Here is an 83,225-nt window from a genome sequence, read left to right as displayed (position 1 = left end):
ATGCAGGTAGGGGTTTTGTTTTGTCCGCAGGAAAGTTCGTACAGCATCATCGGACCGCTCCCGGCTGTCACAGTCTGCCGACAGTGCTAAGGTTCGGCCCTAGCTTTTGTATTTTCCCAAGGAAGCCTTTATGCCGGACGCTACGTCCCTCAGTGCTGGTTTTATGGTGGTTCACGGCAATCGCCTGGACGAGTTACGCAGCCTGGTGGTCAGCTGGATGCGGCGCTACCCGCTGGCTCCCTTGGAAAATGAAATCGCCTTGGTACAGAGCAACGGCATCGCCCAGTGGCTTAAGCTGGCATTGGCCGAAGACCCTGAAGATGACGACATGGGCGGCTGTGGAATCGCCGCTGCCATCGACGTGCAGTTACCGGGCAGCTTCATGTGGCAGCTCTATCGTATGGTGCTGGGACGTGACGAAATCCCGGTCAAATCCCTTCTCGATAAAGCCCCGCTGACCTGGCGTCTGATGCGTCTGCTGCCACAGTTGATCAATCAACCGCACTTCGAACCCCTGCAGCGCTTTCTTACCAATGACACCGACTTACGTAAACGCTATCAATTGGCGGAGCGACTGGCGGATCTGTTCGACCAATATCAGGTCTACCGTGCCGACTGGCTCGAAGACTGGGCAGAAGGTCGTCATCAGTTACGAAATGGCAGAGGCGAAGCCAAAGCCCTGACCCCGGCCAACTGTTGGCAGGCGGAGCTGTGGCGTGCGCTGTTGTTGGATGTTGGTGAGCAAGGCATGGCGCAAAGCCGCGCAGGCGTCCACCAACGCTTTATCGAGCGGATCAATAGTCTCTACGTAGCGCCCAGTGGTTTGCCTTCACGGGTGATCGTTTTCGGGATTTCTTCATTGCCTGCTCAAGCCCTGGAAGCGCTTGCCGGGCTTGCTCGTTTTAGCCAGGTCTTACTGTGCGTACACAACCCATGTCGTCACCATTGGGCGGACATCGTCGCCGATAAAGATCTATTGCGACATCAGTACAAGCGTCAGGCTCGCAAGAGCGGCATGCCAGTTGTGCTCGACTCGCAAACGCTCCATCAGCATGCTCACCCGCTACTGGCAGCGTGGGGTAAACAGGGGCGGGACTACATTAATCTGCTCGACAGTTACGACGATCCCAATAGCTATCGCTCGGCATTTCGCGACGGGCGCATCGACCTTTTCAGTGAAAACCAGCCACAGAACATGCTCAATCAGTTGCAGGACGACATCCTGGAATTGCGTCCCCTGAACGAGACTCGCGAACGTTGGCCCGTTGTCGATCTGAAAAAGGACGAATCGATCCGTTTTCACATCGCCCATAGCGCTCAACGCGAAGTGGAGATACTCCACGATCAGTTGCTCGCACGATTCAGTGCTGACCCAGACCTGAGGCCTCGCGACGTAATCGTGATGGTCCCGGACATCGACAGTTATGCCCCGCACATCCGTGCTGTCTTTGGTCAGCTTGATCGCTTTGATCCGCGCTTCATTCCTTTCACACTTGCGGATCAAGGTCAGCGCGGCCGGGATCCGCTATTGATCGCTGTCGAGCATCTGCTCAAACTGCCCGATAGTCGCTTCCCCGTCAGCGAAATCCTTGATCTGCTCGACGTTCCGGCATTACGCGCTCGGTTTGGCGTAGAGGAGCGTGACCTGCCGACCTTGCATCGCTGGATTGAAGGCGCGGGTATCCGCTGGGGGATGAACGCTGAGCAGCGCGCGGGTCTGGGCCTGCCTGAAGAGCTGGAGCAAAACAGTTGGCGTTTCGGTCTGCGACGGATGCTGCTGGGTTATGCCGTGGGCAGTGCCAGTGCCTGTGAGGGCATCGAACCCTACGATGAAATCGGTGGTCTGGATGCCGCACTCATAGGTCCCTTGGTGGCATTGTTGGATGCGCTGGAAATTGCCCATCAGGAACTCACTCATCCTGCAGCACCCAAACAATGGGGCTCGCGGTTGCAAGCTTTGGTGCAGTTATTCTTCCTGGCCAGTAACGAGCATGACGACTACTTGCTGGCCCAACTCGAAGAGCTGCGTGAGACCTGGCTTGAGACTTGCGAGTCTGTAGGTTTGCAGGACGAATTACCGCTGACCGTAGTCCGTGAAGCCTGGCTGGCGGGCCTTGACCAAGGTCGCCTGTCTCAGCGCTTCCTTGCCGGGGCCGTTAACTTTTGTACCTTGATGCCCATGCGAGCTATCCCCTTCAAACTGGTCTGCCTGCTTGGCATGAATGACGGCGATTACCCTCGCGCGCAGCCGCCGCTGGATTTCGACCTGATGGGCAGTGACTACCGCCCCGGCGATCGTTCCCGACGCGAAGATGATCGCTATCTGTTGCTGGAAGCATTGTTGTCGGCACGCGACCAACTCTATATCAGCTGGGTCGGTCGCAGTATTCGGGACAACAGCGAGCGCCCTGCTTCGGTGTTGATAGGGCAGTTGCGTGACCATCTCGGTAGCGGCTGGCGACTGCACAATGACAATGATGACCTGCTTGAATCCATGACTCAGGAACATCCGCTGCAACCTTTCAGCGCTCGCTACTTTCACGAAGGCGATGATCTATTCAGCTACGCCAGCGAGTGGCAGGTTCTTCATCAAGCCAGTGATCTGGCGACTGATATCGAAGTACTTGAACCCTATGTCCAGGACGAACCGCTGAGCCTGGGGCAGCTGCAGGATTTTCTGCGCAACCCTGTACGACATTTCTTCAGTCAGCGGCTCAAAGTGTTCTTCGAGGCTGCCGAAGTGCCTTTGGCAGATGAGGAGCCATTCGTACTCGATGCGCTGCAACGCTATAGCCTCAGCGACAGCTTGCTCGAAGCGGCGCTGGGGCAACTGGAGCAAACCGATCAGGTACTGGAGGCGCAGGCAAAACGCCTGCAAAACAGCGGGCTCTTGCCCATGGCCGGTTTTGGCGAATGTCTTCAGCGAGAGTTGATCGAGCCGCTGCCGGATCTGCTGCTGCGTTATCAGCAACTTCTGGCGTTATGGCCGACCCCGCTTACCAGCGCGTTGCCGGTGAGTCTGGAACTACAAGGATTGCGTCTGGAGGGTTGGCTCAGTGGCCTGCATCAACGCGCAGATGGCGGGTTGTTGTCGGTTACTACGATTCCTAACAGCATCGGTTCGATCAAGGCCCGCAAATGGCATCGCCTGACGCGACCTTGGGTCAATCACCTGGTTGCCTGTGCCAGCGGCATGCCGATGACAACCGCGTTGGTGGCCAGTGACGACAGTTTGCTGCTCGGTCCGATGGAGGAGGCGGCAGCATCCCGGGTTCTGGGCGATCTGTTGTTGGCCTGGCAATCGGGCATGCGTCAGCCGCTGCCGATTGCAGTAAAAACAGCGTTCGCCTGGCTCGCTCAAACCGACCCGGCCAAAGCTGACGCTGCTGCCCGCAAGGCCTATGAAGGCGACGGCCAGACCACTGACGGCGAGCGCCGCGAAAGCCCGGCGCTCACTCGGCAATACGCCGATTACGATGCACTGATTGCCGACGAGACCTTCCCCGATTGGTGCAACGCTTTGTATCGGCCGCTGTTTGAGGCCTCCTGGCGTTCATCGACCAGCGAGGAGGCGCGCTCATGACCACGAAAACACCGTTGGCCCTGGCATTCCCTCTGCGTGGCAGCCAACTGATCGAAGCCAGCGCCGGGACCGGTAAGACCTTCACCATTTCAGCGCTGTACTTGCGTCTGGTCCTTGGCCACGGCGGCGAGTCGAGTGGTTTTGGCCGTGAATTGCTGCCGCCGCAAATCCTCGTGGTGACCTTCACCGATGCCGCGACCAAAGAGCTGCGCGAACGTATTCGCACACGGCTGGCTGAAGCAGCACGGTTTTTCCGCGATGAAACATCGGCGCCGGATGGCCTCATTGGCGAATTGCGCGAGCAGTACCTCCCCGAACAGTGGTCCGGTTGTGCAAATCGCCTGGACATCGCCGCCCAGTGGATGGATGAAGCGGCGGTATCGACCATCCACAGTTGGTGCCAGCGCATGTTGCGCGAACATGCGTTCGACAGTGGCAGCCTGTTTACCCAGACCCTGGAAACCGATCACAGCGATTTGCTCGGCGAAGTCCTGCGCGACTACTGGCGACTGTTCTGCTATCCAATGCAAGGCGATGCACTGAACTGGGTTCGCGGCAATTGGGGCGGCCCGGCGGCGTTATTGCCACGAGTGCGTGGGTTGTTCGCCAGCGAGCGTGACAGCGTTGCAGGTAAAGAGCCCGCCGAGTTGATTGCCGAGTGCCTGCAGGAACGACGGGCCGCTTTGCTCGAACTCAAGATGCCCTGGCGCCAATGGGCGGATGAGTTGCTTGCCATCTGTCACCAGGGTGTCGCAAGCAAGAGCGTCGATGGCCGCAAGATGCAGCCGCGCTACTTCGAACCCTGGTTCGAGAAACTTCGGGCCTGGGCCGAAGACGAATCGCTCGAGCAGTTGGACATTGGCACCGGCTTCACTCGCCTGACCCCCGATGGCATGGCTGAAGCCTGGAAAGGTGAAGCTCCCCGTCATCCCGGTCTCGATGCAATGCCCGGTCTCAAGACCAGCCTCGATGGTTTGCCGACCCCCGATGCCGCCGTGCTGCAACACGCCGCTCACTGGGTCGGTGCACGGTTCGAGGAAGAGAAGCGTCGCCGCGCGGAGATGGGCTTCGATGACATGCTGCTGCGGCTCGATGCGGCTTTGCAGTCCGAAGGCGGTGAGCGCCTGGCAACACTGATTCGCGAGCAATTCCCGGTCGCGTTGATCGACGAATTCCAGGACACCGACCCGGTGCAGTATCGAATCTTCGAGAGCATTTATCGCATCGAAGACAACAACCCTGAAACCGGTCTGTTTTTGATCGGCGACCCGAAGCAGGCGATTTATGCCTTCCGCGGAGCCGACATCTACACCTACCTGCGCGCTCGCCAGGCCACCACTGGCCGACTGCATACCCTGGGCACCAACTTCCGTTCCAGTCATGGCATGGTCAGTGCGGTGAACCATGTGTTCGAGCGCGCCGAATCTCGTGAGCAGGGGCGCGGAGCATTCCTGTTTCGTGAGAAGAATGGCGAGAACCCGGTACCGTTCCTGCCCGTCGAATCCCAGGGGCGCAAAGAAGTTCTGCAGATTGATGGTCAGGTTGTACCGGCCCTGAACATCTGGCACCTGTCCGCCGATCAGCCACTGTCTGGCGCGGTGTATCGACAACAACTGGCCGCTGCCTGCGCCAGTGAAATCACCGCGCTACTCAATGGCGGTCAGCAAGGTCGCGCTGGCTTCATCCAGGACGGTAAGGACTTCAACGGTCTGCTGCCATCGGATATCGCAATTCTGGTGCGCGACGGCAAAGAGGCTCAGGCCGTGCGTGGCGAACTTTCGGCCCGCGGCGTGCGCAGTGTTTACCTGTCAGACAAGGACTCCGTATTCGCCGCGCAGGAGGCCCATGACCTGCTGACCTGGCTCAAGGCGTGTGCCGAGCCGGATGTCGAGCGTCCCCTCCGTGCCGCTCTTGCCTGCATCACGCTGAACCTTTCGCTGGCTGAGCTGGAACGGCTGAATCAGGACGAACTGGCTTGGGAAGCACGGGTCATGCAGTTCCGCGGTTATCGCGAGCTCTGGCGCAAGCAGGGCGTGCTGCCAATGCTGCGACGTTTGCTGCACGACTTCCGACTGCCCCAGGCGTTAATCGCGCGCAACGATGGCGAGCGGGTGCTGACCAACCTGTTGCACCTGTCCGAGCTGCTACAGCAGGCCGCTGCCGAACTCGATGGCGAGCAAGCGCTGATCCGTCATTTGTCCGAGCATCTGGCATTGTCCGGCCAGGCAGGCGAAGAACAGATTCTGCGTCTGGAAAGCGATGAGCAATTGGTCAAGGTTGTGACCATCCACAAATCCAAAGGACTTGAATATCCGTTGGTGTTTCTGCCGTTCATTTGCTCGGCAAAACCGGTGGATGGCAGCCGTCTGCCGTTGCATTACCACGACGCGACGGGCAAAGCTCAACTGAGCTTGAAGCCAACGCCGGAGTTGATCGCCCAAGCCGATGATGAGCGCTTGGCCGAGGATCTTCGGCTGCTCTATGTCGCCCTGACCCGGGCACAACATGCCTGCTGGCTCGGTGTGACTGACCTCAAGCGCGGCAATAACAACGGTTCGACGTTGCATCTTTCAGCGTTGGGTTATCTGCTGGGCGGTGGTGTGCCATTGGTCGAGTCGGCAGGGTTGCGGCGATGGCTGGAGGATTTGCAGCAGGACTGCCCGGCGCTGAACTACGGTGAAATGCCTGAAGCGAGCGCCGCGCATTACCATCCGCCGCGCAATGAAGCGACCTTGCTTGCGCCGCTGGTACCCAAGCGCAAGGCCAGCGAAAACTGGTGGATCGCCTCCTACAGCGCGCTGCGCATTGGCGACAGTCTGAGCGTGGGTAGTGACGAAGCTCCGGAGAGCCCGCAAGCGCAAAAGCTTTTTGACGACGAACGTCTCGATCCGCAAGCTCCGCGAGAAGTGATTGCTGGCGGCGCGGATATCCATCGATTTCCTCGCGGGCCGAACCCCGGCACTTTTCTCCATGGATTACTCGAGTGGGCCGGTGGCGAAGGTTTTACCGCAGCACCACAGACTGTGGAAGACGCCATCGCCCGCCGCTGCAATCGCCGTGGCTGGGAAGGCTGGATCACGACGTTGAGTGATTGGCTACAGCACTTGCTCAAATCCCCGCTGCACATCGGCGGCGGGCAGGCGCCGGTGGTGTTCGAGCAACTGACCCAATACCGGGTCGAGATGGAGTTCTGGTTCGCCAGTCATAAAGTCGATGTGGTCAAACTAGATGAACTGGTACGCCAATACACCCACAACGGCGTGGCCAGGGTGGCTGCCGAACCGGTGCTGCTCAATGGCATGTTCAAAGGCTTCATCGACCTGACGTTCGAGCACGACGGTCGTTATTACGTCGCTGACTACAAATCCAACTGGCTGGGCGTCGATGACGCGGCCTATACCGAGCAGGCCATGGAGCAGTCGATTCTCGATAACCGTTACGACCTGCAATATGTGTTGTACCTGCTCGCCCTGCATCGCCAGCTCAAGGCGCGGCTGGTCGATTACGATTACGACCGGCATGTCGGAGGGGCGTTGTACCTGTTCCTTCGCGGTACACGCGCGGCCAGCCAGGGCGTGTATTTCGCCCGTCCGCCACGGGAGCTGATCGAGCGTCTGGACCGGTTGTTCCAGGGCAAGCCAGAGCCCAAGGCCGAACCCGCCTGGGAACAGGGAGTACTGCTATGAGTCGCACCTTCGCCGATTTGCTGCCCACGCCGTTGGCGGCCGAAAGTCTGGCGGATCTGGCCCCGCTGAGTCGCGCAGATGACTTGTTGCTGCTGCTCACGCGCTGGGTCGAACGCGGTTGGCTGCGGGCGCTGGACAAGGCCTTCGTGGCCTTTCTCCACGAACTTGCCCCCGACGATGATCCACTGGTGCTGCTGGCCGCCGCGTTGACCAGTCATCAGTTGGGTCATGGCCATGTCTGTCTGGATCTGTTCGAAACGCTGAAAGAGCCGGACTTCGCTCTGTCGCTACCGCCGGAAGGTGATCTGCAGAGCGGTGCGATGTTGCTGCCGTCGCAATTGCTTGAGGCGCTGGACGGTGCTCATTGGTGCAAGGTCCTGGCGTCCAGTCGTCTGGTGGCTCTGGCCGTCGACGGGCGTGAGGCCGCGCAGCACCGGCCATTGGTGCTATCGGGTAAACGCCTGTACCTGCGCCGCTATTGGGCTTACGAACGGCGCATCGACAACGCCCTGCGTCAGCGTCTGGCGGCACACGAAACAACACCGAATGATTTGCCCCAACACCTGACCGGCCTGTTCGGTCCAGCCAGGCCTGATGAAGTGATCGACTGGCAGAAGCTCGCTTGCGCCCTGGCTACCCGTAGCGCATTCAGCATCGTCACCGGCGGCCCGGGAACCGGCAAGACCACTACGGTCGTGCGCTTGCTGGCATTGCTTCAGGCGCCCGCGATTGAGGCTGGCAAACCGCTGCGCATTCGTCTCGCGGCACCCACTGGCAAAGCTGCCGCACGATTGACCGAATCCATCAGCCAACAGGTTCAAACCCTGGAGGTTGCTGAAACAGTGCGGGAGAAGATCCCATCGGATGTGACCACCGTGCACCGTTTGCTCGGCAGTCGTCCCGGCACCCGGCATTTCCGGCACCACGCCGGCAATCGCTTGCCGTTGGATGTATTAGTGGTGGACGAAGCCTCGATGATCGACCTGGAAATGATGGCCAATCTGCTCGACGCATTGCCGGCCCATGCCCGTCTGGTGCTGCTCGGTGACAAGGATCAACTGGCGTCGGTCGAGGCCGGTGCCGTCCTGGGCGATCTGTGCCGCGATGCCGAAGCCGGTTGGTACAGCCCGCAGACACGCCAGTGGCTGGAGGCAGTCAGCGGTGAAAACCTCCGTAGCAGCGGCTTGCACGAAGACATCAACGGAACGCATCCCCTGGCCCAGCAAGTGGTGATGCTGCGCCATTCGCGGCGCTTCGGCGAAGGAAGCGGCATCGGTCAGTTGGCCCGTTGGGTCAACCGGCAGCAACCCGAGGAAGCCCGCAAGTTATTGGCGGCAGGAAGCCATGACGACGTATTTTCCCTGCCTCTCAAGGGTGAGCAGGACCGGGCGCTGGAGCGCTTGCTGCTCGAAGGCCATGGCGAGGGGCCGCAAGGTTATCGGCATTACCTGAGTCTTTTGCGCAGTCAGCGCCCACCGCTCAACAGCCCGCTCGATGATCCACGCTGGGCCGATTGGGCTCGGCTGGTGCTGCAAGCTTTCGACGCCTTCCAGCTGTTGTGCGCGGTACGCAAAGGGCCTTGGGGTGTGGAAGGCTTGAATCAGCGAGTGACCGACGCGCTGCTCAAGGCTCGGCTGATCGACAGCGACCACCAGTGGTACGAAGGTCGGCCCGTGCTGATGACCCGCAACGACTATGGCCTGGGGTTGATGAACGGCGATATTGGCATTGCCCTCAAGCTGCCGGAACGTGAGGGGCCCGATGCAGGGCGGCAAGTACTGCGTGTGGCCTTCCCGCGCAACGATGGTCAGGGCGGTGTGCGCTTTGTGCTGCCAAGTCGGCTCAACGATGTCGACACCGTGTACGCAATGACCGTACACAAATCCCAGGGCTCGGAATTTGCCCATACGGCGCTGATTCTGCCCGACGCCCTGAACCCTGTGCTCACCAAGGAACTGATCTATACCGGGATTACCCGGGCCAAACACTGGTTCACCCTGATTGAGCCTCGCGCCGGTGTATTCGAAGAGGCCGTGCGGCGCAAGGTCAAGCGTTTGAGCGGGTTGATGCTGGAGCTGGAAGAGGGTATCGAGCCGGGCCACTAAACGGGCGGCACCGGACGAAGGAATCTGTCCGAAGTGCCGTGGTGCCTCGCCTCGCTGGTGTTTCGGTGCTGTGCTATCGTTGCGGCATCATTTCGTTGCGATCGAAGAGAATCCCTGCATGAAGGTGGCTGTATGGGCGACAGAGCGCGTTGTTGGCTGCAAGCAAGTGCTGCTTGCCGGCCTTCTCTGTTTGTTGACGGGCGTTGCCTTTGCTCAGCCGGAAATTGCCGTGAGCAAGGCCGACCAGCGCGCCAGAGCGGTCACTCAGGTGGTGCTCGGGATCCTCAGTTATGCCCGATGGCCTGTTGAACCTCAACAGCTGCGACTGTGCGTGGTTGGCCCCACCGAGTACACCGACGACCTGGTCAAAGGCACCACCCAGGCCACCGGTCGGCCTGTCACCGTGCGACGGCTATTGGCCGACAACCCGGCGATTGCCGGTGAATGCGATGCGGTGTACATCGGCAAGCTGACCAGCGACGAACGCAGTCGATTATTCGCTTCGCTGACAGGACGCCCGGTGGTGAGCATCAGCGAAGGCGGCGATCAATGCACCGTCGGCAGTCTGTTCTGCCTGCGGGTCGGCGATGAACAAGTGTCCTTCGAGGTCAACCTCGACTCGGTCGCCCGCAGCGGTGTGCGCATTCATCCCAGTGTGCTGCAACTGTCGCGCCGCAAACCGGCGGCACCATGAGTCTATTCAAATCTTGTATACGTCCGACCCTGGGATCGGTTATCGGCCGTGGACATTTGATCGTCGCCCTGGTGGGCGTGGCCATGGCCAGTGTTTCGTTGACCCTGCTGGGTGTTCTGGCCTTGCGGGTTTATGCCGATCACAACCTGCATCTGATCGCCCGTTCGATCAACTACACCGTGGAAGCCGCGGTGGTGTTCAACGATAAGGCTGCCGCCACTGAGGCGCTGGCGCTGATCGCGTCCACCGAAGAAGTGGCTGATGCACAGGTCGTGGACGAGCAAGGCGAGTTGCTAGCGCGCTGGCAACGACCGGAAACGGGATTGCTCTCCGATCTTGAAATGCAGATCGCCCGGGCGATTCTGGAAAAACCCATCAGCATGCCGATCGTCCATCAAGGTCAGGAAATCGGCAGCATTCTACTCACCGGTCACGGCGGCAGCCTGATGCGCTTCTTGCTCAGCGGTCTGATGGGGATTGTCTTGTGTACCGCCGTCAGTGCCTGGGTTGCGCTCTATCTGGCGCGTCGACAATTGCGGGGGATCACCGGCCCTTTGCGCAGCCTGGCTACTGTGGCTCACGCCGCCCGCAGCGAGCGAGCCTTTGACCAGCGAGTACCGCCCGCCGATATTGCCGAACTCGACAACCTGGGCAACGACTTCAATGCCTTGCTCGATGAGCTCGAATCCTGGCAGACCCACCTGCAAAGCGAAAACGAAACCCTGGCCCATCAAGCCAGCCATGACAGCCTGACCGGACTGCCGAATCGAGCGTTTTTCGAAGGCCGCCTGATGCGTGCCTTGCGCAATGCCAGCAAGTTGGATGAGCGAGTGGCCGTGCTGTTTCTCGACAGTGACCGGTTCAAGGAGATCAACGATAACTTTGGTCATGCTGCCGGCGATGCGGTGCTGGTCGCCGTGGCAACCCGGATTCGTGCGCAACTGCGGGAAGAGGACCTGGTCGCGCGTCTGGGCGGCGACGAGTTTGCCGTCCTGCTGACACCGCTGCACAAGACCGAAGACGCCGAGCGGATTGCCGACCAAATCATTGCCAGCATGGAAGCGCCAATCCCTTTGCCGGGCACTACCCAAGTACTGACTTCACTCAGTATCGGCATCGCCGTGTACCCGGATCATGGGCTCACACCGGGTGAACTGCTCGATGCTGCCGACGCCGCAATGTACCAGGCCAAACGCCTTTCCCGAGGCGCGCAGCAAACGGCAGGGTCGGAGCTCCCTGTCGCCTACGTTCAAACCCGGAGCTAGTTTCTGTGTTCACCCTCAATCAGCATTCTCTACGACTGTTCACGATCACCCTGTTCCTGGCCTTGCTGGCATTGACCGGTTGCCAGACGGCACCGCAAAAAGGCCTGACCCCGGCACAGGTCGCTGTGCTCAAGCAGCAAGGTTTCGAAATGACGGATGATGGCTGGGCCTATGGCCTGTCGGACAAGGTGCTGTTCAGCAGTGACGTCGAGAGCCTCAACCCTGCCAGCACCGAGATTGTCGAGCGCATTGGCAAGACGTTATTGAGTGTGGAAATCGAACGGGTGAGGGTCGACGGCCACACCGATGCTTCGGGCAAAGAGTCCTATAACGAACAGCTTTCCCTGCGTCGCGCAAAAAGCGTCGGCAAGGTGTTGGCCGCCGTCGGCATGAAAGAAGAAAACATCCAACTGCGCGGCCTGGGCAGCAACAAGCCCGTCGCCTCCAACGACACCGCGGTCGGACGCACCGAGAACCGTCGGGTATCGATCGTGGTGAGTGCGGATTAATCGGCGAACAACATCTCCCGACTTTCCCCCATTAACAGCCCTTGATTCTGCTCGGTGACACCACGGATGTAATCCCACAACAACGTGATCCGCTTGAGCTTGCGCAGGTCCTCGCGGCAGTACATCCAGAACTGCCGGGTAATGGTGATCTCTTGCGGCAACACCGGCAGTAATCGCGGGTCCTGAGCTGCCAGGAAGCACGGCAGAATCGCCAGTGACCGTCCCTGCTGAGCGGCTACGAACTGCGCGATCACACTGGTGCTGCGCAGATTGGCACTGGCACCGGGCAACACATTCGCCAGGTACAGCAGCTCCGAGCTGAACGCCAGATCGTCCACATAACTGATGAACTGATGCTTGCCCAAGTCTGCCGGGCGGCGGATCGGTGGGTGCTTGTCCAGGTAATCCTGGGTCGCATACAGCTGCAATCGGTAGTCGCAGAGTTTGCAGCAGACATACGGGCCGTGTTCCGGCCGTTCCAGCGCGATGACGATGTCTGCCTCGCGCTTGGACAGGCTGATGAAGTGCGGCAGTGGCAGGATGTCCACCGAGATCGCCGGGTAGGCGTCGACGAAATGGCTCAGCTGCGGGGTGATGAAAAAGCTGCCGAACCCTTCGGTGCAGCCCATGCGCACATGCCCGGACAACGCCACGCCGGAGCCCGAAACCTGCTCGCAGGCCATATGTAGGGTGCTTTCGATCGACTCGGCGTAACCCAGCAGCCGCTGGCCTTCGGCAGTCAGGACGAAACCGCTGGTCCGGGACTTTTCGAACAGCAACGTGCCCAACGAGGCTTCCAGCGAACTGATGCGTCGCGACACGGTGGTGTAGTCCACCGCCAGGCGCTTGGCCGCGGTGCTAGCCTTGCGAGTGCGGGCCACCTCGAGGAAAAACTTGAGGTCATCCCAGTTCAACGAGCCTAAAGACGTGATGTTTTTTTGCATGATGGACCGGCTTTTATGTGCGTTCTTATTAGAAGTTTGCACATCTATACTCCAAAAACAGTCCGACAACCAATTCGCGACACACGCCTCATCTCAAGGCGACTTTCTCGCCTTGGCTCCAAAGATAGCTCTCTTAATAAGAACAACGTCCCGGAGACCAATATGAACGCATCGTTAGAAACCACCGTGCAAAAGGTCAAATTGTTGATCGATGGCGAGTGGATCGAATCCCAGACCACCGAATGGCACGACATCGTCAACCCGGCGACCCAACAAGTGTTGGCCAAAGTTCCATTCGCGACAGCCGCCGAAGTGGATGCCGCCATTAGCGCCGCCCATCGCGCCTTCCAGACCTGGAAGCTGACGCCGATCGGCGCGCGGATGCGCATTATGCTCAAGCTTCAGGCGCTGATTCGCGAGCACTCCAAGCGTATTGCTGTGGTGCTCAGCAATGAGCAGGGCAAAACCATCGCTGACGCTGAAGGCGATATCTTCCGCGGTCTGGAAGTGGTCGAACACGCCTGCTCCATTGGTAGCCTGCAAATGGGTGAGTTCGCCGAGAACGTCGCTGGCGGTGTCGATACCTACACCCTGCGTCAGCCGATCGGCGTCTGTGCTGGTATTACCCCGTTCAACTTCCCGGCGATGATTCCGCTGTGGATGTTCCCGATGGCCATCGCCTGCGGCAACACCTTCGTGCTCAAGCCGTCCGAACAGGACCCGATGTCGACCATGCTGCTGGTGGAACTCGCCATCGAGGCCGGTATTCCGCCGGGTGTGCTCAACGTCGTTCATGGTGGCAAGGATGTGGTGGACGCTCTTTGCACCCACAAGGACATCAAGGCTGTTTCGTTCGTCGGTTCGACTGCGGTCGGCACGCACGTCTACGACCTGGCCGGCAAGCACGGCAAGCGTGTGCAATCGATGATGGGCGCCAAGAACCACGCCGTTGTGCTGCCCGATGCCAATCGCGAGCAAGCCCTCAATGCTCTGGTCGGCGCCGGTTTTGGCGCGGCTGGGCAACGTTGCATGGCCACTTCGGTGGTGGTGCTGGTGGGCGCGGCCAAGCAATGGCTGCCAGACCTGAAAGCGCTGGCGCAGAAACTCAAGGTCAATGCCGGCAGCGAGCCGGGCACTGATGTTGGCCCGGTGATTTCCAAGCGAGCCAAGGCGCGGATTCTCGATCTGATCGAGAGCGGCATCAAGGAAGGCGCCAAGCTCGAACTGGATGGTCGCGACATTACTGTTCCAGGCTACGAGAAGGGTAACTTTGTCGGCCCGACCCTGTTCTCTGGCGTCACTCCCGAGATGCAGATCTACACCCAGGAAATCTTCGGCCCGGTGCTGGTGGTGCTGGAAGTCAATACGCTCGATGAGGCCATCGCTCTGGTCAACGCCAACCCATTCGGCAACGGCACGGGTTTGTTCACCCAGAGCGGTGCAGCGGCGCGTAAATTCCAGAACGAGATCGATGTCGGCCAGGTCGGCATTAACATCCCGATTCCGGTGCCGGTGCCGTTCTTCAGCTTCACCGGTTCCCGCGGTTCGAAGCTCGGCGATCTCGGTCCTTATGGCAAGCAAGTGGTGCAGTTCTACACTCAAACCAAGACCGTCACTGCGCGCTGGTTCGACGACGACAGCGTCAACGACGGTGTGAACACCACCATCCACTTGCGTTAAGGAGCCGGACATGAAAATCGCTTTTATCGGTCTCGGCAACATGGGCGCGCCAATGGCGCGCAACCTGATCAAGGCCGGCCATTCACTGCGCCTGGTCGACCTGAACAAAGCTGTGCTGGCAGAGCTTGAGCAACTGGGCGGCAGCATCAGCGCTTCGGCACGTGAAGCGGCTCAAGATGCAGAGCTGGTGATCACCATGCTGCCAGCCGCTGTGCATGTGCGCAGTGTCTGGCTGGGCGAAGACGGCGTGCTGGCGGGGATCGCCAAAGGCGTGCCCGCAGTGGATTGCAGCACCATCGATCCGCAGACGGCGCGCGACGTTGCCGCAGCTGCCGCCAAACAAGGCGTAGCGATGGCCGATGCCCCCGTCTCCGGTGGTACCGGCGGTGCTGCGGCTGGGACGCTGACCTTCATGGTCGGCGCCACGCCTGAGCTGTTCGCGACCCTGCAACCGGTGCTGGCGCAGATGGGCCGTAACATCGTCCACTGTGGCGAAGTCGGCACCGGGCAAATCGCCAAAATCTGCAATAACCTGCTGCTGGCGATTTCCATGGTCGGCGTCAGCGAGGCCATGGCCTTGGGCGATGCGCTGGGGATCGACACGACGGTGCTGGCGGGGATCATCAACAGTTCCACCGGGCGTTGCTGGAGTTCGGAGATGTACAACCCGTGGCCGGGCATCGTCGAAACGGCGCCAGCCTCACGCGGATACACCGGCGGTTTCGGTGCCGAACTGATGCTCAAGGATCTGGGGCTGGCCACTGAGGCGGCGCGTCAGGCGCACCAACCGGTAGTGCTCGGCGCGGTGGCCCAGCAGTTGTATCAGGCGATGAGCCAGCGTGGGGAAGGTGGCAAGGACTTCTCGGCGATCATCAACAGCTATCGCAAACCCCAATAACGGGGCGTCCCGGGACTGTGGTGAGGGGGCTTTTGTGGCGAGGGAGCTTGCTCCCGTCCGGCTGCGAAGCAGTCGTAAGTCCTGAGCATGCGGTGTATCTGAAACACCGCATCAGCTTGTTGGGTTCGCTTCGCGAACCAGCGGGAGCAAGCTCCCTCACCACAAGGGATGCGCATTCCAATCAGTTTTTTTGCCGAGAGACCACGTCGGGTGGTCTCTCGGTTTTTTGCATCAGGCAAACACGAAATACTTACGCACGGTCTCAACCACTTCCCACGTGCCTTTCATGCCTGGCTCGATGACGAAAATATCACCGGCGCGCAGATGGATCGGCGCCATGCCTTCCGGGGTGATGATGCAGTAGCCTTCCTGGAAATGGCAGTATTCCCACTTCACGTATTCCACATACCACTTGCCCGGCGTGCAGATCCAGGTGCCCATGATTTTGCTGCCATCTTCGCTGGTGTACGCGTTGAGGTTGACGGTGTGCGGGTCGCCTTCGAGTTTTTCCCATTTGCAGGCGTCGAGCACGGGCAGCGGATGGGTATCGCGTAGGACGGTGATAGGTGCGGACATGTCAGCTCCAGGCTAGGGGCAGGATTGAATGACCAGCCTATCGTCGGGAAAGAACACCCGGATGTCTGGGGTCGACATCCAGTTACCTGTAAACGCTGATGGCAAGAGCCGATGCACATGGATGCACGGCAACCGCTCAAAGGCGCGGCCTGACTCCATTCAATGGCCCACAGGTCGATCGTGGGCCATTGAAAGGGCGGTTTATCGTCCGGTGACGCTGTCGTGTTGCGGAGTTTTGAAGCCCGGTCGCGGTTCAAACGACGGCGTTTGCGTCGAACGCAAACGTGCCAGGCGATTGGCGTGAGTCGGTGGCTCGGCGGCTAACGGTGAACGACGCTTGCGGGTTTCCTCGCGTAATACCGGCAGTACTTCCTTGCCGAACATGTCGAGTTGTTCCAGCACGGTTTTCAAAGGAATACCGCCATGGTCGAAGAGAAAAAGCTGTCGCTGATAGTCGCCGAAGTGCTCGCGGAACGTCAGGGTCTTGTCGATGATTTCCTGGGGGCTGCCCACGGACAACGGGGTCATCTCCATGAACTCTTCAAGGGAAGGGCCATGACCGTACACCGGGGCGTTGTCGAAGTAAGGGCGGAATTCCTGTCGCGCGTCCTGAGAGTTGCGGCGCATGAAAATATGACCACCCAGGCCGACGATGGCTTGTTCCGGCGTGCCATGCCCGTAGTGCGCAAAACGCTCACGGTAAAACTCCACCAGGGCAATGAAATGCTCGCGGGGCCAGAGGATATGGCTGGCAAAAAAACCATCGCCGTAATACGCCGCTTGTTCGGCGATTTCCGGGGTACGAATCGAGCCATGCCAGACGAAGGGCGGCAGGTCGTCCAGCGGTCTGGGAATGGAAGTGAAGTTCTTCAAAGGGGTACGAAAGCGACCACTCCAGTTGATGTCTTCTTCGCGCCAGGTCTGTGCAGCAATCGATAGTTTTCCATCGCCAGCGGCAGGCCGTCGACGATGCTTTTGCCGAACCAGGGATAGACCGGTGCGGTATTTCCCCGGCCAAGCATCAAGTCCATGCGACCTCCTGCAAGGTGTTGCAGCAACGAGTATTCCTCGGCCAGCCTCACCGGATCATTGGTGGTAATGAGGGTGGTGGACGTCGACAAAATGATGCGCTGGGTTTTTGCTGCGATGTACGCCAACAACGTGGAGGGGGAGGACGTGATGAACGGCGGATTGTGGTGCTCGCCCGTGGCGAACACATCCAGACCGATGTCTTCGGCTTTTTGCGCGATTTGTAGGGTGGCCTGAATGCGCTGAGATTCACTTGGGGTACTGGCGTTGGTCGGGTCTTGTGTGACGTCGCCAACGGTGTAGATCCCGAATTGCATAAAGCCTCCTTGCCTTGCGTGTAGGTGTGTTTGAAGCCGGTGCCTCAAGGTTAAATAAACGAGGCACTTGAAATGTACGCCTGTACACGTACAATCGCAATTCTGGATCGGCATCCAACGGACATTTCGAATAGCTGACAAGGACGGGAGCAGAGCATGGAGCCTGGGCATCGCTTTCGGAAGTGAATGCACGACGCGCTAGCTCGCGCTACCAGAAAGTTCAGAGGCCGTAACTTGTCTTTAAGTTAGGTAGTGCCTTTTCGTCTGGAGTTTTTATTAAGTAACACAGGCAATCCTGAGAAAATGAACTAATTCCTAGAATACGCTTGCCATTGTACGACTGTAGACGTACATTTTTATCGGGCTCAAAAATAATAAAGATTCGTCTGTTCTTCGTCTGCTGATCGTTAATAAATAATAGCTAGGAGCCGTTATGAAAAATCTTATGCAATGGAACAATCTTCTCACTGAGTCCAATGAATGGCTCGAGACTCCGTGCGCTGAGCCCATTGATCATCAGGCGCAGGGGACACAGCGAGCAGACGATTGTCGAGTTTTATCTGGATAAGTCCAATGCGCTCACGGCAGCGCAAACGGTTATAAATAAACTTGGCGTGTTATGAGTGATTAATCACAGGGATTAATAACGCGCTGGGTTTGTGTCGCAAATTTTATTAATTCTTGAACTTTTGCGCTCGCAGTTGAGAGTCAAGGGAGTGCCACATGCTTGCTCGAAATAAAGTTAAATCACTGGTGTTTGTTCTGCTGGTTATTGTTATTGGCAGTGCCTTCGGTTGGCGTTTCTGGTGGCCCGCCCCGGTCTCGGCCGAACAACGGATACCCAATGCCAAGGTCGGTTTGGCGCAGGTCAAGAAGCAGCCCTACACCTATTACCTGGAAGCCATCGGCAAGCTTGAGGCTCAGCGCCAGGTGCTGGTATCAGCTGAAGTCAGCGGCAAGGTCGTGGACATCGACTTCGAGTCCGGTGATCAAGTGGCGGCGGGGCAGGTTCTGCTCACGCTCAACGACGCGCCGGAGCAAGGTGAACTGGTTCGTCTGAAGGGCGAGTTCGAATCGGCCAAGGCGCAATTCGCCCGGGTGCAGGAATTGGCGAAAACCGGTGCCGAAAGTCGTCGGGCCCTCGACAGTGCCCGCGCTCAATATGACGCGGCAACAGGTGACATGGAGCGCATGCAGGCGCAAATCGCCCAGCGTCATATCCGTGCGCCGTTCGCGGGCACCCTCGGGATTCGTCAGGCGCATCTGGGTCAATACCTGGAGGCCGGTGGCGCTGTCGCGACCCTGACTGATCCCGGTGTGCTGCGGGTCAACTTTACCCTGGCCGAGCGCGATGGCTCCCGCGTACAGCTCGGCCAGACCGTGCAGGCGAAAGTCGATGCCTGGGCGGATATGAAGTTTCAGGGACAGATCGTGGCGGTCGATCCACAGATCAATCAGTCCCACACCATCAACGTCCAGGCGGTGATCACTGACACGAAAAAACTGCTGCGTCCAGGCATGTATGCCCGGGTCTCGGTCACGTTGCCACAGACTTCCGAGCTGGTAATTCCGGAAACGGCCATCACCTACAACGCCTACGGCGAAAGCGTCTTCTCCGTGTACACGGATGACTTGGGGGTGCAGAAGGTCAAGCGCGAGAGCATCAAGGTCGGTGAGCGTCGCGATGGCTGGGCGGTCGTCGACAAAGGTTTGAACGAGGGCGTGCAGGTGGTGACTTCCGGGCAGTTGAAACTCCATGACGGAGTGGCTGTGGAAGGTGTGCCGGACACGGTTGGCCTTAACCTCACCACTGGGTTGGAAAAATGAAATTCACCGACATCTTTCTCCGCCGCCCCGTGCTCGCAGTGGTGGTCAGTACGCTGATCCTGCTGTTCGGCGTGCGGGCGTTGCTGAACCTGCCGATTCGCCAATATCCGATGCTGGAAACCTCGACCATCACGGTCACCACCCAATACCCGGGCGCCTCGTCAGAGTTGATGCAGGGCTTTGTGACGCAACCGATCAGCCAGGCGGTGGCCTCGGTGGAGGGCATCGATTACCTGTCTTCGGCGTCGACCCAGGGCCGCAGCCAAGTGACGATCCGGATGGCACTCAACAGTGATTCCATCTCCGCGCTGACCGAGGTCATGGCCAAGGTCAATCAGATCAAATACCGCTTGCCCAAGGATGCCTACGACCCGGTGGTGGAACGCACCTCGGGTGGTTTTACCAGCGTGGCCTACGTGGCATTCGCCAGTTCCAACCTGACCATTGCGGAGATGTCCGATTACATTTCCCGTGTCGTCGAACCGATGTTCGCCGGCATCGAAGGCGTGGCCAAAATCAACATCATGGGCGAGCAGAAACTCTCCATGCGCCTTTGGCTGGATCCGCAACGCCTGGCGGGCTACGGAATGACCGGCCAGGACGTGTCGAAGGCGATCGAAGGCAACAACTTCCAGGCCGCCCCGGGGCAGGTCAAAGGCTTGTATGTAGTCAGCAACCTGCGGGTCAACACCGACCTGAACAGTGTTGAAGATTTCCGCGACATGGTGCTGCGCAACGACAACGGCCGCATCATCCGCGTGCGGGATGTCGGGACTGTCGAGCTCAATGCGGCCTCCACCGATACCAGTGGTTCGATGAGCGATGTGCCGGCGCTGTTCCTCGGTCTGGACGCCGCACCGACCGGTAACCCGCTGGTGATCGTCAAACGCGTACGGGAGCTGTTGCCGCAGATCCAGGAAACCCTGCCGCCGGGTGTCACGGTACAAATTCCGTTTGAAGTGGCGCACTTCATTCAATCCTCGATTGATGAAGTGTCTTACACGCTGCTGGAAGCCTTGGTGATCGTGGTCCTGGTGATTTACCTGTGCCTGGGTACGTTCCGCACCGTGCTGATTCCGTTGGTGACCATTCCGCTGTCGATGCTCGGCGCCGCGATGTTGATGCAGATGTTCGGCTTCAGTCTGAACCTGCTGACGTTGCTGGCGATGGTTCTGGCCATCGGCCTGGTGGTGGACGATGCGATCGTGGTGGTGGAGAACGTGCACCGCCACATCGAGGAAGGCAAGACTCCATTCGATGCGGCGTTGATCGGTGCCCGGGAAGTGGCTGGGCCAGTGGTCGCGATGACGTTCACCCTGGCGGCGGTGTACGCGCCTATCGGTTTGATGGGCGGGCTGACCGGCACGCTGTTCAAGGAATTTGCGCTGACCCTGGCAGGGGCCGTGGTCATCTCCGGCATCGTTGCGTTGACGTTGTCGCCGATCATGAGTACCCGTCTGCTGGATGCCAAAAGCAGCGAAGGCTTCATGGCCGTCAAGGCTGACCGCTTCTTCCAGTCTTTGGCCAGTCGCTACGGCGCGTTGCTGGGTGGCTCGCTTGCGCGGCGCTGGATCAGCCTCAGCGTGGCCCTGGTGATCTTTTTCAGCCTGCCGTTTTTGTACCGCTCGGCGCAAACCGAACTGGCGCCGCTGGAAGATCAGAACATTCTGCTGACGGCCATCAAGGCACCGCAGCATGCCAATCTCAATTACCTTGAAGCGTACGCTCACAAGCTCTACGAGACGTTCAACCAGATTCCCGAGGGCTACAGTAACTGGGTGGCCAACGGTTCCGATGGACTGTCCAACAGCGTCGGCGGGATCAACCTGGTGGACTGGGACAAGCGCGGTCGCGACGCCAACACGATCCAGCCCGACTTACAGGCGCGGGTCAACGAGATCGAAGGCACGAGCATCTTCGTGTTCCAGATGCCGCCCTTGCCGGGTTCCACCGGTGGGTTACCGGTGCAAATGGTCATCCGCAGTGATCAGGATTACCTGGCGTTGTTCAACGTGATGGATCAGCTCAAGCAGGCAGCCCAGGCCAGCGGTTTATTTGCCGTGGTCGACAGCGATCTGGACTTCAACAACCCGGTGGTGGAAATCCAGATCGATCGCGCCAAGGCCAACGCCCTGGGCATTCGCATGCAGGATATCGGTGAGACCCTCAACAGCCTGATCGGTGAGAAATACGTCAATCGGTTCTCCTTTCACGGGCGCTCCTACGACGTGATTCCGCAGTCGATTTCCTCTGACCGGCTCACCCCGGAAACCCTCAAGCTGTATTACGTGAAAGACCAGAAGGGTAATCCGGTGCCGTTATCGACACTGGCCACGCTCAGCATGAAAGTCGAGCCCAACCGTTTGACCCAGTTCAACCAGCAGAACTCCGCCACGTTCCAGGCCATTCCAGCACCGGGCGTGACCCTGGGCGATGCCGTGGGCTTCTTGCAAAAGCAATCGGAAGGGTTCCCGGCCGGCTTCAGTTTCGACTGGCAGTCCGATGCCCGGCAGTACGTGCAGGAGGGCAACAGCCTGGCGTTCACCTTCGGTCTGGCGCTGGTGATCATTTACCTGGTGCTGAGCGTGCAATACGAGAGCTTCCGCGATCCGTTCATCATTCTGATCAGCGTACCGCTGTCGATTTACGGGGCGCTGGTACCGCTGGCGCTGGGGATGACGTCGCTGAACATTTACACGCAAATCGGCCTCATTACTTTGATCGGGTTAATCAGTAAGCACGGCATTTTGATGGTCGCGTTTGCCAATGAATTGCAGCGCAAGCAGAGCATGGACCGGGTACAGGCGATTCAACATGCCGCGCAGGTTCGCCTGCGGCCGATTCTCATGACCACCGCCGCGATGGTGGTGGGGCTTGCACCCCTGTTGTTCGCCAGCGGTGCCGGTGCCAACAGCCGCTTCGGGCTGGGCCTGGTGATTGTGGTGGGCATGCTGATCGGCACGCTGTTCACGCTGTTTATCCTGCCCTCGGTTTACACCTTGCTGAGTTCGATCAAACAGCCCGCCCGCGCACCTGAAGCCACGCCGGTCAGTGCGTCGCAACCCATCATGTGAGGATGTTGTATGTATCGGATTACACGCTTCATGCTGGCGCCGCTGGCTGTTTCCATCCTGATGGCGGCAGGCTGTGTGAACTATGCCGGGATCGATCATCAGGGCACCTTGTTGTCGGTTGACGATCTGCACTCCAAAACGCTGCAAGACACACTGCCGCCCGCCAACTGGCCCCGTGCCGACTGGTGGACATCGTTGGGTGACCCGCGATTGGGCGCCTTGATCGAAGAGGCCTATGCCAGCAACCCGGACCTGCAGGAAGTGTCGGCACGGGTCGCCAAGGCCAACGCGTTCCTGGATTTGCGCGAGGCCGAGCGCTATCCCGAAGTCAATGCTTCGGCGGGCGTCACCCGTGCCCGACTGTCGCGGTACGAAGACTACAGTGGGGAGGGCCGGAACTACGTCACCGCCCGATCGCTGGCCGTCAGTTTCAACTACACCTTTGACCTGTGGGGTGGACAGCGGGCGGCCTGGGAGTCGGCACTCAACAGTGCCATGGCGGCCGAAGTCGACTTGCAATCGTCGAGGCTGATTCTGACGGTCAACGTGGTCAAGGCCTACAACCAACTGGCCTACGCCTGGCAGGTGTCGGAGCTCAATCGCCGAGACCTCGCGCGGTTGAGCAAACTGGTGGAGCTGTCGGATTCACGCTACGCCTCGGGGCTGGATAACCTGTCGCAGTTGAAGCAGGTGCAAAGCCTCAAGGCACGCTCGGAATCGACGTTGATCGGCGCGCTGGATGACATCGAAATCGCCCGGCTGCAATTGTCGGTATTGGTCGGCCAGGGCGTGGATCGCGCGCAAAGCATCGACCGTCCTTCGAGCCTGCAAGCCAGTGTGGTGGCGCTGCCCGCTCAGTTGCCGGCACAACTGGTCGGGCGTCGGCCAGATATCGTGGCGGCGCGCTGGCGGGTGGAGGCCGAGAACAAGAATATCGATGCGTTAAAGACCACGTTTTACCCCAACATCAACCTTGTGGCCTCGGCGGGAACTCACGCCTTGTCCGGGGATGCGTTGCTGACCAGCGTCAGTAAGTTCTGGAACATCGCACCGGCCGTTTCCCTGCCGATTTTCGATGCCGGGCGCTTGCGCTCCGACCTCAAGGCCGGCAATGCCGAACTGGATATTTCGATTGCTCACTACAACCAGGTGCTGACCTCGGCCCTGCATGAAGTGGCGATTTCGGTCACGCAACTGCGTTCTTTCGAACAGCAGATTGCAGTGCAACGCGATGCCTGCGCCATTGCCCAGTCGTCCTACGATCTTTCTCAGTCTCGGTACAAGGCTGGGGAAGATACGTTCCTGGATGCGTTAACCATCGAGCAACAATTGATTCAGGACGAGATGCGCCTGGCCTTCCTCAACAGCAAGCACATCGACAGTTCGATTTCGTTGATGGCGGCCTTGGGCGGCGGCTTCCGGGAGCGCGAAGTGCAGTAAAAAACGCACGGGGGATTGCAGGGTTCAAGGTGCTGTAGTGCCCGGGGTGGTTATCGCGGGGGTGTACTTTTTGTGTATAGTTTTACTGTTCTCGTATAGACGAATCCGAGTAAGGCATCTCCCGCCTATATCATCAAAGGTACCTACCAATGAACGTTGCAAATCACCCTAATCAGGACCAGATCTTATTAGAGAATGTTCTGTCCGCATTGGGTAGCCCGTTGCGTCTGACCGTATTGAAGGTGTTGGCCGATGGCCAGGAACACCCGTGCGGGCGGATTCTCAAGGGGGCGTCGAAATCGACAATGACGCATCACTGGCGGGTCCTGCGTGACAGCGGTCTGATTTGGCAACGGCCGTATGGTCGTGAAAACCTGTTGTCTTTGCGCCGCGAAGACATGGACCAGCGTTTTCCAGGGCTGCTCGATTCACTGCTCACCGCGGTCAAGTTTGATGAACAGACCGTCGAAGTGATCAGCAAGCATGAAGTGAACGAAGATCCCGGGGTTTGAGTTGAGGCTTGAGTGCTACGCCGCAAGTGAAGGCCAGCCCTTCACTGCAACCAAAGTGGTCATGAAGCTCGACTCCTTGGGCTTATTTTTGCTCAAGGAGCGTACATGAGAGAGCGTTCAAGGTCCTTCTAACGCGCAGTTTTCCCAGGCGTGATGCAGGCTGCTTTCGAACTCGACCAATTGCGCGTGTCGCTGTGTCAGCGCCGCAATCTGGTCGTTGATCTCCTGCTTCTTGTTGGTGATTGCCTGTTGCGCCTGAACCCATGACAGCGGTTGACCGTTTTGGGAGGCGAAAGCCGCTTGCAATTCCTTGAGCTTGAAGCCCAATTGCTGGGCGCATTTGATGAAGCTCAGCAGGTCGACGCTGTGTTGGTCATAGACGCGGTAGTTGCCCCTGCGCCGGGCGGGAGGCAATAGGCCGATGGCCTCATAGTGACGAATACTCTTGATCGTCGTGCCCGAGCGATGCGCGGCTTGGCCGATGTACATGAAAAGTCCTTTTTTTGCCGAGGGTAGCCAACCCCATTATCGGCAGACTCATCGGCTGGCGATAGCCTGGGCTTGCAGCAGCCAGGTTTCGCGCTGACCGGCGCTGGACCCCAGGACCGGCCCGAAGGTGAGCGTGCGCTGAGGTTGGATGCCGCAAAACGCCAGGGTGGTTTTGCGCATTTGATGCAGGCCGGGCATGCGGTAGATCCAGCGGTAATACCAGGGTGGCGTGTCCATGGTCACGAGCAGATGCGCGCTGCGGCCATGCAGCAATTTGTCGGGAAAGGCTTTGCCTTCGCGATACTTGAAGGCGAAGCCCGGAAGCAACACCCGATCAAGAAAACCCTTGAGCAAGGCCGGTACCCCGCCCCACCAGATCGGGTAGACCAGGGTCAGGTGTTCGGCCCACAGAATGTCCGCCTGAGCACGGCGCAAGTCGGCTTCCAGCGGCTGCACCTGTTGATAGCCTTCGCGCAGCACCGGGTCGAAGTTCATTTTTCCTAGAAACAACTGGCGCACCTCATGCCCGGCACGCAACGCCGATTGTGCGTAGCGTTCGGCAAGTGCGCCGCAGAAACTGTTGCTCGAGGGATGACCGAGAATCACCAGAATTCGTTTGCTCATCGTAACTGTCCCTGAAGATGAAACCTCAAGGGTAAAGTCTGCCCCTCAGGGGAGAGTCAAGGCGTTCAGCAAAGCCTGGGCATAACCGGGCAGCACGGCGAAGTCCCGTGCGCACAGCAACAGTTTGCGACGGGCCCACGGTTCTTTCAGTGCGATGCTTTTGAACGGTGCTTCAACTGAGCAGCGTTCGACCGCCGCCAAGGGCACGATCGCCAGCCCGGCACCCCGGGCGACCATGCGCATCACGCCATCGAAGCCATCGGCACGGATGCGGATCTGCATCCGTAAGCCGCTATGCAGGGCTTGCTCTTCCAGGTACACGGCCAAGGCGCTGTTGGCGTTCAGGCCGACGTAATCATGGTGCAGGGTGGCGCTGAAACTTAACGGTCCGGTGTCGGCCAAGGGGTGATCGCGGGGCAGGATCAGCACCAGTGGGTCGTCACGAAAATAGCGGGTCTGAAGGCCTTCAATATCCACGGCGTCGGACACGATGCCCAGGTCCGCCGCACCTTGACGCAAGGCGTGAGTGATGCGCGCGCTGGGCAGCTCTTGCAGGTCGATGTCGAGGTTCGGATGGTCGCGTAGAAAGTCTGCCAGTAACTCCGGCAGGTATTCGGTGATCGCTGTGGTGTTGCACAACAACCGCACCTGGCCTTTGACCCCTTTGGCGTATTCGGTCAAGTCCTGCTGCATGCGCTCGGCCTGTTGCAAAAGGACTCGGGCGTGCTGCGCCAGGGCCTTGCCGGCCGGGGTCGGGCTGACGCCGCGGCGACCTCGCTCCAGAAACTCGATGCCCAGTGAAGCCTCCATGGCGCGGATTCGCGCACTCGCCGCCGCCAGGGACAGATGACTGCGAGTGGCGCCGGCGGTGATGTTGCCGGTGTCGAGGATGTTCAGGTAGAGGCGCAGGTCGGTGAGGTCGAAGTGCATCGTTACAGCCTCGGGAGGTTTGTTGGCTGGGCGGGCCCCTTCGCGAGCAAGCCCGCTCCCACAGGGATCTTTGGCGGACACACAAATTTGTGTTCGATACATTTCAACTGTGGGAGCGGGCTTGCCCGCGAAGACGTCAGCAGCCGCAACGAAAATTCTAGCCTCTACTAAATCAAGAGGCACCCTCAGTATATGGCAGATTTTCAAGGCAACGTTCAGCGCTCACCATAGCCCCATGAATACACTCGCCGCGTTTTACCAACATCTGGGTTTGGCCCTGTCCTTATTGGTTATCGCCACCTTCCTGCTGGCCGGGATGATCAAAGGCGTAATCGGCCTCGGACTGCCAACCATTGCCATGGGCTTGCTCGGTCTGGCTATGGCACCGTCGCAGGCTGCGGCGTTGCTGATTATTCCCGCCACCCTGACCAACGTCTGGCAACTGGCGTTCGGTGGTCATTTGCGCGGGCTGTTGAACCGGTTGTGGCCGATGCTGATGGCGATTTTCATTGGTACGGGCGCTGGTACCCTGTGGATCGGCATGGCCGGTGGGCAGTGGGTCGTGCGAGGGCTGGGGGCGGCGTTGTTGATTTACGCGTTGAGCGGGTTGTTCCTGCCGACCTTGCGTGTTGGTGGTCGCACCGAGCGTTGGCTCGGTCCGCTGTGCGGTGTGCTGACGGGCATCATCACTTCGGCCACCGGGGTGTTCGTGATTCCGGCGGTGCCTTATTTGCAAGCGCTGGGCTTGAACAAGGATGAACTGGTGCAGGCGCTGGGCCTGTCGTTCACCGTGTCGACCCTTGCGTTGTCCGCCGGCCTGTTATGGCGCGGCGCCCTCGGCGGTGGCGAGTTGAGCGCGTCGCTGCTGGCGCTGATTCCGGCGGTGCTCGGCATGCTGCTGGGGCAATGGCTGCGTCAGCGGATCAGCGCCGTGTTGTTCAAGCGCGTGTTTTGTATTGGCCTCGGCCTGCTCGGCGGTCACTTGTTGATCAGCGGCTAGCGGACGATGGGCTGAGCATTTCGATCGGGCGGATATCGAAATCCCGTTCCAGATACTCCATGCGCTGATCGAGGAACTGCTTCATGTGCGGCAGGTTCGAGTGCTTATCCAGATCGGCCTGGGATTGCCAGATCTCGTAGAAGATAAACAGCGTCGGGTCCTGTGTGTCTTGCAGCATGTGGTACTCGATGCAACCGGGTTCGGCGCGACTCGGTTCGACGTAGGCACGGAAGAACGCTTCGAAGGCCTCGGCTTTTTCCGGGCGGGTCTTGGCGTGCAGGATGAAGCCTTGCAGTTCGCTCATCAGGGTCTCCTTGAGAGTCGGAATCGGCGCAAGTCTACGGCAACAATCGCCTGTCAATTCGTGCGTATTGGTCAAATGAATTTTGCCGATTGAGCGCTTAATCCACGCGAGGCTGATCGCTACTCTGTGACCATCGAATTTCAACCTTGCGAGACTTCTCATGAAAAAAGTCCTGTTGCTCAATGGCGGCAAAAAGTTTGCCCACTCCGATGGTCGCTACAACACGACGTTGCACGAAGCGGCGCTGAGCGTGCTGGATCGCGGTGGTGTGGATCTCAAAGCCACGTTTATCGATGAGGGCTATGACGTCGCGGAGGAAGTCGCCAAATTCCTCTGGGCCGATGTGATCATTTATCAGATGCCCGGCTGGTGGATGGGCGCGCCCTGGACCGTCAAGAAATACGTCGATGAAGTCTTCACCGAAGGCCACGGCAGCCTCTACGCCAGCGATGGCCGCACACGCTCCGACGCGTCGCAGAAGTACGGCAGCGGCGGTTTGCTGCACGGTAAAAAATACATGCTGTCGCTGACCTGGAACGCGCCACAGCAAGCCTTCGACGACCCGACCGACTTCTTCGAAGCCAAGGGCGTGGACGCGGTGTACTTCCCGTTCCACAAGGCCAACACCTTTCTCGGCATGACCGGTTTGCCGACCTTCCTGTGCGTCGATGTGATGAAACGCCCGAATGTCGAAGCCGATGTGGCGCGGTATGAGCGGCACTTGAGCGAGGTGTTTGGTCTTAAGGCATAACGCTCAGCTACTATCGAAAGTCTGAACCTGTGGCGAGTTGGCTTGCCCCAATGCCAGTTAGTCATGCGCAATCCATGTGGGAGCGGGCTTGCTCGCGACGGCGATTTATCATCCAACATTAATGTCGACTGACACACCGCTTTCGCGAGCAAGCCCGCTCCCACAGGTTCCGCATTTTGGCTGGCATTAGGGTAAGCCCCCTCGCCGCAGTAGAGCGGCGCAGGACTATCGATAAGGGACACACGTGAAAGCCAGATCCGATGAGTTGCAGATTTTCGTCTGCGTGATTGAGTGCGGGTCGATTTCGGCTGCGGCCGAACAGGTCGGGCAAACGCCGTCGGCGGTTAGCCGCACGTTGTCGCGACTGGAGGCCAAGCTCGACACCACGCTGATCAACCGCACCACGCGGCGCATGGATCTGACCGAGGAGGGCAAGTACTTCTTCGAGCACGCCAAGCTGATTCTCGATCAGATGGACGAACTCGAAGAACGCCTGTCCTCACGCCAGCAAACCCCGTCCGGGCGCCTGCGGATCAATGCCGCTTCGCCATTCATGCTGCACGCCATCGTGCCGCACATCGAAGAGTTCCGCCGTCTCTACCCGGACATCCAGCTCGAACTCAACAGTAATGACCTGATCATCGACCTGCTCGAACAAAGTACCGACATCGCCATCCGCATCGGCACGCTGGCCGACTCGACCTTGCACGCCCGCTCCCTGGGTTGCAGCCCGCTACACATCGTCGCCAGCCCGGCGTATCTGGAGCAACACGGCACACCGAGCGCTGTCGAGGATTTGACCGGGCACACGCTGCTGGGGTTTACCCAGAATGAAGGCCTCAACCAATGGCCGCTGCGCTATGTCCACGGTGATCGCTGGCCGATTCAGGCGTCGATCAGTGCATCCGGGGGCGAGACGATCAGGCACCTGGCGCTGGCAGGGCAGGGCATCGCTTGCCTGTCACACTTCATGACCATCGACGACATCCATGCCGGTCGCTTGCAGGTGCTGCTGGCGGAGTTCAACAGCGGATATCGCCAACCGATCAACGCGGTGTACTACCGCAACTCGCAACTTGCTTTACGGATTCAGTGCTTCCTGGACTTCATTCAGGGCAAATTGGCGGCTTATGCGATTGCGGATTTCAAGGGCTGATTCGTAGACCTCATTATCGTTCATCGCGAGCCTGCTCGCGATTGCGTTTCCGGCGGCCTATTCACTGGCCGGCCCGCGCTCAATTCCGTAACATCCGCCCTCTCTTCTCCCGCCTGTATTTTTAGGTAAGCCATGAAACCCAAACGTCTGCGCGCCGATGCCCTGGCCGGACTTACGACCTCTTTCGCCCTGCTGCCCGAATGCATCGCCTTCGCGCTGGTGGCCCACCTCAATCCATTGATGGGGCTTTACGGCGCTTTCATCATCTGCACCCTGACTGCGCTGTTTGGTGGGCGGCCGGGTATGGTGTCCGGCGCCGCCGGATCGATGGCCGTGGTGATCGTCGCGCTGGTGGTGCAGCACGGTGTGCAGTACTTGCTGGCGACTGTGCTGCTGGGTGGGCTGATCATGCTGGCGTTCGGTCTGTTGAGGCTGGGCAAACTGGTGCGCATGGTGCCGCACCCGGTGATGCTCGGCTTCGTCAACGGCCTGGCGATCATCATTGCCCTGGCCCAGTTGGAGCACTTCAAAAGCGGTGAGGGCTGGTTGAGTGGCGCGCCGCTGTACATGATGATCGGGCTGGTGGCGCTGACGATGGCCATCGTCTACCTGATGCCGCGCCTGACACGTGCCGTGCCGCCAGCGCTGGTGGCGATTCTGGGCGTTGGGCTGGCGGTTTATCTGTTCGGTTTGCCGACCCGAACCCTGGGCGACATGGCGCACATTGCCGGTGGCTTGCCGGTTTTTGCGCTGCCAGACATTCCCTGGAGCCTGGACACCCTGCGCATCATCGGCCCTTACGCGATATTGATGGCGATGGTCGGCTTGCTGGAAACCCTGTTGACCCTGAACCTGACCGACGAAATCACCGAGAGCCGTGGCTACCCGGATCGCGAATGCGTGGCCTTGGGTGCTGCCAATATAGTGTCTGGTGTGTTCGGCGGAATGGGCGGCTGCGCCATGATCGGGCAAACCGTGATCAACCTCAGCTCCGGTGGTCGCGGTCGGCTTTCCGGTGCAGTGGCCGGGGTGATGATCCTGCTGTTCATCTTGTTTCTGTCGCCGCTGATCGAGCGCATTCCGCTGGCCGCACTGGTCGGGGTGATGTTCGTCGTGTCGCAGCAGACCTTCGCCTGGGCCTCGTTGCGGGTGCTGAACAAGGTGCCGCTCAACGATGTCTTGGTGATCATCGCGGTGACGGTAATTACAGTGTTCACCGATCTGGCCATTGCCGTGTTGTGCGGGATCATCATCGCGGCGCTCAACTTCGCCTGGCAACAGGCTCGCGAGCTGTATGCCGACAGTCATCAGGAAAGCGACGGCAGCAAACTCTACCGCCTGCACGGCACACTGTTTTTCGCCTCGACCACGCCATTCCTCAACCAGTTCGACCCCGCCAACGACCCGGCCCAGGTGACCCTTGATTGTCGCCACCTGAGCTTCGTCGATTACTCGGCCATCGCTGCGCTGAAAACATTGCGCGAGCGCTACGCCAAGGCCGGCAAGCAGCTACGCGTGCTGCATTTGTCCGAACGCTGCAAAAAACTGCTCAAACGCGCCAGCGAGCATCATGATTGAGTGAGCCTTCCTTTGCTGCGCTGGTGGGGCGCAACCCCTGAGCTTCGGCAAAACCACCCCGACCCTGCGGATTTTCGATGAAACCAAGGCTTTGGAGTTTTACGCCGAGTTCCTTGCGATTAGTGTCTGAGGCCGTTCGGCAGCTCTGCGGGTTTTGATGGGGCAAGGTGTGTTAGCCTCAATCAATGATTTCATTGATTGCAGGAGGCATCATGGCCAGTATCACAATTCGAAACCTGGACGATCAGGTCAAGGAACAGTTGCGTATCGCCGCCGCTCACAATGGACATTCGATGGAAGAAGAGGCTCGCCTGATTCTTGGTCGAGCCCTGGCCACCGTTGATCGCGCAGGAGGTCTTGGTAGCCGAATCCGCAATAGGTTCAAAGCCAGCGGTGGGGTTGAGCTCGACCTTCCTTCGCGTCACGAGAAAGCGACAGCGGTGGATTTTTCCGAATGATAGTGCTCGATACCAATGTTCTTTCAGAATTCATGCGGGTCGAGCCTGACACTCAAGTGCTTGCCTGGGTTGATGCACAGCCAGCAATGGAGTTGGCAATTAGTGCTGTCACTGTAGCGGAAATTCTCCATGGCATTGCCCGGCTCCCGTTCGGCAAGCGCAAACAGAAACTTGAAGCTCATGCGATGGCGATGTTCGAAGAGGACTTTGCCGGAAGGATTTTGCCTTTTGATGCCCATGCCGCGGTGGAGTACGCGACGCTGGTAGCTGGCGCAGAAGCAAATGGTCGAATGGCGTCGATGGCTGATGCTCAGATAGCGGCAATCTGCCGAAGTCACGGAGCACCCATTGCCACTCGCAATGTTCGGGACTTCGAGTTTCCCGGGATTGCAGTGATCAATCCGTGGGACGCCTGAATGACTCTGGTGATCGGTAGATCGCTTTCGCGGGCAAGCCTTAGGGCAAGCCTCGCTCCGTAATTTGTAGGAGCGGGCTTGCCCGCGAATGGATCTGTCATTCACCACGGACTTAACATCAAACCCGGAAGTGCCTCACCATCATCTGCAACTGATTGCCCAACCGCGCCAGCTCAACACTGGAGGCAGCGGTTTCGTCGCTGGCGGAAGCGGTCTGTTCGGACACGTCGCGTACGTTGATGATGCTGCGGCTGATCTCTTCGGCCACGCCGCTTTGTTGCTCGGCGGCGGCAGCGATCTGCTGGTTCATCGACTGGATGTTCGACACCGTGCGGGTGATGTTTTCCAGTGACACGCCGGCCTTGCGGGTCAGCGCCACACTGCTGTCAGTCAAGGCGCGGCTGTTGTTCATCACGGTCGACACCTGTTGGGTGCCGTTCTGCAGGCCGGCCACCAGGCCTTCGATTTCCTCGGTGGATTTCTGCGTGCGCTGGGCCAGGCCGCGAACTTCGTCGGCCACCACAGCAAAACCACGACCGGCTTCACCGGCACGGGCCGCTTCGATGGCGGCGTTGAGGGCCAGCAGGTTGGTCTGTTCGGCCACCGCTTTGATCACGTCCATGACGCTGCCGATCTTGTCGCTTTCCTTCTGCAGCACGCTCATGGCTTCGGTGGAGCGCGCCACTTCGCTGGCCAGACGTTCGATCTGGGCGATGGCTTCGTTGACCACTTTGTCGCCTTCGCGCGCTTCGCCATCAGCGGCGGCTGCGGCCTGGGAGGCTTCTTCGGCATTGCGCGCGACTTCCTGCACCGTGGCCGTCATCTCGTGCATGGCGGTGGCCACCTGATCGGTCTCGATCTTCTGGCTGTTGACCCCGGCACTGGTTTGTTCAGTCACGGCCGACAGTTCTTCGGCGGCGCTGGCGATCTGGGTGACGCCATCGCGGATACCGCTGATCAAATCGCGCAGGGTCACGCCCATGCGTGCGATGCCTTGCTGCAACACGCCGAGTTCGTCGCGGCGGGTCACTTTGACGTCCTGGGACAGATCGCCGCTGGCGATGCGCTCGACCACGGCCAGGGTATCGCGTAACGGGCCGGTGATCTGACGGGTGATGAGCACGGCGGCAATGATACCCACCAGCAACGCCAGCAACGTGCTGATCAGTTGCAGCGTGCGGGCCTGGGCGCTTTCGACATCACGACGTTCAAGCTGGATTTGATACAGCTGATCGCTCAGGGTCACGATGGTGGCGCCCTGTACAGTCATTTCCTTGCGCGCCTGCACCGCATCGGTGTTGGCGGCTTTATACGTTTGCAAGGCGCTGCGGTAGTTGCTCAGCGCAGTTTCCAGCTGACGCAGAGCATCTTGCTGGGTCTCGGCGAAATGCATGTTGAGCTGTTTCAGGCTGGCGATGGCCGTGTCCAGTTGGGCGACGGCTTTTTGCTCGGTCTCGGCGTTGGTGCTGGCGGTGTAGCCACGCACTTCGTAGCGCGCCAGGATGAACGCTTCCTTGGCCGCGGTGATGGCCTGGAACTGTTCGAAGCGTTGGTCGCTCAGGGGCATTTGCTGCACGCGGGTGCTGATCGCTTCGATCAACTTGCTGGCGGTTTCAGCGTTGGCGTCCATGGCGTCGCGGGCGCTGTTACCGGTGCGGTAGGCGCTGCGCATTTTGTTCAGGGATATCTGGTAAGCGCTGATGGTCGCGCTCTGCTCTTTGAGCAGCTTGAGGTTTTCCGGGCTTTTGAAACTCGACAGCAACGCTTGTTGCTGAGCGACGAAGCCATCGAGTGTTGTTTGTACATTCTGTGCGGCAGTTTCATCGCCGTTGGTCAGCATGTATTGCAGGCGAACCACACGCAGCTTGGTCAGGCCAGCGTTTAACTGAGTGATGTCGCTCATCCAGTTGCTGCGGTCAATCAACCCGCCCAGGCTCGTCCAGCCGGTCAGGGCGAGGACGCAGGTCAGTGCCAGGACCAGGCCGAATCCCAGGCCCAGCTTCAGGTTCACGCTGATATTACCGAACCAGCTATTCATCAATATTCCTCCAGGAACGTTGTGTTTCTTGATCGTCGGTTGGCTGGAAGATTGTTGTTTTAAGAGCCAGCAAGGGTTAGCAGGTCTGTATCGGCAGCAATCCCGAGAGCTGAAAGGGTTTTCTCGGACCGATTCTGTAACAAGATTTTTGGGCGGGTCTTAAGCTTTTTTTCACATGGGTTTCACCGGTTGCCGACGCGCGCCTCTTTACCCTCGCGGCATCGAATGACAATGGTGCATGCCGGCGAGGCGGTTTGATGTGGAATTGAGACTGAGTCTGTTCGGGATAAAACGCTCGATCGATCTGAGCCGTTTGGCCCGTTATCGAAATACTGTGGTCGTGCTGGCCTCGGCACTGCTGGTGATTCCGCTGACCGTGTGGCTGTTGCGGCCTGCTGCCGTCCCGGATCTGGCCCATGGCAATGTAGCGGGTGCCCGGGCGTTGGTGACCGGTTGGACCAAGGGCGACATGATCGTGCTGGTGCGCCACGTCGAGCGCTGCGATCACTCCACCGCAGCCTGTCTGATTGGCAACGATGGCATTACGGATCGTTCGCGCAGCGTGGCGGTGAGTGTCGGCGCGCAGTTCGAGCATTTGGGCCTGGATCGGGCCGACATCTACAACAGCCCGGTGATGCGCACGGCGCAAACCGCCGGTTATATGTTCAACAAGGTCGGCGTCGACGAAGACTGGTTGGTCCACTGCAGAGGCAGCATGCTGCGCGATGCCCTCGCGCACAAGGTGGCCGGGCGCAACCTGATTCTGGTGACCCACAGCGAGTGCATGGCGCAACTGGAAAAAGACCTCAAGTTACCCACCGACACCCTTGGCTACGGCGCCTCTCTGTTTATCACCGCCGAAAAGCTTCAGGCACCGCGCATGCTCGGCTTCATCGAAGCCTCTGACTGGCATTCGGTGACCACTGAATGAGCCTCACCATCATCCCTCTGGATCAGGATGTACGATGCTGACTTCTTCCCGTTACCGCTTTTATTGGGCGAACTTCGGTATCCCCCTGGTCTGCACGGTCGTGGTTTTCCTGCTGTTTGACCTGACCAGGATAGACATCGCCTTCAGCGATCTTTTTTATGATCCGGTCACCCGGGTGTTTCCGTTACAGCATGTTCATCTGTTCGAGAAAATCACCCATAAATGGGCGCGGATCATTCCGAACTGGACCGGTGAGGCCGCGATGATCGGCGCTTTGCTGTCGTTTCTCTGGCCGCGTCTGAAGATTGAAAAACATTCGAAGATCATCGCACTCCTGGAAAAAATCAAAGTCGCGCCGGTGCTTCGGTTTGCCAGTAAACACCGTCGGGACTTTCTCTATGTGGTGTTCGCGTTTTCCATCAGCACTGGCGTTATCCACTACCTCAAGGGCCACACCAGTGTCTATTGCCCGGTCGAAACGACTCAGTACGCCGGGAAAATCGAACACAAGGAGTGGTACCAGAATTTCGACCTGCTGAAAGTCGCCGGTGCCGGTCGTTGCTGGCCGGGTGGACATGCGTCGGGCGGCTTCACGATGCTCGCGCTGTACTTCGTGGCTCGCCGCTACCGCTGGCGGTATTCCAAAGCGCTGATGTACGGCTCGCTGCTGCTCGGTTTCGTCTATGGCACAACGCGGGTTCTACAGGGTTGGCACTATATGTCCCACACCTTCTGGGCCGGAATCTTTGTGTGGCTGGCGTGTTTGCTGACGGCGTTGGCGTTCTATGGGCGGGCGCGGCTGGAGTTGCCGGTACTGGAAAAACAAGAAAAGCCTGAGGCTTCTGCGCAACCTCAGACTGCAGGCTAAATAGCTCACCTGTTACTCTCTGGTGTCATGGAGTTTGTATTTAAGGATGATGCAATGGAGCTTGCGCTGACGGTTGGTACTCACACATTGAGATTGAGCGCCCCCGACCCTGAATGGTGTAAAGCGTTGCAGCATGCGCTGAACACCAGTTTTACGGCCCATTCCGAATTTTTGCATTGGGCCAAACCCTGCACCACCGAGGACGAAGCGCGCTCGTTTCTCACGCGGGCGGTCGATGAGTTCAAGAGCGAAGCTGGCGAGCGGCGGTTGCTTATCGTCGACGATGAAGCGCATACGATCATTGGCTGCATTGGCTTGAAACCCCGGCGCCGCAATCGATATCTCGTCGGCTACTGGGCCAATACCGAGTATTCGGGCAAAGGCTATATGCGGGCAGCGCTTGAAGCACTGATCAACAGCATGCCCGGTTTTACGTTTTACCTGACCACCGCCTCGGCCAACGTGGCGAGCCAGCGGCTGGCTGAAGCGGCTGGGTTTGGTTTGATCAGGATGTTTTATCAGGCGCGGTGTTCGCAGCAGCATGGGGAGCAGGATACGTATTTGTATCGGTTGAAATGCCTGTAGGAACTGCTGAAGGTTTCCCATGCGGCGGTCACCTTGAACTGACCGCTAATAAAACGGCAGGCAAAAAAAAGCCCGCGGGAGGCGGGCAAACCGTAGTTTCTTGAATGAGCGAGAGGAATGTACAGGTTGGAGAGAGGCGGTGGGGTGAAGAAAAATTCATGTTGATGGAAGACTTCTCCGTGTTGCTCACTGCCACGAAGTGTAGTCAATGAAGGGGCAACTGACGGCATCAGTAAAAATGGGCGACCTCAATGAGGCCGCCCATTTTGCTTTTCTACGCCGAATCTGCGCCTGTAGCCGTCGCCTGTATCGATCCAGACAAAACCACCATTCGATCAACGAGCGCGATCACTCAGTGAAAGACGGGAGGTTCGGCTACGGCCACCGACCCGTTCGGATCGAGGTTATCCCGTGCTCGGTTAACCAAAAGCTCGGTCAACACCGTCAACTGCTGAAGAGCCAGTGCCACATTGCGCTGCGAGCCTTCGAGTTGGTTGGCAAAGTCCAAAGTCATGACGTTGAGGGAGGCCAGGGTTTCGCTGGCATGAGCGAGCAGGGTGTTCGTATCGACGTCGGGGCGGACGCTGAAAATGTTCCTGTTCAGGTTGCGCCGGCGGGCGCTGACGGCGCGTTCGGTGGCTTGGGGAAGTTGGGTTTGGTCGAGGGTTTCAGGCTCTGAAGTGGCCGGATTTTCAACTAATTTCAGGGGGATTTTTTTCATAAGGGCGTTCCATGGGGTTAGGGATCCTTACGCTGTTTCGGCTTGTCAAAACCGTCCGCAGGGTTCGTAGCGAAGCGTGAAGACTATCTTCCGGAAACCTTGTTCGCCAGTTCATGGACGTCGCTATGAGTCGCGGGAAATTTCCCAATATGACGTGACTCTAATCTGTCGGAGAAATCCTTTCTCGCTACGTTCAGCCCGCATAACCCGGAGCGACTCTGGATCAGGGTAATGGTCTTTCATGGAGTGTTTTCACTAGCGCGCCGTTCGATCTATTTCATGTGGGCGCGCAGATCAGGGCTCTTGGTTTCGATGGGTATGCTTCAAAGCACTTCTTTTGGAAAATACCGACTGGGCGCCTCACCCAATACTCGACGGAAAACACTGGTGAAGGCACTCGGGCTGCTATAGCCCAGATCAGTCGCAACCCGCGTAATTGCCTCCCCGTTACCCAGACGCACCACGGCCGCCAATAGACATGCCTGCTGGCGCCATTCGACAAAGCTGATACCGGTTTGTTGGCGAAATAGACGGGTGAATGTGCGGCGGCTCATCCCGACCTGCCTGGTCATGTCATCAATCCCTATCTCCAGCGAAGGTTGCTCCAGCAGGTTGCGGCAGGCGTGTGCCAACCTGGACTCAACCGGCAGAGGTGCATTAAGCGATAGGGGCGACATGCCTGCTATTTCGTGAAGCAGCAATGTCATCAGATGGCCGTCCAGATGCTCCTTGGCATACAGTGCCGGAACGTCTATGGCCCGGATCAGCAACTGCCGAAGCAGTGCTGACACGCCGAAGACCTGGCAGTGCGCAGGCAGACTGAGCCGAGCCGCGACACGGTTACGGATGTAGGTATTAAGCATGGTGACCGGCCCGCTCATGCTCATCTCATGGGGAACTCCCGCCGGTACCCAGATAGCCCTTTGTGGGGGCACGACCCAGTTACCCTGGCTAGTGAATACCGTGATGACGCCGCAGGCGGCGTAGGCGAACTGCCCACGTTGATGCGTATGCAGCGCAAAGCGCTGACCATCCAGATAGTTATTGGCCGTCACCACTGCATCGCGAGGTGTGTTTTCGTAGGGATCTATTTCAGTTTCGCGCATGGCCCGAATTTAATGATTTATGACCTGGTAGTGCAAGCGAGCCATTGCCTCTATTGCTCATAGTGATGACTTGGTTGGTGCATACAGCTGCCGGCCTTGACTTCTGGAAATAGAACTTCATGCAGAAAAAACATCTGACCCTGGCCGTCTTGGTGACAGCCGTCTGGGGCCTGAACTTTCCCATCACCAAACTAGGCTTGGCCGCTATCGATCCGCTGTTGCTGACTGCTCTTCGCTTTACGCTGGCTGCGTTGCCGTGGGTGTTTTTTGTCAGGCGCCCGCCGATTGCCATAGGGTGGTTGGCCGCCTATGGGTTGATTTTCGGCGTCGCGATGTGGGCGTTGATCAACCTGGGCATCGAACTGGGTGTTCCACCAGGGACCGCTGCTCTGTTGATCCAGTTCAGTGCATTTTTTACCTTGGGTTGGGGAGTGTTGCTGTTTCGCGAGCATCTGAGCCTTGGACAGACCCTTGGAGTGGGGCTCGCAGCGCTGGGCTTGATCAGCACTATTTTCAACAGTCCCGGCCATGCAACGACAGTAGGTTATGGCTTGTTGGTGGTGAGTGCCTTCAGTTGGAGTGTCGGCAACGTCATCATCAAAAGGTCGAAGGTCCGGGAAATGTTCGCCTTTGTGGTGTGGGCCAGCCTGTTCCCGCCGATTCCTTTGTTGGTACTCACTTGGCTGGCACACGGTTCCGCTCCGTTTACCTCCTTGGCAACGCAACTTGAGTGGGTGTCGGTGTTCTCGATTTTGTTTCAAGTCTACGCGGCGACGCATTTCTGCTATTGGGGTTGGAATCTACTGCTGCGAGAGTACCCGGTTTCCAGAGTGGCACCGCTGTCTTTGCTGATTCCGGTGTTTGGGATCGCAGGTTCGATGCTGATGCTTGGGCATAGAGTTGATTTCAATGAAGGGATTTCGATTGCGCTGATTCTATCGGCACTTGCAGTGGGGTTGATGAAGGGGCGCCAGTCGGTGCGCATTGCACCGTCTGGAAAATAGGCGCATTCAGATCCCGATGTCACGTATTCAGAACATCTCTACCCGCTCAATCCAAAAAAAAGGTACCTGCGAAACTCTCGTCAGGTACCTTTTTTATTGGGAGAGCGGCAACGGCTTCCTATGCCGGGTTCGTTATAACCCCGAAACCTGCATCTGTAACCTTCGCCCAACCACATCCAGCAAATCGCAGCCATCGCGCAGCGAAGTTACCAACACCCGCGCGAGCTCACTGTAAACGCCTTCGTTCACAGCGAAACTCTCCAGCAATTGAGTCGCGGTGCGGATGCGGTAGGCCGCCGTTTCATGCAGCACGTCCAGCGGCGCTTCGGTGTCGATCAGCAGCGACGCGATGGTGCAGTCGATGCCGGTGACCGGCATGTATCGATCCATGACAAAACCTCCATTCGATCAACGAGCACGATCACTCAGTGGCAGACGGCGTGACCGCTGGCGTGGGCAAATCGAGGTTGTCCAGCGCTCGATTGATCAACATCTCGGCCAGCACGGCCAGTTGCTGAATCGCCAATGCCACGTTGCGATGCGAGCCTTCGAGCTGGTCGGCCAGGTCGGTGGTCATGACGTTCATAGAGGCCAGGGTTTCACTGGCGTGACCGAGCAGGGTGGGTGTGTCGACGTCGGGGAGGATGGTGAAAATATGGCTCACGGGATCGGGCTGTTTCGGGTCGCGCAAGCGGGCGCTGACGGCGCGTTGGGTGGCTTTGGATAGTTGGGTCAGGTCGAGTTCTTCGGACTCTGAAACGGCTGGGTTTTCAACTGGATTTCGGGTGGTCTTTTTCATAAGGGCGTTCCATTGATTTAGGGGTCCTTACGCTATTTCGGCCTGTCAAAACCGTCCGCAGGGTTGCAGCGGAGGGTGAAGACTATCTTCCAGAAGCGTTGTGCGCCAGTTCATGGAAGTCGCTACGGATTGCGGGAAACTTCCTAGGATGACGTCGCTCAAATCCGGTCACAGAATTTTTGCTCCAGTCTAAAGACGCAACATGATGATGCTTTGCGGGCCTCTTCGCGGGCAAGCTTCGCTCCAGGGGATGTGGAGTGGCCGACAATTTACCAAACCCCAGATGCAACAAAGCCCGCACTTGGCGGGCTTTGTCGTTTTCGGATTGGTGGGCCGGGGTAATTTGAACTGGTCTTTTATCTCTTTGATAACTATAAGTAATACTAATTTCTTATCTTGATTGGAATACCATTTGGAATACCGCATGAAATAGCGCTCCGTTGATCCGCCGCTTGTATTCAATGTGAAAACCTTGCTTTGCTCATTCGCTTCCTGTCCAAGATGAGGTGTGACCCCTCGATCTGAGTAACGAGCATCTGGTCGACTATTTTGAACGAGGTCGCGCCTGAAAAACGTAGTATCACCTTGTTAGACGAGATGATCAGCCGACCTATGGCCGGATCAATCGGCCCGATCACTGCTCGAAGTTTTATGAAAGCGCTGAAGGTTATTTTAAGTTAGATCTAGGGATCTGTTGCGCTATGTGCAGGCATGCAGATTTCGGGACAGTAGCTCGCTGACGCTCGATCGTTCAGACGTTATGAAAGACGCCAATGTGAGTTGATGAACTCTTTTTTCCGTCAGAGTGTGTCCACAGCTCCCCGAGCGTTGTCGGCGATCTCAGTACCGACTGGATGGTAAACTCAATAGTTGCCGCTTAAATATCGAGCAGGTTTTCATTGATTGTGGACTGCAGAGAGGGAGCAGGTGAGATGATGCTATTTGGAGTGAAAAGCTTAACACTCGTTACCTAACGCAGGATTGAGATCGTGCGGCAGGAAGCCGGGGAATGGGTTTGGAGTAAGGTTCGAATGGCCATGTTCGCGCCCATGACCACCCTAGCTTCACATCCTTGTTAAAACAAAAGCAGCGATAAGCCCTAGTCCAACAGCGAGTACCGGGGCGGCGCCGTAGGTGCAAAGCACCCCGACGAAGCTGCCTAACGCCGTGAGGCGAAGGTGTAGAGCTGCTGAACCAGCTTGTTCGGAAATGCCCATGGCAATCCTCCCTTGCTGTTCTCCCAGTCTCATAAAGCAGCTGGCAGGGAGGTTCAGACTATTTCTGCCCATTTCCTTTTTCCGCTCTCGCGGGATTTCCAGGAGGATGGCGGCAGATACCCAACTGGCCGGTTGCAGCACGATGAGTTGCATCGTGTGGCTTATGCTCGGAGAGTGGCCGCATGATATCACGCAGAACGATGCCCGGCAAAATAATGGTCGATCGACCGAATGCCGCTTTGTAGAATATGTGACAAAAAATTCCGTTATTGCAGGCTTGCGAGCCTCCTCAACGTTTCGATCTCACGCGCACGAATGTAGTCCGTTCCGGCGTTGGTGTTCCGCTCAAGCAAACCTTTTCCGCCATTGAGAGCAGCTCGTCGGCGGATGTCTCCATGTGATATCCATAGTTAGTTGATCCAGATCTTTCACGGACGTCCGCACTTACACCACTTTTGACCGGCGCAATAGTGCCGAGCGCATCTGATTCGGCCACGGATAGGAGTTGGTTCCTCTGTCTATCGATGTCCCTGTCATCTTCATTTTGAGTAGTAATCGAACTGTGGCCAAGCGCGCGGCTGAATGGTGAAAGCGTTGACGACAAGTGCCAAAACTTGCCTCAGTTTCAAGATAGAAAGCAGTCATTGTCTCTTCGGGTAGTATTAGAAATACGTATCTTCGGGAGACGGGTTGGCAGATACTTATTTTTTATTTAAAGATGCTGGTCAGCGTAGTCCCCAATATTGCGATAACTATGGATACGCTTTGATAGCGTACAGTTCAGTCGTTTAACTTACCTCCTTATAGCTGTCCGCAGTAATTGAAAACTGATCCAGTCGGGCTGTGGTCGCAGACGGAAATGAGTGATCATGCCGTAAATCTGCGGCTGGTTCCGGGACTATAGCAAAGTTAGCGGCAGCGGAGCTTTCTAATCCATATTTGCATGCCTCTTCCAAATATAGGGGTTGGATTTTAATGTCTTCTAATTTTAAAGCTGAAGGGTAGATATCTGCCTCGTGTTTTTAGCGCTGCGTGAGCAGGCAAAATAGCGGAATGTATTTTCAATATTGTTTAAGCCGAGCTTTTAAGATGTTCGTTAATTTTTCCGCTGTATCTGGTTTTTAATGAATATATTTCTGTTAGGTTGTGCTGGAAAATTGCAAAGGAGGAGTATATAATGAAAATATTTACCGAATGGCGGTAGCGCCAGAGAATAAAAGATGTCCGAAGTTTTTTTAGATGACGCGCGAAACTTAAGAAAAAGAGTAAAGAAGAACTCTGTTGACGTTACGGTTACATCGCCACCATATTTTGATATGAAGGATTATGGCCATTCTGGGCAAATTGGATTTGGTCAGACGTATGATAATTATCTGGCGGATCTAAGGAAGATATTCAAGGATGTCTATCACGTTACTAAAGAGACAGGTTCTCTTTGGGTGGTCATCGACTCCTTTAAGCGTGATGGTGCAGTCGTTACTCTCCCGTTCGATTTCGCTAGAGAGATCAGTTCGGTAGGCTGGAAGCTTCAAGACGTTATTATTTGGAAAAAAGATAAGACTGTCCCGTGGAGTAAAAAGGGCGCCACTAGAAAAATATTTGAATATGTACTCTTCTTCTCTAAGGGGCAAGATTTTAAGTATTACTCTGAACGAGCAAGAGAAATAAAAGACTTGAAGGAATGGTGGGTGCGTTATCCTGAGCGCTATAGCCCACATGGGAAAGCTCTTGAGGAAATATGGGAGTTTAGTATTCCCACTCAGGGGGCTTGGGGGGAGGGATATATTAAACATTTCTGTCCTCTTCCGGAGGATCTCGTCAAGAGGATTTTGACACTCACGACTGATGAGGGGGATACTGTTTTCGACCCATTTTCAGGGTCGGGTACCGTACCTGCGCAAGCCGCGTTCATGGTAAGAAAATACTTTGGGTTTGAATTGAATCCTGATTATCTTGATATGTTTAAATCGTATCTTTCAGATAATATAGAGCAGCGTTCAGCCGCATACTTGGCCTCGAAGGTATCCATAGACGCTGATGTCTTTAGAGAAACTATTATTCAGTTGAGAGTTCTAAAGTTTGCAAGGTTGCTTGCCAGAAAGTTAAAGTCTGTGGGGATCGTTGTCGATAAAATTTGGGTTGAACCCCTCAGTCGTCCTGTTCGTGGTAAATATGACATTGTTTCAGCAAAGTATATCTTTTTAACTGATAAGACCGTATCAGAGGATTGGTTTTTAAGTTCAGTCAAAGAAATTATTTCACACCCACCTTTATCAAAATTTGGTATTTGCGCTGACTTTGAACAATTAGTTGATTTGAAAGACTTTGTTGATATTCTGCCGACGTCCGAAATGTACACTTATACCGCAAGCAATACACATCAATACAAAAAAACCGATGTGAAGAGCCAAATTCGCAAGGATGAATTTATATTCAGTTCGATTGCATTGAATATTAATGAAGAAATTTATAGGAGTGTTCGATGAAAGTGGCCAAGCCAGGAGCGACAAAAAAAGTACGCAAGAAATTGACTGCGGCGGAAAAGATTGTAGTTCGGGCATTGGCTAAGAAAAAAAGAGATGAGTCAAAGTTTCGTAATTCAGCTAAAGAGATATTTACTAAGTCAGGATTTGAATTCATTTCTTCTGAGAATAAAGAATTTGTTTTGCATGCCTCAGTAGGATCAAGGACTACCGAGTTAGATGGGGTCTTTGTGTATGAAAATGTCTTGGTGGTTATTGAAGATACATGTATTGCAACGCCAGGGCCCCATATAGCAAAAAAACAAATCGTGTTCGATTTAGCCCTGAAAAATAAAGTAGATTTTGTAGAGTGTCTTAAGCAAAATCTTCCTGATTTTGACAAGTATTTTACGTCTCAGCCTTATGAGCCAGTTGACTATGAACTTAGAATTGTATACTTCAGTATGCATTCAGTTGAGTCCGAGTACGTTGAAAGTGCAGCGCGTATAGGTGTTCAAGTCGTGGAGAGAGCGCTGACGAATTATTTCCATGCTCTTGTCAAAAATGTTTCTGTTTCCGCGAAATATGAAGTCCTAAACTTTCTCAAAGTTGATTACAAAGATCTGGGTGCTGCTAAGTTGTCAGGTGGCAGCTCTGGTGCGCTAAGTTCTTTTCAGGGTTTTTTACTGCCTGAAGCTAACAGTAGTTATCCGGATGGATACAAAGTTGTTTCATTCTATGCGGATCCTGCGTCACTTTTGAAAAAAAGCTTTGTGTTGCGCAAAAATGGTTGGGTTGAGCCTAATTTGTCCTATCAGCGAATTTTAGATATGCCAAAAATAAGATCTATGAGGCAGTATCTTTCAGAAAATCGAAGAGTTTATTTGGGCAATATAATCGCCACTTTGCCCTCGTCGACCAAAATAAATGATATTAAAACAGCCAATCAGCTAGCGTCTAATGATCAGCTGAATGTGAAGCCTGTAAGCATATCATTGCCGGATGAATATAACGTTGTAGGTCTGATTGATGGCCAGCATAGAATTTACTCCTATCATGAGGGTGTCGACAGCTATGAGCCTCAAATTGGGCGTCTGAGAGTTAAACAGAATTTATTAGTTACCGGCATTATTTATCCGGCGAGTGTATCAGAGGAAGATAAAACGCTTTTTGAAGCTAAGCTATTTCTAGAGATAAATAGTCGGCAAACTAAAGTTAAGTCTGCTTTAACTCAAGAAATTGAGCTTATAGTTAATCCGTTCTCAGGTACAGCTGTTGCTAAAGCAATACTAATCAAGCTCGCGCGGAAAGGGGCATTGAAGGACAAGTTGGAGGAGCATGTCTTTGATGATGCGAAAAAGCTGAAGATCTCGTCCATTGTTAGTTATGGGTTGAAACCTCTGGTGAAATGGGAAGGAGGGGATTCACTGTTTACTGCTTGGCCTGAGGCTGCTAAAAAGTCAGAAATTTTGGCGAAAAAAAGTAGGTTGTCATTAGAAGCGTATATTGATTATTGCGTGGCACAAATTAATGACCTTCTAAATGCAGTGAAAGCTTCATATCCTGATGGCTGGCAAATAGGTCACGAGAGCAAGATTCTTACCCCGACTGCTATTAACGGATTTATAAAGTGCCTTCGGATTATTTTGGAAGAAGGTGATGCGCGAGGATTCGATCAGTATAGACGTAAGTTGACGGGCGTTAAGAACTTTGACTTTTCTCCTTACAGGTCTAGCCATTGGAATCAGTTGGGAACTGATTTGTACGAAAAGTTTTTTTCTAATTGACTTTTAATTACTGGATTCAGGCGTAATGGTTACCGGTCCGGATGTATTTACGCCTTCTCCTACAACCAATGCGGGGGTATTGCTAATTCATAGTTTTTCGAAATTATGCTGAGTGCTTCTATGATTTCTTTGTGTTTTCTCTGTTGGGGTTCACCCCAAGTGTTTCTCTCTTGTAAAAGATTTTGAAGTTCTTCAAGATTGTACATTTTTAAAGCATGAAAATTCTTCCATGAGGGTATGCCAAATAAGTTATAAATGGTGCTAGTGTCGTCTCGCTCGCTTGCTAATCGCTTTTGCCCCCTCAGCAGACCTTCGGCGTGTTTTGCGTCATCATGGTCTTCATAAGTATTTAATAGTTTCATTAAGCTGAGCTCATGGTGTTTTGAATGATGGGTGCAATTTATTGTATATTGGTGTCCGTATGTAGTCAAATGCACTCTCTGTGTTTTGCTCTGTGAGTTTTCTGTACGGATTATAGTTTTCGTAGGGTCTACATTGTTATTTTCTTTATTTTATTTTAGTCGGTATCGGATTTATTAAAGTTATGGTTGAGCTCTTTCTGGGTTTATATTTCCCGTCAAGTAGTATTGCGTAGATGATTCTTCTTTGTCTGGCAGAGTGATCTCAATTAAAATATACAGATCTTTTTCCGCTCGTTATTTATAAGTTTGACCGCGAGTGAGGAATTAATTGTTAACACAATGTTAAGATCGCGCGTGATAAGTTAGAGCAAGTAATGGGCGAAATGCGTCAGGTTTTTATCGCTGGATGTTTTACTGTGTTGGCGCTGATACTGAAGTGATCAAGCCAGATGAGCGTTCAGCCTTCACCAGGCGCCCTGATCTTTGGCCTGAGCGACAAAGCCGCGTTTGATGGTCCAACGAGGCAGGTACAAAGAATCGGGGGGCCATGAGCCACCCCTGTCTTTTTAGCATTCGCAGGAACGCCGCTACCAAGCTTACCTGGTCAATCTGTTTGCTCATTTGGAGCAGATGTCATCGGTCTTTCGATCTCTTCGATCAACTCTATGATGTCCCTGCGATCAATGGAGTTTTCTACCGAGGTTGCTTCTTCCTCATCAAGAGTGAGTTCCTGGAGATCGGGATCATCCAGCAACTCCTGCATGTTTCCAATTTTCGTCATCAGCCGACGGGCCACCGCTCGATCGATTGAGCCGACATCTCTAGGAAGTGCGTTTTGCATGATGTATATCGTAGTGACAGCGTCTGGCTTCAAGCCAAGTCGATGAATCCTGTCTATGGATTGAAGATAGTGCGTTGCGTTATAACTGCGATCTACGTAGATCGCATCGTGGCAGTGCGTATGTAGGCTGATGCCTTCAGATGCCGCCGCAGGGTTTGCGATCATCACGTGGCAATTTGGGTCATCCTTGAAGCGTTTAAGCTGGCCTTGCCTGGATGCAGTGTCGGAAACATCGCCCAGTAAAACGGCACCGTGAATAGTGGCCGGGTTGTAGCCGGCTAGCGCGTGTGCAAGCTGGTGAAGGGTTTCTGTGAAAATAGTCCAGATAAGGACTTTTTTGCCCGCTGCTATGAGTTCCTGCGCGAGCGCTACCGTCTTATGTATCCTTGCTGAAGGCCCTTCTGATTTAACGGCCTCCAAGATTGCCGCGTTCTCACCTGTTTCGTGGTGCTGCTGCAGGTGAGGTATCACAAGAAGGGGGTTTGTGGCTGCTTGCAGTATGCGCATAACGCATTTACGAGCGTTGATCAGTGCCACACCACCTTTACCGCTTCGAAGCTCACTGGAGCGGGCGGTCAAATCGCTTTTCAATATGCTGTAAAGCGCCAGATGCGCATCGGTCAATGTGACGGGTACGGTCTTTATGGTGCGCTTGGGTAGTTGTAAGTCTTTCTTTGTGGTGCGGACGTAGATGTCACCAATCAGGTCGCGTGGCTCATGGCCTGCAGAAATTTTTGATCCGTAACCATGGCCAGGCCATAAAAAATCGAGTTGTGAGGCGATGTCCTGCCGACCCTGAGGCATCGGGGTACCTGACAAGATGTCACGCCTTACAGCGAGATAACCCATGCGAAGCAGGACTGAGCCTCGCTGGCTGGAGTGACCAGATTTCATGCGATGTGATTCATCCAGGATCAGATGCACCTTGTTCGTCGCCATGAAATTGCTGATGTGTTGATCAACCCGAACGAGTTGCTCATAAGAGATTATGAAGCGGCGTGAACCCGACGCCAGGAGCGATGCAATCTTGTTTTCTCCTCCAGTCAGGGGAACAAAATCAGCGCGTAGGTCCTGAGAGGCAGAAGAGTAGAGGCACTCATCTACCACACCTTCCCAAGCTGGAAAGGCATTATTCGGCGCAACGACAATGAGCGCGTCGATCTTTTCGCGTGAAAGTAGATGTAGTGCAAAGGTGACAGTAGTTTTGCCAGCCCCGGGAACTGAGAAGTTGGCTCCATTTGCCAGTGACAGGAGGTGCCGCAAGTTTGTCAGCTGGTAGTCCTTCAACTGATGGCTATCCATTTGCCAGCCAGCAGCTTCCAAGCGCGTAAGGATATCCGTTTCTGGCATCTGCAAAGCGATCGAGCCTGAAACGCTACTTACGCTCGCAAACTGTTCCATAAAACGTTGAATCCGCTCGGCCGAGCTTTCGTCAACGTCGAATATGAAATTGTGTTTGTGCTGTAGTGACGAAGACTCGCGCAGCACATTCAAAGCCGCCGGCCAAGTAAGTTCAAGTCGGTGAGAGGAAATGCGTGGCCCGGATTCTGCGTCTTGAGCGTACTGCTTCATACGAATCCAGATGTTATCGCTGACGCCAGCTCCTCGCGTGAAAACTCCAGCAGACGAACGTTCTTCGTATGAAAGAACGATGGTTGGGGTCATTTGCTTCTTCCTTGAGCTTGGCGATCAGACAGCTCCGTCAACAGCATTTCGCTGCGGCTGATGCAGCGCTCCAGGCAGCTTCTTAGGTCTTCGTGCGTGGCTGGCCCAGCCGTTTGTATATCTACAGCAGCAAGCTTTTTCTCTGCCTGAATCGCGAAGTCGAGTGCGGCTGCCTCTTTCTTTTTGCCCTGCTCTGCTGCAATCAAGCTCACTTGTTGGATCGTGGCAGTCAGTTTTTTCACAGCCTCAACGCTTTCTCTTTGAGCGTGCAGATAATCCACGAGCGGCTCATAGCTTTTTGCAGCTGGTCCAGACGGTTCAAACGAAATCTTGATTTGGGAAGGCTTTCTTGGCTCAGCCGCCGGCAACTCAATCTCGAGAGCATTGGCCAGGTTCTCTAGAAAGAGTTCAGCATTCTGCTCGATTGCGTTTATAAAAACGTACGCCCGGTCCGTGAGGTCTTTACGTTGCTCAATCAGCAAGAAGTCGAATTGCCGGGTGATATCCCGAACCCCGGAGTCATCTCCTTTGACGTTGTTTTTTAATGCGATTTGTTTGAATGCCTGTTCGGTTTCTCCTAGTTGGTCGTAACTCTGAGGCCTGGAAAGCCACTCGTCCAGGTACAGGTCGGCGTTGTCGATCATCTTTGCTGCTCGGACGATGTCGGATCTGTCGCGATTCATCAGGTTTGCGATTTCATCGTCGGGTATCAGTGATTCTCGCAAATCCCGTACGGCTCGACCTAAAGCCGTCCATTCGTAAGGCAGCTTTGTTTCGGGTTGCATTTGCAGCCCGATTTCCAGCTTGAGGATTTCTGTTGGGCTGGCAGACGTCGGGAGAACCGAACATTTTATTTCTTGAAACGTCGCGAATTTCGCAGGATCGCTGGTCCATAGTTCGCGCATAGCGCTGAGGCGCCTGTTGCCATTAACCACGATGCCGTCAGATGAAATAATGAGATCTTCAGTTTGAATTCCGACTCGCCCCAACTCTGAGTGAATCGGGGTTACGGATTCGCCGCTTCCGGTTTGCGCTTGCTGGTAGAGGATCCGATGCTGCCTTGCTTGGACTGATGGGTCTTCCCGTCTTGCAGGTTCGAAAAATCCTACTTCCTGCTCACCGGCAGCGATCAAGCTCAACTGGGTATCGCGAGTACGATAGTTCTCCAGGCGGTAAATCAGAAAGTCTTCAGGCAATGATATGACTGGTAAATTTTCGTTGCCGTTTCTGAATTTGTACTCTTTTCGCACGTTATTGCGAACAAGCGCTTCTGTGATTCGTTGCGCTATCGCCAAGCGCCGCTCTTCCAGAGCTGTGACATGCAACGTGTATTGAGTCGTTTCCATGTGATTTCCTGATACCGCCTTTCAATTGATTGCTTCGTTGAAGCTACTCAGTGCTGCCCGGGTTCAATCAGAATCTATCGAGCACCGGAGCACTGAGGACATCACCAGCGGTGACTTGCGCCAGTTGATGATGAATTAGCGATTCACGGCCTCCTCCGAGAGAGACGGCAATTCGAGGGAAGTCATCCTCTAGAGCGGGATATTCTCTTCTCAGCCAATCCGGAAAGGCGGCGGTTGGCAGCAGGCGAATGGTCCTTCCTTTGACCTCAAGTTGGCCGGAGGTGAGCTCCTGAACCATTGCCAGTTTCGATCCCCCACCAGTGAGAATGACGGCTAAGCCTTCTCTGCTGGCAACACCGACCCAGCTCTCATCGACTGTTTCGAGCGTGTCCACCAGGCATTGTCTTAGTTCATTTCGGAATGTTTGGACTGCTGCCAGCTCAATGAGCTCATTGATTTCGATATCAACGACCTGACCATCCAGTAATCTGACGGTGAGGGTTTCACCGATGAACAGCGCCTCTTTGTAGTCGCGGATATTCAGCGCTAGGTTGCTGCGTATATTTACGTTCCGTGGATTGTCTGAACCCACGCCTGCCTTTCTAAGGATCAGCTCAGTAAGGGCTCGATCAAGATGGTTGCCTGCCAGCGGAATTCCCCTGGCAGCGCCTTTGGCTTCCAAGGCCTGGCGTACGCCGCTGTCAGAGTCCACATGCAACCGATACAAACTCACGTCGCTCGTGCCAGCTCCGACGTCAACGATAAGGGTAAGGCGTCGGGTATTGCTGTCGGTGCTCAATATCGCGTTCGCAACGCCCAAGGGTTCAGTGAGGGCTTCGGTTACGAAGTCGTACTGGCGAGATACCGAGCGAAGCTGTTTCGTAGCCTCCTCGAAGTCTTCTACGCGAAGCCCCTGATGCAGCGAATCCCCGAAGGTGTCGGCCAGAACCTGAGCCTGTCCCAGCAGTGTTCGAAGCGTCCCCTCAACCTCTCGACTTTGTTCAGCGCTGAAACAAGGCATCGCGAAGCGGCGTTTGATGTTTCTGGGAACACCATATTTTGCAGCGTCCGAGTTGGCAGCCCAGGTCATGAACATCAGATATGCCAGTAATAGGTCTCCCATCTTCAGTTGTGTCTGAGTGGGGTTGTAGATTGCAGATACATCCGTCTGCATTGCGCGCTCAGACAAAAATCGTTTCACGTTGTCGATGCGCATTCTTTCGCCGTTACCACCTTCAACTAACGAGCGATCCAGTGCTTTCTTCCCAAACCAGATCAGTCCGCTGTTATCAATGTACAAAGAGGATATGAGCATGGTGTCGCTGACTTCGCGCTGGTCTCCAGGTTTCCCCAGCTCAAGAACATGAATTTCCTCGACGTCATCTTCGTCTATGCCGCTCAAGACAAGGGCTGCCTTGGACATGGCCGTGCCGAAATCGAGGCAGAGACGCTCTTTAAGGGAGGGTTGTGGGAGTTCGAAGATACTGAGGTTGAGGACGATGGAAGGCGGTGAGGAAACAGTAGCAGCAGGCGGAGGAGTTGCCGTAGGTTTTAAAGTAGGAGAAGTTGCCCCTCCAAGAACTGCCAGTGCTAGATTGAGGGCGTCGAGTTCGCCGGTCGTTAAAACTCCAGGTAATTCATACTGCTCAGCATCTATCTGTTTGATGCGCTTTAATAGATTGTTGATGAGAATCTTAGCTTCGATCCGGTCCATCGATGTTCCCCTTCCTGTTGATTAGGCCAATGGCTCGACCCTGGGCTTTACTAGCGTTTTGATGCTTCCACCAAAATCTTTCTGCACGCCGTCACGAACCACGCGCACTTCTCTTACCCCTTGGCTGGTGTCGCTGAGGAGCTCATGCTGCAAAGGATTGAATTCGACAACCATTCCCTTCAGTTCAGTCTTTTTTAGCTTTCGCATGCGCGCCAATAGCAACGCCGTTTGCGCGATTTCGGCGTAGCCGGCGGCGGCGCTGATGACATTGGAAGCAGTAACTGGGTCAGAGATTTCCAACATGGGCGCAACAGTGCGCCTCAATGCGTGCATTGAAGGTTCAGTGTTTAAGACTTCAATGAGCAGTTCACCAATCATCTGGTCTTCGGTATTGCCGACCTTGTGAACTGTCCGGCGACTGCTACTGACCGAGCCACCGGTGATCCACCATTGGCGTACATCCGGGTCCAGCTCCAAGGCTTCTCCAAAGTGGTTGGTTAGCTCTTTGAGCATTTGAGCTTTCGACTGGTACATCGTGTGGATCAGATCCAAAAGCGTACTGTCGGTTTTACCTTGGCCGGCGAGGACCAGAGCAGCTTCTCGCAAGCACATGTTCAATGCCGGGCGCATCCTGGATGAGGACAGGTAGTGGATCCAGCGCGCGCGGCCCAGCAATGCTTTTGCACGCGGCAGTAGTTGGTAGGTATCAGCTAGCATGGCGTGAGAAAAGCGCAGCTCGATAATTCTGAGCAGGATGTCTACGCCGTCATCGACGATGTTGAACAGCAGTGACTCTTCGACTTCTCTCAGGTCACCGATAAGAAGGGCACTTATCCATTTGGCTAATGCTTCACCGGGCTGGTCACCCAGTTCGAAGCTTCTGGTACGCATCACCTCAACCCAGCCGGAACTGATCCTTCGGGCTTTGCGAAGTCTCGACTCCGAGTTTGCAATTTCCATAAGGCTATCGAGTGCGGTGGTGTGTGCCGTTAGAGCTTTTGCTGCTGTTGAATGGCTGTTGAGCACCAGTTCGATGAGCTGCTTGCGTGCCTTTTCAGCAGTCTCCAGGGCAACGGATTCGGCCAGTACATAGTCCGCCCGATCAGAGGTGCGAAGTTGCGCGAGGCTGTGTGCTGCGTAGAACTTGCCATCGCCGTCCAGGGTGGATGACTCAAGGGCAGGAAGCGTGGCTGCATGGATGGTGCTTGCCAGCATCTTGAAGATACTGCTCTCGCGGCCGCGGGCAACAGCTGAAAGTCTGCCGAGTAACGCCAGAACAAGGAGACCGGATTCCGGGCTTTCATCTTCAGTTTTAGCGAGCTGTTCAACTTTCTGCAGAATGAGGTCCAGCCCTCCCTCTTTGATCATGGCCTGTATCTGTTGCCGCGCCATGCTCTGGGTTAAGACGTTGTCCAGTTCGATTAGGGATCGCGCGGTGCCGATCTCATTCAACCGCACATTCGTTTGGCTCTTGGTGATCTTTTCCTCACGATCCATCGCGACCTCATTGCCATGTCAATAACAAGCTTTCGGGAGTCAGCAGTAGTGCTGGCTTCTAATTGGTGTACCGCATGTTCTGGACCGGGCACGGGTGATGCTCGTCTGAGCATACAAAGGTCAGAGGCAATGCGCCATTACAGAGATCGAATATTGCGGTTTTGTGCGGTAGGGTAGGGAAGGCTGCGTCGCGCAATCACGGAAGACGCTCTGCTCCGTATGAGTCCAACTGCTAATGGTTTCTCAATGACACGAAAAAATACCGGATTGCTGGTTCGCTTCGATGAGTCGCGTCGGGCGGATGTAATCAAATGGAAAATCGGAGAAGGCTTTGAATCATTCTCCGATGCGCTGAGTGTGACTGACTGGGACGTTGGCCAATTCAGCACCGCGCTGCTTTCGTTTTCGGAAGCCACCATTGATTACATATGTCTGGCCAAAAAGGGTAATCAGGTTGTCACCTCGAAAAGTCGTGTGGAGTTTTCATCGGTACTGGATCTTGAGTCGATAAGAATTTCAGAGATCGAAGCTGTTTTACCCACGGTCGTACATCGATATTTCATTAAGGCTTCCCAAGGCATCGGTGGGGCGATACCGCCCAAAACGTGGGGGGCAGCAATCGACGTCGTGAAAGAGCTACGACCTCACCTTGTACCAGAAATAGAGCGAATCCTTTCCCTGCAACGGTTTTCGGGTATGCGTTTTCATGGCAGCGTCGCCGAGATCCAGATTCAGGAGCGAGAGGCGCTGGGTATATCGTTGGATATCTTCTCGGGTAGCAACAAGCTTCGAAACCGCGTACTCAGCGAGTGGGCCCCGCCTGCCGAGGCGGTGTCTGATCTTGACGAGGAAAACCAGTCGGCAATTTTGTTGGCATTGCCCACGTCTAGTCCGTCGTTCCTCAGTGGAATTTCGACCCGGTATATTCAGGAAGAATCTGCGATCCAGCACGATCTTTTCACATGGCCAGGCGATGCGCCTGTTCATGCCGGAGGTATCTCGGTCTTTGAGCAAGGAGGCCGAAAGCTTTCCGTTATTTACGCTAATCGGAATGCGCTCGAGCATACGCTAGGTGTTGACCTGATTTATTACAACGAGCTGTTTGACCTATTCGTACTCGTTCAATACAAGATCATGAAGGACGAAGGCGGCGTGATGGTCTACCGACCCGATGGGCAACTTTCGGAAGAGTTGGCACGAATGGATACGTTCAGGGATGTGGCCAAAAATACGGCCCCGTTGGCGTCTCATGAAGCCCATAGACTAAGCGACGACGGTTTCATGGTGAAGATGGTGCCCAACACGGGGCTGATGCCAGCTTCTGGCGAGCTTATAAAGGGGATGTATCTCTCACGAGAGTACATGAACTTCTTGATCAGCACTGCCGGCCCCAAAGGTCCTCGAGGGGGAAGCCAGATCACCTTCGAGAATGCCCCAAGGTACCTGACCAATACTGAGTTTTCCTCGTTGGTTCATGCGGGGTGGATTGGGACTCAGGGGACTGGTACGTCCATGATCAAGAGCTTAATAGAAAGCTTTTACACAACTGGTCGTGCCCTGCTCATCGCCCACGAAACAAAAAAGTAAGTGAATCGTTCCTGGTGTCGTAGACAGTTATCAGCCTCAGTCTTTTGGCCGGTTGGCGTCGTAGGTCGAGCTTCAGCTAATGGCCGAATCCTGTCCGTCGCCACCGAGGTCTGCAGCCGATCACTGAGTACTATGCAGTGCCTTCCGCTAAAGGTTGTCCGGGTATGTGAACGCCCTGGGGCAACGAGTTTGGCCCAATGATTGCGGACGGCGTTCATTGTGCTGAGGTTTAGCTCGATGCTCGTCACTACCGTTATGGTGAGCCGTGGCGCAGAACCGAAAACTTCATCGCCCCGAGGATCCTCAAGAAGCGTTCGAGGCCGGTTTTTTACTGCGGCTGCAGCAGACGCTGATCATGCTGCGTGAGGCTTCGTCTTCCCAATCAACCGGCATTGATACTTGAGGCACTATTGAAGTTTAGGATTTTGCTTTTCCCGCCAAACCCTCCGATCAAGCGATCTTTGATCGCGCTGATCGGAGGGTTCACCTGATTTGCTCAGGGCCACCGCGTTCCACGTTCTCATCCCCTATCTAATTAGCGCCGCGCCTTTAGTTCCCGTCAGCAACTGTCCTCTATCTCTAGTAATCGAAGTGCCGCTCAAATGTCAGAGCTGATCTTCTCGTGCGGCTATGGCTATAGGGGTGGCGACACCGGCGACACCGGCGACAACGCACGTAAAGCGCGGACTGGAGCATGGCGACAAAAGTGGCGACAGTCGCCACTTTCTGAGCGCATTGGCCGTGACGCTTGACCGCCTTTTCGAGTGGGTATAAAAATTGGCGCACGGATCGCTGTCGTTGACAGCACCAGCCCAGGTAGCCAGAACCTTGAAGGCTACGCCACTCGCGTGGTGGTTCTTCCCCAAGTGCGATTAGCGTCCGGCGGCTTGCACGGTCACTCCCCAAGAGTGATGGATGCCTACTCGACCAATCTGCCCACTGCGGCAGACGATGGATCTACCTCGCTGCATTGCAGCAACCTCACCTCTTGGCACACTTCGCTGCGCCAGACCGCGCCCGTCTCTTTCTCCAGGAAAGAGACGGGCGCTCGTACCATTGCTGCAAGCCACGTCGTACAGGGCATTGCCGCAACTCTCCCCGTGACAATCGGCCTGACAAAACCGATTCGTCGCCATCCGCAACGACACAGGCACCGGTGCCGCAGCTTTTGGACAGGCTGCACCTGACTGACAGTCAGGCATGCCCCAGATGTCTAGGTCTTTGCCTTCTCTCACCCAGGATATCTAGGTGCCGAACTCGTCAGTCGGCACAGCCTCCACCCGTCCGCATCTTTGAATGCGTCTAAGGAGGCCAGATTCTTGGGTTCATGCCCTTGCTCCCGGTCGTAAGGAGCCGTTCGTTCCGCGTCAGTGAACACCTCACAGGCCGCAGGGGCCTTGATCCCTGATAACACTCAACAGCCGTGGCGGGACTACGTGAGGACAACCGGCAATGATCGAGGAGAGGGCCCATGCAGCAGTTAGATCCGAAGCTTGAACTACCACGACCACCTCGACCGTTGATTGAGTCGAACCCCGTGCCCCAGCCTTATCCCGTGCAGGCACTGGGTGGGATTCTTGGGCCTGCGGTTGAGCGCATGGCCGAGGTCATCGGCGTGCCCCAAGCACTGGCCGCGCAATCGGTGTTGGCCGCCTCGGCCCTGGCCACTCAAGGTCATGCGGGCTTACAACTCGACGGCAGACATTATCCCCTGTCGTTGTACCTGATCACGGTGGCTGCGTCCGGTGATCGCAAGACCGCGGCAGACCGATCCGCACTGCTGCCAGCGCGCCAATGGGAGCGTGAACAGTGGCAACATTATCGTGAGCAGCTCTTTCGGTACCGTGCCGCACAGCGACAAGCGCAGCGTATCAGTCCTGCCGATCCCGCCCCCACAAACAGCGTACCGCTCGAAGCGGAGCCTTCGGCCCCTCGGCTGATCACCACAGACCCGACGATCGAGGCCCTGATCAAGGGGCTCTGCCATGATTTGCCGAGCATGGGGCTGTTTTGTGACGAGGGCGGACAATTCCTTGGCAGCAGCACCATGAGTCGGGACAACCGTTTGAAAGCGGTCACGACCTTGTCGTCACTTTGGGACGGTAGCCCGATTGATCGTGCTCGCTCTATGGCAGGCGAAAGCCTACGAGCATATGACCGACGCCTGAGCCTGCACCTGATGCTGCAACCGTATTTGGCCATGCAGTTACTCAGTGACTCGTTGCTGCAGGGGCAAGGCATTCTAGGGCGCTGCTTGATGACCTGGCCAACCAGTCTAGCCGGGCAACGTAGCTACCAGGCTGTCGACTTGTCCAAAGACGCCGCCCTCAAGCGCTATCATCACCGCCTTTCGGCTCTGTTTTATCAGCCTTGGTCACTTTCCGCTGACGGAGCCTTGCAGCTGTCAAAGCTGAGTCTCAGTCCGCTGGCGCGTCGTCGCTGGATTGACTTGCATGATGCTATCGAAGCTCAGCTGGGGGAGTTTGGCGAGCTGGCCAGCGTGCGGCCCAGCGGATCAAAGGCCGCAGATAACCTGCTGCGCGTCGCCGGCATTCTTGCAGTTGTGGAGGAGAGCAGCGTCGTGGAGGTCGACCATATCCAACGGGCCTCCGCTTTAGTCGGCTACTACCTCAACGAGATCCAGCGCCTGACTGAGCAGGAGCCGGTGTGTCGAGTAAAAGAGGAGGCAGACCGGCTGCTGCGATGGCTACAGGTCAAAGATTGGAAGCGTTTCAGTATTCGTGAATTGAATCGCAACGGTCCCCGCTTTGCCCGCAAGAGCAGTCGTCATGCCGCCAAGCTGCTGGTCGAGTTGATTGATCATCAGTGGTTGATCACTGATGGCCACACCTTCGAGGTGCGCCATGTTTAATCTTGATGAAGCGCTGCGCAACCATCTGGCTCAGCGTCAAAAGGAGCCCAAAGCGCGATTTGTCGCCGCTACTGTCGCCACTTTGTCGCCACGCTCAAAACCAGGCAGGACAAGGGTTGTCGCCGCTGTCGCCAGTGTCGCCACCACCCGTAAAGCTATCGCCTCTACGACAGCCATTATTCAATGGTTGAAAGAGGAGGGTGCGCATCTTTACGTCACCGACAACACGCTGTGTTTTCGCCCGACTGATTGGGCTCAGTTCGCGATTGTAAGTGCGCACTGGCGAGCCCTTTTGCATGATCTCGCGGCAGTCGATCAGGAACAGAAAAATGGCTCGGGTCGGTAAGCGAGCGGGGCGCAATTTCGGCTTCGGTCGCCAGCTTAGCTATGCTGGACCGCAAGCACTGAAAGACCTGTTTGGCGACGGCCATTTTGCTACCGTCAAAGCCCATAGTGATCGCTGGCAGGCGTTCGTGCATTGGTGTCGATCCGATGAAGGACCGAGGGTCAACGACGCGCGCCAGATAGACCGCGAGATCCTCATGCGGTACGCCGTCCACGTGCGGGAGCAGGTTGATCAGGGCAACGTCGGCATTGCCACCGCGCAGAACCGACTGTCCAGCGTGAACCAAACGATGGCCGCGCTACGCGGTGATCAGTACGTCAAAATCCCGAGTCCGAGTAAGGCGCTGGGCTTGCAGCGCTCAAGCGTGCGTAGTGAGGCTCCGCAAGGCCAAGACCGTGCGCAGGTCGAGTTGATCGCGCGGGCGCTGTCAGATCGTCAGCAATCGAGGGTGAGTGCCATTGTGCTCCTCGCCCGTGAGACTGGTATGCGCCTGCGCGAAGCGATCCTGGCCGATCTGCCCCGACTGCAACGTGAGGTTCGGCAACTGGGCAAGATCAACATCCAGGATGGCACCAAAGGTGGTCGATCAGGGGCCTCGGCACCGCGCTGGATTACGGCAACGGATCAAGTTCGCGATGCCCTGGGTTGGGCCAGCGCGACCTCACCCAATGGCAGCCGGAATTTGTTGGCGCCCGACGAAAGCTATAAAGACTTTATGCAGGCAGTTGTGCGACCGGCACGGGACATCCTGCATGAGTATGGATTGAAAGGTTTTCATGAGCTGCGGGCGGCCTACGCCTGTGAGCGCTATGAGCAGCTAATCGGCTTTCCTGCACCCGTTAATGGCGGTCGTGTTCATCAAGAGGATCGAGCACTTGATCAACGAGCCCGTAAGCAGATCAGCCACGAGTTGGGACATAACCGCATCGATGTGGTGAGTGCCTACATCGGAGGTCGGCGATGACGTCTGAGTTCGACATAGCGTTGTTTCTGAACCCTGTGCTCAAAGGTGCGCATGCCACGCGGCAGCGGCACATCAGGCAAGCAGAAAGGATGCACGAGGTGATTCGTGAACGCTGGGGTTGCGCGACTCCCTGGTCCTGGAGAGAAAAGCACGTGAGATGGTTTCTGGAGCACTACCTGCGATGCTCAGCTCCAGCTACCGTCTACTACTACGAGTTAACAGCAGGGTTGATCCGCCTTAGAAAGGCAAAAGCCGTGGTTGCCTGATAGACCTTTAAGCGTGAGCCCCTGGGTATGGGAATGCGGAGCCTTCCCATACTCAGGGGCTTGGCCGAAGAAGCGCTGGCAAGCTCCACTACACGGATGGCATGAACTGTCGCCGTGATGTCAGCGTATCGGCACCACCTTGCGGTCCCTGGTTTGATTGATGGCCGACGCTGACAGGCTGCCGGTAGCCGCTTTCTGGATATGTTCACTCCACCAGGCCATCATCGGGCGCCGACGTTCGATGTAATCCGCCCGGTTGTAGGCGCTCCGAACTTCGTCCTTGTCGACATGCGCCAGCGCGACTTCGATCAGTTCCGGATCCCATCCATGCTCGTTCAGGATTGTGCTGGCCATGGAGCGCATGCCGTGGCTGACCAAGCGGTCCTGGAAACCCATCCGCTTCAACGCCATGTTGGCTGTTTGGCTATTCGCGTGGGTGCGCGGGTTTCTATCTGACGGGAACACATATTCCCTGTGGCCGCTATGGGGTTTAAGCGTCTCCAATAATGAGAGTGCATGTTCGGTCAACGGGATTGTATGCGGACGCCGCTTTTTCATTCGCTCCGGAGGGATGGTCCAGATGCGTTTGTCGAAGTCGATATCTGCCCATCGAGTGGTGGCCGCCTCGGCGGGGCGGGTCATGGTATGAAGTTGCCATTCGATCAGGCAGCGGGTCGTCCGCTTGATACTGGCGTTCGCGATTTCCATCATGAGCTCCGGAAGCTCATCAGGTGGCAGCGCGGCCATATTTTCTTTCTTGGGTTTCTTAAATACCGCTCGAATGCCGCTGAGAGGATTGGCAAAGATCATTCCGGAGTTGACCCCGTAGGTCATGATCTCGTTAAGGCGCTGGCTCACTCGCTTAACCGTCTCGAGGCTGCCTTTGGCCTCAATCGGACGAAGCAGCTTGATGACCATCGGGGCACTCACTTCTGATAACGGCGTTGATTTCATGCTCGGAAATACATGCAGCGTGAGTGAGCGCCAGATGTCTTCGGCATACGCGGGTGTGACGGAATCCTTTTTCAATTCGAACCAGGCGGTGGCCACATTCTCGAAGGTGTGTTCCGTTTCAGCCCGTTTGGTTTCCAGCAGCTCATTGCGCTGAGCTTTGGGGTCGATGCCCTGCGCAAGCAGCTCTCTGGCCTCAACGGTTTTCTTCCTGGCTTGCGCAAGAGAAACCTCGGGATAAGAGCCGAGTGCCATGTTGATTCGATTCTTGGTGACGGGATGCCGGTAGTTGAAATTCCACTGCATCGAGCGATTGACCCTGACTCGCAGTTGGAGCCCGTCGCCATCGGTGAGGACGTAATCCTTGTCTTTCGGTTTGACCGCCTTGAGCTGGCGGTCGGAGAGGCGGGTGGTTTGAGCGCACATGAGAAGTACTCCATGACACCTTTTGGTATTCCCAAGATTAACGCCGGGTAGCCGGGAATACCATTGGGAATACCAAATCGCCTGGAACTCAAATAACCTAGAAAGCCTCCCGCAGCCCTGAAACCCCCGTATTCACTGGATTTCAGGCACAAAAAAAGACGTCCGTGGACGTCTTTAGATGATGAAGTGGTGGAGCCGGGGGGATTTGAACCCCCGTCCGCCAGTACTCCGCTGTCGGTACTACATGCGTAGCCGTGTCTATTAAGTTAACCCTCAGCGACCCGACGGGCAGGGTGCTTTGGGCGAGTTGTGTAAGTTTTAGCCGCTTCGTCCACAACGTACTGCACGGCGATTCTGTTCTATATGACAATCACTTTGGGTTTACAGACATCCCCTGATGATTGCTGGACCCGAAGGTACCAGGAGGGAAGGGCTAAGGCTGCTTACGCAGCGAGAGCGTATTCCCCGTAGGTTTCGTCATTGGCAACTATAGAAAGTTGCAACAGTGGATTTACGAGTTCTGTTACCAACTCGGCATGCACCTAAAGTTTCGCAACCGGCGTCGAATCCTAAACGGCCCCGAGCCTGGTGCTCTGTGAATCAAAGTGAGCAACAAGCACGCGCAGTGTACGCCAACACGGCTCAGAAGGCCAACCCGAAGGTTGTCCATCGCAGGTTATGGGTTGGCTTGGTTAGCGAGTGACAATCCCTGTGTGGCCTCGGTGACGCATTTTTTGTCGTCCCCAGAGGCTTGTGAAGCTTCGGCGCTGGACAGCAGCCTTTTGATCTCCATTGCGGTGTTTGTGGAGGTCGCCGGCAGTGAAGTCACTTTGTTTTTGAACTCCTGCAGCTTGCTCGTACACAGGTTGTTGTCCGCAGCCAATACGGGAGAGGCCAACAACGCAGCAGAAATGAACAGACCAGCGAGTGCGGTACTTTTCATGGATATCTCCTTGAACTGATGATCTCGGTGCTGCCGTATGAGCGGGCGGCTCGGCCGAGGTCGGAAAATAAGCCACGATTGATGGGGCCTACTTAAAAGACTACGTCGCTGCGCAGTAATTCGGTTTTGGCAGAAGGGCTATGAATAAACTGTTTGATAGAAGCAAAGGAGCACACGTGCCTCTTTTCACTGGTGGCCTCTTGCAAGGCCTCGCTCCTATGGACTTCTCCCACGGATTTGGGCAGGGCGTCGAGTTTTTTCACCGCGACGCGGGCGGTGCACGCATGACCAAACTCCAGATGCAACAAAACCCGCATTTGGCGGGTTTTGGTTTGCTTCATATTGGGTGGTGCCGGGGGGCCACAAGGCCAAGCCGAAGGTTGGCCTTGTGCTGGATTACTTCCCGCCTTTGTTCGCGTTCTTGAGTTGCTGGATCGTTTGTTCGGTCTCGGCTATGCAATCATCAGTCCCTTCCTTGGTGCCTTTTGCCTGATCGGCTTTGGCTTTCGTGACGCTTTCCATTACCTGATCAGTCATCTCTGGAGGAGTCTGTGACTTGGCATTTTCGATGGTTTTCAAGTTGACCGCACAGAGGTCTTCGGCGGCAAACGAGGGAGACGCCAGCAGTGAGGCAGTAACGAACAGACCTAACAGTACAGAGCGTTTCATGTGTATCTCCTTGAACTGAAGGGCAGGCATCGCTGGCCATCAGGACGGGCTGCCAATTTGGGGGAAGGTCCCACGCTTGCGGGACTTGATCAGTGGACTGCGGCACTGCGTCAGGGTTCTATTTTTCTTAGGTCGCCCTGGCCTGGGTCACCCGATCGACCAGATAGACCAGACCGTGGTAGTCAATTGCGCCGTGTTGCGTCAGACCGATTTCACAAGTGCGACTGGTAGAAATCCCTTCGCTGCAATGCTGTACCGCGTCCTTCAGCGTGCGTAACGAATGGGCATTCAATTGCGGGGTGGTGAAGCCCTTTTCCCCGGCAAAACCGCAGCAGTGAATGCCTTCCGGAATGACCACGTTTTTACTGCATTTGCGCGCCAGATCAATCAACGCCTGGCTCTCGCCGAGATGCTGCGTGCTGCAGGTGACGTGCAACGCGATCGGGGCTTCCTGGGGGGTGAAATCGAGACGATCCATCAAGTGAGTGCGGATGAAACGCACCGGATCGTACAGGTCCAGTCGCACCTCGCCCAAGTCCTGAACCAGCCGCAAGGTACAGGGGCTGGTGTCGCAATAGATCGGGTCGAGCCCGCCTCGGCTGGCGTGCAGCAGTGCGCCGATCAGTTCCTGGCGTTTGTGTTCGGCCTGTTCGGCGTAGCCTTTGGAGGCGAATGGCTGACCACAGCAGAGGTTGTCCTGATTGTCCGGAAAAACTACCTGGTAACCGGCCTTTTCCAACAGGCCACGGGTTTTTTCATACAGCGACATTTGCTCTTTATCACCCGCCGCCGGGCCCATGACCCGCGACACGCAGGCCGCCAGGTACACCACCCGAGGCCGTTCATCCGACACCGTCGGGCTGAAGCGAATGGCTCTTTCCGGTTGCGGCATGGCGTTGGTCCATTGCGGAACCTGCCCCTTGGACAGCCGCGTCAGCGATGCCGACAGTTTCGCCAGGCGTGGCGCCCCCAGCAGCATCCGTGCACCGTTGGCGACGTGCAGGGTGAAGCGTGCGCCTTGCAGCGCGGTGGCGAAATTACCCTCGATCCAGTTGGCGGTTTTCGTATGCGTTGCTTTACGGCCGCGGAGCTTTTTCACCAGCTCACCGGTGTTGATTCCTACAGGGCAACGTTGGGCACACAGGCCGGTGGCGGCGCATGTATCGATGCCTTGGTATTCGTAGGCCTGCTCCAGCTCGGCGGTATCTGTGCCGGCGCGTTTCTTCGCCTGGATGTCACGCCAGATCACGATGCGTTGGCGTGGGCTCAGCGTCAGGTCTTTCGACGGGCACACCGGTTCGCAGAAACCGCACTCGATGCACTTATCCACAATCTCATCGGCGGCGGGCAGCGGTTTCAGGTGCTTGAGGTGGATCTGCGGATCGTCGCTGAGCACCACGTCCGGGTTGAGAATGCCGTTAGGGTCGAGCAGGCGTTTGAGCTGCCACATCAACTGGCAAGCGTCGCTACCCCATTCCAGTTCGACGAAGGGCGCCATGTTGCGACCGGTGCCGTGTTCGGCCTTCAGCGAACCGCCGAATTCAACGGCCACCAATTGCGCCACGTCGTCCATGAACGCCTGGTAGCGTGCGACTTCTTCCGCGCTGTTGAAGCCTTGGGTGAAGACGAAGTGCAGATTGCCTTCCAGGGCGTGTCCGAAAAGGATCGCTTCGTCGTAGTGATGTTTGTCGAACAGCTCGATCAAGCGATTCACGCCGCTGGCCAGCTGTTCCACCGGGAAGGTCACGTCTTCGATGATCACCGTGGTGCCGGTTTTGCGCACCGCGCCGACGGCAGGGAAGGTATCCTTGCGGATCGCCCAGAGCCGGGCGTTTTCCACCGGGTCTTCGGTGAAGTCGACTTGCTTCTCCACCGGGAAACCCGTCAGTGACGCCATGATTTGCGTCAGTTGTTCCTGCAACAAAGTGGAAGAGGCTGCGCGGGATTCGATCAGCAGGGCGCAGGCATTGGTCGACAGTTGTTGTACGAAAGCTGGCATGCCGGGCTTGTCCTGCACCGAGCGCAGGCTGCGACGGTCCAGCAGTTCCACCGCCGATACAGGTTGGCTTTTCAGCACGGTGACTGCATTGCAGCAGGTTTCTACATCCGGGAACACGATCAGCGCCGACGCCTTGTTCGGGTGGTCGATTACCGTGTCGTAGGTCACCGCGCTGATGAACCCGAGTGTGCCTTCGGAGCCCACCAGCAGGTGGCTCAAGATATCCACAGGCTCGTCGAAATCCACCAGCGCATTGAGTGACAGCCCGGTGGTATTTTTCAGACGGTATTTGTGGCGAATTTTCGCAGCCAGTTCGGCATTGGCGCGGGTCTCGCGGCCCAATGTCGCCAGACGTTCCAGCAGCTCGGCGTGGCTCTCTCGGAAGGCCGCCACACTGGCGGCGTCTTCGGTATCGAGACGGCTGCCATCGGCCAGCACCAGACGAATTCCGGCAAGCGTGTGATAGGTGTTCTGCGCTGTGCCGCAGCACATGCCGCTGGCATTGTTGGCGACGATGCCGCCGATTTTGCAGGCGTTGATCGACGCTGGGTCTGGGCCGATCTTGCGGCCGAACGGTGCCAGCCAGGCGTTGGCTTGGGCACCGATCACGCCCGGTTGCAGACGGATCTGTGTTCCTTGCCCGCGAATCTCGCGACCGTTCCAGTTATCGCCCAGCACGATCAGCACGGAATCGCTGATGGCCTGGCCTGACAGGCTGGTGCCGGCGGCGCGGAAGGTTACCGGGACTTTATCCCGTTGCGCCAGTTTGAGCAGCGCCACCACTTCGTCTTCGGACTCGACGCGGATCACCAGTTTCGGAATCAACCGGTAGAAACTGGCGTCGGTGCCGAAGGCCAAGGTCGACAGCGGATCGTCGAAACGTCGCGTTTCAGGAATCAGTTGCTGCGCATCTCGCAGGAAAGCCACAGGTAGACTCATTGGTCCTCCAGGATCAGAACGACCAGGTCTTTAGGACCGTGGGCACCGTAAGCCAGTACCTGCTCGATGTCGGCAGTCTTCGATGGGCCGGAGACCAGCAAAGCGTTGGTCGGCATGCCTTGGGCCCATTCAAATTCCTGCTGCACCTGATAGAAGTTGTCGCGGATTTCACTGGCCTTGAGCAAGGCGAAATGTACCGGCGGCACCAGGCTCATCAGGCGCGGTTCTTCCCGCGTCGGCCAGAGAATCAGGCTACCTGTCGCGGCGATCGCGCCGAGTGTGGTGGTCAGGCTTGCCGGGGTGTCATTGAACAACTCGGCTTTCCATTCCTCGACCGGGCGGTTGTAGGCTTTGAGCGCAGGCAGGTCAGGATTATTCGCCCAATGTTGAGTGACACGTTGACCGTGGGGTGTTGTCGGCGCGATCAACAGGCTTGGCAATTGGCGATCCCGCAGCAGTTGTGCGAGCAATGCGGGCCAGCCTTCTCTGGACGTCAGATGAATTTCTGTGTGCACCGCTTCCATCAATTTGCGCAGCTGCGGGATGCGTTGCTCGGGCGTGTAGGAGTAGGGCTCGGTCACCAATTCGACATCGAAATTGTCAGCGACCGGCGTGGTGCCTGTCAGACTATTGCGCAATTTGCCGAGGATATTTTGCTTGGCGCTCATCAGCGGTCTCCCTGTTTGGCCAGATGCTCGCGGGCCATGTCATGCAGTGAGCGGGCGGTGGGTTTCGGGGCGCTGTGGTTCTGGGTCCACGGGCCGACGTTGCTCGGGGTCAGCGCGCGCAGGCGAGTGGCGAAGAAGCCGAACAGGCGATAGAGCGTTGGCGAGCTGTTGAGCTTCGCCCAGGCGTTCCAGATAAAGCGTTCTTTGCGCGAGTACTTGCTGCCCTGGCCGCGCATCACTTGATGCGGGCTGTCCGGCGCTTTGACGTTCTCTTCCCGTAGGCGACGTAGCAATGCAGGGATCGGAATTTTTACCGGGCAGACTTCACCGCAAGCGCCGCATAACGAAGACGCACTCGGGTGGTCGGGGACTTTCGCCAGGCCGACCATATGCGGGGTGATGATTTTTCCGATAGGCCCAGGGTAAACCTCCCCATAGGCATGGCCGCCGATTCGGGTGTAGACCGGGCAATGATTCATACAGGCGCCGCAGCGGATGCAGTTCAGGGTCTGACGCAATTCGCTGTCGGCAAACGCCTGGCTGCGACCGTTATCGAGCAATACCAGGTGCACTTCCTGCGGGCCGTCGAGTTCATGTTCTTTGCGCGGGCCGGAGATCATGTTGACGTAGGTGGTGATCGGCTGGCCGAGGGCTGAGCGGGTCAGCAGTGACAACAGCGGCACAACGTCCCGCAGGTTTTCCACGACTTTTTCGATGCCGGTGACGGCGATGTGCACCGGTGGCACCGTGGTGGTCATGCGCCCGTTGCCTTCGTTTTCCACCAACAGCAAGGTGCCGGTTTCGGCCACGGCGAAGTTGACGCCGGAGACGCCGATGTCCGCTTCGAAGAATTTCTGCCGCAAGACCTTGCGACCGATCTGAATGAGTTGGTCAACGTCCTTGGTGTACTCCACGCCAAGTTTGTCGTGGAACAAGGACGCGACCTGACCGGCATTCTTGTGGATCGCCGGCATAATAATGTGTGAAGGCTTCTCATGGTCGAGCTGGACGATGTACTCGCCCATGTCCGATTCCAGGCATTCAATGCCCTGTTCAGCGAGGAAATGGTTCATCTCCATCTCTTCGCTGACCATCGATTTGCCCTTGATCACTTGCCGCCCCTCGTGAGCGCGGATGATCGAGAGGACGATGCCATTGGCCTCGTCCACCGTTTCCGCCCAGTGCACTGTCACACCGTTGCGGGTCAGGTTCTGTTCAAGCTGCTCGAGCAAATCGGGCAACTTGGATAAAGCACGGGCGCGGACAGCATTACCCAGCGCTCGCAAATGTTCTCTTTCATGGGCATCGCTGAAGGACGCTGCCCGTTTTGTCATCAGCGAATCCATCGCCGTGCGAAAGTTATTTCGCAGTTGCTTGTCACCCAACGCCTTGTGAGCACGGGTGCGGAAATCTTCTTCTACGGCAACCGTAGGAATAATCGCGGAAGCGTTCATAGAACACCTCCGGTACGCTGCCACAGGAAACTGGCCAGATGCTGACCGCGCAACGCTTCCTGCTGTTTCTCCAGCGAGCCATTGATGTTCATCAGGCAACCGCAGTCGGCACTGAGTACCTTGTGCGCGCCGGATTCCTTCAGCGCTCGGGTCTTGTCAGCCACCATCGCGCCGGAAATATCTGGCATACGGACGCTGAAAGTCCCACCAAAGCCACAGCATTCACTTTCGTGGCTGTGGTCGACTCGCTCCACATTGCTCAGCTGCGCCAACAACTCACGGCCGTGCAGGTGGGTGTTCATTTCACGACGTGCCGAGCACGACGTGTGCAACGCCACTTTTACCGGTTCGCCGCTGTCCTTGAGCTGCACCTTGCAGACAAACAGCAGAAACTCGGCCAGTTCATAAGTCCGTGCCGCGAGGGCTTGAACCTGTTTCAGCGTTTGCGGTTCGTCCTTGAACAAGTCGGCGTAGTGTTCGCGCAACATGCCCGCGCAAGACCCCGACGGCACCACCACCGGATAATCCCCGGCGAACAACGCCAGTTGCGAGCGCGCCACGGTGCGGGCCTGTTCGGTGTAACCCGAGGTGTAAGCCGGTTGCCCGCAGCAGCTTTGCCCTTGCGGGTATTCGACACGAATGCCTTCGCGCTCTAGCAGGTGGATCGCGTCCATCCCGGCGTCCGGGTAGAACAGATCCACCACGCAGGTTCCGAACAGGTAGACCCGTGACGGTTTTTCGCTGGGGTATTGCCGAGGCTCGGGCAGCGGCGGGGCGACGCGGGTCGCATTCGGCACAGCGTTGTAAAAAAGCTCGCTCATCAGGCGTGTCTCCGGGTGGTCCCGGTTATCCGTCCGCTGAGGCTGCTGAATATAGAGAGGGAAGCTTTCAGTAGCCTTGCAGACCCGGTTGTGAATAGCTGACGCCGGGGGCGTAACCCGGCGTCGGTTTTTTCCGTGTCGCGTGTAGTTCTTAGTGCACCAGCATGCCGGTGAACCAGTAGGCCTGAGCCAAAGTGATCAGGCCGACGATCGTTGCGAAGAATAGGCTGTGCTTGAGGGTGAAGCGGAACAGATCCGATTCTTTGCCCACCAGCCCGGTCGCGGCGCAGGCCACAGCGATCGATTGCGGCGAAATCATCTTGCCGGTCACACCGCCGCTGGTGTTCGCCGCCACCAGCAAGGTGTCGTTGACGCCGATCTGGTGCGCAGTGGTCGCTTGCAGCGAACTGAACAGTGCGTTGGATGAAGTATCGGAACCGGTCAAGAACACACCGAGCCAGCCGAGGAATGGCGAGAAGAACGGGAATGCCGCACCTGTGCCTGCCAGTACCAGAGCCATGGTCGACGACATGCCCGAGTAATTGGTGACGAAGGCAAAGGCCAGCACCATGCCGATGGACAAAATCGGCCAGCGCAGTTCGTAGACGGTTTCTTTAAAAATGGTAAGACCAGTTTTGAGATTGATCTTCAGTACCAGCATCGAGATCAGCGCAGAGAAGAAAATCGCCGTGCCAGTCGCGGAAATCGGATCGAGTTTGAACACCGCCGGCATCGCCGTCGGGGCCGTCACGATCGGTGCGATCTTGATCACCATTTGATCCAGATGCGAGATGGCGAAGTTGAACACCCAGCTATACATCGAACCACCTGCAGCGAACATGGCCTTGAAGGGTTTCAGCGTCCAGATCGTGACCAGTACGGTGAGAATCAGGAACGGCGACCAGGCTTTGAAAATTTCCCCCAGGCTGTAAGGCGAAGCCACGGTGGTGCGCGGTTGACCGAAACCGCCGGTGCTGGCCACCACGGAAGCCGAGACCGCGCCGACGATGTGGGCGCCAGCGGCGCGTTTTGGCTGCCAGATTTTCAGGAATAGCGTCAGAGAAATCAGGCTGGCCAGCGCCGAGGTGATGTCCGGCAGTTCCGGGCCAATGAAGTTCGAGGTGAAGTACTGGGTGACAGCGAAGCTCAAACCGGCCACCAGTGCCGCCGGCCAGGTTTCCCGAACGCCGCGCAGGCCGTCCATCATGAACACCAGCCAGAACGGCACGAACAGTGACAGCAATGGCAGTTGGCGACCGGTCATGGCGCCGATCTTGAACGCGTCGATGCCGGTGACTTGCCCGGCGACGATGATCGGAATTCCCAATGCGCCAAAGGCTACCGGCGCGGTGTTAGCGATCAAGCACAGGCCAGCGGCGTACAACGGGTTGAAGCCCAGTCCTACCAGCAGCGCGGCGGTAATCGCTACCGGTGCGCCGAAACCGGCGGCACCTTCCAGGAAGGCGCCGAAGCAGAAACCGATCAGCAGTACTTGCAGGCGCTGGTCGTCGGTGATCGATAGCACCGAGCTGCGGATCACTTCGAACTGGCCACTCTTGACCGTCAGTTTGTATAGGAATACCGCTGCCACGATGATCCACGCAATCGGCCACAAGCCATAGGCGAAGCCATATCCGGCGGCCGCGAAGGCCATATCGACCGGCATCTGGAACGCGAAAATTGCCACGGCAATCGACAGCGCAAGGGTAATGCTGCCGGCCACGTGGCCTTTGAGGCGGAACACGGCCAAAGCCAGGAAGAAAAATACGATGGGGATGACGGCCGCGAGTGCGGACACGCCGAGACTGCCGAGCGGGCTGTAGAGCTGTTGCCAGGTTTGCATATGGGGTGGCCCCTAATTGTTGTTGGTCAGGCACTGGTCAGCGTTCTTGGATAATTGGTAATACCAATTTACAATCGCTGTTGGCTAGGGTAAAAGCCTTGTATGCGGTGTGTCAATTTGCCGCCCTAAAACTTTTGTCGAATGAGCAGTGCAGAACGCATCTGATCTGTTCGATCAAACGTCGTCTGGTAGGTGCTGATGCAGCGCCGATAGGCCAGAATAGAGAGCCCGGCGAGCCGTCGGGATCGTGGAGAATTGAGTGATGGGGTTTGATCAGATTCGGCAGCGCCGTTTGTCTGACGATATTGTCGAGCAGCTCGAAGGGATGATTCTCGAGGGCACATTGAAGGCCGGCGAGCGTCTACCGGCCGAGCGTGCGTTGGCCGAGCAGTTCGGCGTGTCACGCCCTTCGTTGCGCGAAGCGATCCAGAAACTGGCCGCCAAAGGATTGCTGGTCAGCCGTCAGGGCGGCGGTAACTATGTGGTGGAATCCCTGGGCTCGACGTTCAGCGATCCACTGTTGCATCTGCTGGAAAGCAACCCCGAGGCCCAGCGCGATTTGCTGGAGTTTCGTCATACGCTGGAAGCATCCTGTGCTTACTACGCGGCATTGCGTGCCACAGACGTGGATCGCGAGCGGCTGACGGCGGCGTTCGACGAATTGCAGGACTGCTATTCGCGCCATGACGAGGTGGGTCGGGCGGAAGAGGGCGCGGCGGATGCGAAGTTTCATTTGGCGATCGCCGAGGCCAGTCATAACGCAGTGCTGCTGCACACCATTCGTGGTTTGTTCGACCTGCTCAAGCGCAACGTTGTGACCAACATCGGCGGCATGTACAAACAGCGCGCTGAAACTCGCGACATGTTGATCGCTCAACACAGAGAATTGTATCTGGCGATTATCGAAGGTCGGGCAGAGCAGGCGCGAGAGGTTTCCAGTCGGCACATTTTGTATGTGCAGGAAGTGCTGGAAGAGGTGCGTCAGGAAGTGCAGCGCGTGGCTCGGGCGGAGCGGCGCAAGGGGATGTAGTCAGTTAGTTCTGTGGTGATTGGACGATTGCATTCGCGAGCAAGTCGGATCGCCGCACCGCCGCTCCCACAGGTTCCGGGTCTGCCACATAGATGTCGGCATCCACGGATAATGTGGGAGCGGCGGAGCGGCGATCCGACTTGCTCGCGAAAGCGATCTGAAGGCGAAAGAACTAGTCTTCCTTACCCTTGTTCCGCACCGCACGCTGCAACTCACGACCGGCGTCGCGTTCGCGTTCGGTATCACGCTTGTCGTATTCCTTCTTGCCCTTGCCCAGAGCGATCTCGCACTTGACCATGTGCTTGCTCCAGTACCAGGAGAGGCACACGCAGGCGTAACCTTTTTGCTGCACGGCAGCGGCCAGCTTTTCCAGCTCGCGCCGGTTGAGCAGCAATTTCCGGGTGCGGGTCGGATCAGCGATGACGTGGGTGCTGGCAGTCATCAGCGGCGTAATGTGGCTGCCGAGCAGCCAGGCCTCGCCATCCTTGAGCAGCACGTAACTGTCAACCAGTTGTAGCTTGCTTGCCCGCAAACTTTTTACTTCCCAGCCGGCCAGGACCAGACCAGCCTCGAACTTATGCTCGATGAAGTAATCGTGTCGCGCCTTTTTGTTTTGCGCGATGGTCCCTGTTGGGTGTTTCTTCTGTTTAGCCATAGGGGCGGCATTATAGGGAGTTGCAAGCGAGTCGGCTACGGTGACGCTACGTGCTTGAGCAGGTTGATTGAATCCCGGACAATGCGGCCTCTTTTTTGAACGCTTGGGCGTGATAACGATGTCGACAGACAAGGTTTCTGTCCACGGCAGTTGGGCTAGCCGCTGGGTCTTCATACTCGCCGCGACCGGTTCGGCCGTGGGGCTGGGTAGTATCTGGAAATTCCCTTACATGGTCGGCGTCTACGGTGGCGGAGCCTTCGTCCTGATGTTCCTGGCCTGTATCGCGCTGATCGGTATGCCCGTCATGCTGGCCGAAACCCTGATCGGCCGGCGCGCGCGGCAGAGCCCGGCGAATGCCTTGAAGGTCCTGGCCCTGGAAGCGGGACATTCGGCGAAGTGGTCCTGGGGCGCGTTTGCCGGAATGATCACGGCATTGCTGATCCTGTCTTTCTATAGCGTGGTGGGCGGTTGGTCGCTGGATTACATCATCGACATGGGGCGTGGCGACTTCCAGGGTGTGACACCTGATCAGGTCGGCGCGTACTTCGGCAATGTGATCGCTGACCCATGGCGCCTGACACTTTGGCACACGATTTTCATGCTTCTCTCCGCCGTGGTGATCGCCAAAGGCGTGGTCGCCGGGCTGGAGCGCAGCCTGCGGATCATGATGCCGCTGCTGTTCGTGATGATCCTTGTATTGCTGGGCTACAGCATGACCACGGGTCATTTCATGGACGGCGTGCATTTCATGTTCGACTTCCACCCGGAAAAAGTGCTCGACGGCTTGCTGCCGGCGATGGGGCACGCTTTCTTTTCCCTGAGTGTGGGCGTCGGTTCGATCATGATCTACGGCGCTTACATGCCGAAGAGTTCGTCGATTTCCGGGACTGTGGTCGGCGTGGCACTGCTCGATACCTTCGTTTCCCTGGTGGCGGGTCTGGCATTGTTTCCGATTGTGTTCGCTGCCGGCCTGAACCCGAGCGAAGGCCCAGGTCTGATGTTCGTCAGCCTGCCATTTGCCTTTGGCAACGTAGCGTTCGGCCAGTTGATGGGCGTAGTGTTCTTCGTGCTGGTAGCGATTGCGGCCTGGAGTTCGGCGATTTCCCTGCTCGAACCGATGGTGGCTTACCTGGTTGAGCGCACGAAGATCAGCCGCGCCTGGGTTACCTTCTGGCTGGCATTCATTTGCTGGTTCGTCGGTTTGGGCACCGTGTTTTCCTTCAATATCTGGAAGGAAGCCAAGTTTTTCGTGAACGAAGGCGGGATGTTCCACCTCTATCAATGGGGAGCTGCCGGTGGTCTGGACTTCTTCGGTGTGATCGATTTCTTCACCTCGCGGATCATGTTGCCACTCGGTGGTTTGTGTTTCGTGGTGTTTGCGGGCTGGGTGATGGGGCGTGAAGCGGTGCGCGACGAGTTGTCGATCCGCCGTCCGGTGCTGTTCGCCCTGTCCCTGTTCTTGATGCGCTATGTGGCGCCCATCGGCATTCTTGTAGTGTTTGCCGCCCAGCTGTGGAAGTAACGCTGACATGACGACACACATTCAACGTTCAGCCCTGCTGCCTTACCCGGCACAAGCGCTTTATGACTTGGTCAACGACGTGGCCCGCTATCCGGAATTCCTGCCGTGGTGCTCGTCGGCGGAAGTCCTGGAAAGCACTCCTGAGCTTATGCGCGCCAGCGTCGGCGTGGCCAAGGGTGGCCTGAGTCAGCATTTCGTGACACGCAACACCCTGGTGCCCGGGCGTTCGATCGAGATGAACCTCGAGGAAGGTCCATTCAGCCAGTTGCACGGCGTCTGGGTGTTCAAGCCGTTGGGCGAAAAGGCCTGCAAGATCAGTCTGGACTTGTCGTTCGACTATTCGGGGCCTCTGGTGCGTGCGACGTTGGGACCATTGTTCAATCAGGCGGCGAATACGCTGATGGACGCGTTTTGTCAGCGTGCGAAACAGATGCATGGTTGAGGCAGTGATCAAGGTCGAAGTGGTGTATGCCGCTGTTGATCGTCAGGTATTGCTGACCGTAACGGTGCCGGTGGGCGCAACAGTGCGAGATGCGTTGTTCAAATCCGGCCTGAACAGCGAATTCCCTGAGCTGGACCTAGCCAGTTGTCCGGTTGGGATCTTTGGCAAAGTGATCGCTGAGCCGGCCAATCGTCCGGTTCAGGCAGGGGATCGCCTCGAGATTTACCGGCCGTTGCTGGCCGATCCGAAAGAAGTTCGCCGGTTACGCGCTGCCAAAGCGGCCGAGGCCAAAGCCCGGAATCAGTGATCCGGTTAAACGCCAGACGATAAAAAACCCGGACATGCCGGGTTTTTTATTGCGTCGCAAATTATTGCGGCGAGGTTTCCAGCGGTTCTGGCGTCGGGATTGGAACGGTTTCAACGTTGTCCACGTCCTTCTGGATCTGGTCCAGCAACGAACCTGGCTTGACCGGTTTCTCTGGCTTCGGCTTCTCGACGTTTTCTGCAGGCGTGGTCACGGTAGTGCCACTGTCCTTGCCGAGAATGGCTTCGTCGCGGCTCACGCCCGGCATGAAATCGCCAGAGAGGCTGACAAGTTGATCATTTGGGTTGAAGATGACGCTAATGCGTTCCTGTTGGCGTTCGCCGCCACCCGGTTGCAGGCTGTACAGATAATCCCAGCGATCGGCATGGAACGTGTCAGTCAGCAGAGGGTTGCCCATGATAAACCGTACTTGCCGGCGGGTCATTCCCGGACGTAACTGGTCTATCATGTCCTGCGTGACGACATTGCCCTGTTGGATGTCGATTTTGTAAACCCCGGGGAATGAACAACCGGCGAGTGCGAGCAGTCCCACAAAGGTGAAACTGGTTAGCAAGAGCTTGGTGTTTTGCATCGGTGGGCGACTTCCACTATCTTGGCTGGGACAACGTAAACGCCGATCATACCCGCATTAAGAGAAGCTGCGAAGCAGCATCGCGAGAAAGCTGACCATGGTTGAAAATAGCGAACTACGCAAAGCCGGCCTCAAAGTGACCCTTCCACGGGTCAAAATTCTGCAAATGCTCGATTCCGCCGAGCAGCGCCACATGAGTGCCGAGGACGTCTACAAGGCGCTGATGGAGGCTGGTGAGGACGTCGGTCTGGCCACGGTTTACCGTGTTCTGACCCAGTTCGAGGCAGCTGGCCTTGTGGTGCGGCACAACTTCGACGGAGGCCATGCGGTCTTCGAGCTGGACGACGGCAAGCATCACGACCATATGGTCAACGTCGAGACCAGTGAAGTGATCGAATTCTTCGACGAAGAAATCGAGCGGCTGCAGAAAGCAATCGTCGACAAGTATGGCTTCGAGATGGTTGATCACAATCTTGTACTGTACGTGCGCAAGAAAAAGTAAGCATGTCGCGCGAACTTCAGGTTCGCGAAACGAACGAAGGCGACCCCAGGGTCGCCTTCGTGCTTTCTGTCGTTCTTAAATTTTCGCGGTAACAACCATCTTTTTCGCGTGAGCCAGTGATTCCTTGGTGAGATCGATGCCGCCCAGCATCCGTGCCACTTCTTCCACGCGATCGTTCTTGCTCAGTTTGGAGACGGCCGTATGCGTGGCGTCTTCACCGCGCACCTTGTGTACAAATAGATGTTGATGCCCCTGCGCCGCCACTTGCGGCAAGTGTGTCACGGTCAGAACCTGCCCGCGCTCCCCGAGACGTCGCAGCAACTGGCCGACAATCTCGGCGGTCGGGCCACCGATGCCTACGTCCACTTCGTCGAACACCAGGGTCGGTACGCGCGAGGTCTGTGCAGTGATCACCTGAATCGCCAGGCTGATACGCGACAGCTCGCCACCCGATGCTACTTTCGCCAGGGCTTTCAATGGTTGCCCCGGGTTGGCGCTCACCAGCAGTTCTACCTGTTCGAGCCCATTGGGCAACAGTTCATCGATGTTGTTGGGGCGCAGTTCGATGGTGAAGCGACCGCCGGGCATGCCCAGGCGTTGGATTTCCTGCTCCACGGCACTGGCCAGGCTGCCCGAAGCTTGATGGCGCAGGTCGCTCAACTCACGAGCCTTTTCCTGATAATGGCGGGCGTAGGAGGCCAGCTCATTGCTCAGTCGTTCGATAGATTCGTCGTTGGCATTCAGGGTTTCGATTTCATCGAGTAGTTTCTGCTGCATCTCGGCGACCTCGGTCGGCTGGATGCGGTGTTTGCGCGCCAGGGTGTAGATGGCATCGAGGCGCTCTTCCAGGTATTGAAGGCGGGCCGGGTCAGCGTCGAAATTGTCGAGAAAGCGGTTCAGCTCGCCCACGGCTTCTTCAACCTGAATCTGCGCGCTGGTCAGCAGGCTGCTGGCTTCGCCCAGGGCGCCGATCGAATTGTTCACGCTCGATAGGCGGTTAAGGCTGGCGGTGAGCGCGTTCAATACATTGCCGGAATCGCTTTCGCTACATTGTTCGACCACTTGCCGGCAAATCCCCAGCAAGGTTTCGGCGTTGGTCAGGTTCTTGTGCTCCTGTTCCAGCTGCTCCAGCTCGTTTTCGCCGAGGCCGAGGTTTTCCAGTTCTTCGAGTTGGTAGCTGAGCAACTGATGACGAGCACGCTGTTCGTCGCCGGAGTTGGAGAGGCGTTCCAGTTCCTGGCGGGTCTGGCGCCAGCGTTGGGCGGCCAGTTGTACTTGGCGGGCCAGGTCCGTGGCGCCGGCGTATTCGTCGAGCAGGCGGCGGTGAGTATCGGTTTTGAGCAGGGATTGGTGTTCGTGCTGGCTATGGATATCGATCAGCAACTCGCCCAGGGCCTTCAGGTCGCCGAGAGGGCAGGGAGTGCCATTGATATAGCCGCGCGAGCGCCCTTCAGCGGTAATCACTCGACGCAGAATGCACGGGCCGTCGCTCTCGAGGTCGCGCTCGGCCAGCCAGGCGCTGGCTTCCGGGATGTCGATCAGGTCGAAGGTGGCCAGGATATCGGCCTTGTCGGCCCCCGGGCGGACCACGCCGCTGTCGGCGCGATCGCCCAGGGTCAGGCCGAGGGCGTCGAGCATGATCGACTTGCCGGCGCCGGTTTCCCCTGTGATCACGCTCATCCCGCGATCGAGTTCGAGATCGAGATGTTCAACGATGGCGTAGTTGTGTACGGACAGGTGCACCAGCATAAAGGCCGCTCCCAGGCTTTAGGTCTGGTTATTTATACAGTGTTTTGTTTGAGGCTGACAATGCCCCCTCTTAGGTCGATTTGCTTGATCCGGAGAAATCCTTAGCGCTCCCGGGAATGACAATGCAGCTGTTTTTTGTAGGGTTGATCATCAAATAGCCCTTGAAGCTGAATTTTGCGGCCCCATATACCGGGGCAGAAGCGCGAGTTGAGCTCGCGGACGATATTGGAAGGAGAAATCTATGGCTGACGAACAGACAGTGGATACGCAAAATCTAGACGCCAACCAGGGCCCCGAGGCTTCGGGTGAAGACCTGGCGGCTCGTGTACAAGTGCTCGAAGAGCAATTGGCTGGTGCGCAGGATCAGGCTTTGCGTGTAGCCGCCGATCTGCAGAACGTCCGCCGCCGTGCTGAGCAGGACGTTGAAAAGGCTCACAAATTCGCCCTGGAAAAGTTCGCTGGCGACCTGCTGCCGATCATCGACAGCCTGGAGCGCGGTCTGGAGCTATCCAACCCTGACGACGAAAACATTCGTCCGATGCGCGAAGGGATCGAGCTGACCCTGAAAATGTTCCAGGACACCCTGAAACGCTATCACCTGGAAGCGATCGATCCTGAAGGCGAACCCTTCAATGCCTCGCATCACCAGGCAATGGCCATGCAGGAAAGCGCCGACGTCGAGCCAAACAGCGTGCTCAAGGTGTTTCAGAAGGGCTATCAGCTTCACGGTCGCCTGCTGCGCCCGGCCATGGTCGTGGTCAGCAAGGCACCTGCACCGGTTTCGCCTTCGATTGACGAGCAGGCTTGAAATTAGCCGCAAGGCCCCCATTTAGAAGTCAAGCGTTTAAGTGCTACCGCAGTCAGCCACCACTACTGCGGCATCCAAATCCAAAGTTTCGGGAGAGTGAACATGGGCAAAATCATCGGTATCGACCTGGGGACTACCAACTCCTGCGTCTCCGTGCTGGAAAACGGCAAAGCCAAAGTTATTGAAAACGCTGAAGGCGCGCGTACCACGCCATCGATCATCGCTTACGCCAATGATGGCGAAATCCTGGTTGGCCAATCGGCCAAGCGTCAGGCAGTGACCAATCCGCATAACACCCTGTACGCGGTGAAGCGTCTGATCGGTCGTCGTTTCGACGAAGAAGTCGTACAGAAAGACATCCAGATGGTCCCTTACAAGATCGTCAAAGCTGACAACAACGACGCCTGGGTTGAAGTGAACGGCCAGAAAATGGCACCGCCACAAATTTCGGCTGAAATTCTGAAGAAAATGAAGAAGACCGCCGAAGACTACCTTGGCGAGCCTGTGACCGAAGCGGTGATCACCGTTCCGGCCTACTTCAACGACAGCCAGCGTCAAGCCACCAAAGACGCCGGCCGCATCGCGGGTCTGGACGTTAAACGTATCATCAACGAACCAACCGCAGCCGCACTGGCCTACGGTATGGACAAGGCGAAGGGCGATCACACCGTGATCGTTTACGACTTGGGCGGCGGTACTTTCGACGTTTCCGTGATCGAAATCGCCGAAGTCGATGGCGAGCACCAGTTCGAAGTGTTGGCCACCAACGGTGACACGTTCCTGGGCGGTGAAGACTTTGACATTCGTCTGATCGACTACCTCGTCGACGAGTTCAAGAAAGAAAGCGGCATGAACCTCAAGGGTGACCCGCTGGCCATGCAGCGCCTGAAAGAAGCCGCTGAGAAAGCCAAGATCGAACTGTCCTCGAGCCAGTCGACCGACGTGAACCTGCCGTACATCACTGCAGACGCTACCGGTCCTAAGCACTTGAACGTGAAAATTTCCCGCGCCAAGCTCGAAGCGCTGGTTGAAGACCTGGTTCAGCGCACCATCGAACCTTGCCGCATTGCGATGAAAGACGCCGGTATCGAAATTGGCGCGATCAACGACGTGATCCTGGTCGGCGGTCAGACCCGTATGCCACTGGTTCAGAAGCTGGTCACCGATTTCTTCGGTAAAGAAGCACGTAAAGACGTTAACCCTGACGAAGCTGTTGCCATGGGTGCTGCTATCCAGGGCGCAGTATTGGCCGGTGACGTGAAAGACGTTCTGCTGCTCGACGTCAGCCCGCTGACCCTGGGTATCGAAACCATGGGCGGCGTGATGACCGCGCTGATCGAGAAAAACACCACGATTCCTACCAAGAAATCGCAAGTGTTCTCGACTGCCGACGACAATCAGGGCGCAGTGACTATTCACGTACTGCAAGGTGAGCGTAAGCAAGCCGCACAGAACAAGTCCCTGGGCAAGTTCGACCTGGCCGAGATTCCACCAGCACCACGTGGCGTGCCACAAATCGAAGTGACCTTCGACATTGACGCCAACGGCATCCTGCACGTCGGCGCGAAAGACAAGGCTACCGGCAAGACTCAGTCGATCGTGATCAAGGCCAACTCCGGTCTGTCCGAGGAAGAAATTCAGCAGATGGTTCGCGATGCTGAAGTGAACGCTGAAGAAGACCGCAAGTTCGAAGAGCTGGCCAGCGCCCGTAACCAGGGCGATGCCCTGGTTCACTCGACACGCAAAATGGTCGCTGATGCTGGCGATAAAGTGAGCGCTGAAGAGAAGACTGCAATCGAAGCAGCTGTAGTTGCCCTGGAAACCGCCATCAAAGGCGACGACAAGGCCGCTATCGAAGCCAAGGTTGAAGAACTGTCCAAGGTCTCCGCGCCAGTGGCTCAGAAAATGTACGCTGATCAGGCTCAGCCAGCTGAAGGCGCGGCGCCGAAAGACGAATCGGCTGAAAAGGCTGACGACGTTGTCGATGCCGAGTTCGAAGAAGTCAAAGACCACAAGTAAGTTGTTGGTCGCCCGGTTGACTGCCTTCAGGCGGTGACTGGTAGGATGTCGCCGCGCGGGAGCTTGCTCCCGCGTTGGCGTGTCTGGAGTAAGCGAATTTTTACAGCATGCGACAACGCTCGGATGTTGGCGGTATGACCGGAAATGCTCCTGCTTTTCGAGTCGAAAGTACCGCATCGAATCAAAGACCAGGATCGTTGAATTGACGTGAGTTGGGTCCGGGCCTGTATTGGGGCTCAACGAGTTTGGCGAGGCTCAGGAGAGGTTTGCCGAACGTCCTTAAGAGTGCAAAGACTTATGGCAAAGCGTGACTATTACGAAGTATTGGGTGTTGAACGTGGTTCAAGCGAAGCAGACCTGAAAAAGGCCTACCGTCGCCTGGCGATGAAGCACCACCCGGACCGTAATCCCGATGACAAAGCGTCGGAAGATATGTTCAAGGAGGCCAACGAGGCCTACGAAGTGCTGTCCGATTCCAGCAAGCGCGCGGCCTATGACCAATACGGTCATGCCGGTGTCGACCCGAGCATGGGTGGCGGCGGTGCCGGTTTTGGCGGTCAGAACTTCTCCGACATCTTTGGCGATGTCTTCAGTGACTTCTTCGGTGGCGGTCGCGGCGGTGCTCGTGGCGGCGCTCAGCGCGGCAGCGACCTGCGTTACACCCTGGAGCTGAACCTGGAAGAGGCGGTGCGCGGCACGACCGTGAATATCCGCGTTCCGACGCTGGTCAACTGCAAGCCGTGCGATGGCTCGGGTGCCAAGAAAGGCTCCTCGCCGATCACTTGCCCGACGTGTGGCGGTATCGGTCAGGTGCGCATGCAGCAGGGCTTCTTCTCGGTGCAACAGACCTGCCCGCGCTGCCATGGTCAGGGCAAGATCATTTCTGATCCGTGCGATTCCTGCCACGGCGAAGGTCGTGTCGAAGAGTACAAGACCCTGTCGGTGAAAGTGCCGGCCGGTGTCGATACTGGCGACCGTATTCGTCTGTCTGGCGAAGGCGAGGCGGGTGCGCAGGGCGGCCCGACCGGTGACCTGTATGTGGTGATCAATGTGCGTGAGCACGCGATCTTCCAGCGTGATGGCAAGCACCTGTTCTGCGAAGTGCCAATCAGCTTCGTCGACGCAGCGCTGGGTGGCGAGCTGGAAATTCCGACCCTCGATGGTCGGGTCAAGCTGAAGATCCCTGAAGGGACTCAGACCGGTAAGCAGTTCCGTGTTCGCGGCAAAGGCGTCGCGCCGGTTCGCGGCGGCGGTGCTGGTGACCTGATGTGCCGCGTGGCGGTCGAAACCCCGGTCAATCTGGGTCGTCGTCAGCGCGAATTGCTGGAGGAGTTCCGCAGCTCCCTGGCGGACGACAATAGTCACTCGCCGAAAACCACCGGCTGGTTCGAAGGCGTGAAGCGCTTCTTCGGCGATTTGTAAGGAGACAGGCATGCGACGTATTGCTGTGATGGGCGCTGCCGGGCGCATGGGAAAAATCCTGGTCGAGGCGGTGCAGCAACGCGCGCCGCTGACTGGCCTCACGGCAGCCATTGTGCGCCCGGGCAGTACGCTGATTGGCGTGGATGCCGGTGAGCTGGCATCGCTGGGGCGAATCGGTGTGCTGTTGTCCGGCAAGCTGGATGCGGTGGCTGATGAGTTCGATGTGTTGATCGACTTCACGCTCCCGGAAGTCATGCTGAACAACCTGGCGTTCTGCCGTAAGGCGGGCAAGGCCATGGTGATCGGCACGACCGGCTTGGATGCCGCGCAGAAGCAGTTGCTGGTCGAGGCGAGCAAGGAAATTGCGATTGTGTTCGCGGCCAATTTCAGTGTCGGTGTAAACCTGTCGCTGAAGCTGCTCGATATGGCGGCTCGTGTGCTGGGTGATGAGGCTGATATCGAAATCATCGAAGCCCATCATCGGCACAAGATCGATGCACCTTCAGGCACGGCTCTGCGCATGGGCGAAGTGATCGCCAGCGCGCTGGATCGAGATCTGCAGAAGGTTGCGGTCTATGGTCGTGAAGGTCACACCGGTGTGCGCGAACGTGAAACGATCGGCTTTGCCACTGTTCGCGGTGGTGATGTGGTCGGTGATCATACGGTGCTGTTCGCCTGTGAAGGCGAGCGACTGGAAATCACGCATAAAGCATCCAGTCGTATGACCTTCGCCAAGGGTGCGGTACGTGCAGCTTTGTGGCTGGACGGTCGTGAGCCAGGCCTTTACGATATGCAAGACGTGCTTGACCTGCGTTAAGATGTGCCCAAAATCGGGTTCAAACCTAGCGTTTGACCCCGGTTTTAATCCGCCAAGCGACGTCCTGTCGCATTCTCTGGCCTTTAGGGCTCATTGGCGGTAGACCAAAAATGCCTTTTTCTGTAAGCTACAGCTTTAGTGTGTCCACTAAAAGCGCGCAGAATAATTCAGTGAACAAGCGGGGTGACGTGTCCATACGTCACTCCGCTTTTTTACAACCTGCGATCGCCCTTTCAGGCTTTATTTACGGGAGGTCTTCTTGACTAAGCCAGCCATACTCGCCCTTGCTGATGGCAGCATTTTTCGCGGCGAAGCCATTGGAGCCGACGGTCAAACCGTTGGTGAGGTGGTGTTCAACACCGCAATGACCGGCTATCAGGAAATCCTTACCGATCCTTCCTACGCCCAACAGATCGTTACCCTGACTTACCCGCACATCGGTAATACCGGCACCACGCCGGAAGACGCCGAGTCCGACCGCGTCTGGTCCGCTGGCCTGGTCATTCGTGACCTGCCACTGGTTGCGAGCAACTGGCGCAACACGATGTCACTGTCCGACTACCTGAAAGCCAACAATGTGGTGGCAATCGCCGGTATCGACACCCGCCGCCTGACACGCATCCTGCGTGAGAAAGGCGCACAGAACGGCTGCATCATGGCCGGTGACAACATTTCCGAAGAAGCCGCCATCGCCGCCGCTCAGGGTTTCCCTGGCCTCAAAGGCATGGACCTGGCAAAAGTCGTCAGCACCAAAGAGAAGTACGAGTGGCGCTCGACTGTCTGGGATCTGAAAACCGACAGCCACGCGACTCGGGAAGCCTCCGAGCTGCCATACCACGTGGTGGCTTACGACTACGGCGTCAAGCTGAACATCCTGCGCATGCTGGTCGAGCGCGGTTGCCGCGTGACCGTGGTGCCTGCACAGACTCCGGCAGCCGAAGCGCTGGCACTGAAGCCGGACGGCGTGTTCCTGTCCAACGGCCCGGGCGACCCTGAGCCATGCGACTACGCGATCCAGGCAATCAAGGACGTACTGGAAACCGAGATTCCGGTGTTCGGCATCTGCCTCGGTCACCAACTGCTGGCTCTGGCCTCCGGTGCCAAGACCCTGAAAATGGGTCATGGTCACCACGGTGCCAACCACCCGGTCCAGGATCTGGACAGCGGCGTGGTGATGATCACCAGCCAGAACCACGGTTTTGCGGTAGACGAAGCGACCCTGCCAGGCAACGTTCGGGCGATCCACAAATCGCTGTTCGACGGCACCCTGCAAGGCATCGAGCGTACCGACAAGAGCGCCTTCAGCTTCCAGGGTCACCCTGAAGCCAGCCCTGGCCCGAACGACGTAGCGCCACTGTTTGATCGCTTCATCAACGAAATGGCCAAGCGACGCTAATCGCTCGCCCTGATGTAGCGAAGCCTGAGGGCGGTCCCGAAACCGGTGGCCCCCTCAAGGCTTCAGAGATTGAACAAGACGGCTTGCCGACTGACCTGCGGATTTGAGTGACAACCCATGCCAAAACGTACAGACATTAAAAGCATCCTGATTCTCGGCGCTGGCCCGATCGTGATCGGCCAGGCCTGCGAATTCGACTACTCCGGCGCCCAGGCCTGTAAAGCCCTGCGCGAGGAGGGTTACCGCGTCATCCTGGTGAACTCCAACCCGGCGACCATCATGACCGACCCGGCCATGGCCGACGCCACCTACATCGAGCCGATCAAGTGGCAGACCGTTGCCAAGATCATCGAGAAAGAGCGTCCGGACGCGCTGCTGCCGACCATGGGCGGCCAGACCGCTCTGAACTGCGCACTGGACCTGGAGCGCGA

70 protein-coding genes, 1 other RNA gene and 3 pseudogenes (1 of these 74 only partly in view) are annotated in these 83,225 nt (G+C 56.8%); 42 read left to right on the top strand and 32 right to left on the bottom strand.

All coding sequences use genetic code 11. The features are described from left to right. Positions 1-130: 130 nt before the first annotated feature. The 6 genes from recC to IC37_RS08460 all read left to right on the top strand — a co-directional run bounded on the left by recC (position 131) and on the right by IC37_RS08460 (position 11,842). Entirely contained in the window at positions 131-3,583 is a 3,453-nt protein-coding gene (recC, locus tag IC37_RS08485) for an exodeoxyribonuclease V subunit gamma (RefSeq protein WP_030128149.1), read from the top strand. Beyond that, complete coding sequence (gene recB, locus IC37_RS08480) at positions 3,580-7,269, top strand: exodeoxyribonuclease V subunit beta (RefSeq protein WP_030128148.1); 3,690 nt, start codon at positions 3,580-3,582, stop codon at positions 7,267-7,269. Before recC ends, recB begins: the two co-directional genes overlap by 4 nt. Then, positions 7,266-9,374: an exodeoxyribonuclease V subunit alpha gene (gene recD, locus IC37_RS08475; RefSeq protein ID WP_030128147.1), complete on the top strand. Its 2,109-nt coding sequence runs from the start codon at positions 7,266-7,268 to the stop codon at positions 9,372-9,374. Before recB ends, recD begins: the two co-directional genes overlap by 4 nt. A 118-nt stretch (positions 9,375-9,492) precedes the next feature. Continuing rightward, complete coding sequence (locus tag IC37_RS08470; RefSeq protein WP_030128146.1) at positions 9,493-10,068, top strand: YfiR family protein; 576 nt, start codon at positions 9,493-9,495, stop codon at positions 10,066-10,068. Next, entirely contained in the window at positions 10,065-11,333 is a 1,269-nt protein-coding gene (locus tag IC37_RS08465) for a diguanylate cyclase domain-containing protein (protein ID WP_030128145.1), read from the top strand. The genes IC37_RS08470 and IC37_RS08465 overlap by 4 nt, the downstream gene beginning before the upstream one ends. Before the next feature lie 5 nt (positions 11,334-11,338). Beyond that, positions 11,339-11,842 carry an OmpA family protein gene (locus IC37_RS08460; protein WP_030128144.1) on the top strand — a complete coding sequence of 168 codons (504 nt, stop codon included), beginning with the start codon at positions 11,339-11,341 and terminating at the stop codon, positions 11,840-11,842. Here IC37_RS08460 and IC37_RS08455 read toward each other — a convergent pair. Further along, positions 11,839-12,786 (bottom strand): LysR family transcriptional regulator, encoded by a 948-nt coding sequence (locus tag IC37_RS08455; protein WP_030128143.1) that lies wholly within the window; start codon positions 12,784-12,786, stop codon positions 11,839-11,841. The two genes, IC37_RS08460 and IC37_RS08455, sit on opposite strands and share 4 nt — an antisense overlap. A 162-nt stretch (positions 12,787-12,948) precedes the next feature. On the opposite strand from IC37_RS08455, the gene IC37_RS08450 reads away from it, so the two are divergent. Further along, positions 12,949-14,466, top strand: a complete 1,518-nt coding sequence (locus IC37_RS08450) for a CoA-acylating methylmalonate-semialdehyde dehydrogenase (protein ID WP_030128142.1) — start codon at positions 12,949-12,951, stop codon at positions 14,464-14,466. A 10-nt stretch (positions 14,467-14,476) separates the two neighbouring features. After that, on the top strand, positions 14,477-15,364 hold the full coding sequence (gene mmsB / locus IC37_RS08445; protein ID WP_030128141.1) for a 3-hydroxyisobutyrate dehydrogenase: 888 nt from the start codon (positions 14,477-14,479) through the stop codon (positions 15,362-15,364). 231 nt (positions 15,365-15,595) lie between these two features. Here mmsB and IC37_RS08440 read toward each other — a convergent pair whose 3' ends face one another. Together IC37_RS08440 and IC37_RS08435 are read right to left on the bottom strand one after the other, a co-directional pair. Further along, complete coding sequence (locus tag IC37_RS08440) at positions 15,596-15,940, bottom strand: cupin domain-containing protein (protein ID WP_030128140.1); 345 nt, start codon at positions 15,938-15,940, stop codon at positions 15,596-15,598. A 201-nt stretch (positions 15,941-16,141) separates the two neighbouring features. Continuing rightward, positions 16,142-17,286: pseudogene (locus IC37_RS08435) on the bottom strand (CE1758 family FMN-dependent luciferase-like monooxygenase). 723 nt (positions 17,287-18,009) lie between these two features. Here IC37_RS08435 and IC37_RS08430 point away from each other — a divergent pair. The 4 genes from IC37_RS08430 to IC37_RS08415 all read left to right on the top strand — a co-directional run bounded on the left by IC37_RS08430 (position 18,010) and on the right by IC37_RS08415 (position 24,139). Further along, a complete protein-coding gene (locus IC37_RS08430) occupies positions 18,010-19,113 on the top strand; it encodes an efflux RND transporter periplasmic adaptor subunit (RefSeq protein WP_030128139.1) in 1,104 nt (367 codons plus the stop codon). Further along, complete coding sequence (locus IC37_RS08425) at positions 19,110-22,187, top strand: MexW/MexI family multidrug efflux RND transporter permease subunit (protein WP_030128138.1); 3,078 nt, start codon at positions 19,110-19,112, stop codon at positions 22,185-22,187. Before IC37_RS08430 ends, IC37_RS08425 begins: the two co-directional genes overlap by 4 nt. 9 nt (positions 22,188-22,196) lie before the next feature. Beyond that, positions 22,197-23,627, top strand: coding sequence for an efflux transporter outer membrane subunit (locus IC37_RS08420; protein ID WP_030128137.1), 1,431 nt, complete (start codon positions 22,197-22,199; stop codon positions 23,625-23,627). A gap of 149 nt (positions 23,628-23,776) precedes the next feature. Then, positions 23,777-24,139, top strand: coding sequence for a helix-turn-helix transcriptional regulator (locus IC37_RS08415; RefSeq protein WP_030128136.1), 363 nt, complete (start codon positions 23,777-23,779; stop codon positions 24,137-24,139). A gap of 117 nt (positions 24,140-24,256) precedes the next feature. Here IC37_RS08415 and IC37_RS08410 read toward each other — a convergent pair whose 3' ends face one another. The 3 genes from IC37_RS08410 to IC37_RS08400 are packed head-to-tail and all read right to left on the bottom strand — an operon-like array spanning position 24,257 to position 26,182. Next, positions 24,257-24,628, bottom strand: coding sequence for a MerR family transcriptional regulator (locus tag IC37_RS08410; RefSeq protein ID WP_030128135.1), 372 nt, complete (start codon positions 24,626-24,628; stop codon positions 24,257-24,259). Between the two features lie 48 nt (positions 24,629-24,676). Continuing rightward, positions 24,677-25,252 carry an NAD(P)H-dependent oxidoreductase gene (locus IC37_RS08405; protein ID WP_030128134.1) on the bottom strand — a complete coding sequence of 192 codons (576 nt, stop codon included), beginning with the start codon at positions 25,250-25,252 and terminating at the stop codon, positions 24,677-24,679. Between the two features lie 45 nt (positions 25,253-25,297). Then, positions 25,298-26,182, bottom strand: a complete 885-nt coding sequence (locus tag IC37_RS08400; RefSeq protein ID WP_030128133.1) for a LysR substrate-binding domain-containing protein — start codon at positions 26,180-26,182, stop codon at positions 25,298-25,300. Positions 26,183-26,417: 235 nt separating this feature from the next. Here IC37_RS08400 and IC37_RS08395 point away from each other — a divergent pair, with 235 nt between their 5' ends. Then, positions 26,418-27,182 carry a sulfite exporter TauE/SafE family protein gene (locus IC37_RS08395; protein WP_030128132.1) on the top strand — a complete coding sequence of 255 codons (765 nt, stop codon included), beginning with the start codon at positions 26,418-26,420 and terminating at the stop codon, positions 27,180-27,182. On the opposite strand, the gene IC37_RS08390 is transcribed toward IC37_RS08395, so the two are convergent. Next, positions 27,172-27,486, bottom strand: coding sequence for a putative quinol monooxygenase (locus IC37_RS08390; protein WP_030128131.1), 315 nt, complete (start codon positions 27,484-27,486; stop codon positions 27,172-27,174). The two genes, IC37_RS08395 and IC37_RS08390, sit on opposite strands and share 11 nt — an antisense overlap. Before the next feature lie 160 nt (positions 27,487-27,646). Here IC37_RS08390 and IC37_RS08385 point away from each other — a divergent pair, with 160 nt between their 5' ends. The 6 genes and pseudogenes from IC37_RS08385 to IC37_RS08360 all read left to right on the top strand — a co-directional run bounded on the left by IC37_RS08385 (position 27,647) and on the right by IC37_RS08360 (position 31,845). Then, positions 27,647-28,237: an NAD(P)H-dependent oxidoreductase gene (locus IC37_RS08385; protein ID WP_030128130.1), complete on the top strand. Its 591-nt coding sequence runs from the start codon at positions 27,647-27,649 to the stop codon at positions 28,235-28,237. A gap of 244 nt (positions 28,238-28,481) precedes the next feature. Further along, entirely contained in the window at positions 28,482-29,393 is a 912-nt protein-coding gene (locus IC37_RS08380) for a LysR family transcriptional regulator (protein ID WP_030128129.1), read from the top strand. A gap of 132 nt (positions 29,394-29,525) precedes the next feature. After that, complete coding sequence (locus IC37_RS08375; RefSeq protein WP_030128128.1) at positions 29,526-30,971, top strand: SulP family inorganic anion transporter; 1,446 nt, start codon at positions 29,526-29,528, stop codon at positions 30,969-30,971. A gap of 37 nt (positions 30,972-31,008) precedes the next feature. Continuing rightward, positions 31,009-31,098, top strand: a pseudogene (locus IC37_RS08370) (glyoxalase superfamily protein); the annotation flags it as partial. Between the two features lie 85 nt (positions 31,099-31,183). Further along, positions 31,184-31,429 carry a plasmid stabilization protein gene (locus tag IC37_RS08365; RefSeq protein ID WP_030128127.1) on the top strand — a complete coding sequence of 82 codons (246 nt, stop codon included), beginning with the start codon at positions 31,184-31,186 and terminating at the stop codon, positions 31,427-31,429. Beyond that, positions 31,426-31,845: a type II toxin-antitoxin system VapC family toxin gene (locus tag IC37_RS08360; RefSeq protein WP_030128126.1), complete on the top strand. Its 420-nt coding sequence runs from the start codon at positions 31,426-31,428 to the stop codon at positions 31,843-31,845. Before IC37_RS08365 ends, IC37_RS08360 begins: the two co-directional genes overlap by 4 nt. A 118-nt stretch (positions 31,846-31,963) precedes the next feature. On the opposite strand, the gene IC37_RS30905 is transcribed toward IC37_RS08360, so the two are convergent. Beyond that, the gene (locus IC37_RS30905) at positions 31,964-32,668 is read right to left on the bottom strand and encodes a methyl-accepting chemotaxis protein (RefSeq protein ID WP_371916314.1); all 705 of its coding nucleotides are present in this window, start codon (positions 32,666-32,668) and stop codon (positions 31,964-31,966) included. Between the two features lie 201 nt (positions 32,669-32,869). Beyond that, a pseudogene (locus IC37_RS30900) lies at positions 32,870-33,748 on the bottom strand (methyl-accepting chemotaxis protein); the annotation flags it as partial. Between the two features lie 394 nt (positions 33,749-34,142). Between IC37_RS30900 and IC37_RS08350 the strand changes: the two are divergent. The 3 genes from IC37_RS08350 to IC37_RS08340 are packed head-to-tail and all read left to right on the top strand — an operon-like array spanning position 34,143 to position 36,267. Further along, on the top strand, positions 34,143-34,814 hold the full coding sequence (locus tag IC37_RS08350) for a histidine phosphatase family protein (RefSeq protein WP_030128124.1): 672 nt from the start codon (positions 34,143-34,145) through the stop codon (positions 34,812-34,814). A 34-nt stretch (positions 34,815-34,848) separates the two neighbouring features. Further along, a complete protein-coding gene (locus IC37_RS08345) occupies positions 34,849-35,682 on the top strand; it encodes a phosphatase PAP2 family protein (protein WP_030128123.1) in 834 nt (277 codons plus the stop codon). A gap of 54 nt (positions 35,683-35,736) precedes the next feature. Next, on the top strand, positions 35,737-36,267 hold the full coding sequence (locus IC37_RS08340) for a GNAT family N-acetyltransferase (protein ID WP_030128122.1): 531 nt from the start codon (positions 35,737-35,739) through the stop codon (positions 36,265-36,267). 352 nt (positions 36,268-36,619) lie between these two features. Here the strand turns inward: IC37_RS08340 and IC37_RS08335 are convergent, their stop codons facing one another. Continuing rightward, entirely contained in the window at positions 36,620-36,988 is a 369-nt protein-coding gene (locus IC37_RS08335) for a DUF6124 family protein (RefSeq protein ID WP_030128121.1), read from the bottom strand. A gap of 323 nt (positions 36,989-37,311) precedes the next feature. Continuing rightward, positions 37,312-38,094, bottom strand: a complete 783-nt coding sequence (locus IC37_RS08330; protein WP_030128120.1) for a helix-turn-helix transcriptional regulator — start codon at positions 38,092-38,094, stop codon at positions 37,312-37,314. A gap of 119 nt (positions 38,095-38,213) precedes the next feature. Here IC37_RS08330 and IC37_RS08325 point away from each other — a divergent pair, with 119 nt between their 5' ends. Then, positions 38,214-39,098 carry an EamA family transporter gene (locus IC37_RS08325; protein ID WP_030128119.1) on the top strand — a complete coding sequence of 295 codons (885 nt, stop codon included), beginning with the start codon at positions 38,214-38,216 and terminating at the stop codon, positions 39,096-39,098. A gap of 132 nt (positions 39,099-39,230) precedes the next feature. On the opposite strand, the gene IC37_RS08320 is transcribed toward IC37_RS08325, so the two are convergent. From IC37_RS08320 to IC37_RS08305, 3 genes are all read right to left on the bottom strand, one after another. Then, positions 39,231-39,488: a hypothetical protein gene (locus IC37_RS08320; protein ID WP_030128118.1), complete on the bottom strand. Its 258-nt coding sequence runs from the start codon at positions 39,486-39,488 to the stop codon at positions 39,231-39,233. A 31-nt stretch (positions 39,489-39,519) separates the two neighbouring features. Next, complete coding sequence (locus tag IC37_RS08315; RefSeq protein WP_030128117.1) at positions 39,520-39,897, bottom strand: DUF6124 family protein; 378 nt, start codon at positions 39,895-39,897, stop codon at positions 39,520-39,522. A 1,064-nt stretch (positions 39,898-40,961) separates the two neighbouring features. After that, positions 40,962-41,267: a hypothetical protein gene (locus IC37_RS08305; RefSeq protein ID WP_030128116.1), complete on the bottom strand. Its 306-nt coding sequence runs from the start codon at positions 41,265-41,267 to the stop codon at positions 40,962-40,964. Between the two features lie 1,067 nt (positions 41,268-42,334). On the opposite strand from IC37_RS08305, the gene IC37_RS08300 reads away from it, so the two are divergent. Beyond that, a complete protein-coding gene (locus tag IC37_RS08300) occupies positions 42,335-43,600 on the top strand; it encodes a site-specific DNA-methyltransferase (RefSeq protein ID WP_033864778.1) in 1,266 nt (421 codons plus the stop codon). After that, on the top strand, positions 43,597-45,363 hold the full coding sequence (locus IC37_RS08295) for a DGQHR domain-containing protein (RefSeq protein WP_030128114.1): 1,767 nt from the start codon (positions 43,597-43,599) through the stop codon (positions 45,361-45,363). The genes IC37_RS08300 and IC37_RS08295 overlap by 4 nt, the downstream gene beginning before the upstream one ends. 59 nt (positions 45,364-45,422) lie before the next feature. On the opposite strand, the gene IC37_RS08290 is transcribed toward IC37_RS08295, so the two are convergent. The 5 genes from IC37_RS08290 to IC37_RS08270 form a co-directional block, all read right to left on the bottom strand. Next, positions 45,423-45,725 carry a hypothetical protein gene (locus IC37_RS08290; protein WP_030128113.1) on the bottom strand — a complete coding sequence of 101 codons (303 nt, stop codon included), beginning with the start codon at positions 45,723-45,725 and terminating at the stop codon, positions 45,423-45,425. Positions 45,726-46,329: 604 nt separating this feature from the next. Further along, a complete protein-coding gene (locus tag IC37_RS08285; protein WP_030128112.1) occupies positions 46,330-48,231 on the bottom strand; it encodes a DEAD/DEAH box helicase in 1,902 nt (633 codons plus the stop codon). Beyond that, entirely contained in the window at positions 48,228-49,577 is a 1,350-nt protein-coding gene (locus IC37_RS08280) for a hypothetical protein (RefSeq protein ID WP_030128111.1), read from the bottom strand. The genes IC37_RS08285 and IC37_RS08280 overlap by 4 nt, the downstream gene beginning before the upstream one ends. 67 nt (positions 49,578-49,644) lie before the next feature. Next, positions 49,645-51,291, bottom strand: coding sequence for a hypothetical protein (locus tag IC37_RS08275; RefSeq protein ID WP_014719971.1), 1,647 nt, complete (start codon positions 51,289-51,291; stop codon positions 49,645-49,647). A 21-nt stretch (positions 51,292-51,312) separates the two neighbouring features. After that, the gene (locus IC37_RS08270) at positions 51,313-52,788 is read right to left on the bottom strand and encodes a hypothetical protein (RefSeq protein ID WP_030128109.1); all 1,476 of its coding nucleotides are present in this window, start codon (positions 52,786-52,788) and stop codon (positions 51,313-51,315) included. Between the two features lie 246 nt (positions 52,789-53,034). Here IC37_RS08270 and IC37_RS08265 point away from each other — a divergent pair, with 246 nt between their 5' ends. The 6 genes from IC37_RS08265 to IC37_RS30400 all read left to right on the top strand — a co-directional run bounded on the left by IC37_RS08265 (position 53,035) and on the right by IC37_RS30400 (position 58,823). Beyond that, positions 53,035-54,375, top strand: coding sequence for a hypothetical protein (locus tag IC37_RS08265; RefSeq protein WP_014719969.1), 1,341 nt, complete (start codon positions 53,035-53,037; stop codon positions 54,373-54,375). Positions 54,376-54,640: 265 nt separating this feature from the next. Then, positions 54,641-54,778 (top strand): hypothetical protein, encoded by a 138-nt coding sequence (locus tag IC37_RS08260; RefSeq protein ID WP_256580685.1) that lies wholly within the window; start codon positions 54,641-54,643, stop codon positions 54,776-54,778. A gap of 1,068 nt (positions 54,779-55,846) precedes the next feature. Then, entirely contained in the window at positions 55,847-57,247 is a 1,401-nt protein-coding gene (locus IC37_RS08255) for a YfjI family protein (protein ID WP_030128108.1), read from the top strand. Further along, complete coding sequence (locus tag IC37_RS08250) at positions 57,240-57,593, top strand: hypothetical protein (protein WP_030128107.1); 354 nt, start codon at positions 57,240-57,242, stop codon at positions 57,591-57,593. The genes IC37_RS08255 and IC37_RS08250 overlap by 8 nt, the downstream gene beginning before the upstream one ends. After that, positions 57,577-58,557: an integrase domain-containing protein gene (locus IC37_RS08245; RefSeq protein ID WP_030128106.1), complete on the top strand. Its 981-nt coding sequence runs from the start codon at positions 57,577-57,579 to the stop codon at positions 58,555-58,557. The genes IC37_RS08250 and IC37_RS08245 overlap by 17 nt, the downstream gene beginning before the upstream one ends. Next, positions 58,554-58,823, top strand: coding sequence for a hypothetical protein (locus tag IC37_RS30400; protein ID WP_030128105.1), 270 nt, complete (start codon positions 58,554-58,556; stop codon positions 58,821-58,823). Before IC37_RS08245 ends, IC37_RS30400 begins: the two co-directional genes overlap by 4 nt. Before the next feature lie 120 nt (positions 58,824-58,943). Here IC37_RS30400 and IC37_RS08235 read toward each other — a convergent pair whose 3' ends face one another. The 10 genes from IC37_RS08235 to IC37_RS08190 all read right to left on the bottom strand — a co-directional run bounded on the left by IC37_RS08235 (position 58,944) and on the right by IC37_RS08190 (position 69,536). After that, positions 58,944-60,200: an integrase domain-containing protein gene (locus tag IC37_RS08235; RefSeq protein ID WP_030128104.1), complete on the bottom strand. Its 1,257-nt coding sequence runs from the start codon at positions 60,198-60,200 to the stop codon at positions 58,944-58,946. Positions 60,201-60,387: 187 nt separating this feature from the next. Next, positions 60,388-60,781: a transfer-messenger RNA gene (gene ssrA, locus IC37_RS08230) on the bottom strand. A 95-nt stretch (positions 60,782-60,876) separates the two neighbouring features. Next, positions 60,877-61,143, bottom strand: a complete 267-nt coding sequence (locus IC37_RS08225) for a hypothetical protein (protein WP_030128103.1) — start codon at positions 61,141-61,143, stop codon at positions 60,877-60,879. A 92-nt stretch (positions 61,144-61,235) separates the two neighbouring features. After that, positions 61,236-61,484 carry a hypothetical protein gene (locus tag IC37_RS08220; RefSeq protein ID WP_030128102.1) on the bottom strand — a complete coding sequence of 83 codons (249 nt, stop codon included), beginning with the start codon at positions 61,482-61,484 and terminating at the stop codon, positions 61,236-61,238. A gap of 55 nt (positions 61,485-61,539) precedes the next feature. Then, positions 61,540-61,812, bottom strand: a complete 273-nt coding sequence (locus tag IC37_RS08215) for a hypothetical protein (RefSeq protein WP_030128101.1) — start codon at positions 61,810-61,812, stop codon at positions 61,540-61,542. 127 nt (positions 61,813-61,939) lie between these two features. Continuing rightward, entirely contained in the window at positions 61,940-64,750 is a 2,811-nt protein-coding gene (locus tag IC37_RS08210) for an FAD-binding and (Fe-S)-binding domain-containing protein (RefSeq protein ID WP_030128100.1), read from the bottom strand. Beyond that, positions 64,747-65,418 carry a lactate utilization protein gene (locus tag IC37_RS08205; RefSeq protein ID WP_030128099.1) on the bottom strand — a complete coding sequence of 224 codons (672 nt, stop codon included), beginning with the start codon at positions 65,416-65,418 and terminating at the stop codon, positions 64,747-64,749. Before IC37_RS08205 ends, IC37_RS08210 begins: the two co-directional genes overlap by 4 nt. After that, complete coding sequence (locus IC37_RS08200; protein ID WP_030128098.1) at positions 65,418-66,872, bottom strand: LutB/LldF family L-lactate oxidation iron-sulfur protein; 1,455 nt, start codon at positions 66,870-66,872, stop codon at positions 65,418-65,420. The genes IC37_RS08205 and IC37_RS08200 overlap by 1 nt, the downstream gene beginning before the upstream one ends. Then, entirely contained in the window at positions 66,869-67,693 is an 825-nt protein-coding gene (locus IC37_RS08195; protein WP_030128097.1) for a (Fe-S)-binding protein, read from the bottom strand. The genes IC37_RS08200 and IC37_RS08195 overlap by 4 nt, the downstream gene beginning before the upstream one ends. Positions 67,694-67,844: 151 nt before the next feature. Further along, entirely contained in the window at positions 67,845-69,536 is a 1,692-nt protein-coding gene (locus IC37_RS08190) for a lactate permease LctP family transporter (protein WP_030128096.1), read from the bottom strand. Between the two features lie 262 nt (positions 69,537-69,798). On the opposite strand from IC37_RS08190, the gene IC37_RS08185 reads away from it, so the two are divergent. After that, positions 69,799-70,566, top strand: coding sequence for a GntR family transcriptional regulator (locus IC37_RS08185; protein ID WP_030128095.1), 768 nt, complete (start codon positions 69,799-69,801; stop codon positions 70,564-70,566). A gap of 172 nt (positions 70,567-70,738) precedes the next feature. On the opposite strand, the gene smpB is transcribed toward IC37_RS08185, so the two are convergent. Beyond that, a complete protein-coding gene (smpB, locus tag IC37_RS08180) occupies positions 70,739-71,221 on the bottom strand; it encodes an SsrA-binding protein SmpB (protein WP_007900551.1) in 483 nt (160 codons plus the stop codon). A 118-nt stretch (positions 71,222-71,339) separates the two neighbouring features. Here smpB and IC37_RS08175 point away from each other — a divergent pair, with 118 nt between their 5' ends. The 3 genes from IC37_RS08175 to IC37_RS08165 are packed head-to-tail and all read left to right on the top strand — an operon-like array spanning position 71,340 to position 73,492. Then, positions 71,340-72,743: a sodium-dependent transporter gene (locus IC37_RS08175; protein ID WP_030128094.1), complete on the top strand. Its 1,404-nt coding sequence runs from the start codon at positions 71,340-71,342 to the stop codon at positions 72,741-72,743. A gap of 7 nt (positions 72,744-72,750) precedes the next feature. Continuing rightward, complete coding sequence (locus IC37_RS08170) at positions 72,751-73,185, top strand: type II toxin-antitoxin system RatA family toxin (protein ID WP_030128093.1); 435 nt, start codon at positions 72,751-72,753, stop codon at positions 73,183-73,185. After that, positions 73,178-73,492, top strand: coding sequence for an RnfH family protein (locus IC37_RS08165; RefSeq protein ID WP_030128092.1), 315 nt, complete (start codon positions 73,178-73,180; stop codon positions 73,490-73,492). The genes IC37_RS08170 and IC37_RS08165 overlap by 8 nt, the downstream gene beginning before the upstream one ends. Before the next feature lie 61 nt (positions 73,493-73,553). On the opposite strand, the gene IC37_RS08160 is transcribed toward IC37_RS08165, so the two are convergent. Then, complete coding sequence (locus IC37_RS08160; protein ID WP_030128091.1) at positions 73,554-74,081, bottom strand: outer membrane protein assembly factor BamE; 528 nt, start codon at positions 74,079-74,081, stop codon at positions 73,554-73,556. A 97-nt stretch (positions 74,082-74,178) separates the two neighbouring features. On the opposite strand from IC37_RS08160, the gene fur reads away from it, so the two are divergent. Next, positions 74,179-74,583 carry a ferric iron uptake transcriptional regulator gene (fur, locus tag IC37_RS08155; RefSeq protein WP_003197684.1) on the top strand — a complete coding sequence of 135 codons (405 nt, stop codon included), beginning with the start codon at positions 74,179-74,181 and terminating at the stop codon, positions 74,581-74,583. A gap of 75 nt (positions 74,584-74,658) precedes the next feature. On the opposite strand, the gene recN is transcribed toward fur, so the two are convergent. Further along, positions 74,659-76,332, bottom strand: coding sequence for a DNA repair protein RecN (gene recN / locus IC37_RS08150; protein WP_030128090.1), 1,674 nt, complete (start codon positions 76,330-76,332; stop codon positions 74,659-74,661). 241 nt (positions 76,333-76,573) lie between these two features. On the opposite strand from recN, the gene grpE reads away from it, so the two are divergent. The 6 genes from grpE to carB all read left to right on the top strand — a co-directional run. Next, positions 76,574-77,140 carry a nucleotide exchange factor GrpE gene (gene grpE / locus IC37_RS08145; RefSeq protein WP_007900531.1) on the top strand — a complete coding sequence of 189 codons (567 nt, stop codon included), beginning with the start codon at positions 76,574-76,576 and terminating at the stop codon, positions 77,138-77,140. 102 nt (positions 77,141-77,242) lie between these two features. Beyond that, the gene (gene dnaK, locus IC37_RS08140; RefSeq protein ID WP_030128089.1) at positions 77,243-79,159 is read left to right on the top strand and encodes a molecular chaperone DnaK; all 1,917 of its coding nucleotides are present in this window, start codon (positions 77,243-77,245) and stop codon (positions 79,157-79,159) included. Between the two features lie 297 nt (positions 79,160-79,456). Beyond that, positions 79,457-80,581 (top strand): molecular chaperone DnaJ, encoded by a 1,125-nt coding sequence (gene dnaJ, locus IC37_RS08135; protein ID WP_030128088.1) that lies wholly within the window; start codon positions 79,457-79,459, stop codon positions 80,579-80,581. A gap of 10 nt (positions 80,582-80,591) precedes the next feature. Then, positions 80,592-81,398, top strand: coding sequence for a 4-hydroxy-tetrahydrodipicolinate reductase (dapB, locus tag IC37_RS08130; RefSeq protein ID WP_030128087.1), 807 nt, complete (start codon positions 80,592-80,594; stop codon positions 81,396-81,398). A gap of 259 nt (positions 81,399-81,657) precedes the next feature. After that, positions 81,658-82,794, top strand: a complete 1,137-nt coding sequence (gene carA, locus IC37_RS08125) for a glutamine-hydrolyzing carbamoyl-phosphate synthase small subunit (protein WP_030128086.1) — start codon at positions 81,658-81,660, stop codon at positions 82,792-82,794. Between the two features lie 117 nt (positions 82,795-82,911). Further along, positions 82,912-83,225 carry the start of a carbamoyl-phosphate synthase large subunit gene (gene carB, locus IC37_RS08120; RefSeq protein ID WP_030128085.1) on the top strand. Its footprint extends 2,908 nt past the window's final position, so the window shows 314 of its 3,222 coding nt (coding positions 1-314); it begins with the start codon at positions 82,912-82,914; its stop codon lies off the right edge, out of view.

The organism is Pseudomonas sp. QTF5, from assembly GCF_000512695.2.
Classification (GTDB): domain Bacteria; phylum Pseudomonadota; class Gammaproteobacteria; order Pseudomonadales; family Pseudomonadaceae; genus Aquipseudomonas.
This window is presented reverse-complemented; position numbering and strand designations above follow the sequence as displayed.

Coding starts and splice junctions, on each gene's coding strand:
- recC (WP_030128149.1), top strand. CDS start 131: ATGCCGGACGCTACGTCCCTCAGTGCTGGTTTTATGGTGGTTCACGGC.
- recB (WP_030128148.1), top strand. CDS start 3,580: ATGACCACGAAAACACCGTTGGCCCTGGCATTCCCTCTGCGTGGCAGC.
- recD (WP_030128147.1), top strand. CDS start 7,266: ATGAGTCGCACCTTCGCCGATTTGCTGCCCACGCCGTTGGCGGCCGAA.
- IC37_RS08470 (WP_030128146.1), top strand. CDS start 9,493: ATGAAGGTGGCTGTATGGGCGACAGAGCGCGTTGTTGGCTGCAAGCAA.
- IC37_RS08465 (WP_030128145.1), top strand. CDS start 10,065: ATGAGTCTATTCAAATCTTGTATACGTCCGACCCTGGGATCGGTTATC.
- IC37_RS08455 (WP_030128143.1), bottom strand. CDS start 12,786: ATGCAAAAAAACATCACGTCTTTAGGCTCGTTGAACTGGGATGACCTC.
- IC37_RS08450 (WP_030128142.1), top strand. CDS start 12,949: ATGAACGCATCGTTAGAAACCACCGTGCAAAAGGTCAAATTGTTGATC.
- mmsB (WP_030128141.1), top strand. CDS start 14,477: ATGAAAATCGCTTTTATCGGTCTCGGCAACATGGGCGCGCCAATGGCG.
- IC37_RS08440 (WP_030128140.1), bottom strand. CDS start 15,940: ATGTCCGCACCTATCACCGTCCTACGCGATACCCATCCGCTGCCCGTG.
- IC37_RS08430 (WP_030128139.1), top strand. CDS start 18,010: ATGCTTGCTCGAAATAAAGTTAAATCACTGGTGTTTGTTCTGCTGGTT.
- IC37_RS08425 (WP_030128138.1), top strand. CDS start 19,110: ATGAAATTCACCGACATCTTTCTCCGCCGCCCCGTGCTCGCAGTGGTG.
- IC37_RS08420 (WP_030128137.1), top strand. CDS start 22,197: ATGTATCGGATTACACGCTTCATGCTGGCGCCGCTGGCTGTTTCCATC.
- IC37_RS08415 (WP_030128136.1), top strand. CDS start 23,777: ATGAACGTTGCAAATCACCCTAATCAGGACCAGATCTTATTAGAGAAT.
- IC37_RS08410 (WP_030128135.1), bottom strand. CDS start 24,628: ATGTACATCGGCCAAGCCGCGCATCGCTCGGGCACGACGATCAAGAGT.
- IC37_RS08405 (WP_030128134.1), bottom strand. CDS start 25,252: ATGAGCAAACGAATTCTGGTGATTCTCGGTCATCCCTCGAGCAACAGT.
- IC37_RS08400 (WP_030128133.1), bottom strand. CDS start 26,182: ATGCACTTCGACCTCACCGACCTGCGCCTCTACCTGAACATCCTCGAC.
- IC37_RS08395 (WP_030128132.1), top strand. CDS start 26,418: ATGAATACACTCGCCGCGTTTTACCAACATCTGGGTTTGGCCCTGTCC.
- IC37_RS08390 (WP_030128131.1), bottom strand. CDS start 27,486: ATGAGCGAACTGCAAGGCTTCATCCTGCACGCCAAGACCCGCCCGGAA.
- IC37_RS08385 (WP_030128130.1), top strand. CDS start 27,647: ATGAAAAAAGTCCTGTTGCTCAATGGCGGCAAAAAGTTTGCCCACTCC.
- IC37_RS08375 (WP_030128128.1), top strand. CDS start 29,526: ATGAAACCCAAACGTCTGCGCGCCGATGCCCTGGCCGGACTTACGACC.
- IC37_RS08365 (WP_030128127.1), top strand. CDS start 31,184: ATGGCCAGTATCACAATTCGAAACCTGGACGATCAGGTCAAGGAACAG.
- IC37_RS08360 (WP_030128126.1), top strand. CDS start 31,426: ATGATAGTGCTCGATACCAATGTTCTTTCAGAATTCATGCGGGTCGAG.
- IC37_RS30905 (WP_371916314.1), bottom strand. CDS start 32,668: ATGACGGCCACGGTGCAGGAAGTCGCGCGCAATGCCGAAGAAGCCTCC.
- IC37_RS08345 (WP_030128123.1), top strand. CDS start 34,849: ATGCTGACTTCTTCCCGTTACCGCTTTTATTGGGCGAACTTCGGTATC.
- IC37_RS08340 (WP_030128122.1), top strand. CDS start 35,737: ATGGAGCTTGCGCTGACGGTTGGTACTCACACATTGAGATTGAGCGCC.
- IC37_RS08335 (WP_030128121.1), bottom strand. CDS start 36,988: ATGAAAAAAATCCCCCTGAAATTAGTTGAAAATCCGGCCACTTCAGAG.
- IC37_RS08330 (WP_030128120.1), bottom strand. CDS start 38,094: ATGCGCGAAACTGAAATAGATCCCTACGAAAACACACCTCGCGATGCA.
- IC37_RS08325 (WP_030128119.1), top strand. CDS start 38,214: ATGCAGAAAAAACATCTGACCCTGGCCGTCTTGGTGACAGCCGTCTGG.
- IC37_RS08320 (WP_030128118.1), bottom strand. CDS start 39,488: ATGGATCGATACATGCCGGTCACCGGCATCGACTGCACCATCGCGTCG.
- IC37_RS08315 (WP_030128117.1), bottom strand. CDS start 39,897: ATGAAAAAGACCACCCGAAATCCAGTTGAAAACCCAGCCGTTTCAGAG.
- IC37_RS08305 (WP_030128116.1), bottom strand. CDS start 41,267: ATGCAACTCATCGTGCTGCAACCGGCCAGTTGGGTATCTGCCGCCATC.
- IC37_RS08300 (WP_033864778.1), top strand. CDS start 42,335: ATGTCCGAAGTTTTTTTAGATGACGCGCGAAACTTAAGAAAAAGAGTA.
- IC37_RS08295 (WP_030128114.1), top strand. CDS start 43,597: ATGAAAGTGGCCAAGCCAGGAGCGACAAAAAAAGTACGCAAGAAATTG.
- IC37_RS08290 (WP_030128113.1), bottom strand. CDS start 45,725: ATGAAACTATTAAATACTTATGAAGACCATGATGACGCAAAACACGCC.
- IC37_RS08285 (WP_030128112.1), bottom strand. CDS start 48,231: ATGACCCCAACCATCGTTCTTTCATACGAAGAACGTTCGTCTGCTGGA.
- IC37_RS08280 (WP_030128111.1), bottom strand. CDS start 49,577: ATGGAAACGACTCAATACACGTTGCATGTCACAGCTCTGGAAGAGCGG.
- IC37_RS08275 (WP_014719971.1), bottom strand. CDS start 51,291: ATGGACCGGATCGAAGCTAAGATTCTCATCAACAATCTATTAAAGCGC.
- IC37_RS08270 (WP_030128109.1), bottom strand. CDS start 52,788: ATGGATCGTGAGGAAAAGATCACCAAGAGCCAAACGAATGTGCGGTTG.
- IC37_RS08265 (WP_014719969.1), top strand. CDS start 53,035: ATGACACGAAAAAATACCGGATTGCTGGTTCGCTTCGATGAGTCGCGT.
- IC37_RS08255 (WP_030128108.1), top strand. CDS start 55,847: ATGCAGCAGTTAGATCCGAAGCTTGAACTACCACGACCACCTCGACCG.
- IC37_RS08250 (WP_030128107.1), top strand. CDS start 57,240: ATGTTTAATCTTGATGAAGCGCTGCGCAACCATCTGGCTCAGCGTCAA.
- IC37_RS08245 (WP_030128106.1), top strand. CDS start 57,577: ATGGCTCGGGTCGGTAAGCGAGCGGGGCGCAATTTCGGCTTCGGTCGC.
- IC37_RS30400 (WP_030128105.1), top strand. CDS start 58,554: ATGACGTCTGAGTTCGACATAGCGTTGTTTCTGAACCCTGTGCTCAAA.
- IC37_RS08235 (WP_030128104.1), bottom strand. CDS start 60,200: ATGTGCGCTCAAACCACCCGCCTCTCCGACCGCCAGCTCAAGGCGGTC.
- IC37_RS08225 (WP_030128103.1), bottom strand. CDS start 61,143: ATGAAAAGTACCGCACTCGCTGGTCTGTTCATTTCTGCTGCGTTGTTG.
- IC37_RS08220 (WP_030128102.1), bottom strand. CDS start 61,484: ATGAAGCAAACCAAAACCCGCCAAATGCGGGTTTTGTTGCATCTGGAG.
- IC37_RS08215 (WP_030128101.1), bottom strand. CDS start 61,812: ATGAAACGCTCTGTACTGTTAGGTCTGTTCGTTACTGCCTCACTGCTG.
- IC37_RS08210 (WP_030128100.1), bottom strand. CDS start 64,750: ATGAGTCTACCTGTGGCTTTCCTGCGAGATGCGCAGCAACTGATTCCT.
- IC37_RS08205 (WP_030128099.1), bottom strand. CDS start 65,418: ATGAGCGCCAAGCAAAATATCCTCGGCAAATTGCGCAATAGTCTGACA.
- IC37_RS08200 (WP_030128098.1), bottom strand. CDS start 66,872: ATGAACGCTTCCGCGATTATTCCTACGGTTGCCGTAGAAGAAGATTTC.
- IC37_RS08195 (WP_030128097.1), bottom strand. CDS start 67,693: ATGAGCGAGCTTTTTTACAACGCTGTGCCGAATGCGACCCGCGTCGCC.
- IC37_RS08190 (WP_030128096.1), bottom strand. CDS start 69,536: ATGCAAACCTGGCAACAGCTCTACAGCCCGCTCGGCAGTCTCGGCGTG.
- IC37_RS08185 (WP_030128095.1), top strand. CDS start 69,799: ATGGGGTTTGATCAGATTCGGCAGCGCCGTTTGTCTGACGATATTGTC.
- smpB (WP_007900551.1), bottom strand. CDS start 71,221: ATGGCTAAACAGAAGAAACACCCAACAGGGACCATCGCGCAAAACAAA.
- IC37_RS08175 (WP_030128094.1), top strand. CDS start 71,340: ATGTCGACAGACAAGGTTTCTGTCCACGGCAGTTGGGCTAGCCGCTGG.
- IC37_RS08170 (WP_030128093.1), top strand. CDS start 72,751: ATGACGACACACATTCAACGTTCAGCCCTGCTGCCTTACCCGGCACAA.
- IC37_RS08165 (WP_030128092.1), top strand. CDS start 73,178: ATGGTTGAGGCAGTGATCAAGGTCGAAGTGGTGTATGCCGCTGTTGAT.
- IC37_RS08160 (WP_030128091.1), bottom strand. CDS start 74,081: ATGCAAAACACCAAGCTCTTGCTAACCAGTTTCACCTTTGTGGGACTG.
- fur (WP_003197684.1), top strand. CDS start 74,179: ATGGTTGAAAATAGCGAACTACGCAAAGCCGGCCTCAAAGTGACCCTT.
- recN (WP_030128090.1), bottom strand. CDS start 76,332: ATGCTGGTGCACCTGTCCGTACACAACTACGCCATCGTTGAACATCTC.
- grpE (WP_007900531.1), top strand. CDS start 76,574: ATGGCTGACGAACAGACAGTGGATACGCAAAATCTAGACGCCAACCAG.
- dnaK (WP_030128089.1), top strand. CDS start 77,243: ATGGGCAAAATCATCGGTATCGACCTGGGGACTACCAACTCCTGCGTC.
- dnaJ (WP_030128088.1), top strand. CDS start 79,457: ATGGCAAAGCGTGACTATTACGAAGTATTGGGTGTTGAACGTGGTTCA.
- dapB (WP_030128087.1), top strand. CDS start 80,592: ATGCGACGTATTGCTGTGATGGGCGCTGCCGGGCGCATGGGAAAAATC.